Annotated in this window: 85 protein-coding genes; 42 read left to right on the top strand and 43 right to left on the bottom strand. The window is 72.6% G+C overall.

Annotated elements, in window-relative coordinates; translation table 11 throughout:
• From KBB57_RS10565 to KBB57_RS10540, 6 genes are all read left to right on the top strand, one after another.
• Positions 1-374: HIT domain-containing protein (locus KBB57_RS10565; protein ID WP_290749635.1), on the top strand; the 374-nt coding region annotated here is incomplete at its 5' end.
• Between the two features lie 55 nt (positions 375-429).
• A complete protein-coding gene (locus KBB57_RS10560; protein ID WP_290749632.1) occupies positions 430-639 on the top strand; it encodes a hypothetical protein in 210 nt (69 codons plus the stop codon).
• Positions 640-1,068: 429 nt separating this feature from the next.
• Positions 1,069-1,482, top strand: coding sequence for a VOC family protein (locus KBB57_RS10555; protein ID WP_290749630.1), 414 nt, complete (start codon positions 1,069-1,071; stop codon positions 1,480-1,482).
• A 153-nt stretch (positions 1,483-1,635) separates the two neighbouring features.
• A complete protein-coding gene (murJ, locus tag KBB57_RS10550; RefSeq protein WP_290749628.1) occupies positions 1,636-3,180 on the top strand; it encodes a murein biosynthesis integral membrane protein MurJ in 1,545 nt (514 codons plus the stop codon).
• Positions 3,181-3,468: 288 nt separating this feature from the next.
• A complete protein-coding gene (gene trpS / locus KBB57_RS10545) occupies positions 3,469-4,491 on the top strand; it encodes a tryptophan--tRNA ligase (protein WP_290749626.1) in 1,023 nt (340 codons plus the stop codon).
• Between the two features lie 69 nt (positions 4,492-4,560).
• Positions 4,561-5,580 (top strand): hypothetical protein, encoded by a 1,020-nt coding sequence (locus KBB57_RS10540; protein ID WP_290749623.1) that lies wholly within the window; start codon positions 4,561-4,563, stop codon positions 5,578-5,580.
• A gap of 9 nt (positions 5,581-5,589) precedes the next feature.
• On the opposite strand, the gene KBB57_RS10535 is transcribed toward KBB57_RS10540, so the two are convergent.
• The 14 genes from KBB57_RS10535 to KBB57_RS10470 all read right to left on the bottom strand — a co-directional run bounded on the left by KBB57_RS10535 (position 5,590) and on the right by KBB57_RS10470 (position 15,999).
• Complete coding sequence (locus KBB57_RS10535; protein WP_290749620.1) at positions 5,590-5,892, bottom strand: GNAT family N-acetyltransferase; 303 nt, start codon at positions 5,890-5,892, stop codon at positions 5,590-5,592.
• Positions 5,893-5,895: 3 nt separating this feature from the next.
• Entirely contained in the window at positions 5,896-6,750 is an 855-nt protein-coding gene (locus KBB57_RS10530) for a sulfotransferase family 2 domain-containing protein (RefSeq protein WP_290749617.1), read from the bottom strand.
• Positions 6,751-6,827: 77 nt separating this feature from the next.
• Positions 6,828-8,303: a protein adenylyltransferase SelO family protein gene (locus KBB57_RS10525; RefSeq protein WP_290749614.1), complete on the bottom strand. Its 1,476-nt coding sequence runs from the start codon at positions 8,301-8,303 to the stop codon at positions 6,828-6,830.
• 20 nt (positions 8,304-8,323) lie between these two features.
• Positions 8,324-9,115, bottom strand: coding sequence for a tellurite resistance TerB family protein (locus KBB57_RS10520; protein ID WP_290749611.1), 792 nt, complete (start codon positions 9,113-9,115; stop codon positions 8,324-8,326).
• A 479-nt stretch (positions 9,116-9,594) separates the two neighbouring features.
• Positions 9,595-10,176 carry a hypothetical protein gene (locus KBB57_RS10515; RefSeq protein ID WP_290749608.1) on the bottom strand — a complete coding sequence of 194 codons (582 nt, stop codon included), beginning with the start codon at positions 10,174-10,176 and terminating at the stop codon, positions 9,595-9,597.
• Positions 10,177-10,390: 214 nt separating this feature from the next.
• A complete protein-coding gene (locus KBB57_RS10510) occupies positions 10,391-10,906 on the bottom strand; it encodes a flagellar basal body-associated FliL family protein (protein WP_290749606.1) in 516 nt (171 codons plus the stop codon).
• Between the two features lie 10 nt (positions 10,907-10,916).
• Complete coding sequence (gene flgH, locus KBB57_RS10505; RefSeq protein WP_290749604.1) at positions 10,917-11,660, bottom strand: flagellar basal body L-ring protein FlgH; 744 nt, start codon at positions 11,658-11,660, stop codon at positions 10,917-10,919.
• Positions 11,657-12,073 (bottom strand): flagellar basal body P-ring formation chaperone FlgA, encoded by a 417-nt coding sequence (flgA, locus tag KBB57_RS10500; protein WP_290749601.1) that lies wholly within the window; start codon positions 12,071-12,073, stop codon positions 11,657-11,659. The genes flgH and flgA overlap by 4 nt, the downstream gene beginning before the upstream one ends.
• Positions 12,073-12,858 (bottom strand): flagellar basal-body rod protein FlgG, encoded by a 786-nt coding sequence (gene flgG, locus KBB57_RS10495; RefSeq protein WP_290749600.1) that lies wholly within the window; start codon positions 12,856-12,858, stop codon positions 12,073-12,075. Before flgG ends, flgA begins: the two co-directional genes overlap by 1 nt.
• Positions 12,859-12,878: 20 nt before the next feature.
• Positions 12,879-13,598 carry a flagellar hook-basal body complex protein gene (locus tag KBB57_RS10490; protein ID WP_290749598.1) on the bottom strand — a complete coding sequence of 240 codons (720 nt, stop codon included), beginning with the start codon at positions 13,596-13,598 and terminating at the stop codon, positions 12,879-12,881.
• 953 nt (positions 13,599-14,551) lie between these two features.
• Entirely contained in the window at positions 14,552-14,818 is a 267-nt protein-coding gene (locus KBB57_RS10485; protein WP_290749596.1) for a flagellar biosynthetic protein FliQ, read from the bottom strand.
• Between the two features lie 88 nt (positions 14,819-14,906).
• Positions 14,907-15,203 carry a flagellar hook-basal body complex protein FliE gene (gene fliE / locus KBB57_RS10480; protein WP_290749594.1) on the bottom strand — a complete coding sequence of 99 codons (297 nt, stop codon included), beginning with the start codon at positions 15,201-15,203 and terminating at the stop codon, positions 14,907-14,909.
• Positions 15,204-15,217: 14 nt separating this feature from the next.
• Entirely contained in the window at positions 15,218-15,604 is a 387-nt protein-coding gene (gene flgC, locus KBB57_RS10475; protein ID WP_290749592.1) for a flagellar basal body rod protein FlgC, read from the bottom strand.
• 5 nt (positions 15,605-15,609) lie between these two features.
• A complete protein-coding gene (locus KBB57_RS10470; RefSeq protein ID WP_290749589.1) occupies positions 15,610-15,999 on the bottom strand; it encodes a FlgB family protein in 390 nt (129 codons plus the stop codon).
• Between the two features lie 89 nt (positions 16,000-16,088).
• Here KBB57_RS10470 and KBB57_RS10465 point away from each other — a divergent pair, with 89 nt between their 5' ends.
• Together KBB57_RS10465 and KBB57_RS10460 are read left to right on the top strand one after the other, a co-directional pair.
• Complete coding sequence (locus KBB57_RS10465) at positions 16,089-17,402, top strand: FliI/YscN family ATPase (RefSeq protein ID WP_290749587.1); 1,314 nt, start codon at positions 16,089-16,091, stop codon at positions 17,400-17,402.
• Positions 17,403-17,496: 94 nt separating this feature from the next.
• The gene (locus KBB57_RS10460) at positions 17,497-18,009 is read left to right on the top strand and encodes a hypothetical protein (protein WP_290749584.1); all 513 of its coding nucleotides are present in this window, start codon (positions 17,497-17,499) and stop codon (positions 18,007-18,009) included.
• A 57-nt stretch (positions 18,010-18,066) separates the two neighbouring features.
• Here the strand turns inward: KBB57_RS10460 and KBB57_RS10455 are convergent, their stop codons facing one another.
• From KBB57_RS10455 to KBB57_RS10440, 4 genes are all read right to left on the bottom strand, one after another.
• Positions 18,067-18,897, bottom strand: coding sequence for a DUF1217 domain-containing protein (locus tag KBB57_RS10455; protein ID WP_290749581.1), 831 nt, complete (start codon positions 18,895-18,897; stop codon positions 18,067-18,069).
• Between the two features lie 8 nt (positions 18,898-18,905).
• Positions 18,906-19,310 (bottom strand): flagellar biosynthesis repressor FlbT, encoded by a 405-nt coding sequence (gene flbT / locus KBB57_RS10450; protein ID WP_290749579.1) that lies wholly within the window; start codon positions 19,308-19,310, stop codon positions 18,906-18,908.
• Positions 19,307-19,705: a flagellar biosynthesis regulator FlaF gene (flaF, locus tag KBB57_RS10445; protein WP_290749576.1), complete on the bottom strand. Its 399-nt coding sequence runs from the start codon at positions 19,703-19,705 to the stop codon at positions 19,307-19,309. The genes flbT and flaF overlap by 4 nt, the downstream gene beginning before the upstream one ends.
• Before the next feature lie 105 nt (positions 19,706-19,810).
• Positions 19,811-20,629, bottom strand: coding sequence for a flagellin (locus KBB57_RS10440; RefSeq protein WP_290749574.1), 819 nt, complete (start codon positions 20,627-20,629; stop codon positions 19,811-19,813).
• Positions 20,630-20,828: 199 nt separating this feature from the next.
• Between KBB57_RS10440 and KBB57_RS10435 the strand changes: the two genes are divergently transcribed.
• Positions 20,829-21,479 (top strand): invasion associated locus B family protein, encoded by a 651-nt coding sequence (locus tag KBB57_RS10435; RefSeq protein ID WP_290749573.1) that lies wholly within the window; start codon positions 20,829-20,831, stop codon positions 21,477-21,479.
• On the opposite strand, the gene KBB57_RS10430 is transcribed toward KBB57_RS10435, so the two are convergent.
• Entirely contained in the window at positions 21,466-21,894 is a 429-nt protein-coding gene (locus tag KBB57_RS10430) for a Fur family transcriptional regulator (RefSeq protein WP_290749571.1), read from the bottom strand. The two genes, KBB57_RS10435 and KBB57_RS10430, sit on opposite strands and share 14 nt — an antisense overlap.
• 114 nt (positions 21,895-22,008) lie before the next feature.
• On the opposite strand from KBB57_RS10430, the gene KBB57_RS10425 reads away from it, so the two are divergent.
• The 10 genes from KBB57_RS10425 (at position 22,009) to KBB57_RS10380 (ending at position 33,914) form a co-directional block, all read left to right on the top strand.
• The gene (locus KBB57_RS10425) at positions 22,009-22,890 is read left to right on the top strand and encodes a metal ABC transporter substrate-binding protein (protein ID WP_290749569.1); all 882 of its coding nucleotides are present in this window, start codon (positions 22,009-22,011) and stop codon (positions 22,888-22,890) included.
• Positions 22,887-23,759, top strand: a complete 873-nt coding sequence (locus tag KBB57_RS10420) for a manganese/iron ABC transporter ATP-binding protein (RefSeq protein WP_290749567.1) — start codon at positions 22,887-22,889, stop codon at positions 23,757-23,759. Before KBB57_RS10425 ends, KBB57_RS10420 begins: the two co-directional genes overlap by 4 nt.
• A 430-nt stretch (positions 23,760-24,189) precedes the next feature.
• The gene (locus KBB57_RS10415) at positions 24,190-25,029 is read left to right on the top strand and encodes a metal ABC transporter permease (RefSeq protein ID WP_290749565.1); all 840 of its coding nucleotides are present in this window, start codon (positions 24,190-24,192) and stop codon (positions 25,027-25,029) included.
• A gap of 267 nt (positions 25,030-25,296) precedes the next feature.
• Positions 25,297-26,139, top strand: coding sequence for a metal ABC transporter permease (locus tag KBB57_RS10410; protein ID WP_290749563.1), 843 nt, complete (start codon positions 25,297-25,299; stop codon positions 26,137-26,139).
• A gap of 375 nt (positions 26,140-26,514) precedes the next feature.
• On the top strand, positions 26,515-28,611 hold the full coding sequence (locus KBB57_RS10405) for a TonB-dependent siderophore receptor (RefSeq protein WP_290749561.1): 2,097 nt from the start codon (positions 26,515-26,517) through the stop codon (positions 28,609-28,611).
• Between the two features lie 1,326 nt (positions 28,612-29,937).
• Entirely contained in the window at positions 29,938-30,789 is an 852-nt protein-coding gene (gene sseA / locus KBB57_RS10400; RefSeq protein WP_290749559.1) for a 3-mercaptopyruvate sulfurtransferase, read from the top strand.
• An 11-nt stretch (positions 30,790-30,800) separates the two neighbouring features.
• Positions 30,801-31,358, top strand: coding sequence for a GNAT family N-acetyltransferase (locus tag KBB57_RS10395; RefSeq protein ID WP_290749557.1), 558 nt, complete (start codon positions 30,801-30,803; stop codon positions 31,356-31,358).
• A 21-nt stretch (positions 31,359-31,379) separates the two neighbouring features.
• Positions 31,380-32,564 carry an amino acid aminotransferase gene (locus tag KBB57_RS10390; protein WP_290749555.1) on the top strand — a complete coding sequence of 395 codons (1,185 nt, stop codon included), beginning with the start codon at positions 31,380-31,382 and terminating at the stop codon, positions 32,562-32,564.
• Positions 32,565-32,574: 10 nt separating this feature from the next.
• A complete protein-coding gene (locus KBB57_RS10385; protein WP_290749552.1) occupies positions 32,575-33,498 on the top strand; it encodes an ornithine cyclodeaminase family protein in 924 nt (307 codons plus the stop codon).
• Positions 33,495-33,914, top strand: a complete 420-nt coding sequence (locus KBB57_RS10380; RefSeq protein ID WP_290749549.1) for a GFA family protein — start codon at positions 33,495-33,497, stop codon at positions 33,912-33,914. Before KBB57_RS10385 ends, KBB57_RS10380 begins: the two co-directional genes overlap by 4 nt.
• Before the next feature lie 484 nt (positions 33,915-34,398).
• Here the strand turns inward: KBB57_RS10380 and KBB57_RS10375 are convergent, their stop codons facing one another.
• Together KBB57_RS10375 and KBB57_RS10370 are read right to left on the bottom strand one after the other, a co-directional pair.
• Entirely contained in the window at positions 34,399-37,227 is a 2,829-nt protein-coding gene (locus KBB57_RS10375) for a [protein-PII] uridylyltransferase (protein WP_290749546.1), read from the bottom strand.
• A complete protein-coding gene (locus tag KBB57_RS10370; protein WP_290749542.1) occupies positions 37,217-38,401 on the bottom strand; it encodes a penicillin-binding protein activator in 1,185 nt (394 codons plus the stop codon). Before KBB57_RS10370 ends, KBB57_RS10375 begins: the two co-directional genes overlap by 11 nt.
• Before the next feature lie 183 nt (positions 38,402-38,584).
• Between KBB57_RS10370 and rsmI the strand changes: the two genes are divergently transcribed.
• The 3 genes from rsmI to KBB57_RS10355 all read left to right on the top strand — a co-directional run bounded on the left by rsmI (position 38,585) and on the right by KBB57_RS10355 (position 40,741).
• Positions 38,585-39,424 carry a 16S rRNA (cytidine(1402)-2'-O)-methyltransferase gene (gene rsmI / locus KBB57_RS10365; protein WP_290749638.1) on the top strand — a complete coding sequence of 280 codons (840 nt, stop codon included), beginning with the start codon at positions 38,585-38,587 and terminating at the stop codon, positions 39,422-39,424.
• A gap of 61 nt (positions 39,425-39,485) precedes the next feature.
• Entirely contained in the window at positions 39,486-40,406 is a 921-nt protein-coding gene (locus tag KBB57_RS10360; protein WP_290749540.1) for a DnaJ C-terminal domain-containing protein, read from the top strand.
• Positions 40,406-40,741 carry a chaperone modulator CbpM gene (locus KBB57_RS10355; RefSeq protein ID WP_290749537.1) on the top strand — a complete coding sequence of 112 codons (336 nt, stop codon included), beginning with the start codon at positions 40,406-40,408 and terminating at the stop codon, positions 40,739-40,741. The genes KBB57_RS10360 and KBB57_RS10355 overlap by 1 nt, the downstream gene beginning before the upstream one ends.
• A 474-nt stretch (positions 40,742-41,215) precedes the next feature.
• Here KBB57_RS10355 and KBB57_RS10350 read toward each other — a convergent pair whose 3' ends face one another.
• From KBB57_RS10350 to KBB57_RS10330, 5 genes are read right to left on the bottom strand one after another with little or no spacing between them, the layout of a single operon-like run.
• Positions 41,216-42,682 carry an aldo/keto reductase gene (locus KBB57_RS10350; protein ID WP_290749535.1) on the bottom strand — a complete coding sequence of 489 codons (1,467 nt, stop codon included), beginning with the start codon at positions 42,680-42,682 and terminating at the stop codon, positions 41,216-41,218.
• A complete protein-coding gene (locus KBB57_RS10345) occupies positions 42,669-43,658 on the bottom strand; it encodes a branched-chain amino acid ABC transporter permease (protein ID WP_290749532.1) in 990 nt (329 codons plus the stop codon). Before KBB57_RS10345 ends, KBB57_RS10350 begins: the two co-directional genes overlap by 14 nt.
• Positions 43,655-44,566, bottom strand: coding sequence for a branched-chain amino acid ABC transporter permease (locus KBB57_RS10340; RefSeq protein ID WP_290749529.1), 912 nt, complete (start codon positions 44,564-44,566; stop codon positions 43,655-43,657). The genes KBB57_RS10345 and KBB57_RS10340 overlap by 4 nt, the downstream gene beginning before the upstream one ends.
• Positions 44,563-45,309 carry an ABC transporter ATP-binding protein gene (locus KBB57_RS10335; protein WP_290749526.1) on the bottom strand — a complete coding sequence of 249 codons (747 nt, stop codon included), beginning with the start codon at positions 45,307-45,309 and terminating at the stop codon, positions 44,563-44,565. Before KBB57_RS10335 ends, KBB57_RS10340 begins: the two co-directional genes overlap by 4 nt.
• A complete protein-coding gene (locus tag KBB57_RS10330) occupies positions 45,306-46,103 on the bottom strand; it encodes an ABC transporter ATP-binding protein (RefSeq protein WP_290749523.1) in 798 nt (265 codons plus the stop codon). Before KBB57_RS10330 ends, KBB57_RS10335 begins: the two co-directional genes overlap by 4 nt.
• A gap of 127 nt (positions 46,104-46,230) precedes the next feature.
• Here KBB57_RS10330 and KBB57_RS10325 point away from each other — a divergent pair, with 127 nt between their 5' ends.
• The 4 genes from KBB57_RS10325 to KBB57_RS10310 are packed head-to-tail and all read left to right on the top strand — an operon-like array spanning position 46,231 to position 49,666.
• Positions 46,231-46,980 carry a GntR family transcriptional regulator gene (locus tag KBB57_RS10325; protein WP_290749520.1) on the top strand — a complete coding sequence of 250 codons (750 nt, stop codon included), beginning with the start codon at positions 46,231-46,233 and terminating at the stop codon, positions 46,978-46,980.
• Positions 46,973-47,320 (top strand): TIGR04076 family protein, encoded by a 348-nt coding sequence (locus KBB57_RS10320; protein ID WP_290749519.1) that lies wholly within the window; start codon positions 46,973-46,975, stop codon positions 47,318-47,320. Before KBB57_RS10325 ends, KBB57_RS10320 begins: the two co-directional genes overlap by 8 nt.
• A gap of 1 nt (position 47,321) precedes the next feature.
• A complete protein-coding gene (locus KBB57_RS10315; protein ID WP_290749517.1) occupies positions 47,322-48,371 on the top strand; it encodes an aldo/keto reductase in 1,050 nt (349 codons plus the stop codon).
• Positions 48,372-48,403: 32 nt separating this feature from the next.
• Positions 48,404-49,666 (top strand): ABC transporter substrate-binding protein, encoded by a 1,263-nt coding sequence (locus KBB57_RS10310; protein WP_290749514.1) that lies wholly within the window; start codon positions 48,404-48,406, stop codon positions 49,664-49,666.
• Positions 49,667-49,830: 164 nt separating this feature from the next.
• Here KBB57_RS10310 and KBB57_RS10305 read toward each other — a convergent pair whose 3' ends face one another.
• The 3 genes from KBB57_RS10305 to KBB57_RS10295 all read right to left on the bottom strand — a co-directional run bounded on the left by KBB57_RS10305 (position 49,831) and on the right by KBB57_RS10295 (position 52,739).
• On the bottom strand, positions 49,831-49,956 hold the full coding sequence (locus KBB57_RS10305) for a hypothetical protein (RefSeq protein ID WP_290749511.1): 126 nt from the start codon (positions 49,954-49,956) through the stop codon (positions 49,831-49,833).
• A gap of 245 nt (positions 49,957-50,201) precedes the next feature.
• Complete coding sequence (locus tag KBB57_RS10300) at positions 50,202-51,572, bottom strand: glutamate--cysteine ligase (protein ID WP_290749510.1); 1,371 nt, start codon at positions 51,570-51,572, stop codon at positions 50,202-50,204.
• A 270-nt stretch (positions 51,573-51,842) separates the two neighbouring features.
• On the bottom strand, positions 51,843-52,739 hold the full coding sequence (locus KBB57_RS10295; protein ID WP_290749508.1) for a LysR family transcriptional regulator ArgP: 897 nt from the start codon (positions 52,737-52,739) through the stop codon (positions 51,843-51,845).
• Between the two features lie 91 nt (positions 52,740-52,830).
• Here KBB57_RS10295 and KBB57_RS10290 point away from each other — a divergent pair, with 91 nt between their 5' ends.
• Entirely contained in the window at positions 52,831-53,439 is a 609-nt protein-coding gene (locus KBB57_RS10290) for a LysE/ArgO family amino acid transporter (RefSeq protein WP_290749505.1), read from the top strand.
• A gap of 14 nt (positions 53,440-53,453) precedes the next feature.
• A complete protein-coding gene (locus KBB57_RS10285; protein ID WP_290749503.1) occupies positions 53,454-54,086 on the top strand; it encodes an FMN-binding negative transcriptional regulator in 633 nt (210 codons plus the stop codon).
• A gap of 108 nt (positions 54,087-54,194) precedes the next feature.
• On the opposite strand, the gene KBB57_RS10280 is transcribed toward KBB57_RS10285, so the two are convergent.
• Both KBB57_RS10280 and KBB57_RS10275 read right to left on the bottom strand, forming a co-directional pair.
• Positions 54,195-54,695, bottom strand: coding sequence for a hypothetical protein (locus KBB57_RS10280; RefSeq protein WP_290749500.1), 501 nt, complete (start codon positions 54,693-54,695; stop codon positions 54,195-54,197).
• A gap of 220 nt (positions 54,696-54,915) precedes the next feature.
• Positions 54,916-55,653, bottom strand: coding sequence for a 16S rRNA (uracil(1498)-N(3))-methyltransferase (locus KBB57_RS10275; RefSeq protein ID WP_290749497.1), 738 nt, complete (start codon positions 55,651-55,653; stop codon positions 54,916-54,918).
• Positions 55,654-55,677: 24 nt separating this feature from the next.
• On the opposite strand from KBB57_RS10275, the gene ubiA reads away from it, so the two are divergent.
• Positions 55,678-56,628 carry a 4-hydroxybenzoate octaprenyltransferase gene (ubiA, locus tag KBB57_RS10270; RefSeq protein ID WP_290749494.1) on the top strand — a complete coding sequence of 317 codons (951 nt, stop codon included), beginning with the start codon at positions 55,678-55,680 and terminating at the stop codon, positions 56,626-56,628.
• A gap of 140 nt (positions 56,629-56,768) precedes the next feature.
• Here ubiA and KBB57_RS10265 read toward each other — a convergent pair whose 3' ends face one another.
• The 6 genes from KBB57_RS10265 to KBB57_RS10240 form a co-directional block, all read right to left on the bottom strand.
• Positions 56,769-57,497: a uracil-DNA glycosylase gene (locus KBB57_RS10265; RefSeq protein WP_290749492.1), complete on the bottom strand. Its 729-nt coding sequence runs from the start codon at positions 57,495-57,497 to the stop codon at positions 56,769-56,771.
• Positions 57,494-57,727: a membrane protein insertion efficiency factor YidD gene (gene yidD / locus KBB57_RS10260; protein WP_290749489.1), complete on the bottom strand. Its 234-nt coding sequence runs from the start codon at positions 57,725-57,727 to the stop codon at positions 57,494-57,496. Before yidD ends, KBB57_RS10265 begins: the two co-directional genes overlap by 4 nt.
• Before the next feature lie 7 nt (positions 57,728-57,734).
• On the bottom strand, positions 57,735-58,094 hold the full coding sequence (rnpA, locus tag KBB57_RS10255; RefSeq protein WP_290749486.1) for a ribonuclease P protein component: 360 nt from the start codon (positions 58,092-58,094) through the stop codon (positions 57,735-57,737).
• An 8-nt stretch (positions 58,095-58,102) separates the two neighbouring features.
• On the bottom strand, positions 58,103-58,237 hold the full coding sequence (gene rpmH, locus KBB57_RS10250; protein ID WP_290749483.1) for a 50S ribosomal protein L34: 135 nt from the start codon (positions 58,235-58,237) through the stop codon (positions 58,103-58,105).
• A gap of 324 nt (positions 58,238-58,561) precedes the next feature.
• Positions 58,562-59,266 (bottom strand): response regulator, encoded by a 705-nt coding sequence (locus tag KBB57_RS10245; protein ID WP_290749480.1) that lies wholly within the window; start codon positions 59,264-59,266, stop codon positions 58,562-58,564.
• On the bottom strand, positions 59,263-59,778 hold the full coding sequence (locus KBB57_RS10240) for a MarR family transcriptional regulator (RefSeq protein WP_290749478.1): 516 nt from the start codon (positions 59,776-59,778) through the stop codon (positions 59,263-59,265). The genes KBB57_RS10245 and KBB57_RS10240 overlap by 4 nt, the downstream gene beginning before the upstream one ends.
• 169 nt (positions 59,779-59,947) lie before the next feature.
• Between KBB57_RS10240 and KBB57_RS10235 the strand changes: the two genes are divergently transcribed.
• From KBB57_RS10235 to KBB57_RS10220, 4 genes are all read left to right on the top strand, one after another.
• Entirely contained in the window at positions 59,948-60,832 is an 885-nt protein-coding gene (locus KBB57_RS10235; RefSeq protein WP_290749476.1) for a branched-chain amino acid aminotransferase, read from the top strand.
• Between the two features lie 751 nt (positions 60,833-61,583).
• Positions 61,584-62,180: a superoxide dismutase gene (locus tag KBB57_RS10230; RefSeq protein WP_290749473.1), complete on the top strand. Its 597-nt coding sequence runs from the start codon at positions 61,584-61,586 to the stop codon at positions 62,178-62,180.
• Positions 62,181-62,330: 150 nt separating this feature from the next.
• Positions 62,331-63,185, top strand: coding sequence for a DUF2189 domain-containing protein (locus tag KBB57_RS10225; protein WP_290749470.1), 855 nt, complete (start codon positions 62,331-62,333; stop codon positions 63,183-63,185).
• Positions 63,186-63,255: 70 nt separating this feature from the next.
• Positions 63,256-64,332 (top strand): patatin-like phospholipase family protein, encoded by a 1,077-nt coding sequence (locus KBB57_RS10220; protein ID WP_290749467.1) that lies wholly within the window; start codon positions 63,256-63,258, stop codon positions 64,330-64,332.
• Between the two features lie 55 nt (positions 64,333-64,387).
• On the opposite strand, the gene KBB57_RS10215 is transcribed toward KBB57_RS10220, so the two are convergent.
• Complete coding sequence (locus KBB57_RS10215; RefSeq protein WP_290749464.1) at positions 64,388-65,410, bottom strand: aspartate-semialdehyde dehydrogenase; 1,023 nt, start codon at positions 65,408-65,410, stop codon at positions 64,388-64,390.
• A 141-nt stretch (positions 65,411-65,551) separates the two neighbouring features.
• Here KBB57_RS10215 and KBB57_RS10210 point away from each other — a divergent pair, with 141 nt between their 5' ends.
• From KBB57_RS10210 to KBB57_RS10195, 4 genes are all read left to right on the top strand, one after another.
• Entirely contained in the window at positions 65,552-66,130 is a 579-nt protein-coding gene (locus KBB57_RS10210; protein WP_290749462.1) for a pyridoxamine 5'-phosphate oxidase family protein, read from the top strand.
• Positions 66,131-66,231: 101 nt separating this feature from the next.
• Positions 66,232-66,438, top strand: a complete 207-nt coding sequence (locus KBB57_RS10205; protein WP_290749460.1) for a molybdopterin-binding protein — start codon at positions 66,232-66,234, stop codon at positions 66,436-66,438.
• Complete coding sequence (locus KBB57_RS10200; RefSeq protein ID WP_290749457.1) at positions 66,438-67,442, top strand: ABC transporter substrate-binding protein; 1,005 nt, start codon at positions 66,438-66,440, stop codon at positions 67,440-67,442. Before KBB57_RS10205 ends, KBB57_RS10200 begins: the two co-directional genes overlap by 1 nt.
• A 381-nt stretch (positions 67,443-67,823) precedes the next feature.
• Positions 67,824-69,440 (top strand): winged helix-turn-helix domain-containing protein, encoded by a 1,617-nt coding sequence (locus KBB57_RS10195; protein WP_290749454.1) that lies wholly within the window; start codon positions 67,824-67,826, stop codon positions 69,438-69,440.
• Between the two features lie 7 nt (positions 69,441-69,447).
• On the opposite strand, the gene dnaJ is transcribed toward KBB57_RS10195, so the two are convergent.
• The 4 genes from dnaJ to KBB57_RS10175 all read right to left on the bottom strand — a co-directional run bounded on the left by dnaJ (position 69,448) and on the right by KBB57_RS10175 (position 76,877).
• The gene (gene dnaJ, locus KBB57_RS10190) at positions 69,448-70,596 is read right to left on the bottom strand and encodes a molecular chaperone DnaJ (protein WP_290749451.1); all 1,149 of its coding nucleotides are present in this window, start codon (positions 70,594-70,596) and stop codon (positions 69,448-69,450) included.
• A 74-nt stretch (positions 70,597-70,670) separates the two neighbouring features.
• On the bottom strand, positions 70,671-72,584 hold the full coding sequence (gene dnaK / locus KBB57_RS10185) for a molecular chaperone DnaK (RefSeq protein ID WP_290749448.1): 1,914 nt from the start codon (positions 72,582-72,584) through the stop codon (positions 70,671-70,673).
• 791 nt (positions 72,585-73,375) lie between these two features.
• Positions 73,376-75,316 (bottom strand): MacB family efflux pump subunit, encoded by a 1,941-nt coding sequence (locus KBB57_RS10180; RefSeq protein ID WP_290749445.1) that lies wholly within the window; start codon positions 75,314-75,316, stop codon positions 73,376-73,378.
• 136 nt (positions 75,317-75,452) lie between these two features.
• Entirely contained in the window at positions 75,453-76,877 is a 1,425-nt protein-coding gene (locus KBB57_RS10175; protein WP_290749443.1) for an efflux RND transporter periplasmic adaptor subunit, read from the bottom strand.
• Between the two features lie 150 nt (positions 76,878-77,027).
• On the opposite strand from KBB57_RS10175, the gene KBB57_RS10170 reads away from it, so the two are divergent.
• Together KBB57_RS10170 and KBB57_RS10165 are read left to right on the top strand one after the other, a co-directional pair.
• Entirely contained in the window at positions 77,028-77,624 is a 597-nt protein-coding gene (locus tag KBB57_RS10170) for an alpha-ketoglutarate-dependent dioxygenase AlkB (protein ID WP_290749440.1), read from the top strand.
• 817 nt (positions 77,625-78,441) lie between these two features.
• The gene (locus KBB57_RS10165; protein ID WP_290749437.1) at positions 78,442-79,182 is read left to right on the top strand and encodes a phosphatase PAP2 family protein; all 741 of its coding nucleotides are present in this window, start codon (positions 78,442-78,444) and stop codon (positions 79,180-79,182) included.
• Between the two features lie 276 nt (positions 79,183-79,458).
• Here KBB57_RS10165 and KBB57_RS10160 read toward each other — a convergent pair whose 3' ends face one another.
• Entirely contained in the window at positions 79,459-79,698 is a 240-nt protein-coding gene (locus KBB57_RS10160; protein WP_290749435.1) for a hypothetical protein, read from the bottom strand.
• A 256-nt stretch (positions 79,699-79,954) separates the two neighbouring features.
• On the opposite strand from KBB57_RS10160, the gene KBB57_RS10155 reads away from it, so the two are divergent.
• From KBB57_RS10155 to KBB57_RS10145, 3 genes are all read left to right on the top strand, one after another.
• Positions 79,955-80,845 (top strand): LysR family transcriptional regulator, encoded by an 891-nt coding sequence (locus tag KBB57_RS10155; protein WP_290749433.1) that lies wholly within the window; start codon positions 79,955-79,957, stop codon positions 80,843-80,845.
• Positions 80,846-81,343: 498 nt separating this feature from the next.
• Positions 81,344-81,787: a PaaI family thioesterase gene (locus tag KBB57_RS10150; RefSeq protein WP_290749431.1), complete on the top strand. Its 444-nt coding sequence runs from the start codon at positions 81,344-81,346 to the stop codon at positions 81,785-81,787.
• Complete coding sequence (locus KBB57_RS10145; RefSeq protein ID WP_290749428.1) at positions 81,784-81,951, top strand: hypothetical protein; 168 nt, start codon at positions 81,784-81,786, stop codon at positions 81,949-81,951. The genes KBB57_RS10150 and KBB57_RS10145 overlap by 4 nt, the downstream gene beginning before the upstream one ends.
• The last annotated feature ends 14 nt before the right edge of the window (positions 81,952-81,965 follow it).

Below are 81,965 nucleotides of genomic sequence, written 5' to 3'. Positions count from 1 at the left end.
ACGACTACGATTCCCAGAACATCTTCGCGCGGATCCTGCGCGGCGAGATCCCCAACAAGACCGTCGCCGAGACGGCGCACGCGCTCGCCTTCCACGACATCCGCCCGCAGGCCCCGGTCCACGTGCTGGTGATCCCCAGGGGTCCCTACGTCAACTTCGACCACTTCGCCTCCGAGGCGAGCGACGCGGAGATCGTCGACTTCAACCGCCTTGCGGGGCGCCTCTGCGTCGAGCTCGGCGTCGCGCCGGGCGCCGGCCAGTCCGGCTACCGCCTGATCGCCAATTCCGGCCTGCACGGCGTGCAGGAGGTGCCCCACTACCACCTCCACATCCTCGGCGGCCGCGTCCTCGGCCGGATGCTCCCCCGCGACTGACGCGCCGGAGCACCGGCGCTTCCCGCGCGCCGCGACATCGCCTATCCTCGGTCGCATGAAGACCGTGAAGATCGAACTCCCGGACGACAAGGCCGAAGCGCTGGAGCGGGCGGCGACGGAAGCGGGCTACGCTTTCCCGTCCGAGCTGGTGCTTGCCGCCCTCGACGATTTCCTCGCGTACCCCGCTCCCTATGATGCGGCGGCGCTCGCCCGCGACATCGCCCGGCACGAGGCCGAGAAGCGGGCCGGCGACCGCGGGGCATGACGTCGGGCGAAGCCCGGGCCTGGCTCAGGAACGCCTTCTCGCAGTAGCGACGCATCCCAATGAAGCCGCGAATGCTCGTGCTCCGGGCGGCGGCCGTCCATGACTTGGCCCGGCACGCCGACGCACTCGCCGCCGTCCGCGGTGACGCCTTCGCGGCGGCCTGGACCGAGTCGATCCTGCGGTGGCTTGAGCGCCGGGCGGAACCCGGCGCGCAATTCGGGACCGGGCGCCCGACCAGACCGCGCTACCGCACCTTCGGATATCGCCGGCAGGCGACGGTCCTCGCCGAATTCACCGACGACGCTCTCGACGTCATCCGCATCCGCTTCGCCGGGGAGGACTGGCAAGACGGACCGCGCCGGCGGCCCGCCGATCCGCACTGGACCTGCCGCCCCGCAGGCCTAGTCTCCCCTGGGGAGGAACACGCCGATGCAGATCGCCCCTTACCTCAGCTTCGACGGCCGCTGTCGCGAGGCGTTCGAGACCTATGCCCGGATCCTCGGCGGGCACATCGACTTCCTGATGACCGTCGGCGAATCCCCCCACGCCGCCGAGAGCCCGCCGGAGCGGCAGGGGGACGTCATGCACGCGCGCCTCAGCATCGCCGGCCGCATCGTCATGGGCGCCGACGCGCCCCCGCAGTGGCGCTCGACGCCCGCCGGGTTCTCGATGTCGGTCAACGTCGCCGACGAGGTCGAGGGGCGGCGCCTCTTCGAGGCCCTCGCCGAGGGCGGCGAGGTCAAGGCGCCCTACGCCGCCACCTTCTGGTCGCGCGGCTTCGGCATGGCGATCGACCGCTTCGGGATCCCGTGGATGGTCAACTGCGACCAGCCGCCCGCCTGAGCTCCGCCACGCCCCGCGCAACGGTTCGTTAACCCGGAAATCAACGGCTTAGCGGGTTTTCACGCGTGAACACGGCCGCCCCGCGCGGCCGGCGCGGTTGCCAATCCCCCGGCGATCTGCCACTCCGGCGCGACCGTCGAGGGACCCCGCGCGATGACCGGAATCCGCCTGCTGCCGGCCTTCCTCAGCGTGGGCGCCTGGACGATGCTGTCGCGCATCCTCGGCCTCGCCCGCGACATCCTGATGGCGGCCTTCCTCGGGGCCGGGCCGGTGGCGCAGGCCTTCCTGATCGCCTTCACGCTCCCCAACATGTTCCGCCGCTTCTTCGCCGAGGGGGCCTTCAACCTCGCCTTCGTGCCGCTCTTCGCCAAGAAGGTCGAGGCCGGCGAGGACGCCGAGGGCTTCGCCCGCGACGCGCTCTCCGGCCTCGGCCTCGTCCTCCTCGTCTTCACCATCCTCGGCCAGATCGCCATGCCCTGGCTGGTGCTCGCCATGGCCTCCGGCTTCGCCGGCGACGAGCGCTTCGCCCTCTCGGTCGAGCACGGGCGGATCGCGTTTCCCTACATCATCCTGATCTCGCTGACGGCGCTCCTCTCCGGCGTCCTCAACTCCCTCGGCCGCTTCGCCCTGCCGGCGGCGGCGCCGATCCTGATGAACGTCGTGATGATCGCCTTCCTGCTGATCGGCTGGCGCACCGGCGGCGACATCGGCCTGTGGCAGATCTGGTCCGTCCCTGTCTCCGGCGTGGCGCAGCTCGCGCTGGTCTGGTGGGGCTGCGCCCGCGTCGGGATGCCGGTGCCGCCGCGCCGGCCGCGCCTCACCCCCGACATGCGGCGGCTGACCGTCATCATGGTGCCCGCGCTCCTCGCCGGCGGGGTGGTGCAGATCAACCTGATGGTCGGCCGGCAGGTCGGCTCGTTCTTCGACGGCGCCGTCGCCTGGCTCTCCTACGCCGACCGGCTCTACCAGCTTCCGCTCGGCGTCGTGGGCATCGCCATCGGCGTCGTGCTGCTGCCGGACCTGTCGCGGCGGCTCAAGGCCGGCGACGGCTCCGGCGGCCGCGACGCCATCAACCGCGCCACCGAGCTGACCCTGGCGCTGACGCTGCCCGCCGCGGTGGCGCTGATGGTCATCCCGGTCGAGATCGTCCGCGTCCTCTTCGAGCGCGGCGCCTTCGTCGCCGCCGACACCTGGCCGACCGCGCTCGCCGTCGCCGTCTACGGCGCCGGCCTGCCGGCCTTCGTGATGCAGAAGGTCCTCTCGCCGCTCTACTACGCCCGCGAGGACACCCGCAGCCCGTTCCGCTTCGCGGTCCACGCGATGATCGTCAACGCCGCCATCGCCCTCGGCCTCGCGCCGTTCATCGGCTTCATCGCCGCCGCCCTCGGCACCACGGTGGCGGGCTGGGTGATGATGTGGCAGCTCTGGCGCGGCACAGGCCCGATGGGCGAGGTCGCGGCCCCCGACGCGCGCCTGCGCCGCGCCGCGCCCCGCATCGTCCTCGCCTCGATCCTGATGGGCGGCGTGCTCCTCGCCGTCTCCTGGCTCCTCGCGCCGCTCTTCGAAGACCGCCTCTGGCGCTACGGCGCGCTGGCGCTCCTCGTCTCCGCCGGCATGGCGAGCTACGCCGCCGCCGTCGTCGCGACGGGCGGCCTGCGCCTCGCCGACCTCCGCGCCGCCCTCCGCCGCGGCGGATAGGCCGGCGCTCCCGCAAGGCGACGCGCGGCGATCGCTCGAAGGCCCGCCTGTCGGCTCCGCCGCCGAAGCCACGCCTCGACGCCCTTCCTCCCCCTTGTCCTATCGCAGGTTCCCCCGCTCTTGGGGGCGGGGAGACCGACTCCGGAGCGCAAAGGCGCTCCGTCGATCCTCCCCCCCGGAGACGAGCTCCCAAGCCTTCAAGCGATTGCCCTGCCCGCCCGTCGCCCCCGTTGACGGCGCACGCGAAAGGCGGCAATGGACGCGGCCTGTCGATCCGGAACGCCGCCCATGACCGCGACCAAGTTCACCTCCCGCGTCTTCTCGGGCATCCAGCCCTCGGGGAACCTCACGCTCGGCAACTACCTCGGGGCGCTGCGCCGCTTCGTCGAGATGCAGGACGAGGGGATCGAGACCGTCTATTGCATGGTCGATCTCCACGCGATCACCGTCTGGCAGGATCCGGAGAAGCTGCGCGCCTCGACGCGCGAGCTGGCCGCCGCCTTCATGGCCTGCGGCCTCGAGCCGGCGCGCTCGATCCTGTTCAACCAGAGCCAAGTGCCGGGCCACGCCCAGCTCGCCTGGGTGTTCAACTGCGTCGCCCGGATCGGCTGGATGTACCGGATGACCCAGTTCAAGGACAAGGCGGGCAAGAACGCCGAGAATTCCTCGCTGGGGCTCCTCGCGTATCCGAGCCTGATGGCGGCCGACATCCTGCTCTACCACGCCACCCACGTCCCCGTCGGCGAGGACCAGAAGCAGCATATCGAGCTGACCCGCGACATCGCGGCGAAGTTCAACCACGACTACGGCGTCGACTTCTTCCCGATGACCGAGCCGGTGATCGAGGGCGCGGCGACCCGGATCATGAGCTTGCGCGACGGCACGAAGAAGATGTCGAAGTCCGATCCGTCGGACATGAGCCGGATCAACCTGACCGACGACGCCGACGCCATCGCCTCGAAGATCCGCAAGGCCCGCACCGACCCGGACCCGCTGCCCGACGCCTTCTCCGCGCTCTCGGGCCGCCCCGAGGCGCGCAACCTCGTCAACATCTACGCCGCCCTCGCCGGAGAGGCGCCGGAGAAGGTGGTCGAGGACTTCGCCGGCAAGCCGTTCTCCGAGTTCAAGCCGGCGCTCGCCGACCTCGCGGTGGCGCATCTCGCGCCGATCACCACGCGGATGAAGGCGCTGATGGGCGACCCGGCCGAGATCGACCGCATCCTCGGCGAGGGGGCGGACCGCGCCGCCGCCATCGCCGAGCCGATCCTCGACCGCACCTACGACATCGTCGGCTTCGTGCGCTCGCGCTGACGCCGGCGCGCTTGCGCGGCGCGCCGGCTTCGCTCCACAATCGGCGTCCAGTCCCGCCGGGGAGGAGCCGTGACCCTGCCGATCCGCGCCGCCGCGCGCCTCCTCGCCGTTCTCGCGGCGCTCCTCGCCTGCGCCGTCGCCGTCCCGGCGCAGCCGCGCGGGCTCCAGAACACGGGCCAGCCGCGCGACGTTGGGGACGCGCCGCTGCGCGACGTCGAGGTGGGCGCCTTCGTCAGCTCGCTCTCCGACATCAACCCGGAGGCGGGGACCTTCCGCATCTCCTTCTACGCCTGGTTCAACGATCCCGCGGGGCGCTTCGACATCCACCGCGACCTCTACGTCATCGCGCGCACCGCCACGATCGACGAGGTCGAGACCGAGCCGAACCCGGCCGGCGGCACCTACACCATCGCCCGCATCCAGGCGCAGATCGACCAGGAGTTCGACTTCCGCCACTTCCCCTTCGACAGCCAGCGCCTCGTGGTGCGGCTCGAGTCGGACGAGAGCACCGACGGGCTCCGGTTCGTCCCCGACCCCGACGGCGCCCGCATCTCGGAATATCTCCGCCTCGTGGGCTGGACGATCCGCGGCGTCGACATGCGCGCCGTCGAGCATGTCTACGACACGGATTTCGGCTACTGGACCGATCCGGACAAGGCGTTCTCGCAGGTCGAGCTCGCGGTCGACGTCGACCGGGTGCGCTCGCCGGTGCTGATCGACGACTTCCTCGGCCTGACCTTCGCCTTCCTGATCACCTCGCTCTCCTTCGTGGTCTCCTGCACCGAGCTCGGGCTGCGGGTGGGCATGAACACCGGCGCGCTCTTCGCCGCGGTGACGAACCTCGTCCGCCTCGACGACGCGGTGGGGTTCAAGCCGGATTTCGGGCTGGTGGACCGGCTCGCCTTCCTGGTCTTCGGGGCGATCGTCACCTCGCTCGCCATCTCGCTCGGCACCAACCGCCTTTCGAAGCACGGGACCGACCACGATGCGGCCAAGGCGCGCGCCAACCGGCTCGACACCGCGCTCGGCGCGACCAGCGTGACGATCTACTTCCTGCTGATCGCCTCGATCCTGTCCGGCGTCGCCTGAGCCCGCGCCTCAGCCGCGCCGGTCGAGGACGTCCTCCCAGTCGGGATGGCGGCGGAACTGCGCCGCGGCGAAGGGGCAGAGCGGCAGGATCTTCTTGCCGGCCGCCCGGGCGTCGGCGACGGCGCGCGCCACCATGGCCTGCCCGACGCCCATGCCGCGCATCACGTCGGGGACCTCGGTGTGCTCGATGATCGCCCGGCTGTCGCCGACCTTCGACAGCACCAGCTCCGCCTCCGCCCCCTCGGCGCGGTAGACGTAGCGGGCCTTCGCCCCGCCGTCCTCGTAGGCGACCTCCGCCGCATCCACCGCCATCCCTCAGCCCTCCAACTCCGCCGTGCCGCCATAGGGGAGAAGGTCGAAGTCCCGCGCGAAGATGCGCCGGATCCGCGACCGCGTCGCCTCGGTCAGGAACGCCTCCTTCGGCGGGAAGGCCCCGTGCGTCGCCGCCCAGGCGACGATGTCGCTCGACCGCATCGCCGGCATGTCGGCGTCGAGCGCCGCCTGCATCGTCGCCGGGTCGTAGACGTTGCTCTGCAGCCGCCGCGAGAACACGTCGAGATGCGCCGTCCCAACCCGCTCGCCCACGCGGGCGAAGTCGTCGGCGAGATGCTCCAGCCGCACCCAGGCGTCCATCGCGTGCCCGTCGAGGATGTAGCTCTGCCGCCGCCAGTGCGGGTCCATCGTCGCCTCGTCGGCGGTCTCGAGATAGTCGAGGAACCCCTCGAAGCTGATCGCGCCGTCCTGACCCGCCTTGGCCAGCATCGCCTGCACGAAGGGCTCGCCCCGATCCTCGCCGCAGACCTTGTCGACGAAGCCGCTGACCACCCGGTCCTCCGGGTGCCGCACCACCGCGAACTTGAAGTAGCCGTCGATCCCCGCCTCCACCGCCGGCGCGCAGAAGGCCTTGCGGTAGTAGTTGGTCATCCGCCGCACCTTCGCCACGTCGCGCAGCCCCGCCCCGCGCGGCGTGGCCTTGCGCCCGAAGCGGAAATGCTTCCAAGCGTAGCGCAGGCCGAAGGCGCGCAGGAACCCCACCGGGCGCTGCTCCAGCCGCGGCAGGTCGAGATTGGCGAAGAACCAGCTCTTCAGCGTGGTCCCCCCGCATTTCGCGTTGGTGAAAAGAACGAAACGGCGCACCGGGTCGACGAGGGGAATGGGATCCGGAACCAACAGGCGAACTCCTGAAAACACCAAGGCCAGAGGGACAAACGATCCTTACGCGAAGCGGCCTTCCCGGCCAATCCCCGTCACGCTGCGGCCGGCGTCTCCGTCGTCTCCAGCGGCACGTGTCCCGGCCGCGCCAGCGGCCCGCGCAGGAGCCCGAGCGCGGCGTTGAAGGCGCCCGCCTCGCGGATCGAGGCGATCTTCGCCGCGAGCGGCCGCCAGTCGTCGCCCTCGGCGATCGGCGCCCACAGCGCCTCGACCTCCCCGATCGTCAGCGTCTCCGCCGCCGCCGCGGCGCGCGGGTGCGCCAGCGCCGCGGCGAGGCCCGGCGCGGGCGGCAGCCGGCGCAGCCCCTCGATCACCTCGGCCCAGACCGCGGTCTCGAGCACGGCGCGGATCGGGCTCGCCCGGAGCCGCGCCGGCTCCCCGCCGAGGAGGTCGTGGAAGACCTGCTGGAACGGCGGCGCGGTCTGCTGCATCGCCTGCCAGAAGCCGTGCATCAGCGGCTGGTCGGCGGCCGGGTCGGCGGCGAGCCCCAGCCGCCCGAACGTCTGCGCCGTCAGCGCCGCATGGAACCGCGGCGCGAAGCTCTCGAACGCCGGCTCGATCGCGGCCCGCGCCGAGAGCGGGATCAGGCATTCCCCCAGCCGCGCCAGGTTCCAGTTCAGCGCCTCCGGCTGCCGGGCGAAGCAGTAGAGCCCGGTCTGGTCGAAATAGGCGGCCGTGAACCCCGGATCGAAGCGGTCGAGAAACCGCCAGGGCCCGTAGTCGAAGCTCTCGCCGGTGACGTTGATGTTGTCGGTGTTGAGCACGCCGTGGACGAAGCCGGCGGCGAACCATTCCGCCCCCAGCCGCGCGCAGGCCCCGACAACCGCGTCGAAGAGCGCCGCGGCCGGGTCCGGCCCCTCGGCGCCGGGCCAGTAGAGCTCGAGGCAATGGCCGACCAGCCGGCGCATCTCGTCCCACTGGCCGAGCGTCGCCAGCCGCTGGAAGGTGCCGATCCGCACGTGGGAATGGCTCAGCCGCACCAGCACCGAGCTGCGCGTCGGCGAGGGCTCGTCGCCGCGGACGAGGTCCTCGCCGGTCTCGACCAGCGAGAAGGTCTTGGAGGTGTAGACGCCGAGCGCCTCCAGCATCTCGGTGGCGAGGATCTCGCGCACGCCGCCCTTCAACGTCAGCCGCCCGTCCGCGGTGCGCGACCACGGCGTCCGCCCCGAGCCCTTGGTGCCGAGGTCGAGCAGCCGCCCGTCGCGGAGGTCGCGGAGCTGCGCGAGGAGGAACCCCCGCCCGTCGCCGAGGTCGGGGTTGTAGACCCGGAACTGGTGCCCGTGATAGCGCAGCGCCAGCGGCGGATCGTAGCCCCCCGGCAGCGGCTCGAACCGGCCGAGATGCGCGACCCAGGCCGCGTCGTCGAGCCCGTCGAGCCCGACACGCGCCGCCCAGCGGTCGTTGCGGAACCGCAGCTCGGTCCGCGGAAACGCCGCCGGCGCGACCGCGTCGTAGAAGGCGTCGCCGAGCCGGGCATGGGCCGCCTCGGGCCGATGGGCGAGCGGAGCCATGCGCTGCCCGCCCGCCGTCCTCAGACCGCCGGCTGGCCGGTCATCTGGTGGAGATGCGCCACCGTCGCCGCGTCGAGCCCGAGCGCGTGCGCCAGCGCGCGCAGATACGCCCGCTCCTCCTCGGAATCGACCGACACCGCGACCAGCGACGCGGCATAGACCTGCGCCGCCACCGCCGGCGAGCCAGCGTCGCGGGCGAGCGCCATCACGTCGACCGGGGCGGCGAGCTCGCTCATCACGAAGGCCTTCTCCTCCTCGGTCACGCCGTCCTCGCCGATCTTGCCGATGATCTTCTGCATCTCGGCCTGGTCGATGCTGCCGTCGGCCTTGGCCGCCGCGATCATCGCCCGCACCAGCAGCTTCTCGACCTGCGGGTCGGCGACCGCCTGAACGTGGTTCGGGTCGAGGTCGAGCACATCGCCCGCCCCGCCGCCCCCGGCCGCCTTCGCCGCCTGGGCGTTCTTCAGCGCGCTCAGCGCCATGGTGCCGAGGATGGCGAGCATGCCCCCCCGCGCCGCGCCGCCGACCCCGCCGCCGAGGAGCGCTCCCGCCAGCGCGCCGATCCCGCCGAGCTGGCCGCCGCTCAGGCCGCCGACCTGCTTCTCGGTCATGAAGTCGCGGGCGCGCGCGCCGATGCCGCCCGGCTGCTGCGCGCCGGCGAGCGCGCCCTGCACCTGGGCGAGGATGCCGTCGAGCGGGCTGCCGCCGCCGGCGCCGCCGCCCATGCCGCGCAGGCCCTGCTGCAACCGCCCGCCGGCCTGGCCTCCGAGGCCCTCCTGCAGCATCTGGCCAAGGATATTGCCGAAACTCATGTGCTTTCCCCCACGGTTCCGGGGCCGGCGCATCTCGCCCGCGCGACTTCGCCCCTGGGGGGAAGTATGCGCCGCGACGCCGCCGGGGCAAGGGCGCACGCGCTTCGGGCTCCAAGCCTAGCGAATTCACACTTCTCCTCCAGCCGCCATGGACCGAACGATATGAAGCCGATAGCCGACCGACCGAAGCGGGCTTGCCCGCGAGGCCACGGCGCGACAAGCGAAAGCACGGCTTTCGCCGCGCCGACGACCGGAGCGCGTTGGCGCGGAGATCGTCAGGGGTGAAGATTTCCCCGTCGCGCGCCATCCGTCCGTGAGCGCCCCGGCGAGCGCGGAATCGCGCTCGCCCCCCGCAGGGGCGATCGCGGACGGATTTGCCGCGGGTCAAATCCGTCTGGCGGCGCCGTCGCGGCCCATTCCTCCCGATCCGTGGCTTCAGCCGGGATGTGTGAATGCCGTAGGGCTCCAGACAGGCGGGGCTACCCGCCCGGCAGGACCACCAGCCGCTCGTGGGCGAGCTGCCGGAAGCTCCAGTCATCTCCGACCCGGTCGAAGACGTAGACGAGGTCGTAGCGGTCCTCCGGCCAGCGCTGCGGCACGGTAGTGTCGTCGCCGACGATCAGGTTCCCGATGGCGGCGATGCGCTGGTGCTGCCAGCAGATCAGCACGACGCCCGTCCGGCCGAGCGCGTCCGCGACCAGCGCCTGCTCCTCGCCCTTGGTGTGGGTCGTCACGGGGACGAGCTTCAGCGCCTCAGCCAGCGCCCCCACGGTCTGCTGCGGTCGCCGGCTGCGGCTGCCGACCGTCACCTCCCGCCCGCCGATCCGCACCCGCTTCTTCCCTGCCCCGGACGCGAAGATCACGTCCGGCCGCCCCGCCAGCGTGTCGCCTGCGCCCGATCCCGTCCCCGCGAACGCCGCCGCCAGCGCGCCGGCATGCTGCCAGCCCCGCACGGTCAGCGATTCCGCGTCCCCGGTCCCGTCCTCGCGCACGCCAATGCGCTTCGGCTTTCGGGTCGGCTTCTGCGCGTGACGGATGACGATGATCTGCTCTGGCGGCATGGCGTGTCCCCCGCCGCGAGGGTAGCCGCCGCGCAAGCCCGTGACCACAGGCTTGCGGGCGCCATGGGTGATCGCCGCGGACGGCAGCCCCCCGGCGTCGCGCGTCGCCGGTTGCGCCCGGCCCGACGACATTTCCAGGGGGCCGGCGCATCGGCGGGGATGGGCGGCGCCCGGTGCGCCGGCTTTGGGGCGAGGCGATCAACCGGCGAGCGTGTCAGACGTCCTGCCGGGCGATCTCCGTGATCAGCACGTCGTTCACCGGCGTCTCGCCGAAGATCTGGCGGGCGGCCGCGAGCAGCGCCGCCCGCAGGTCCTCCATCTTCCGGCCGGCGGTGAAAGCCCCGTCGAAGCCGCCGGTGTTGGCATGGCGGAACATCGCGGCGAGGAGCGCGTCGCGCAGCCGCGGCGTCAGCTCCTCGACGGCGGTCTCGTGGGCGGCCTGGATCTCCACCGCCACCGAGACCACCACCATCGCCGCCACCTTCTCGCCCTTGAAGACCGGCACCACGAACGGCTTCTCGACGGGAACGACGCTCGCCTCGCCCTCCGCCTCCGCCTTGGCCCCGGCCCCGCCATGCGGCGCGGCCAGCGGATCGGCGGCCGGGCACGCCGCGCCCTCGTGGCATTCCGGGGCGGCGGCCGCCGCCTCCGGCGCCGGCTTCAGCATCACCCCCGCGCCCACCCCGGCCCCGAGGCCGAGGAGCGCGATCGCGACCGGCGCGAGCTTCATCGCCCGGCCCTCAGAACGGCAGGACCTTGTCGACGACCTGCTGCCCCCAGCGCGGCTGCTGCGCGGTGGAGAGCGTGCCCCGGCCGCCATACGAGATGCGCGCCCCGGCGATGCGGTCGTAGGAGATCACGTTGTGGCGGTCGATGTCCTCGGGCTGCACGATGCCGACGATCTGCAGGTCCCGCAGCTCGTTGTTGACCCGCACCTCCTGGTCGCCCTGCACCACCAGGTGCCCGTTCGGCAGCACGTCGATCACCGTCGCCGCGACCCGGAGCGTCAGCTTCTCGTTGCGCTTCACCGCGCCGTTGCCGCGATAGTTCGACTTGCCGCCGACCTCGAGCGTGCCGGTCAGCCCGGCGAGCTCGTTCGGCATCAGCTTGCTGCCCGCGATCCCGAACACGTCGCCGAGCTCCAGCCCCTCGGACCCGGAGCGGTTGCGCTGGGTCGAGTTCTTCATCTCGGCCTCGTCGTCGATCTCGATCACGATGGTCAGCAGGTCGCCGAGGTTCTTCGCCCGCCGGTCGCCGAGCAGGTTGTCCGGCCCGGTGCCCCAGAGCGAGGCCTGCTGGTAGGCGTGCCGCGCCGCCTGCGGCGGCGGCACCGCGATCGCCGCCCGCTCGGCGGTCATGATCGCCGGCGCGCCCGGCACCGCCGCGCCGATCGTCGTCATCGGCGGGGCCTGCCCGATCGGATTGTCGCCGCCGCAGCCGGCCAGCAGGGCGAGACAGCCCAGAACCGCGATCCACGCCTTCATCTGCCAACCTCCACGCTGCCGTTCTCGGCGACCGCCCCGGTCACGATCTGCTTCGAGGCGAGGTTCATCACCCGCACCCGCTCGCCCGGCCCGCCGCGGTCGAGCGCGCGGCCCTCCGCCTCGATGGCGAGCGGGCCGCGCATGAAGACCATCCGCACCGTCTGGTTCCGCTCGACGAGCGCCGGCGGCCCGAGCTGGCTCGGCAGGATCGGCCGCCCCGGATAGAGCGTCACCTTCGCCTCCAGCCCCGCCGCCTCCTCGACGCTGCCGATCGCGCCGGGCGTCTCCTCGTCGAGGAGCGTCAGGTCGCCGGCCGCGATCACCGTCTGCGCCCGGATCGCCCGCACCGGCGCCACGCTCGCCGCGTGGACCGGGGCGGCGACCGCCAGCGCCAGGATCAAAGCCCGCCGCATCACCGGATCTGCGTCGTCGCGGCGAGCATCTGGTCGGCCGCGGTGATGACCTTCGCGTTCAGCTCGTAGCCGCGCTGCGCCTCGATCAGCCCGGTCAGCTCGCGCACCGCATCGACGCTCGAGTTCTCCAGATAGCCCTGCCGGAACGTCCCCCGCCCGTCCTCGCTCGCGGCCCCGACGTTCGGCGCCCCCGAGGCCTCGGTCTCGCGGAACAGGTTCGAGCCCATCGCCTCCAGCCCCTTCTCGTTGGTGAAGGTGGCGAGCTCGAACTGCCCGAGCAGCTGCGCCTCCACCTGCCCGTCGAAATAGGCGTAGACCTCGCCGTCGGCGTTGATGGTGATCTCGCGCGCGTCCTCGGGAATGGTGATGTCCGGCACCACCGCGAACCCGTCCGAGGTCACGATCAGCCCGTCGCCGTTGCGCTTCAGCGCGCCGTCGCGGGTATAGGCCGCCTCGCCGTTCGGCAGCGTGATCTCCAGATAGCCCTGCCCCTCGATCGCGAGGTCGAGCGACCCGCCGGTCTCGGTCAGCGAGCCCTGCTCCACCTGCACCGACACCGCCGTCGAGCGCACCCCGAGGCCGAGTTGCACGCCCGCCGGCAGCACCGACCCGTCCGCCGAGTTGATCGTCCCCGGCCGGTCCACCTGCTGGTAGTGCAGGTCGGCGAACTCCGCCCGCCGGGCGCTGTAGGCGGTGGTGTTCATGTTGGCGAGGTTGTGCGAGATGACCTCGACCCGGGTCTGCTGGGCCGCCATCCCGGTCGCCGCGATGTTGAGCGCGCGCATGTCTCTCTCTCCTCCCCGGATCAGCCGCGGGCGCCGAGGGTGCGCACCACCAGCCGGATGCGCTCGTCCTCGCCGTCCGCGAGCTTCATGCCGTACTCGTAGGCGCGCTGGACCTCGATCATCCGCGCCATCTCCATCACCGGATTGACGTTCGACTGCTCGAGCGAGCCCTGCACGATCCTGCCGTCGATCATCGGCACGGCGTTGTCCGCGGCGAAGAGCGCGCCGCCCTCGCGGGTCATCGTGGTCTGGTCCTCGACGGTGACGAGCCCGACCTTCGCCACCGGCGCGCCGTCGACGCTGAGGGTGCCGTCCGAGGCGACGCCGACATGCTCGGCCTCGAAGGGGATGACGATCGGCCCGCCGCCCTCGTCGAGCAGCCGGTTGCCCGCGGGGTCGACCACCTCGCCGTCGGCGTTGCGCGTGAAGGCGCCGGCCCGCGTCAGCCGCTCGCCCTGCGCCGTCATCACGGTGAAGTAGCCCTCGCCCTCGATGGCGAGGTCGAGCGTGCCGCCGGTCTCGACGAGCGCGCCCTGCGCCTCGTCGGTGAACCGGCCCCGCGCCGCGGTCATGGCGACCGACCCGCCCTCGGCGGGCAGCGCCTGCACCATCTCGGCGAAGACCACGCCCTCGCGGCGGAACCCGGTGGTGGAGATGTTGGCGATGTTGTTGGCGACGGACTGCATCTCCTTGAGCAGCCCCGACGCCCTGGTCAGCGCCACATAGCCGGGAAGGTCCATCGCCGAGGTCCTCGCATCCTGCGATCGGCGCCTCTCGCGACGCCCGTCCCGGGAGCCTTGGCGGGGTTAGGTAAAGATTCGGTCAAGGGTCGTGGACGGCGCCCGGCGCTGTCCTCTCACGTTGCGGGGGTCAGCAACCTCAGGTCGCCAAGGAAGCTCTCCAGAGTCTGGAGATGCGGGCCACACTACACAACGCCCTCCTGCCCGGCTGGATCCCCGGGGCGCGAGCGCCGACCGACCGAAGCGGGCTCTGCCCGCGAGGCCACGGCGCGACAAGCGAAAGCACGGCTTTCGCCGCGTCGACGGCTGGAGCGCGGTTGCGCGCGGAAGCCGTCAGGGGTGAAGATTTCTCCGGAAGCGCGCAATCCGTCCGTGATCGCCCCGGCGAGCGCGGCAACGCGCTCGCCCCCCGAGGGGCGATCGCGGACGGATTTGCCACGGGTCAAATCCGTCTGGCGTCACCGTCGCGACCTGCTTCCGGCCGGGCTTCCTCTCCACTGTCGCGCAGTGTGGGTGCGGGCGGACCAAGTCCGGATGCGTTCGCGGCCGCAGGGGCCGTTTGTCTGGCGGCGCGCCACGCTCGGGGCCGAAGCTCCACTGCCTGCGCACGATTTCAGCGCCCGGTCGGGAACGGCGCCAGCCACGGAGGGGAATCTCGGCCGGCTCAAGCCAGCATAGGGTGGTCATCACGGGTCAGATGGCCCGCAACCTTAAAGCAACTGTGGATCTTATAGCTAGAGGCGTCGCGATACACGTATCCGATTTAAATCGCCAGAGCAAAGTCTCCAACAGCACTCATTTGTCCGTATGACGCTAGAGACAAAGCCATTGATCGCCGTGCTTTCTGCATGTCCTGCATCAGACCTTCGCCCAATACCCCTCGACTTCACATTCCTACTGGGGTGTAGCGTGCATACACGGCGGCAAGTATGCAAGCCTGCAAGATGCAGCCCCTACCGCGCCGCCACCATGGCGATGATCTGGTCCTGGTAGAAGCGCACCAGCGTCTGCCCCGAGAAGCTCATGGTGATCCAGAACACCACGAGGATCGCCCCGAGCTTCGGGACGAAGGTCAGCGTCATCTCCTGTACCGAGGTCAGCGCCTGAACCAGCCCGATGGCGAGGCCGACCACCAGCGCCACCGCGAGGATCGGCGTCGAGACGACCAGCGCCACCCACAGCGCCTGCCGCAGGATGTCGAGGACGACAGCCTCCGTCACCGCGACGGCCCTGTGGATAACTCACGCATCACGATTTTTATACGGAAATAACAATCGATTGACCGGCATCCCACTGTGGGACACCCCGTCAGACCGGCATCCGCAGGATCTCCTGGTAGGCCTCCACGACCTTGTCGCGCACCGCGACGGCGGTCTGGACGGCGAGCTCGGTCGCCGCCAGCGCCTCGACCACCGCCTGCGGGTCGGCGCGGCCGGCGAGCCCGGCCTTCACCGTCTCCTCGCCTGCGCGCATCGTCGCCATGAAGTCCTGCGCCGCCGCGGCGAAGGCCTCGCCCGGACCCTTGCCCGCGGCCGCCGGCTCCGGCCGCGCCGCGACCTGCGCCGACCCGTAGACCTGCGCGGCCAGCGTCGATCGAATGTCCATTCCCTCGGGCCTCCTCAGCGCCGCAGCAGGTCGATGAGCGAGCCCGCCATCTGCCGGGCCTGCTCGAACATCTTCAGGTTCGCCTCGTAGGAGCGGTTCGCCTCCCGCGCGTCGGCGATCTCGATCATCATGTTGACGTTCGACCCCTCGCGATAGCCGTCGTCGCCGGCCAGCGGATGGGTCGGGTCGAGGATGCGCTGGGTCTCGGCCTGGTCGAGCCGCACCGGCCCGGTCGCCACCGCCCGCGCGTCGCCCGCCACCACCTCCTCGAAGCTGACGGTCTTGCGGTGATAGCCGGGGGTGTCGGCGTTGGCGATGTTCTCGCTGGAGAGCCGCAGCCGCGCCGCCTGCGCCGCCATCCCGCTCGCCGAGGCCTGCATCGTCCGGGCGATGTCGCTCATCGCCCTCACCCCTTGCCGATCGAGGTGCGCAGGATGTCCATCGTCTTGCGATAGACCCCGAGCGCCAGGTCGTGGCTCTGCCGCACTTCGGCGCCGCGGACCATCTGGTCCTCGAGGCTCACCGAGTTGCCGTTCGGCGTCTCCGCCCCGAACGCCGCCACCTCGCGCGCCTCGAAGCGCGGATCGCCGTCGGCGAGGTCCATGTGCCCCGCCCGCGTCGTCCGCGCCGCGAAGCCCGGGCCCTCCTCCAGCGTGCTCGCGAAGTCGGCCACGTCCCGCGCCCGGTAGCCCGGGGTGTCGGCGTTGGCGATGTTCTCGGCGACGAGACCCTGCCGGGCGGTGGCGTGGGCGGCAAGCGAGCTCGCCAGCCGCAGGAGCGTCAGGTTGTGGTCCATGCTCGGGCTTCTCCCGTGGTGTCTCGCAACCCGGCCTTAACGATCGTTGGTTGAGAAAGAGTAATCGAAAAAGCCGCAGGACCCGAGAAATGCTGAACGATTTCTCCGCGCTCCGCCAGGAGATCGGCCGCATCCGCAACCACGCGCGGGTCGGGCGGGTCGTCGCGATCGGCCAGGCGTCGCTCGAGATCGCCGGCCTCACCCACCAGGCCCGCATCGGCGACCAGGTCTCGATCGCGACCAAGGGCGGCGGCGTCCTCGGCGGCGAGATCGTGGCGCTCTCCGGCGGCACGGCGCGCGCGATGACCTACGGGCCGCTCGACGGCGCGGCGATGGGCGACGCCGCGACGCTGCTCGGGGCCGCCGAGGCGCATCCCTCGACCGACTGGACGGGGCGCATCGTCGACGCCTTCGGCGCGCCCCTCGACGGCCGCCCGCTGAAGCCCGGCCCCGTCGCCGCGCCGCTCCGCCGCGATCCCCCGGCCGCGGCCAGCCGCAAGGGCCTCGGCGGCCGGCTCGCCACCGGGCTCCGCGTCTTCGACACCATGCTGCCCGTGGCCCGCGCCCAGCGCATCGGCATCTTCGCCGGATCCGGCGTCGGCAAGTCCACGCTGCTGGCCGGCCTCGCCCGCGGCATCGAGGCCGACATCGTCGTCCTCGGCCTGATCGGCGAGCGCGGGCGCGAGCTCCGCGACTTCACCGAGCACGCCCTCGGCCCCGAGGGCATGGCCCGCGCCGTGGTGATCGCCGCCACCTCCGACCAGGCCCCGCTCATCAAGCGCCGCGCCGCCTGGATGGCGATGGCGACCGCGGAGGTGTTCCGCGACCAGGGCCGCCACGTGCTCCTGATGATCGACAGCCTCACCCGCTTCGCCGAGGCCCACCGCGAGATCGCGCTGACCGCCGGCGAGGCGCCGTCGCTCCGCGCCTACCCGCCCTCGACCGCCAACATGATCGCCGCCCTCTGCGAGCGCGCCGGTCCCGGGCCGCGCGGCAAGGGCGACATCACCGCGATCTTCAGCGTGCTCGTCGCCGGCTCCGACATGGACGAGCCGGTCGCCGACATCACCCGCGGCGTGCTCGACGGCCACGTCGTGCTCGACCGCGGCATCGCCGAGCGCGGCCGCTTCCCGGCGGTGGACGTGCGCCGCTCCGTCTCGCGCAGCCTGCCCGGCGTGGCGAGCGAGGCCGAGAACGCGCTCCTCGCCCGCGCCCGCCGGACGCTCACCACCTACGAGAACGCCGCCCTGATGATCCAGACCGGCCTCTACGCCGCCGGCTCCGACCGGGCGATCGACGAGGCGATCGCGCTCTGGCCCGGCCTCGACGCGTTCTTCGCCGAGGCCGCCCCGGACGGGCCGCCGGCGAGCTTCGCCCGCTTGCGCAAGACGCTGGGCGCCTGACGCCTCCGATGGGAACCAACCGCGAGTTGCGCGGTTTTCCCGGCAGGACGGGCGCGAACGTCCGGCCCGAAACACGTTTTCCGGAGGAATTCCGATGAAACGCTACCTTGCCGCCGCTTCCGCGGCCATGCTCTCCTTTGCCCTCGCGGGGCCGATCGCTGCGCAGGATCTCGGCCTGATGCAGCTTCAGGACAACGCGCGGACGACGATGGCGCAGCTGAACATGGACCCCTCGAAGGTCGCCATGATCGATGTCCTCACCCTTGAGGAGCTGACCCGGATCCAGGGCCTGTCCAGCGGACTCAGCCCGTCCGAGCGCGCCGCGCAGATCGACGTCGTCCTGCGCGACGCCGACGAGCGCATCGCCGAGGGCGGCGCGGTGATCCCGAGGGGCCCGAAGGGCGACATCAACGCCGCCGACCTCGACGGGATCGACGACATCCGCCACGGCGTGCGCGCCGAGATCGCCGAGCTCGGCATGAACTCCGACATCGACGTCGACACCCTGACCGAGGATCAGCTGATGCGGATCCACCTCATCACGCAGAGCGTGTCCAACGAGGCGGAGCAGAAGATGCAGATCGAGAAGATCGTCACCGACAACTGACGCCCTTCACCTTCGCCCACGCGCCGACGCCGCCCCCCGGGGCGGCGCTTCGCGTTCTCAGCCCAGCGCCGAGATGAGGTTGAGGAGCCCCGACGAGGAGCCCCGCGACCCCTGCAACAGCGTCAGCGCCGCCGCGCCCGGCGCGGTCGCGGACGGTCCCGCGTCGATCTGCGCCCGCACGAGGAACCGCGTGACGAGCTTCTCGACGTTCTCCTCCTTGGCGAAGGCGGTCAGGCCGGACGTGCCGAAGAGCGCCGAGGTCTTGTCGCGCAGGACGTCGCGCTGCTTGTCGACGTCGAGCTGGCCGAACGACGACGGCAGCCCGTAGGCCTTCTCGAACACCTCGCGCAGCGGCGACGAGCCGATCACCTTGTACCAGCTGCCGCCCTCTCCGGCCGCGAGCGCGGCGATCTCCCGGCGGAGGTTCATCGCCAGCCGCATGTCGTTGTCCTTCTCGCCCACGGCCGCCTCGAAGGCGCGCGACTTGTAGGCGGCGACGATCCCGTCGGCGAATCCGGCGGTCCCCGTCCGGGCGCCGGCGGCGTTGCCGAAGCCGAAGGCGTCGGCGATCTCCTTGAAGCCCGGCGCGGTCAGCCGGCTCGCCAGCGCCTCCGGGTCCTCGGTCCCTCCCTCCAGCACCTTGCGGATGAAGGCCTTCTTGTCGATCTCGCCCTCGAGCCCGAAGGCCCCGAGCGCCACCTTGAGCAGCCGCCGGTCGGCGACCAGCTCCTCGGCCGAGGTCACCGAGCCGATGTTCTCGCGGAAATAGGCGATCTCGCGCTGGAGCTCCGCCCCCTTCGCGAACGCGGCCTCCTGCGTCGCCTGGGTCCGCTGGAGGAACCGCCAGCCGGCGATGCCCGCGAGCGGTATCTGCGGGGAGAAGCCCATCGCCCCGGCTACCCGGCCGCGCTGCCGAGCAGGCGCATCTCACGCGGCATCAGGTTCCGCAGCGCCCGCATCGCCTGGTAGAACCGCCCCGCCGCCGCCGCCTCGGTCGCCGCGGTGAGGTGCGCCCGGCTCTCCGCGTCGGTGAAGACCTGGCTCAGCTGCTCGATGCCGCGCAGCACCTGCCGGCGGCCCTCCTCGGGATCGGCCTCGCCGGCGAGGACGAGCTGCGCCACATAGGCCACCCGCCGCACCGGCGTGTTCGCCTCCGAGGGGTGGATCGCGTCGCGCAACCGCAGCACGTTCGCCTCGGGCGTCAGGATGTTCAGCCGCGCCCGCCGGTCGCCGTTCTGCATGACGACGCCGTTGATCATGATCCGCTCGTGCGGCCCGAGCTTCAGGACGAGCCCGCTCATGACGCGACCCCCCCGATGTCGCCGGCGGCGGTCTGCCCGCGCAGCCCGCGCATGATGGTGGTGTTGATCTCGACGAGGGGCGCGACCGGGGCCTTGCCGGCGAGCACCCGCAGCGTGTGCTTGCGGACGAACTCGGCGAGGCCGACCAGCTGGCCCTTGAGCGCGGCGGGGAGCCGGTTGCCCTCCGAGAGCAGATCCTCGGCGAGGACGCCCCACAGCCGCTGGTTGTCGGAGACGGCCGCCGCGAGGGCGGGGAAGGCGGACTTGTCGCCCTCGTCCACCGCGCTCATGCGGTGGGTGACGCGGGCGAAGACGGCGTATTCCGTGTCGCGCTCGGACCTTACGGGAGCGGCGGCGCTGGCGTAGCCGGAGCGGGCATGGGCGTTCAAGGTCATCGTCAAGCCTCGTGGGGGCCCGGGACCACGCGGTCCGGGAGGATCAGGGCGATGGAGCGAGGGAGGACGGGGCGGGCCGTCAGGCCCGCCCCGCCGGGACCGCTATCAGCGGAAGAGCGACATGATGCTCTGCGGCGCCTGGTTGGCGATCGACAGCGCCTGGATGCCGAGCTGCTGCTGCGTCTGCAGCGCGGTCAGCCGGGCGGAAGCCTCCTCCATGTCCGCGTCGATCATCGCGCCGGAGGCGTTCTTGATCGCGTCCATCTGCTTGCCGAGGAAGGTGTTCTGCGCGTCGATCCGCGCCTGCGCGGCGCCGAAGGAGGCGGCCGCGTCGATGGCCGCCTGGAGCTGGGTCTCCACCGCGTCGACGTCGCTCTCGTCGGTCGCGTCGGCGACGAGCGTCACGTCCGCCGCCGCGTCGGTGACGAGGTCGATCCCGTCCACGCCGAGCACCTCGAGGCCCACGTCGCCCGCGCCGACGCGGGTCAGCGAGACGGCGAAGCTCTGGGTGTCGGTGTTGTTGACCATGTTGATGCCGTTGACCTGCGCCGAGGCGCCGATCGACTGCATCGTCGCGGTCAGCGCGTCGACGTCGGCCTGGAGCTTCGCGAGGTCGGCGCCGGGCTTCTTCGCCTCGACGACCTTCGCCTGCACGAGCTTCAGCGTGTCGACCATCTGCTCGGCCGCGTTGCGGGCGACGCCGATGGTCTCGGAGGCCGCGGTCAGCGACTCCGACATCTTCTTGTAGGCGCCGACGTCCGAGGTCATCGTCGAGGCGATGGCCCAGGTCGAGGCGTTGTCCTTCGCGGTCGAGATCTTCAGGCCCGTCGAGATCTCGTTCTGGACCTTGCCGAGGTTCGAGTTGATCGACTTCAGGGTCTGGAGCGCGACGAGCGAGGAGGAGTTGGTGAGGATCGAGGACATCGGTTGGTTTCCCTTCGAGACGCGGGGCCTTCGACCCCGCTGGTTGACTGGCGTGCCCGCGCCTGCGGGCCGATGACCGTCCTTCTGACATCTGCGGCGTTGGGGCTGGTTTCGCGCCCCGCCGCGCCGGCCGTTTCGGGCCGCGTGGGGGCACATTCCGCGAACAACGCTAAGAAGCGGCTAACGGGGCAACGCTATCTTGGTTGACATAAGGTTAGCGCCGCTCGACCGCGCGCTCCTCCTCGCCGCCGCGCTCCTCTCGGCCGCGCCCGCCGCCGCCGACCCGCCCGCGGCCTATGCCGCGCGGCGTGGCGCCGAGCTCACCTTCCGCGACTGGCGGCTCGCCTGCCTCGGCGACGCCTGCGCCATCCGCGCCGCCGTCCGCGGCGCCGACGGCAGCGCCGTGCTGGCGCTGGAGGCGCGCCCGGACGGGCAGGGGGGGCAGCTCGCCCTCTCCACCCCGCTGCCGCTCTTCCTCCCCGACGGGATCTCGATCGCCCTCGGCGACGCAGCCCCCCGCGACGTCCCCTGGCGCACCTGCGACCGCGCCAGCTGCCAGGCGCTCGCGCCCTTCGACGCCGACCTCCTCGCCGCCCTGAAGCGCGAGCGCGTCGCCGACGTGACGCTGACCCTCCTCGACGGCGTGCGCGTCCGCCTGCCCGCCTCGCTCCTCGGCTTCACCGCCGCCTGGGACGCCGCCGCCCGCCAGCCGCCCGCGCCCGCTCCGCGCGCGGCCGAAGCGACCCCGCCCCCTGCCCCGGGCGCCGAACCGACCGCCCCGCCGGAGGAGGAACCATCCGCCGCGCCGAAGACGTCGAAGGCGGGGCCGCAAGCCGTCACTCCGCCTTGATTCGCCGCCCGTAGAGCTCCAGCCGGTGATGCACGATCTCGTAGCCGAGCCGCGCGGCGATCTCCTCCTGGATCGCCTCGATCCGGCTCGAGGAGAACTCGATCACCTCGCCGGTGTCGACGTCGATCAGGTGGTCGTGATGCCCCTCCTGCGCCTGCTCGAACCGCGCCGGCCCGTGCCCGAAGGCGTGGCGCTGGATCGCCCCGGATTCCTCCAGCGCGCGCATCGTCCGATAGACCGTGGCCAGCGAGATCCGGCTGTCCATCGCCACCGCCCGCTCGAAGATCTCCGCCGCGTCCGGATGCCCCTGCGCCCCGTGCAGGATCTCGAGAATGATCCGGCGCGGCTTGGTGATGCGCAGCCCCGCCTCGCGCAGGATCGCTTCGTAGTCCGCCGTCTTGCCCGGAACCGTCATCGGCCCCGACCATAGCCGAGACGCCCGCCCGCGCCAATCCCGTTTTTGCGAACGATTATCATTTGCATCCGGATCGGGATCCGCTATGGTCTCCCGGAAACGTCCGGAGTTCGCATGTCGCGTCTTGTTCCCAGTCTCCTCGTCGCCTTCACCCTCGCGCTTCCCGCCGCCGCCCAGGAGCGGCTCAAGGTCGCCACCACCTTCACGATCATCGCCGACATGGCGCAGAACGTCGCCGGCGACGCGGCCGACGTCGTGTCGCTGATCCCGGCCGGGGCCGAGGTCCACAACTTCCAGCCGACGCCCTCCGACATCCTCGCCGCCTCCGACGCCGACCTGATCCTCTGGAACGGCCTCGGGCTCGAGGCCTGGTTCGAGCGGTTCTTCCGCAACCTCGGCGACGTGCCGGCCGTCGTCCTCACCGACGGCATCGAGCCCATCCCCATCTCCGAGGGCCCCTACGCCGGCCGCCCCAACCCGCACGCCTGGATGTCGCTCTCCGACGCGCTGATCTACGTCGAGAACATCCGCGCCGCGCTCGCCGCCGCCGACCCGGCCAACGCCGCGGCCTACGAGGCGAACGCCATGGCCTATTCCGCCGAGATCGAGGCGCTCGCCGCCCCGATCCGCGAGCGCCTCGCCGCCATCCCCGAGGCGCGCCGCTGGCTCGCCACCTCCGAGGGCGCCTTCGCCTACCTCACCCGCGACTTCGGCCTCGGCGAGATCTACATCTGGCCGATCAACGAGGCGAACACCGGCACGCCACAGCAGATCCGCCGCGCCATCGACCGCATCCGCGAGCACGACGTGCCGGCGGTGTTCTCCGAATCGACCGTCGACCCCCGCTCCGCCCAGCAGGTCGCCCGCGAGACCGGCGTCGCCTATGGCGGCGTCCTCTACGTCGACAGCCTCAGCGAGCCGGGGGGGCCGGTGCCGCACTACCTCGACCTGATGCGCGTCACCACGACGACGGTCGCCGAGGCGCTCGCGCCATGAAGCCCGGCCTCGCCGTCCGCGACGTCTCCGTCACCTACCGCACCGGCCTGACCGCGCTCGACGACGCCACCTTCACCCTGCCCGAGGGCTCGATCACCGCGCTCGTGGGCGTGAACGGCTCCGGCAAGTCGACGCTCTTCAAGGCGATCATGGGCTTCGTGCCGCTGCGCACCGGCGGCGTCGAGATCCTCGGGATGCCCCGCGACCAGGCGCTCGACCGCAACCTCGTCGCCTACGTGCCCCAGGCCGAGGAGGTCGACTGGACCTTCCCGATCGTCGTCCGCGACGTGGTGATGATGGGCCGCTACGGCCACATGGGCTGGCTCCGCCGCGCCTCGCCGCGCGACCGCGAGCTGGTCGAGGCGGCGATGGAGCGCGTCGGCGTCGCGCCGCTCGCCGACCGCCAGATCGGCGAGCTCTCCGGCGGCCAGAAGAAGCGCGTCTTCCTCGCCCGCGCGCTGGCGCAGGAGGGCAGGGTGATCCTCCTCGACGAGCCCTTCACCGGCGTCGACGTCACCACCGAGGACGCCATCGTGGCGCTCCTCAAGGACCTCCGCGAGGAGGGCCGGGTCATGCTGATCTCCACCCACAACCTCGGCTCGGTGCCGGACTTCTGCGACCGCGCGGTGCTGATCGACCGCCGCATCCTCGCCTCCGGCCCGACCGCCGAGGTCTTCACCCAGAAGAACCTCGAGGCGGCCTTCGGCGGCAAGCTCCGCCACTTCGTCCTCGGCGGCCGCGACCTTCACGACGACGCCGACGAGCGCCGCGTCACCGTGCTCACCGACGACGAGCGCCCCTTCGTCATCTACGACGCCGGCCACGACCCCGAATCGAAGGCCGAAGCCGCCGCCCGCGAGGTCCGCTGATGGCGTGCGCTCCGGCCGTTCCCACCACCCGGGTATCTGCGGCGATCACCTCATGTGGGCCTCGGGCCACCGCCTCGGACGAGCGATCCGCCCCACTTCCAGCGTCGGCGGTTGCATCCGGGACCAGCGACATCTCAAGAGGGCGTCGGCGCGCCTGCCCGGGCTGGCGCGAAGCGCCTGCGTCGTGCCGAAGGCACGCCTCCGGCGTGACGGGGCAGGCAGGCGCTGCCGATGCCGGCGCATCGGCCGGGTCTTTGCTCCCGATGCGCCCCGCCTCGGTCCAGGGCGATCGGGTGCGAGGACTATCGCGCCCACGCTCGCAGGCCGCCGACCAGACAACGGAAGTCAGGGCGCCGGACGCCGGCCCACCGCACCCGCGCGCCGCCCGGCCCGCGACGGCCCCGTCCAGGCGCCGCCGGAGCGCGGTACGATGACCACCCTCCTCGAGCCCTTCACCTACGGCTACATGACCAACGCCATCTGGGTCTCCGCCCTCGTCGGCGCCCTCTGCGCGTTCCTCTCCGCCTTCCTGATGCTCAAGGGCTGGTCCCTCGTCGGCGACGCCCTCAGCCACGCCGTCGTCCCCGGCGTCGCCGGCGCCTATATCCTCGGCCTGCCCTTCGCGCTCGGCGCCTTCGTCTCCGGCGGGCTCGCCGCCGGCGCCATGCTCTGGCTCGGCGCCTCGACGCGGCTCCGCCAGGACGCCGCCATCGGCGTCGTCTACACCGGCTTCTTCGCCCTCGGCCTCTTCATGATCTCGATCCGGCCGGCGGCGGTCAGCCTCCAGACCATCATGCTCGGCAACGTCCTCGCCATCACGCCGCTCGACACGCTCCAGCTCGTGCTGATCGGCGGCGTCGCCCTCGTCGTCCTCACCCTGAAATGGCGCGACTTCCTCGCCGTCTTCTTCGACGAGATGCACGCCCGCACCGTCGGCCTGCGCCCCGACGCGCTCAAGGTGGTGTTCTTCGCCCTCCTCGCCCTCGCCACCGTCGCCGCCCTCCAGACCGTCGGCGCCTTCCTCGTCGTCGCCATGATCATCACCCCGGGCGCCACCGCCTACCTCCTCACCGACCGCTTCGGCTACGTGATCCTCATCGCCGTCGCGATCGGAGCCGGCTGCTCGGCCGTCGGCGCCTACCTCTCCTTCTTCCTCGACGGCGCCACCGGCGGGCTCATCATCGTGCTGATGACCGCGCTCTTCCTCGCCGCCTTCCTCCTCGCCCCCAAGCACGGCCTCCTCGCCACAAGGAGCCGCCGCCGTGCCTGAGCCTCTCCTGCCCCTCCGGCTCCCCGCCCGACAGCCGCCCGCGGCCGCCCCGCCCGCGGGCCTGCCCCGCCTCCCCCGCGGCTCAGCGCTGACGGTCCCCGCCTTCCGCCGCGCTACCCGGAGCCGCCCCCGTGCCTGAGCCCCTCCTCGTCCGGCTCCCCGCCCGACACCCGGCCGCGGCCGCCCCGCCCACGGGCCTGTCCCGCTTCCCCCGCGACGCGGCGCCGACGGTCGCCGCCTTCCGCCGCGCTACCCGGAGCCGCCCCCGTGCCTGAGCTCCTGCTCCCGTTCCAGCTCCCCTTCATGCAGACGGCCTTCGCCATCGCCGTCGCCGTCGCCATCCCGATGGCGCTGCTCTCCTGCTTCCTCGTGCTGCGCGGCTGGGCGCTGATGGGCGACGCCATCAGCCACGCCGTCCTCCCCGGCGTCGTCCTCGCCTACGTCGCGGGCCTCCCCATCGCCGTCGGCGCCTTCGTCGCCGGCTTCGCCTGCGCGGCCGGCACCGGCTGGCTCAAGGACAACAGCCGCATCAAGGAGGACACCGCCATGGGCGTGGTGTTCTCCGGCCTCTTCGGCCTCGGCCTCGTCCTCTACGCCTCGCTGCCCACCACGCTCCACCTCTCGCACCTGCTCTTCGGCGACATGCTCGGCGTCGTCTGGACCGACGTCGCCTGGTCCGCCGCCGCCGGCGCCGTGGTCACCGCCGCGGTCCTCGCCTTCCGCGCCGATCTCGCCGCGCAGATCTTCGACCCGACCCACGCCCGCGCCATCGGCCTCCCCGTCCGCGGCCTCCACTATGGCCTCCTCGCCCTCGTCGCCCTCGCGGTCGTCGGCGCGCTGCAGGCCGTCGGCATCATCCTCGCCATCGCGCTCCTCATCACCCCGGGGGCCACGGCGCTGCTCTGGGCCCGCCGCCTCGGCCCGATGCTCGCCATCGCCACCGCCGTCTCGCTCGCCGCGGCGATCCTCGGCGTCTACGCCAGCTTCTGGATCGACGCCGCCCCGGCCCCGACCGTCGTGCTCGCCCTGACCCTCGCCTTCGTCGCCAGCCTCCTCCACGCCCGCCGCGCCGAACGCCGCGCCCGCGCCACCCCCTCCGCGCCCGCCTGAAGCCACCCCGCCACCTCGGACGGACGCCCGCCATCGCCCCGCTCGTTCGCGGCGGCGATCCCCGGCGTCTACGCCAGCCTCCGCATCGGCGCCGCCCCGGGCCCGGCCGTCGTGCTCGCCCTGACCCTCGCCTCCGTCGCCAGCCTCCTCCACGCCCTCGCCCATCTGACCCCGCCGCCCCGACCCCGCCGCCGCGGACCGACGCTCGCCACAGCTTGCGCGTCGGGAGACGGGCTCCGCAAAGGCGCGCCGTCGGCCACAGGGACCATCCCCCGAGGTTGACGCCGACCCCGCCGCCCGTTAACGGCGGCGTGATAGCGGCGCTACCCACCGAGGTCCGGCCAGGCAAGCCGTCCGGCTTCGGAGGCATCCCCCGTGAAACCCGCCATCCTCGGCGCGGCCCTGCCCGCGTTCCTCCTCGCAGCCCCGGCCCTCGCCCAGGACGGGCCGGGCACGCTGACGCTCGACACGCTCAGCATCGACGCCCAGGCCGACGTCGGCCTCGTGCCGATCTCCTCGGCGATCGCCACCAAGACCGACACCCCGATCGAGCGCATCCCCCAGGCCGTCTCCATCGTCACCCAGGAATCGCTCGCCCAGCGCCGCCCGCAATCCATGGAGCAGGCGATCTCCTATGTCCCCGGCGTCATCCCCTCGCCCTGGGGCCAGGACAACCGCTTCCCGCAGTTCCTGATCCGCGGCTTCGACATCGGCCCCTACGGCATCTACCGCGACGGCCTGCCGCAGAAGGTCATCGGCTTCTCCGGCTTCGTCATCGAGCCCTGGAGCATCGAGGGCGTCGACGTCCTGCGCGGCCCCAACGCCGTGCTCTACGGCGAGACCGACCCGGGCGGCATCGTCAACGCGGTGACCAAGCGCCCGACCTTCGAGCCGCTCCGCGACGGCTTCGTCACCTACGGCCCCTTCGACACCTGGCAGGGCGGCATCGACGTCGGCGGCCCGCTCGGCGAGCAGGGCACGCTGGCCTGGCGCCTGACCGGCCTCTACCGCGAGGGCGAGACCGGGCTCGCCAACTCCTTCAACGACCGCCAGCTCCTCGCGCCGGCGCTGACCTGGCGGCCCGACGACGCCACCGAGATCACCATCCTCACCAACTTCCAGAAGGACAAGACCACGCCCACGCTCTACCTGCCCGTCGCCGGCGAGGACTACCCGGCCGCCTCCGGCAGGCTGCCGTCGTGGTTCCGCAACGCCAACCCGGAGATCTCGCACTTCGACGCCGACATCGCCTCGGGCGGCTACCTCTTCTCCCACGAGGTCTCGCCCTCGCTCGTCATCCGCCAGCAGGCGCGGGTCGCCCGGCAGGAGACCGACTACCGCGACTTCTACTTCAACGGCATGGCCTCCGACACGGAGATGAACTACGCCGACTTCACCGTCGAGGAGACCGCCGAGACCCAGGCGATCGACACCCAGGCCGAGATCGGCTTCGCCCTCGGCCAGGTCGACAACACCCTGCTCCTCGGCGTCGACTACAGCCGCATGGAGGCGGATTCCCGCAACGGCTACGACGACAGCCACTACATCTCCGTCCTCGACCCTGAGTTCGACTTCGACTTCCCCCGCCCGGAGATCTACTACGACGGCGTCCAGACCGTGGAGCAGTACGGCCTCTACGCCCACAACCAGGCGCAGCTGACCGACCGGCTCTTCGCGAGCTTCGGCCTGCGCCAGACCTGGGTCGAGAACCGCTTCGACGACCACCTCTACGGCGAGGACGAGGACCAGGACGACGACAAGCTCGTCTGGGACATCGGCGCGGTCTACGAGCTCGACCACGGCGTCACGCCCTACGCGAGCTACGCCACCGGCTTCGTCGTCAACACCGGGGCCGACTTCGACGGCGCGCTCTACCAGCCCACCGAGGCCGAGCAGTACGAGATCGGCGCGCGCTGGCGCCCCGAGACCTTCGAGGCGCTGTTCTCGGCCGCGCTCTACCAGATCACCAAGACCAACGTGCTGACCACCGACCCCGACCATCTCAACTACTGGGTCCAGACCGGCGAGGTGCGCCACCGCGGCCTCGAGCTCGAGGCCGACGTGTCGCTGGCCGAGGGCTTCTCCGCCGTCGCCGCCTACAGCTACATCGACGCCGAGATCACCTCGAGCAACGACGGCGACGAGGGCAACCGCCCGGCGCTGGTCCCCGAGCACGCGGCCTCGCTCTGGGCCAACTACGCGGTGCAGTCGGGCCCGCTCGAGGGCCTGAGCTTCGGCGGCGGCGTCCGCTACGTCGGGTCGAGCTTCGGCGATTCGACCAACGACCGCGAGACCCCGGCCTACACCCTCTTCGACGCGGCGCTCCGCTACCAGCGCGGCAATGTGGAGGGAGCGATCAACGTGACGAACCTCTTCGACAAGGACTACTACGCCATCTGCTACCCCGGCGGCGGCTGCTCCCGCGGCGACGAGCGCCAGGTCCAGCTCACCCTCAGCGTCGGCCTCTGGTAAGCGCGCCCCGCGCCCGCCCCGAACCACCGGACCGGGCGCGGTCCTGGCGGATTCACGCTTCTCCTCCAGCCGCCATGGACCGAACGACAGGAAGCCGACAGCCGCCCGACCGACGCAGGCTCCGCCCGCGAGGCTGCGGCGCGACAAGCGAAAGCACGGCTTTCGCCGCGCCGACGACCGGAGCGCGGTGGCGCGGAGGCCGTCAGGGGTGAAGATTTCCCCGTCGCGCGCCATCCGTCCGTGATCGCCCCGGCGAGCGCGGCGACGCGCTCGCCCCCCGAGGGGCGATCGCGGACGGATTTGCCGCGGGTCAAATCCGTCTGGCGTCAGTGTCGCGGCCCATTCCTCCCGATCCGTGGCTTCAGCCGGGATGTGTGAATGCCGTAGGTCGCGGTCGGGCCGGGCAGGCGCCCGGCGTCCGCCCGGCCCTTCTGCCCTCATGCCGGAATCGCCCGACCCGCCCTCCCCGCGTCGCCGCCCCTCCCGGGCGGCGAGGTCCGTCCCGCGACGGCGCCCGCCGGGTGACATGCGCATGTCACCCGGCTCGATGCGGAGCGGCAGCCACGGGGACGGCGGAACCTCCAAGTGAGTCACACGGCGCCGCGAAATGCGGCGCTGATAAAGATGCAATGATTTTCACCGTTCATATTCAAAATATTTCGAAATATATTTGCGCGCAAATTCAGGAACGCCTTGACCCTTCGCCGTGATGTTTCTGTGTGCGGTCCGCCGCCCCAGCCTCATCAACGCCAAGATGCCCGGACCTGTCGATCCCGCCAATCCAAAACGGAGCAGACGAAGCGAGCCGGTATGACAAATCGCGCCGCAGCCCGGGGGCGCATACCGAAAACCCGTCCCGTCCACGCGAACGGCAGGCGTCGGCCGAAGTCGCCATTGACGACCTCTGTCGCTTCGCCGCACAGCCGCCGAGGCAGGTTGGCCGGTCGTCGTGCGAGATGGGCGGGGTTCGGCGCCAGCGCCACCATTTTCACGGGAAGGCCGCCCATGAAAATCCCGATCCGGAAGACATCGGCCGGACGCGCGCAGGGCGTTCCTGGAACCGGCCACGGCGAAGCAGTCCGCCGTATGAACCCGATCTCTCCCGCCCGGGGGAAATCCGTGCAATATCGTGCAGGTTCGTGCAATCTCGTGCATAGCGACACGTGATTTCAATGACTTGACCCCTGTTCACGCGTGGGCACACACGGTTCACGCGCCGCCTCGGCGACGACCCGCCGCAAGAACCCGTTGCGCCCGGGCTTGCCGCTGGGGCCCGCGGCCGGTATTCCGGGCCGACCGCCCGCCCAAGAGCCCGAAAGGCGCCGCATGAGCACCAGCGACCCCCAGCTCCTCGTCTCCACCGAATGGCTGGCGGCGCATCTCGGCGCCCCCGACCTGCGCGTCCTCGACGCGTCGTGGCACATGCCCGACGCCGGCCGCGACCCCAGGGCCGAGTTCATCGCCGGCCACATCCCCCGCGCCCGCTTCTTCGACATCGACGAGATCTCCGACACCCAGTCCGAGCTGCCTCACATGGCGCCGCCGGTCGAGAAGTTCGTCTCCCGGATGCGGGCCATGGGCGTCGGCGACGGCCACCGCGTCGTCGTCTACGACAGCGCCGGCCTCTTCTCCGCCGCCCGGGTCTGGTGGCTCTTCCGCCTCTTCGGCAAGACCGACGTCGCCGTGCTCGACGGCGGCCTGCCGAAGTGGAAGGCCGAGGGCCGCGCGATCGAGGAGGGCTGGCCGATCCTGCGGGACCGCCACTTCACCGCCCGCCGCAACGCCGCCCTCGTCCGCGACGTCACCCAGGTTGCGGCCTCGGCGAAGCTCGCGGACACCCAGATCGTCGACGCCCGCTCGCCCGGCCGCTTCCGCGGCGAAGAGCCGGAGCCCCGCCCCGGCCTGCGCTCCGGCCACATCCCCGGCGCGCGGAACGTCCACTACGCCACCCTCGTCAACCCCGACGGCACGCTCAAGGACCCCGCCGCCCTCCGCGCCGCCTTCGAGGCCGCCGGCGTCGACGTCGAGAAGCCGGTGATCACCTCCTGCGGCTCGGGCGTCTCCGCGGCGATCCTCAACCTCGCGCTGGAGCGCCTCGGCAACGACCGCCACGCCCTCTACGACGGCTCCTGGGCGGAGTGGGGCGCCTATCCCGACCTCAAGGTCGAGAAGGGCTGAAGGGGGGCGCGATGATCCACCGCGCCGGGGAACGGGTCGACTACGTCGTGACCTTCCTCGAGATGGACGCGCGGCCGGCATCGCCGCGGCCGCCGATGCCCGTCGGCCCCGCCTCCGCGCTCCTCGTCGCCGAGCGCCCGCCGGTCTGGTGGTTCCTCGCCCTCTACGACGCCGTCGGCTCCGAGTACGAGTGGACTGACCAGCACGACCGCCCGAGGCCCGAGCTCGAGACCTTCCTCGCCGACCCGGCGGTGACCCTGCACACCCTGATGCGGGCCGGCTGGCCGCACGGCTTCTTCGCCCTCGACGCCCGCGAGCGCGGCGTCTGCGACCTCGCCTATTTCGGCCTGCCGCCGGAGGCGATCGGCCAGGGGCTCGGCCGCTTCCTCGTCGAGACGGCGGTCCACGCCGCCTGGGACCGCCCCGGCGTGGCCCGGGTCACCGTCAACACCAACTCGCTCGACCACCCGAGGGCGCTGCCCCTCTACCAGAAGGCGGGCTTCGCGCCGGTCCGCCGCGAGACGCGCAGCCGCGTGCTGACGCGCGACCGCGCCAGCGTCGGCGACTAGCCCAGCACCAGGATCCCCGAGATGCTTGAGACCCTCGAGAACCAGCCGGCCGACAAGATCATCGCCATGATGGCCGAGTTCGCCGCCGACCCGCGCCAGGACAAGCTCGACCTCGGCGTCGGCGTCTACAAGGACGCGAACGGCCGCACTCCGGTCATGCGCGCGGTCAAGGCCGCGGAGAAGCGCCTGCTCGAGGGCCAGGCCACCAAGGCCTACGTCGCCCTCCTCGGCGACTCCGCCTTCAACGAGGCGATGGCGGAGCTGGTCCTCGGCCCCGACCGCCCGCGCGAGCGCATCGCCATGACCCAGGCCGTCGGCGGCACCGGCGCGCTCCGCCAGCTCTTCGACCTCGCCCGCCGCGCTAATCCCGGCCTCACCGTCTGGCTGCCCGAGCCGAGCTGGCCGAACCACGCCGCGATCCTCAAGGGGATCGGCATCCCCTTCCGCACCCATCGCTACTTCGACCCCGCCACCCGCGGCGTCGACTTCGAGGGCATGACGGCCGACCTCGCGGCGATGAAGCCCGGCGACGTCCTGCTCCTGCACGGCTGCTGCCACAACCCGACGGGCGCCAACCTCACCCTCGACCAGTGGGACAAGGTGGCCGACATCCTCGACGCCACCGGCGCGATCCCGATGGTCGACCTCGCCTACCAGGGCTTCGGCGACGGGCTCGACAAGGACGCCGCCGCCCTGCGCCGCCTCGCCGCCCGCGCGCCGGAGTTCCTGCTCGCCGCGAGCTGCTCCAAGAACTTCGGCCTCTACCGCGAGCGCGTCGGCCTCGCGCTCGCCATCGCCCGTGACGCCGACGAGGCCGGCCGGGCGCGGGCGAACCTCGCGACGCTCAACCGGCTCAACTTCTCCTTCCCGCCCGACCACGGCGCCAAGGTCGTCGAGATCATCCTCAACGACCCGGAGCTGCGCGCCGACTGGGCGGCCGAGCTCGAGGAGATGCGCCTCGGGATGCTCGTGCTCCGGCAGGGCCTCGCCGACGCCATGCGCCGGGCGACCAACTCCGACCGCTTCGACTTCATCCTCAACCACCGCGGCATGTTCTCGCTGACCGGCGCGACGCCCGAGCAGGTCCAGCGCCTGCGCGACGAGCACGGCGTCTACATGGTCGGCGACAGCCGCATCAACGTCGCGGGCCTGCCCGCGCAGGGCCTAGACCGCCTCGCCGCCGCCATCGCGTCGGCGGGGGTCTGAGCGCGCCGCCGTGGCCGCCATCCCGGTCATCGCCGCCGGGGACGTCGAGGACCGCCTCGACTGGCTGGCGATGACCGGGGCGCTGGCCGAGGGCCACCGCCGCCACCGCCCGGCGCTGGCCGACCTGCTCCTGCGCCGCGGCGAGGACACCCTGCTCACCCGCTCGGCCTGGGTGGACGGCCTCGGCGCGGCGACCAACTCGGTGACCGTCGTCCCCGCCAACCCGGGCCGCGGCCTGCCGAGCGTCAACGGCGCGCTCCTGCTCTTCGAAGACGCCACCGGGGCCGTCGAGGCGATCGTCGACAGCGCGCTGGTCACCCGGTGGAAGACCGCCGCCGACTCGCTCCTCGGCGCGCGCCTGCTCGCCCGCCCCGACGCGCGGCGGCTCCTGATCCTCGGCGCCGGCTCCGTCGCCGCCTCGCTCGTCGACGCCTACCGCGCCGGCTTTCCCGACCTCGCCGTGTCGATCTGGAACCGCACCCCGGAGGCCGCCCGCCGCCTCGCCGCCGCCAAGGCGGCCGAGGCCGTCGAGGACCTCCCCGCCGCGGTCGCGGAGGCCGACATCGTCGCGACCGCCACCATGGCGACCGAGCCCGTCCTGCACGGGGCGTGGCTCCGCCCGGGCCAGCACCTCGACCTGATCGGGGCCTACCGCGCCGACATGCGCGAGGCGGACGACGACTGCCTGCGGCGGGCCCGCATCTTCGTCGACAGCCGCGACACCACCCTCGACCATATCGGCGAGCTGAAGGATCCGCTGACCCGCGGCGTCATCTCGCGCGACCGGGTGCTCGGCGACCTGCACGATCTCGTCGCCGGCCGGGTCGGCCGCCGCGCTCCCGACGAGATCACCCTCTTCAAGAACGGCGGCGGCGCCCATCTCGACCTGATGACCGGCCGCGCCATCCTCGCCGCCTGGCGGGCCGCCTCGTGACGCGGCCCGCCCCGGTCCTGACCGGCGGCTGCCTCTGCGGCGCGGTCCGCTACCGGATCGAGGCCGCGCCGCTCGTGACCCTGATCTGCCACTGCGCCACCTGCCGCCGCGCCGCCGGGGCGCAGTCCGTCGCCTGGGGGACGTTCCCCGGCGCCGCCTTCGCCTGGACCGCCGCCGCCCCGGCGCGCCATGCCTCCTCGCCCGGCGTCGCCCGCGCCCACTGCGCCGCCTGCGGGGCCAGCCTGACCTGGCAGGGCGAGCCCCACACCATCGACGTCACCCTCGCCAGCCTCGACGACCCCGAGGCCGCGCCGCCCGTCTGCGAGACCTGGCTCTCGCACCGCCTGTCCTGGGCCCCGACCGACCCCAGCCTGCCGGCCTTCGCCGAAGGCGTCCCGTCGCCCATCGATCCCTGAAATCGACGGGCCGGGTCGCCCGGAAGGGCTCTGCCAACCCTTTCGTACAGGCGCAGGTTGGTCGCCTCGGACGGCCTTGGGGCCTGGTCTTTCGTGTCGGCGGTTGAGCCGCTTGGCCGTGGGATCGACGAGCCCGAGCACGTTGATGTTGATCGGATGAGGAATAGCGCATTAAAAGAACTTCCGGCGCGCCTGCCTGTTACTGGAATTTACGCGCAAATATATTTCAAAATATTTTGAATATGAGCGGTGAAAATCATCGCATCGTTATCGGCGCCGCATTTCGCGGCGCCGTTCGACTCACTTCGAGGTTCCGCCGTCCCCGCCGCTACCGGTCCGCGTCGAGCCGGGTGACATGCGCATGTCGCCCGGCGGGCGCCGTCGCGGGACGGACCCTCGCCGCTCGGGAGGGGCGGCGACGCGGGGAGGGAAGGTCGGAACCGAACAGCCGGATCCCGTGTCGACGGGCCTGCGGCGGGCCCCCCTACGCCGACGGCTCGCCCGCCTCGGCCCCGGCCGCAGGCGGGGGCGTGATGGCGGCGCGCAGCCGGGTGGCGAGGGTGCGCCGCTTCGACTCGGCGAAGAGCTTCAGCCCGAACAGGTCCTTCACGTAGAACACGTCCACCGCCTGCTCGCCGTAGGTGGCGATGATCGCCGAGGCGATGGAGATGTTGTTCGCCGTCAGCGTCCGGGCGAGGTCGAAGAGCAGCCCGGGCCGGTCGCGCGTCTCGACCTCGATGATCGTGTAGATGTCCGACCCCTCGTTGTCGAAGCTCACCCGGGTCGGCACGTCGAAGTCGCGCTCGCGGCGCTTCACCTTGTCCTTGTCGCGCAACGCGTCGCGGGCGACGATCTCGCCCTTCAGCGTGCGCAGCACGGCCGTGCGCAGCCGCGCCATCCGCGAATGCTCGTAGGGCTTGCCCTCGCGGTCCTGGATCCAGAACGCCGCCGTCGCGATGCCGTCCGACGAGGTGTAGGTCCGCGCGTCGACCACGTTCGCCCCCGCGAGCGCCAGCGCGCCCGCGAGCCGCGCGAAGATGCCGGGATGGTCCGACATCACGAAGCAGACCTGCGTCGCGTCGCGCTCCTCGGCGGGCTCGACATGCATCGCCGGCTCCTCGCCCCCCGCGAGCCGCTCGATCAGCCCGGCGAAGATCGCGTGGGTGCGCGGGTCGAACCCCAGCCAGTAGGGCGTGTAGTGCCGCGCCTGCTCGGCGGCGACGGCGTCGGGCGGCCAGCCGGCCAGCTCGCCCGCCAGCGCCTCCTTGGCCGCCGCCTCGCGCTCCGGCCCGCTCTGCGCCTGGCTGCCGCCGGTCAGGTGCTCGATCGTCTCGGCATAGAGCGCCCGCAGCAGCATCGCCTTCCAGTTGTTCCAGATGCCCGGCCCCACCCCGCGGATGTCGCAGACCGTCAGCACGGTCAGCAGCCGCAGCCGCGACGGGCTCTGCACCGCGGCGGCGAAGTCGCGCACGGTGCGCGGGTCGGCGAGGTCGCGGCGCTGGGCGACGTCCGACATCATCAGGTGATGCTTGACCAGCCACTCGACCAGCGTGCTCTCCTCGGCGTCGAGCCCGAGCCGCGGGCACAGCGTCCGCGCGATCCCCGCCCCCACCAGCGAATGGTCCTTGCCCGATCCCTTGCCGAGGTCGTGGATCAGCAGCGCCACGTAGAGCACGCGCCGGTTCACGCCGCGCTCGACGATCCCAGAGGCGACCGGCAGCTCGTCGTTGAGCTCGCCCCGGCTGATCTGGCTCAGCGTCGAGATCGCCCGGATCGTGTGCTCGTCCACCGTGTAATGGTGGTACATGTTGAACTGCATCATCGCGACCACCCGGCCGAATTCCGGGATGAAGGCGCCGAGGAGCCCCACCTCGTTCATCAGCCGGAGCGCCCGCTCCGGGTTGTTGTGCCCGGTCAGCAGCGCGAGGAAGATGCGGTTCGCCTCCGGGTCCGTGCGCACCGTGTCGTCGACCAGCGCGAGGTTGGCGGCGACCAGCCGCAGCGCGTCGGGATGGATCGGCGCGTCGCTCGCCGAGCCGACCTCGAAGAGCCGCAGCAGGTTGACCGGGTCGGCGAGGAACCGCTCCGGGTCGGCGATGTCGAGCCGCCCGTGCTTCAGCCGGTAGCCCGGCGCCGCCTGCGGGTCGCGGCCGATCGAGAACACGTTCTTCAGCGTCTGCCCGAAGGAGGGCTTCGGCCGCACGTGCCGCGCCTCCAGCCCGGCGAGGAAGATGCGGGTGAGGTCGCCCACGTGCTTCGCATGGGTGAAGTAGCGCTGCATGAACCGCTCGACCGAGCGCTGGCCCTCGGTCGGCGTGTAGCCGAGCGTCGCGGCGATCTCGACCTGGGCGTCGAAGGTGAGCTGCTCGGTGGCGCGGTTGTTGATCAGGTGCAGATGCACCCGCGTCATCCACAGGAACGCCTCGGCGTCGGCGAAGATGCGGTGCTCCTCCGGCGTGAACACCCCGAGCTCGACGAGATCCGCCGGCGTGGCGCCGCGGTAGAGGTACTTGGTGATCCAGAACAGCGTCTGGAGGTCGCGCAGGCCGCCCTTGCCCTCCTTGACGTTCGGCTCGAGCAGGTAGCGCGAGGCGCCTTGGCGGGTGTGGCGGTCGGCGCGCTCGACGAGCTTCGCCTCGACGAACTCCGGGCCGGTATTGGCGAAAAGCTCCGTCCACAGCCGGTCCGACAGCGTCGCCGCCAGCGCCGCGTCGCCCCAGACGTAGCGGTTCTCGAGGAGCGAGGTGCGGATCGTCAGGTCCTGCCGCCCCAGCCGGATGCAGTCGTCCACCGTCCGCGCCGCGTGCCCGACCTTCAGCCGCAGGTCCCACAGGCAGTAGAGCACGCTCTCGATCAGGCTCTCGCCCCAGGCGGTCTGCTTGTAGGGGGTGAGGAACAGGAGGTCGATGTCGGAGAAGGGCGCCATCTCGCCGCGGCCGTAGCCGCCGGTGGCGATGGCGGCGACCCGCTCCGTCGAGGTCGGGTTGGCGAGCGGGTGCAGCCAGTTGAAGGCGAGGTCGAGCGTCAGGGTGACGATCCGGTCGGTCAGCCAGGCGTAGTCGTGGATCGCCCGGTGCGCCTCGGTCGGCGCCGCGGCGACCGCGGCGGCGATGTGGGCGCGGCCCTCGGCATGGGCCTCGCGCAACGCCGCGACCGCCCGCGGCCGCCGGTCGGTCCGGTCCGCCGCGCCCGAGGCGGCGGCCGAGATCGCCGCCTGCGCGCCGGCGACGTCGAGGATGGCCGCCGGGCCGGCGCAGATCCCGGGCCAGTCCGGCGGCGCGACGTCCGCGCGGGCCGCCGCGTCAGTTGCCAAGGCCGCCGAAGCCGCGCGCGGCGCGCGAGACCACCACGGCCGCGCCGTTCCGCACCTCGACGATCGCGAGGTTGCGCTGGCTGAGGCCGTTCTGCTGGAAGCGGAACGCGCCGTTGGCGCCGGCGAAGCCCTGCGGCTGGGTCAGCCGCGCCGGCGAGAACGGCGAGCCGCCCTGCGCCCGCGCCTCGGCGATCAGCGCCCCGATCGCCGCCACGCCGTCATAGGCGAGCACGGCGAGCTCGTGCGGCTGCTCGCCATAGGCGGCGGCGTAGCGCCCCTGGAAGGCCGAGAGCAGCTGCGGGTCCGGCGCCGCGTAGACCGCGCCCTGCAGGCTCGGCCGCGCCAGCGTGTCGGCGTCGCCGCCCCAGGGCTGGAGCCCGAGCAGCAGCGCCTGCTCCGCCGAGAGCCCGTTGCCGCGCAGCCCGTCGGCGACCAGCCCCGCCGTCGACCGCTCGGTCAGGAACACCGCGTTGGCGCCGGCGTTCTGCAGCGCCACCGACATCACCGCCACGGTGTCGCCGACGCCCTGCTGCGAATAGGGATAGGCCTGCGTCGACACGACCTGCCCGCCGGCCGCGTTCACCGCCGAGACGACGCTGTCGCGGATCACCTCGTCGGCCTCGCCCTGCACGTAGAGCACGCCGAACCGCGACAGCCCGCGCCCGAGCGCGAACCCCGCCAGCGCGCTCGCCGAGTTGCCCGGCGTCACCCCGAGGAGGTAGGTTCCCGGCCCGGCGACCGAGGGGTTGTTGCTGAAGGTCAGCATGCTGAGCCCGGCCGAGGCCGCCGGCGGCTGCGCGCCCGCCGCCTCGACGCTGAGCAGCGGCCCGAGGATGATCTGCGCCCCGCCCGCCACCGCCTGCGTCGCGGCCGACTGCCCGCCCTCGAAGGTGCCGCGGGTGTCGTAGACCTGCAGATCGACGTCGGCGTTGCGCAGGTCGGCCCGCGCCAGCTGAGCGGCGTTGACGAGGTCGCGGGCGATGCGCTGGAGCGCGGGGTCGCCCGCGGTCTGCGGCGCCAGCAGCGCCACCTTCACCTGCGCGTTCGGGTCGACCGACGGCCCGCCGCCGCCACGGATGGCCGGGCCGGTTTCGCAGGCGGCGAGGAGCAGCAGCGCCGCGCCGAGCGCGAAGCTGCGCCGCGAGACGGCGGAGACGACGGTTGACAGCTTCATGGCGCGCGCAGACCCTCGCTCTTCCGTCAGATCGGGCTTCCGTCCCGGTCGGGCGGGAGGCTAGGGCGTCGGGCGGGGAAAGTAAACTTGCGAAAGGACGATGGCGCCGCGCCGCAGGACACGCCCGAGGCGGCCCCCGCGGACCTCGACCTCCCGGCGGCCGGCGGCCGCGTCCCCCCGGGGCTGCACCTCGTCGCCACGCCGATCGGGGCCGCCCGCGACGTCACGCTGCGGGCGCTCGACATCCTCGCCGGCGCCGACATCCTCGCCGCCGAGGACACCCGCCGCGCCCGCAAGCTCCTCGACATCCACGGCGTCCGCCGCGACGCGCGGACCATCCTGCCCTACCACGACCACAACGGCGCGGCGATGCGCCCCCGCCTCCTCGCCGCGCTGGCCGAGGGCAAGTCCGTCGCCCTCGTCTCCGACGCCGGCACGCCCCTCGTCGCCGACCCGGGCTGGCGGCTCGCCCGCGCCGCCATCGACGCCGGCCTCCCCGTCACCGCCGCCCCCGGGGCCTCCGCCCTCCTCGCCGCGCTCTCGGTCGCGGGACTGCCCACCGACCGCTTCCTCTTCGCGGGCTTCCCGCCGCCCCGCGCCTCCGCCCGCGCCCGCGCCCTCGCCGAGCTCGGCGCCGTCCCCGCCACGCTGGTCTTCTACGAGAGCCCCCGCCGCCTCGCCGCCAGCCTCGCCGCCATGGCCGACGCCCTCGGCCCCGACCGCCCCGCCGCGGTCTGCCGCGAGCTGACCAAGCGCTTCGAGGAGACCCGCCGCGACAGCCTCGGAGCCCTCGCCGCCGCCTACGCCGCCGCGCCGGAGCCGAAGGGCGAGATCGTCGTCGTCGTCGGCCCGCCCCCGGCCGACGCCGGGGTCGGCGAGGATGCGATCGACGCCGCCCTCGCCGAGGCGCTCGCGGCCGGCTCGGTCAAGGACGCCGCCGCCACCGTCGCCGCCCGCCTCGGCCTGCCCCGCCGCGAGGTCTACGCCCGCGCGCTGGCGCTCGCCGCCGCGCGGGCGCGTTGACGCCGCCGCCCGGGTTTGCGAGGCTCCGCCCGCCCCGACGCGGCGCGACCGAGAGGACCGGATGAGCGACGACCCCTATGCCGCCCTCGGCGTGAGCAAGACCGCGAGCGCCGACGACATCCGCAAGGCCTACAAGCGCATCGCCCGCGAGAGCCACCCCGACCTCAACCCCGGCGACGCCAAGGCCGAGGCGAAGTTCAAGGCCGCCTCCGCCGCCTACGACCTCCTCAAGGACGCCGAGCAGCGCCGCCGCTTCGACGCCGGCGAGATCGACGCCAGCGGCCAGGAGCGCCCCGACCGCCGCTTCTACCGCGAGTACGCCGAAGGCCCCGAGGCCACCTACCGCTCCAGCCGCGGCTTCGAGGACATCGACATGTCCGACGTCTTCTCCGACCTCTTCGGCCGCCGCGCCGGCGGCGGCCGCGCGGGCGGTCGGGCCGAAGGCTTCTCCATGCGCGGCCAGGACCAGCACTTCACGCTGGAGATCAGCTTCCTCGACGCCATCTACGGCGCGACGAAGCGCGTCACCCTGCCGGGCGGCGGCCCGCTCGAGGTGGCGATCCCGCAGGGCGTGCAGGACGGCCAGACCGTCCGCCTGCGCGGCAAGGGCGCCCCCGGCCTCGGCGACGGCCCGCCCGGCGACGCGCTCGTCACCGTCACCGTCGCCCCGCACCCGACCTTCACCCGCGACGGCGACGACATCGAGATCGAGCTGCCGATCACCATCGACGAGGCGATCCTGGGCGGAAAGGTCCCGACCCCGACCATCGACGGCAAGGTCAACCTGACGATCCCCAAGGGCGCGAGCTCCGGCCAGACGCTGCGCCTGCGCGGCCGCGGCGTGAAGCGCGGCGACAGGCGCGGCGACCAGCGCGTCCGCCTGAGGATCGTCGCCCCGCCCGAGATCGATCCCGGGCTTCAGGCGTTCATGGAGACGTGGCGCAAGGACCACGCCTACGACCCGCGCAAGGGAATGAGCTGATGGCGGAGATCCGGTACTACAGCGAGACCGAGGTGGTGGCCCAGGTCGAGGGCGTGACCGTCGCCCGCCTGCGGACCTGGGTCGCCGCGCATTGCCTCGCCCCCACCGAGCGCGAGGGCCGCCTCGCCTTCGTCGACGCCGACGTCGCCCGCGCCCGCCTCCTCGCCGAGCTTTCCGACGACTTCGGCATGGACGAGGACGCGGCCGGCATGGTCCTGTCGCTCATCGACCAGATCCACGGCCTCCGCCACCGCCTCCGCGGCCTCGGCGCCGCCCTCGCCGACGAGCCCGACGAGGTCCGCGCCCGCATCCGCGCCCGCCTGCAACGGCCGTAGCGCGGCGCCCGGCGCGGCCGGCGCTATCATACCAGCTTCGGCTGTTCAGCTCCCGACCTTCCCTCCCCGCGTCGCCGCCCCTCCCGGGCGGCGAGGTCTGTCCCGCGACGGCGCCCGCGGGGTGACATGCGCATGTCACCCGGCTCGACGCGGAGCGGCCGGGGCAGGAAGCGTGCAAGCCTCAAGTGAATCAAACGGCGCCGCGAAATGCGGCGCTGCTAACTGTGCAATGATTTTCACCGTTTATATTCAAAATATTTCGAAATATACTTGCGCGCAAATAATCATGGTCGAGATGTCGCCCGTTAGCATCTGCCCGATCTCGTCCGGAAGCATCACGGGCGATTGCCCTGAGGATGCACGGCCCTGGCGTCGTTTCGGGCGCCCGGACGCGGGCAAGCTCATCGCCCGCGACGAAGAATCAATGGCTTAGGCAATTTTCACGCGTGAACACCCCCTCCCGGGGGGCGCCGCCTAGGCCTGCGGCGAGACCACCGCCTCGGCCTCGATCTCCACCTCGTAGTCGCCGACGAGGTTCGAGACCTCGACCAGCGTGTTCGCCGGGCGGATGTCGCCGAAGACGCGGCCGTGGGCGCGGGAGACGGGCTCCCAGGCGCTGGCGTCGCGGACGAAGATGCGGGTGCGGATGACGTCCTCGAGGCTGCCGCCGAGGGCGGCGACGGAGCCGGCGATCTTGTCGAGGACGTAGGTCGTCTGCGCCCCGGCGTCGCCGGGCGCGACGCAGCGGTCGGCGCCGTGGGTCGCCGTGGTGCCGGAGACCGAGATGCGGTCGCCGACGCGGACGGCGCGGCTGTAGCCGGCGATCGGCTCCCAGACGCTGCCCGAGCTGGCGCGGAGCCGGCCGGGGCGGCCGGGGACGGGCTCGGCGCGGTAGGCGCTCGGCAGCGCGTCGAGGTGGTGGCTGAGGTCGCCCGAGGCGGTGAGATAGGGCGGGCGGCGGTACTCGTCGCCGCAGTCGCCCGGGATCGGCGTGGTGGCGGCGAAGGCCGCCTCCAGCCGCGCGCGGTCCTCGGCGTCGAGGGCGAAGCCGAAGACCCGGGCGTTGTCGGCGCGGTGCTCGCTCTCGGTGATGCGGGCGCCGATGATCGTCGCCGCCACCGCCGGGTTCTCCAGCACCCAGCGGCTCGCCACGTTGGAGAGCGAGACGCCGTGCCGGCGGGCGACCTCCGCCGCGGCGGCGAGCACGCCCTGGAACGGCCCCCAGCCGCCGGCGGCGTCGATGAAGCGCTTGTATTTCGAGCGGCTCCAGTCCGGGATTTCCTCCGGCTCGGGGCGGCCGAGCCATTTCTCGGCGAGGAACCCGCCGCAGAGCGTGCCGTAGGCGAGGAGGCGGACGCCGGTCGCGCGGCAGAGCTCGGCCAGCGGGCCGGCGGCGCGGCGGTCGATCATCGAGAACGAGACCTGGTTCGTCGCCAGCGGCACGCCGTCGGCAAGCGCGAGCGCGAGGTGGGCGGCGTCGAAGTTGGTGACGCCGATCGCGCCGATCAGCCCCTCCTGCCGCAGCCGGTCCATCTCGTGCAGCGCGTCGAGCCAGGCGGGGTGCTCGAAGCTCCACCAGTGGAGCTGGAGGAGGTCGACCTTCGCGACGCCGAGCCGGTCGAGGCGCTCCTGCACCCCGGCGCGCACCACCTCCGCGGTCATCGGGCCGGGCTCGGGGCACCACTTGGTGAAGGCGAGCGGCCGGTCGGCCCCGTCGTAGCGCGACAGCAGCCGCCCGGCGATCAGCTCGGCGCTGCCGTAGTGGTCGGCCATGTCGAAGGTGTCGAAGCCGACCTCCGCATAGGCGGCGAGCGCGTCGGCGCCGCGGTCGGGGTCGACGGTGGCGCCGTCCTTCTCGAGGTCGGCCACCTGCCAGAGGCCGCAGATCAGGCGGCTTATGGTCGGGCCGCCCTTCAGGGCGGTGCGCTCAGGCGTCGGCATCGGGGGACCTCTCGGATTGGGCCGGGCCGGCGCCGACATGGCGGGAGACGACGCTCACCTCGCCGAGGATGCCGCGCGGCCGGAAGAGCAGGATGGCGCAGAGCGCGACGCCGATCAGCACGATGCGCAGCGACGCGGCGCGGGCCTGCTGGTCGGCGGGGAAGATCGACGCGATCGCGCTCGCGGAGAGCGCCCACAGGCCCCAGACCACGACAGCCCCGAGGATCGCGCCCCGGTTGTTGCCGGAGCCGCCGACGATCAGCATCGCCCAGACCTGGAAGGTGAGCATCGGGACATAGTTGTCCGGCGCGATGAAGCCGATGAAATGCGCCTGCACCGCGCCCGCGAGCCCCATGATCGCACCGCCGATGGCGAAGGCCTGCAGGCGGAAGCGGTCGGCGTCCTTGCCGAGCGCCCGGGCGGCGGTCTCGTCCTCGCGGATCGCGCGCAGCACCCGGCCCCAGGGGCTGCGGACCAGCCGCTCGAGGGCGAGGTAGAGGAGCGCCACGACCACGACGAGCACCGCGAGGTTCAGCGAGGCGAAGAGCGTCGGGTTGGAGGCCGTCGCCGCGAAGGGCCGCGGGATGAAGCCGATGCCGAAGGGGCCGCCGGTCAGCGGCTCGAGGTTCAGGAGGCAGAGCTGCACCGCGACGGCGACGCCGAAGGTGGCGATCGCCAGGTAGTCGGCGCGCAACCGCACGGTCAGCGCCCCGACGAGCAGCGTCGCGAGCCCGGCGGCGAGCGCGCCCCCCGCCCAGCCGACGAGGATCGGCAGCCCGAAGCCGCCGAGGCGGTCCGGCGCGTCCGGCGTGGTCAGCAGCGCCGAGGCGTAGGCGCCGATCGCCACGAACCCGGCGACGCCGACGTTGAAGAGCCCGGTCTGCCCCCACTGCACGTTCAGCCCGAGGCAGATGATCGCATAGGTCAGGGCGACGGTCAGGAAGAACGCGCCGTAGCCGAGCAGGTCGAGGATCATTCCGGCCTCCCGAACAGCCCCTGGGGGCGGAGGAGCAGGATCGCGACGAGGATCACGAAGGCGACGGCGGCGCGCCACTCGGCCCCGACCACCTGCACCGTCAGCGCCTCGGCGACGCCGATGATAAGCCCCGCGAGCATCGCCCCGGGCACGCTGCCGATCCCGCCGAGGATCGCCGCGGCGAAGAGCGGCAAGAGCAGGTCGAGCCCCATCTGCGGCCGGATCTGGATCAGCAGCCCGGCGATGACCCCGGCCATGCAGGCGAGCCCGGCGCCGAGCGCCCAGACCGTGCGCACCACCCCGCGCACGTCGACCCCCACCACCCCGGCGAGCTGCGGGTTCTCGCTGACCGCGCGCATCGAGCGGCCGATGGCGGTGTGGGTGAGCAGGAGATGCACCAGCGCCACCAGCACGGCGGCGACCCCGAGGCTCAGGAGCTGGTCGGGCGTGGCGCGCATGCCGCCGCCGAGCTTCATCGCGATCTGCAGCTCCTCGGAATAGTAGGCCGGCCGCGAGGTGAACAGGAACTCCAGCAGGTTCCGCAGCGTCAGCGCCGCCCCGAAGCTCGCCATCACCAGGATGATCACCGCGCTACGCCGCGCCCGGAGCGGGCCGAAGAGCAGCGCGTCGACGAGGAGCGCGAGGCCCGCGGTCAGCGCCACGGCGACGACGGCGGCGATCGGCAGCGACCAGCCGAAGGAGAACGGCCCGATCGGCGTGGTCAGCCCGCCGGCGAGCGAGCCGAGGGCGCCGCTGACCATCAGCGCGAGATACGCGCCCCACGACACGAACTCGCCATGCGCGAAGTTGGCGAAGCGCAGGATCGAGTAGGTGAGCGTCACCCCGATGGCGCCGAGGCCGATCATCGCCCCCGCGATCAGTCCGTCGACGAGGATCTGTGCGGTCATGCCGGCCTCGCTTCGTGCCCGCCCTTGCGGGCTCCGAGGTAGAGCTCGCCGATGATCGGGTCGTCGGCGAGGGTGGCGGCCGGGCCCTCGTGGGCGATGCGGCCCTCGACGAGGATGACGGCGCGGTCGGCGATGGCGAGCGCCGCCTTGACGTTCTGCTCGACGAGGACGGTGGTGACGCCCGCCCGGTTGATCGCCCTCAGCCGCTCGAACACCTCCAGCACGATCTTCGGCGACAGGCCGGCCGAGGGCTCGTCGAGGATGAGGACCGAGGGCTCGACGACGAGCGCCCGGGCGACCGCGAGCATCTGCCGCTGGCCGCCGGAGAGCGCCCCCGCCCGATGCCGGGGCCGCGCCGCGAGGTCGGGGAACATCGCGTAGAGCGCCGCGACGCGCTCCGCGCGCCGGCGCTTCGGCAGGATGTTGGCGGCGAGGAGCAGGTTCTCGTGGATGGTCAGCGTCGCGAAGATGTTCTCGGTCTGCGGCACGAAGGCGAGCCCGTGCCGCACCTTCCGGTGCGCGGGCGCCGCGGTGATCTCGGCGCCGTCGAGCCAGACCGAGCCCGCATGGACCGGCACGAGGCCGGCGATCGTCTTGACGAGCGTCGACTTGCCGGCGCCGTTCGGGCCGAGGAGCACGACGAACTCGCCCCGCGCCACCGCGAGGTCGACGCCCTGCACGATGGGCAGGTCGCGCTCGTAGCCGGCGACGAGCGCCCGGGTCGCCAGCGCGGGCGCGCTCATGCCACGTCCCCCAGATAGGCGCTGACCACGGCGGGGTCGCGGGCGACCTCCTCCGGCGTGCCGTGCGCGAGCTGCTTGCCGGCGGCCATCACCACCACCCGGCCGCAGAGCCGCGCCACCATGTCCATGTTGTGCTCGATGAGGAGCACCGTCCGGCCCTGCGCGTTGAGCGCGAGGATGCGGTCGATGATCAGCTCCAGCAGGGTCGGGTTCACCCCGGCGGCCGGCTCGTCGAGCAGGATCGCCTGCGGATCGGCCATCAGCACGCGCGCGAGCTCGAGGAGCTTGCGCTGGCCGCCGGACAGCACCTTGGCCTGCTCGCGCTCCAGCCGCGACAGCAGGACGAAGTCGAGGAGCGAACGGGCGCGCTCCACCGCCGCGCGCTCCTCGGCGGCGACGACGCCGGGGCGGAGGAAGTTCATCCATGCCCGCTCGCCGGCCTGGGACTGGCCGCCGGTCAGCACGTTCTCCAGCACGGTCATCTCGGCGAAGGGCCGGGGGATCTGGAACGTCCGCCCGACGCCGCGGGCGATCCTCCGCTCCGGGCCCTCGCGCGACACGTCGACCGCGCCGATGCGGATCTCGCCCGAGGTGGGGGCGAGGGCGCCGGCGAGGAGGTTGAAGAGCGTGGTCTTGCCGGCGCCGTTCGGGCCGATGAGCCCGACCATCTCCCCCCGCGCCAGCGCGAGCGACATGCCGTCGACGGCGACGAGGCCGCTGAAGCGCTTCACGAGATTGCGCGCCTCGAGGACGATGGGCCCATCGGAGGCCGTCGGCCGGTCTTGCGGTGTCATGGCCCCTCCCTCGCAGGATGCTCGCCAGATTCGCGATCTTCGATCACTGATCAAAGATCACTCTTGACAAGGGAAAGCGCAAGGAGAAAGTTTCAGGCGCGACGAAAACGTCGGGGGAGGCGCGACGGTGAAGGGAGAGGCGGCCGCGTTGCAGGCTGGCGGCGACCCGAGGGCCGCGACCCGCCGGCGCGATTCGCTCGCCCCCATCGGCCGCGAGAGCATCAACGAGCGCGTCTATGCCGAGCTTCGCCGCTCGCTGATCCACGGCGTCCTCGAGGCGGGCGAGGTGCTGCGCATCGCCGATCTCTCCGAGCGGCTCCAGACCAGCACCATGCCGGTGCGCGAGGCGCTGGCCCGGCTGGTCTCCGAGCAGGCGCTCGAGGCGCTGCCGAGCCGCTCGGTGCGGGTGCCGCTGATCACCCGCGAGCGCCTCGACGACCTCGCCCGCGCCCGCTGCCTCGTCGAGGGCGAGCTCGTCCGCCTCGCGCTGCCGAACCTCGGGCCGGAGGATTTCGCCGGCCTGCGCGAGCTTACCGTCGCGACGGAGGCCGTCTTCGCCGGCGACGCCGCCGACCGGGCGCAGGCCACCTCGGAGCTCAACCACGCCTTCCACTTCCACATCTACCACGCGGCCGGGTCGGCGGTGCTGATCCCGATCGTCGAGAGCCTGTGGCTGCAATCCGGCCCCTACGTGCGCCGGGCCGCCCGCATCCACCAGGAGGTCGGGCGCAGGCAGGCGGTCCACCACCACTGGGCGCTGATCGAGGCGCTGGAGCGCCGCGACGCCGCGGCGACGGTCGCGTCGCTCGTCTCCGACATCACCCATTCCTTCGATCTCATCCGCGACCGCATCGCCCGGGAGGGGCAGGATGGCTGAGGCCGGCGACGACAGCTTCGAGCTCTACGACCTCCGCGTCGAGGTCGTCTTTCCCGGCGGGCCGGTCTATTGCGGCGCGCGGCCGGGCGACCATTTCGAGCTGCGCGGCGAGATGCTGCACCTGCCGCCGGGGCAGGGCTTCTCGATCTACTCGCTCGCCGCGGTGCTGCCGCTCCTCGCCGCGAAGCAGCGCCCGACCGACCGGCGCGACTGGATGACCAGCGACGCCGAGATCGCCTGCCCGGACCCGAACTGCTCGACGCGGCTGCGGATCACCCGCACCGGCCGCCGCCGCTTCAGCCACGCGGCGACCACCGCCGTTCCCCTGCCCGAGGCCTGACATGCAGCGCATCGCCCTCGCTCCCGACCACGAGATCTCCCGCGTCATCCGCGGCGGCTGGCAGATGGCCGGCGGCCACGGCGCCGTAGACCACGCCGAGGCGGTGGCCGACCTCGTCGCCTTCGCCGACGCGGGCGTCACCGCCTTCGACTGCGCCGACATCTACACCGGGGTCGAGGAGCTGATCGGCGACTTCCGCCGCGCCTATGCCGACCTGCGCGGCGCCGAGGCGCTGGCCCGCATCCGCGTCCACACCAAGTATGTTCCCGACCTCGACCTGCTGCCGCGGCTGACCCGCGCCGACGTCGAGCGGGTGATCGACCGCTCGCTCGGGCGCCTCGGGGCCGAGCGGCTCGACCTCGTGCAGTTCCACTGGTGGGACTACGCCGCCCCCGGCTGGCTCGAGGCGGCGCACTGGCTCGACGAGCTGCGCCGGGTCGGCAAGATCCGCCACGTCGGCGGCACCAACTTCGACACCGCGCGCATGGCGGCGATCGTCGACGACGGCGTGCCGCTCCTCTCGATGCAGCTCCAGTATTCCCTCCTCGACCGCCGCCCCGAGAAGGCCTTCCGCGCCGCCGCCGCCGAGCGCGGGGTCGCGCTCCTCTGCTACGGCACGGTCGCCGGCGGCTTCCTCGGCGACCGCTGGCTCGGCCGGCCGGAGCCGGCGGAGCCGCTCGAGAACCGCTCGCTGACGAAGTACAAGCTCATCATCGACGACCTCGGCGGCTGGGAGCTGTTCCAGTCCCTCCTCGCCACCCTGCGCCGCGTCGCCGACCGCCACGGCAGCGACATCGCCACGGTGGCGAGCGCCGCGATGCTCGCGCGGCCCGGCGTCGCCGCGGTGATCGTCGGCGCCCGCAACCGGTCGCACCTCGCGGCCAACCTCGCCATCTCCGACCTCGCGCTCGACGCGGGCGACCTTGCGGCGATCGAGGCCGCGCTGGCGCAGGCCCGGCCGCTCGAGGGCGACGTCTACGCCCTCGAGCGCGACCGCGAGGGGCGCCACGGGTCGATCATGAAATACAATCTGAGCCGGGGCGTCGCCTGAGAGCGGCCCCCTCCAACGGGAGAACGAGAGACATGAAGCACCTCCTCTGCGGCACGGCGATGCTCGTCGCGGCCGGCGCCCTCGGCGGTCCCCTCGCGGCCCAGGACTGCGACATCACCATCGGCATGGTGATGGAGCTGACCGGCCCGGCGGGCGCCTACGGGCAGGCCGGCGCCAAGGCCGCCGAGATGGCGCTCCGCGACTTCAACGAGGCCGGCGGCGTCAAGGGCTGCGACATCGTCGCCGACGTCCGCGACAGCCAGAGCCAGGGCAACGTCGCCGTCGACCAGGCGACGCAGCTCGTCAACATCAAGAAGGTGCCGGTCATCATCGGCGGCATCATCTCCTCGGTGTCGATCCCGATCCTGACCTCCGTCACCGCCCCCGCCGGCATCGTCCAGGTCTCGCCCGCCTCCTCCTCGCCGACGCTGACCGCCCTCGCCCGCGACGGCAAGACCAACGGCGTCTTCTTCCGCACCATCACCTCGGACGCGCTCCAGGGCACGGCGGCGGCGAAGTTCGCCATCGACCAGGGCCTGAAGAAGCTCGCGATCATCAACGTCAACAACGACTTCGGCGTGAACATGGTCCGCGAGTTCACCGCCGCCTACGAGAAGCTCGGCGGCGTGATCACCTCGGTCACCCCCTACAACGAGAAGCAGGCGTCCTACACCGCCGAGGCGAGCGCCGCGCTCGCCGGCGACCCCGAGGGCCTCTACCTCGTCAGCTACCCGGTCGACGGCGCCACGATCGCTCGCGCCTGGCTCTCCGCCGGCGGCCCGGCGAGGTTCCTGCTCAACGACGGCATGAACTCGACCGACTTCATCGACGCGGTCGGCGCCAAGTACCTCGCCGACGCCTTCGGCACCTCCTCCGGCACCAGCGAGACCGCCTCGACCAAGTATTTCTACGACAACTTCGAGGCCTTCTCCGGCGGCATCGCGCCCGACGCCCCGGCCGCCGACCGCTCCTACGACGCCGGCGCCATCGTGGCGCTCGCGATCGCCAAGGCCGGCGGCGCCGATCCCGCGGCGATCAAGGCGGCGATGCCGCAGGTCGTCGCCGCCGACGGCGCGCCGATCTTCGCCGGCAAGGACGAGTTCGCGAAGGCGCTGGCGCTCCTCGCCGAGGGCAAGCCGATCCGCTACGAGGGCGTCATCGGCCCGGTCTCCTTCGACGAGTTCGGCGACATCACCGGCCCGTTCCGCCTGTGGCGCATCGAGAACGGCGAGGTCACCACCATCGGCGAGATGAGCGCCGACGAGGTCGCCGCGCTCCGCGCCGGCGCCCGGTAACCCCGGCCGACGCGCCTCCCCCGGCCCTCCTCCCGAGGGCCGGCCCGCCCGGAGCGGCATCCCCGGAATGGGCCCGCTCCTCCCCGGCTCGACGGCCGCGGTCCTGAACGGGTCCTCTCCCCGGCTCGACGGCGCTGCCCGTCGACCCGCTCCCCACGACCCCCTCAGGCCGCCATCTCCCGCACCGCCCGCAGGTCGGCGAGGAACGCCGCCCACGCCGCCGGCTTCTCCCCGTCCGGCAGCCGCAGCAGGTAGGACGGATGCGGGCAAGGGCCGGGTCCATGGCTCATGTTCTAATTTTGTTCACGGCCTTGGCAAGAGCGGATCCGCAGCGAATTGCCTCAGGCGTGGCCTGTGCAGCCGTCGCTCGAAAGGGGATAACGACTCCGGCGCGCATCTTCGCGCCCCGACGATTCCCCTGAGCGCGGCCGCCGCAAGCGCCTCCCCGTAGCTGTGGATAAGCCTATGGATAACTTAGTTATCCAATAATAACAATAGGTTGGCTAGCGTCGCACCGTGCGGCATTTTACCGCCCTCAATAGGCGTACTCCGAATAGACGGGCGAAAGCTCGCCCTTCCACGGCCCGTCGTAGCGGGCGAGCATCTCGTCCGCCGGCGTCTCACCGGACTCCACGATCTCGTGGAGCGCGTTGAGGAAATGCGTCTCGTCCGGCACCGTCCCGCCCGCCCCGGACCGGGCGCGGGCGGCGAGGCCGGCGCGGGCGATCTCCAGCACGTCGCGGGAGAGGTCGCGCATCGTCCGCCCCCGGATCTCGGCCGAGAGCCCGTAGCGGGCGGCGTCGTGGCGGAGCGCGTCGCGCTCAGCGGCGGTCCAGTCCCGGCACAGGTCCCAGGCCGCCGAGAGCGCGTCCGCGTCGTAGAGCAGGCCCACCCACAGCGCCGGCAGGGCGCAGAGGCGGCGCCAGGGGCCGCCGTCAGCGCCGCGCATCTCCAGGAACTTCTTCAGCCGAACCTCGGGGAAGATCGTGGTGAGGTGGTCGGCCCAGTCGCTGAACGTCGGCAGCTCGCCCGGCAGCGCCGGCAGCCGTCCGGCGAGGAAGTCGCGGAAGCTCTGGCCCAGCGCGTCGATGTATTTTCCGTCGCGGTAGACGAAGTACATCGGCACGTCGAGGGCGTAGTCGACGTAGCGCTCGAACCCCATGCCGTCCTCGAAGGCGAAGGGCAGCATCCCGGTCCGCGCGGCGTCGAGGTCGCGCCAGATGCGGGCGCGCCAGGACTTCCAGCCGTTGACCCTGCCGTCGAAGAACGGCGAGGCGGCGAAGAGGGCGGTGGCGACCGGCTGGAGGGCGAGCGAGGTGCGGAGCTTCGCCACCATGTCCGCCTCGGAGGCGAAGTCGAGGTTCACCTGCACCGTGCAGGTCCGGTACATCATCATCTTCCCGGTCGTGCCGACCCGGTCCATGTAGGGGGTCATCAGGGCGTAGCGGCCCTTCGGCATCACCGGCATCTGCTCGTGGGTCCATTCCGGCGCGGCGCCGAGGCCCATGAAGCCGACCCCGATCCCGTCGGCGATCGCCTTCACCTCGCGGAGGTGCTCGTTCACCTCGTCGCAGGTCTGGTGGATCGTCTCGAGGGGCGCGCCGGAGAGCTCGAGCTGGCCGCCGGGCTCGAGGCTGACGTTGGCGCCGTCCCGGGTCAGGCCGATCAGCTTGCCGGCCTCACGGACCTCGGCCCAGCCGTAGCGGTCGCGCAGGCCCTCCAGCATGGCGAGGATCGAGGCCGGCCCCTCGTAGGGGAGCGGCAGATGCCGGGCGAGGTCGAAGCCGAACTTCTCGTGCTCGGTCCCGATCCGCCAGTCCTCCGGCGGCTTGCACCCGGACGCGAGGTATTCGGCCAGCTGCTCGGGCTGCTCGATGAGCCCGCCGCCGGATTGGGGGATCGACATGGAACTGGCCTCTCGTGCCGTTTGAGCCCACGCCTAGCCGGGGCCGCTTGTCTGTGCAAGCGGGAGGATCGGTGGGGGAGCCCGCCGAATTCGCACGCGTGCGAAATAGCCACATTATTGATTTCATTTAAGATTCATAACATTGAAACCTTTCTCGCACGCCGGCCGGGGGTGGAATGCCCGCCCCGGAGAGCCCGGGCGGGGCGAGCTGGCCGGAAGCGGCTCGGCGCGAATCTCCGAGCCCCCGCGGGGAAGGGACCTACTGCGGCGCTACGCCAGCGCCTCCCGCGCAGCGGCGGCGACGCAGCGGGTCAGGGGGGCGAGCTGGTCGGCGACGAGGCGGTTGACCTGCCAGTGGAGCGGGCGCTCCAGCGTCGAGCCGGGGACGAGCTCGACCAGCCGCCCGGCCGCGATGTGGGGTCGGGCAAGCGGCGTCGGGTTGAGCGCCCAGCCCATGCCGGCGAGGCTCGCGTCGAGGAAGCTCTGCGTCGCCGGCAGCCAGTGGCTGGGATAGGCGACGGCCTGGCCGAAGGTCTGGCGGATCCAGAGCTGCTGGAGGCGGTCCTTCTGGTCGAAGGTGAGCCCCGGCGCGTCGGCGAGCGCCGCGGCGGTGACGCCGCCCGGGAAGTGCCGCGTCATGAAGTCCGGGCTCGCCGTCGCCACGTAGGCGAGCGCGCCGATCGGCCGGACGTGGCAACCGGTCACCGGTTTCGCGAGCGCGGTCACCGCGGCGAGCACCCGGCCGCGGCGGAGCCAGTCGGCGGTGTGCTCCTCGTCGTCGACGGCGATGTCGAGGAGATCGCCGGTCTCGCGGGCGAAGGCCGCGGCGGCGGCGACGAACCATGTGCCGAGGCTGTCGGCGTTGGTGGCGACGTGGAGGGTGACCCGCCGGGTCGGCGCGCCCGGATCGACCAGCCCGGGGAGCTGCCCGGCGAGCGCCTTCTCCAGCAGGCCGACATGCTCGACGTGCCGGCAGAGCCAAGCGCCGTGGCCGGTGGCGAGGCAGGGCGCGCCGCGCTCGACCAGCACGACGCCGAGGCGCTCCTCGAGCTGCTTCACCCGCTGCGACACCGCCGAGGGCGTCACGTTGAGCGCCCGGGCCGCGGCCTCGAAGCTGCCGGTCTGCACGACGAGGGCGACGGCGCGGGCGGCGGGATAGTCGAGCATCAGTTTCGCTAATCACCGGCAAGGAGGATTAACTTGTCTAATCGCGGGGCGGGCCGTATCGCAAGGCCCGGCGGACAGACCGAGGCCCCCAATGAGCTTACCCATCTTCCTTACCGGCATGGCGATGAGCCTGAGCCTGATCGTCGCGATCGGCGCGCAGAACGCCTTCGTGCTGCGGCAGGGGCTGCGCGACGAGCACGTGCTGCCGGTCTGCCTGACCTGCGCGCTCTCGGACGCGCTCCTGATCGTGCTCGGGGTCGCCGGCTTCGCCCGGGTGACGACGGCGCTGCCCTGGCTCGATCCGGCGATGCGCTACGCCGGGGCGGCCTTCCTCCTCTGGTACGGGGCGCGCAGCCTGCGCTCGGCGCTGACGGCGACCGGGGCGCTGGGGGTGGACGGCGCGCCGGAGACGCGGGCGCTCTCGCGCACGCTCCTCGCCTGCCTCGCCATCACCTGGCTGAACCCGCACGTCTATCTCGACACGGTCGTCCTGCTCGGCGCCGTCTCCAGCCGGTTTCCCGGCGGCGAGGTCGCCTTCGCCGTCGGGGCCATCGCCGGCTCTTTCCTGTTCTTCTTCGGCCTCGGCTACGGGGCGATCCGGTTGCGGCCGCTCTTCGCACGGCCCGCGGCATGGCGCATTCTGGAAGGGGCGATCGCCGTGGTGATGTGGACGATCGCGCTCCGCCTCGTGACCGCCTGAAGGGGACCGCGCCGATGTACATGCCCGAGCATTTCCGCGAGGTCGACCCGGCCGAGATCGCGCGGATCATCGCCGCGGCGCCGCTCGCCTGCGTCGTGGCGAGCACCGCCGAGGGGCTGGTCGCCAACCACGTCCCGGTGCTCGCCGCGGCGGACGGGGCGCTGATCGGGCATGTGGCGCTCGCGAACGACATGCACCGGGCGGTCGCCGACGGGCAGGAGGTGCTGGTGATCTTCCGCGGCGACGACGGCTATGTCTCGCCGAACTTCTACCCGAGCAAGGCCGAGCATCACCGCCATGTGCCGACGTGGAACTATCAGGCGGTGCATGTCACCGGGGCGATCGCGTTCCAGCACGACGAGCGCGCCAAGCGCGCCGTGGTGGGGCTGCTGACCCGCGAGCACGAGCGGCGGCTGAACGCGGAGCGGGCGTGGCGGATGGCGGACGCGCGGGCGGACTACATGACGGCGATGCTCGCCGCCATCGTGGCGTTTCGCGTCGAGGTCCGGCGGGTGCTGGCCAAGTCGAAGCTGAGCCAGAACCGCGAGCCGCGCGACCGCCTGGGCGCGATCGACGGGCTGCGGCGGAGTGGAAGCGAGGCGCTGGCGGAGACGATGGCGCGGCGGGTCGGGCCGGGGACCGCGTGAGGGCGCGCCTTCGGCGGCGCGACGAAGGGTCGGCTCCAGCGGCGGCGTGACCGCCTGAGGTGGCGAGGGCGTCGGCGGCGCACACACCGCCTTCCCACCGAGCGCGGGTCAGAGCAGCCGCCGCCGCTCCCGTCCCTCCGCCTGCCAGACCGGGCCGGCGCGCTCGGCGGCGGCGGCGAGGTCGAGGCCCGGGAGCGAGGCGAGCGCGTCGGGGATGCGCTCGGCCCCGACCGCGCCGAAGGGAATGACGAGGACGCCGCCGTCCTCCGAGCGCAGCACCCAGGCCCTTCCCGCGCCGCCGGGATCGCCGGAGACCGCGACGGCGGCGAGCGTCGAGAGGTCGACGAAGCCGCCGCCGGTGGGGCCGAAGACGCCGATGCGGCCCTCGTCGATCAGCACCACGCCGGGCTCGGGGGCCGTGGCGGCGAGCCGCAGCCGGGCGATGGCGCCGGCGGCGAGCGCGAAGCCGGTGGCGGCGAGGACCATTCCCGCGACGAGCACCAGCACGTCGACCCGCACGTAGCCGCGCCAGACCAGCCACAGCCCGAGCGCCAGCGCGGCGCCCCAGATCACCACCTCGCGCTTCGCCCGCTCCGCGGCCTCGGTCATGGCCGGCCTCCCGGCGTCGCGGCGCCGGTCGCCGCCGATTCCGCGGCCCGGCGCGTCGCGTCGCCGGCGCCATAACGGCCGTCGGTGCGCCGTCGCACGATCCGGGGGGCCGTGGCGTCCGTTCGCAGCGCCGCCCCTCCCGCGGCCCGCGCGCCGTCGTAGCCGGCGCACGGGCGTGGCTCGTGGGGCGGGGCGGGTCGGCGGGCGGTCGTGTTCCCCGTCACCGCCAATCCCCCAGGATGGCCTGCCAGAGGGTGATCGCCGCCACCGCCGCGGTGTCGGCGCGCAGCACCCGGGGGCCGAGGGTGACCGGCAGGACGAAGGGAAGGCTGCGCAGGCGGGCCGCCTCCTCCGGGGCGAAGCCGCCGGCCGGGCCAGTCAGGATCGCCCAGGGGCCGCGGGGCGCCTGCGCCAGCACCGCGGCGGCGGGGCGGGCGTCGCGGGTCTCGTCGCAGAACATCAGCCGGCGGGCCGGGTCCCAGGCGTCGAGCGCGGCGTCGAGGCGGACCGGCCCGGCCACCTCCGGAACCCAGGTCTCGCCGCATTGCTCGGCGGCCTCGATGGCATGGGCGCGCAGACGGTCGGGGCGCACGCGCTCGGCGTTGGTGAAGCGGGTGAGGACCGGGGCGACGCGGGCGCAGCCGAGCTCGGCCGCCTTCTCGACGATGAAGTCGGTGCGCGCCTTCCTGATCGGCGCGAAGAGGAGCCAGAGGTCGGGCGGCCGGCGCTGCGGCTGGCCGGGGCGGCGGGCCGTGAGGCTGCCGCCGCGGCGGCCGGCGGGGCGGGCCTCGGCGATCCACTCGCCGTCGCGGCCGTTGAAGACGGCGACGGGGTCGCCCGGCCCGAGGCGCATCACGGTGAAGAGGTAGTGCGCCTGCTCGGCGGTCAACGGGACCTCGGCGCCCGGCCCGAGGTCCGCCTCCACAAAGAGCCTGATCTTCCCGTCGCGATCTGTCATAGGAGCCCCATGAGCGGAGAAGCTATGCGAGGCCACGGGGCCGAGGGAAGGGTCGCCGACGCGCCGGCCGGCAACTGGGTGGACCGCTGGGCGCCGGCGCGGGCGCTGCCCTACCTGCGGCTGGCGCGCGCCGACCGGCCGGCGGGGACGTGGCTCTTGCTGCTGCCGTGCTGGCAGGGGCTGGCGCTCGCCATGGCGGCCGATCCGGCGGGGCCGCGGGCGTTCGATGCGTGGGTGTTCCTCGGCTGCGCCATCGGGGCGTTCCTGATGCGCGGGGCGGGATGCACGTGGAACGACCTCACCGACCGCGACTTCGACGCGCGGGTGGCGCGGACGCGCTCGCGGCCGTTGCCGTCGGGGCAGGTGACGCCGCGGGCGGCCTTCGTCTGGCTCTGCGCGCAGGCGCTGCTGGCGTTCGGGGTGCTGCTGAGCTTTCCCTGGCCGGCGATCGGCTTCGGGGTGGCGTCGCTGGGGCTGGTGGCGATCTATCCCTTCGCCAAGCGGTTCACCTGGTGGCCGCAGGTGTTCCTCGGGCTCGCGTTCAACTGGGGGGTGTGGCTGGCCTGGGCGGCGCACGGGACGCCGGTCGGCTGGGCGACGGGGCTCCTCTACGCCGCGGGGATCGCGTGGACGCTGTTCTACGACACGATCTATGCGCATCAGGACCGCGAGGACGACGCGCTGATCGGGGTGCGGTCGACCGCGCGGCTGTTCGGGGGCCGCACCCATGCCTGGCTGGCCGGCTTCGCGGTCGTGGCGGTGGGGTGCGCGGGCCTCGCGGTGGCGCTGGCGGCGCAGGGCGGGGGCGCGCTGGCGGCGGGGCTCGCGGGGGTGGCCGGGTTCGGCCTGCATCTCGGCTGGCAACTGCGGCGGCTCGACATCGACGATGCGGCGGGCTGCCTCGCGCTCTTCCGGGCCAACCGCGACGCCGGCCTGATCCTCCTCGCCGGGCTTGCGGCGATGAGCCTCGCCTGAGGCGATGCGCCGCCGGGCCGGCCGGAGCGGCGTGCCGGCCGGGATCGCGAGCGCGGAACGGATTTGCCGCGGGTCGCCTGTCTCTCAGCCGTCCCGACTTGGCCGGATGGCCGCGTCTCTCCGCCCTCGTCGGGCGGCGGTCAGGGCAGACGCCAGTCGATCTCGTCGCGGCCGGCGGCGCGCAGGGCGGCGTTGGCGCGGGAGAAGGGGCGGGAGCCGAGGAAGCCGCGGCGGGCGGAGAGGGGCGAGGGATGCGCCGTGGCGATCACCGTGTGGCGCGCGGGGATCCGGGGCGCCTTGGCCTGCGCGTGGCGGCCCCACAGGAGGAAGACCGTCGGCTCCGGACGGGCGGCTGCGGCGTCGATCGCCGCGTCGGTCACCGCCTCCCAGCCCCAGCCGGCATGGGCGGCGGCGGCGCCTTCCTCGACGGTGAGCACCGTGTTGAGGAGCAGCACGCCCTGCCGCGCCCAGGGTTCGAGGCTGCCGCCCTGCGGCTCGGGCAGGCCGAGGTCGGCGGCGAGCTCGCGGAACACGTTGCGCAGCGACCGCGGCGGGGCGACGCCCGGGCGGACCGAGAAGCAGAGCCCGTCGGCGTGGCCGGGCGTCGGGTAGGGGTCCTGGCCGAGGATCACCGCCCGCACCGCCTCGGGCGGCGTCAGCTCCAGCGCGCGGAACACGTCCGCCGCGGCCGGCGCGACGGCGACGCCGGCGGCCCGCGCGGCGGCCACCCGGGCGGCGACGGCGGCAAGCGCGTCGGCCTGCGGCGCGAGCGCGGCGCGCCAGGCGGGCGGGACCGGGCTGTCGGTCGGCGGGCCACCGCTCGCCCGGTTGTCGGTTGCCGGGCTGTTGGTCACGGGGGGCGCAGTCACCGGGGGCGGCGCTCCGGCACTTCGTCGACGCCGGAGCCGCCCCAGGGGTGGCAGCGCGCCACCCGCCGCAGCGCCAGCCAGCCGCCGCGCAGCGCCCCGTGCCGCTCCAGCGCCTCGAGCGCGTAGGCCGAGCAGGTGGGGAGGTAGCGGCAGTTGTGGCCGACCCAAGGCGAGAGCACGAGGCGGTAGGCGCGGACGGGCAGCGCAAGGACTGCGGCGGCCGGGCTCATCCCTGCCTCACCGGGCGCGCTCGCGGTGGATGGCGGCGACGGCCTCGGCGAGATCGGCGGTCAGGCGGTCGAAGGGCAGATCGGCGGTGACCCCGGGGCGGCCGATCAGCACGTAGTCCCATCCGGGGACGCCCGCCCCGGGCAGCACGGCGCGGGCGGCCGCCCGCATCCGCCGCTTCGCGCGGTTGCGGGCGACGGCGTTGCCAACCTTCTTCGAGGCGGTGAAGCCGACGCGCAGACCCCCGGGCGACTCGCCCTCGCCGCGTTGCCGCGCCTGCAGGGTGAAGCCGGCGGTGGCGCGGCGGCGCGCCCGGGCGGCGGCGAGGAAGTCCGCCCGCCGGGTCAGGACGACCAGCGGCGCGGGCATCGCCTCGCTCAGGCGGAGAGCTTCTTGCGGCCGCGAGCCCGGCGGCGGTTCAGCACCAGCCGGCCGCCCTTGGTGGCCATGCGCGCCCGGAAGCCGTGCCGGCGCTTCCGCACGAGGTTGCTCGGCTGATAGGTCCGCTTCATCGTCCGTCTCCTGGTCCCGACCGGGCACGCCCGCCCGGCGCGGGTCCCCCCGCGAAAATCCGAAGCCCGGCTCATAGGGCGGCGGCCGGCGGGAGTCAATTCGCGCCGAGCGCGCCTGCATCGCCCGACGCTGCCATCTCTCCTCCACCCGTCTGTCCGCCCCCGCCTTCGCCCCAGCAGCGCGGGCCCACCGGGGCATCGAGAGCCGGTCCACCGGGTGATGGACGTCGTCTTCCACGACGACCCGATGCAGCTCGGGACCAACCCGCCAACATGGCCATCCGCCACGCGGCCCGCCGCGGAATGCTGCCCCCGCCGCCGACCTCAATCCGGCGCCAGCATGTAGCCCGACCCCCGCACCGTCTGGAGGTATCGCGGCGCCCGCGGGTCGCTCTCGATCTTGCGCCTCAGCCGGGTGATCTGCACGTCGATCGCCCGCTCCTGCGCCTCGGCCACCCCGCCGCCCAGGTCCTCGACCAGCTCCGTCCGCGTCACCGCCTCGTGCGCCCGGCCCGCGAAGATCCGCATCAGCATCGCCTCGGTCGCGGTCAGCCGCACCAGCTCCCGCCCCCGCCACAGCTCGCCCCGGTTCACGTCGTAGCGTACCTCGCCGAGCTGCAGCGTCTTCGGCGGCTCGCTCCGCGGAACGGGCTTCGGCACCCGCCGCAGGATCGCGTTCACCCGCAGCAAGAGCTCCCGCGGCTCGAACGGCTTGCCGAGATAGTCGTCCGCCCCCGCCTCCAGCCCGCGGATCCGGTCGTCCGCATCCCCCCGCGCCGTCAGCAGCAGGATCGGCGTCGCCAGCGTCTCGCGCAGCGCCGCGGTCAGCGCCACCCCGTCCTCCCCCGGCATCATCACGTCGAGGACGAGAATGTCGAACTCCAGCCCCTCGAGCAGCCGCCGCGCATGGGCGGCGTCGCGCGCCGTCGTCACCATGAACCCGTTCCGCGCCAGGAACTTCTGCAACAGCGACCGGATCCGCGCGTCGTCGTCGACGACGAGGACATGCGCCCCCTCCGCCTCGCTCACCGCTCGCGCTCCAGCGCGCCGAGCACCCGCTCCCGCGTCTCCGGGTCGATCATCGCCTCCAGCACGGTCCGGAACCCATGCACCGCCTCCGGCCCCGCCAGCGAGAACGCCGCCCGCATCCGCCGCCGCTGCGCCGCCGACAGCTCGTGCTCCAGCGCGCGCCCCGCCTCGGTCAGCCGCAGGTTCCGCTGCCGCCGGTCGACCGCGCCCACCCGGCTCTCCACCAGCCCGTCCTCGACCAGCTGCCGCAGCACCCGGTTCAGCGACTGCTTGGTCACCCCGAGGATGTCGAGCAGCTCGTTCACCGTCAGCCCCGACCGCCGGTTGATGAAATGCACCGCCCGGTGATGCGCCCGCCCGTAGCCGCGCGCGTCGAGGATCCGGTCCGGATCGGCGGTGAACTCGCGATAGGCGAAGAACATCAGCTCGATGCCCTGCCGGAGCTGGTCGTCCGTCAGGAACAGCAACTGCTCGCTGCGGGTCGGATTGATCGAGAAGCCGCTCTGCGCCATCCGTCCCTTCCTGCCCGCGCCCGTTCGCCGCCGCGGCTCCATCACAGTTTATGTCAGCGTTGTTGACATTCCAAGCCCCCAGTGCTACCCGCCTCCCCGCAGCGTCCGGAAGAAACTGTCGCGGCAGCGGGGCAGGGCGCAACAATCAGAATTCCAAGGGGGCGACGCCATGGCTGGCGCATACGACGACCGGGACGGGTTCATCTGGCTGGACGGGGAGTTCGTCCCTTGGCGCGAGGCCAAGGTCCACGTGCTGACCCATGCGCTGCACTACGCCTCCTCGGTCTTCGAGGGCGAGCGCTGCTACGACGGCACGATCTTCAAGAGCCGCGAGCACACCGAGCGGCTGCTGAGGTCCTGCGACTACCTCGACATCCCGCACCCCTACGCCGCCGAGGAGATCGAGGCGGCCAAGGTCGCGACGCTGGCGAAGAACGGCTTCACCGACGCCTACGTCCGCCCGGTGATCTGGCGCGGCTCGGGCGAGGACATGGGGGTCGCCTCCTCGCGCAACCCGGTCCACCTCGCCATCGCGGTCTGGGAATGGGGCGCCTACTACGGCGACGCCAAGATGAAGGGCGCGAAGCTCGACATCTCGAAGTGGAAGCGCCCCTCGCCGGAGACGATCCCCTCCTTCGCCAAGGCGGCCGGGCTCTACATGATCTGCACGATGTCCAAGCACGCCGCCGAGGCCAAGGGCTGCTCGGACGCGCTGATGATGGACTATCGCGGCTACGTCGCCGAGGCGACGGGCGCCAACGTGTTCTTCGTCAAGGGCGAGGAGGTCCACACGCCGAAGCCCGACTGCTTCCTCAACGGCATCACCCGCCAGACGGTCATCCAGATGCTGAAGGAGAAGGGCGTCCCGGTGATCGAGCGCCACATCGAGCCCGCCGAGATGGAGGGCTTCGAGCAGTGCTGGCTGACCGGCACCGCCGCCGAGGTCACCCCGGTCGGCTCGATCGGCGACTACAGCTTCGAGGTCGGCGCGCTCACCCGCCAGGTCGCCGGCGACTACGAGAAGCTGGTCCGCGGCCGCCTCAAGGCCGCCTGACACGGCGTCCGGCCATCCGGCCCGGCGGATCCCGGCGTCTCCCGGCGGCGCGGTCGGCCCCGCGACGGCGCCTGCCGGGAGACATGCGCATGTCTCCCGGCTCGACGCGGAGCGGCAGGGGCAGGACCGGCGGAACATCGAAGTGAGCCGCACGGCGCCGCGAAATGCGGCGCTGATGACGATGCAATGATTTTCACCGCTCATATTCAAAATATTTCGAAATATATTTGCGGGCATTCACGAATGCCTTGTTCGCGTTTTCCGTAAGGCTGCTGTGTGTGCGCCGAACGCCCCCGGCGACGTCGGCATCTCGCACTTCAAGAGAAACAGTTCGGGCTGGCCAGTGACGGCTCGCCCTCGGCGGGGACCGTCGCGCGATCCGCCTCAGGCGGGGACCGCGGCGCCCCCTGAAAGCCGGGCCTGCGGTGCAGGCGACCCCGGCCTGAACCGACCCGCGGCGACCTCGTCCGCAATCGCCGCATGGGGCAGGGGGGATGGCGTCGCTCCCTGTCCCAGCCGTCCCGGCCGGACGTCGCGCCCGCCGCGGATCCGGCCCGAAGGGAGCGCGCCGCACGGTTACAATGCCCTTAATTCGCAATCTTATCAAACACATGACCAATTCGCACGCGTGCGAATTTGCCCGACTCCCGGCGCGAGGAGGACTGGTCCCCGGCGGCCGGCGGCGTATATAGGGGGAACCCACGACGAGCGCCCGGGGATTGTTCGAGGCGCACAGCAGCGAGGAAACGACATGGCCTTCGAGCTTCCCGATCTCCCCTATTCCCACGACGCGCTCGCCGCCTCCGGCATGTCCAGGGAGACCCTCGAGTTCCACCACGACATCCACCACAAGGCCTATGTCGACAACGGCAACAAGCTGATCGCCGGCACCGAGTGGGAGGGCAAGCCGGTCGAGGAGATCGTCAAGGGCACCTACCAGAAGGGCGCGGTCGCCCAGAACGGCATCTTCAACAACGCCTCCCAGCACTGGAACCACTGCCGGTTCTGGGAATGGATGAGCCCGAAGCCGGTGGCCATCCCCGGCGCGCTGGAGAAGGCGCTGACCGAGAGCTTCGGCTCGGTCGACAAGTTCAAGGAGGAGTTCTCCGCCGCCGGCGCCGGCCAGTTCGGCTCCGGCTGGGCCTGGCTCGTCAAGGACGGCGGCGCGCTCAAGGTCACCAAGACCGAGAACGGCGTCAACCCGCTCTGCTTCGGCCAGACCGCGCTGCTCGGCGTCGACGTCTGGGAGCACTCCTACTACATCGACTTCCGCAACAAGCGCCCCGCCTACCTCACCAACTTCCTCGACAAGCTGGTGAACTGGGAGAAGGTCGCCTCCGCTCTCTGACTTCCGGGCTCCGACCTCGCCGCGCGGACCGGCCCGCCCTCCGCGGGCGGGCCGGTCCCGGCATTTTGACGCGCCCCTCCGCCGGTTTCGTGCTACCCTGCCCCCCGCAATGGCGCGGCGTCGCCGCCGCGTGAGACCGCGGAGGAAGTGATGACCGAGACGATCGGCAACCCCCTCTCCTGGGGCGTCGGCGCGTTGCGGGGCGCGGGCCGCGGCATCGAGGCCGTGACGGCCGAGATCGCCAGCCACGACACGGCTGTGCCCAGGGTCCGCAGGATCGACTACGAGGACCTGCGCGACTGCCTGCGCCTCGGCTGGCAGGACTTCCTCGCCTGCCGCTCCGACGTCGCGGCGCTCTGCCTGCTCTACCCGATCATCGGCATCGCCATGGCCTACGTCGCGCTCAAGGGCGAGCTGCTGCCGCTCGCCTTCCCCATCGTCTCCGGCTTCGCGCTGGTCGGCCCCGCCGCCGCGGTCGGCCTCTACGAGATGAGCCGCCTGCGCGAGCGCGGCCAGGAGCCGAGCTGGGCCGACGCCTTCGCGGTCGCCGGCTCCCCCTCCTTCGGCGCGATCTTCGCGCTCGCCGTGATGCTCGGCGTGACCTTCCTGGTCTGGCTGCTGGTCGCGAACGGCATCTACGTCATCACCCTCGGCCCCGACGCCCCCGTCTCGCTGGGCTCGTTCCTGACCGAGGCGCTGACCACGCCCGCCGGCTGGGCGATGACCATCGTCGGCATCGCCGTCGGCGGCCTCTTCGCCACGCTGGTGCTCGCCACCAGCGTCGTCTCCTTCCCGCTGCTGATCGACCGCCATGTCGGCCTGCCGGTCGCCGTCGTCACCTCGATCCGCGTCGCCGAGGAGAACCCCGGCCCGATCGCGGTCTGGGGCCTGATCGTCGCCGTCCTGCTGGCGCTCGGCTCGCTCCCCGCCTTCCTCGGCCTCCTCGTGGTGCTCCCCGTCCTCGGCCACGCCACCTGGCACCTCTACCGCCGCGCCGTCGTCTGAGCTGACCGCGCCGCTTGCATCGCCGCCCGCGATCATCCAACCGTAGGTTGAACCAACCGGAGGGATGATCGTGGTGAAGCGAAGGGACGTCCTGACCGCCGGCGCCGGCCTCGGCGCGGCGGTCCTGCTCGGCGACGCGGCCGCCCTCGCGCAATCCGCCGACGCCCCGCCGGCGCGCCCCCCGGCCGCCGCGGGCGGCCGATGGGACGACGGCCTCGCCCGCCCGATCCCCTACACGCCGCACCTCGGGACCGGCAAGGCGCGCGGCCTCGTGCTCGGCGGCGGCGGGATCTACCTCGCCTCGTGGATGGCGGGCTACTTCCGCACCCTCAAGGCGCAGGGCGTCGACGTCGCCGAGGCCGACATCGCCGTCGGCACCTCGGCCGGCTCGCTGGTCGGCGCCGTGCTGCTCGGCGGCCGGCTCGAGGCCTTCGCGTCCGAGCTCGAGGAGCTCGGCGCCAACCCCGCGCTCTTCGCCCGGCTGATTCCCGACCTGCCGCCGAACCCGAGCCAGATCCGCGCCCGGCGCGCCGCCGACGACGCCACCGAGGCGACGCCCGAGGCGATCCAGGGAATCGGCCGCGCCGCCATGGCCGCCCGCAACCCCGCCGGGCCGGCCGACTACTTCGCCTCCGTCAAGGCGGTGATCGGCGAGACGGCGTGGCCCTCGCCGAACCTCCACACCACCGCCAACGACTGCTACACCGGCGAGCGGATCGTGGTGTCGCAGGACGCCGGGATCGCCATCAGCCATGCCTGCGCGGCCAGCTCGTCGCTGCCGGGCTCGATGGGCCCGACCTGGCTCGACAACCGCCTCTGCATGGACGGCGGCATCTGCCAGACCAGCACCCATTGCGACGTCGTCGCCGGCGTCCGCCGGGCGCTGGTCGTCTCGCTCTCGGACGGCGGCGCCGACGCGGTGCGCACCGGCCTCCGCACCTCGGGCCTGCCGAACACGCTCGACGCGGAGATCGCCGCCCTGAGGAGCCAGGGCACGGAGGTGATCCTGAAGGTCGTCGGCCTGATGCCCGGGACGCAGCACGTCGACAGCATCATGGATCCGAAATGGATCGCGCCCTGCCTGCGAGATGGCCACGAACGCGCGCTCGCCGACGCGGCCGAGCTGACGGCCTTCTGGAACGGCTGAGCCCGCCGCCGGAGACGCGCCGGGCGAACGGCGAAGCGATCGCCCGGCGGCGGCGTCAGCCCTTCTTCAGCACCCGGCGGCCCAGCAGCTCGGCGATCTGCACCGCGTTGAGCGCCGCGCCCTTGCGGAGGTTGTCGGAGACCACCCACATCGACAGCCCGTTGTCGATCGTCGAGTCCTGCCTTATCCGGCTGACGTAGGTCGCATACTCGCCCACGCACTCGACCGGCGTCACGTAGCCGCCGGGCTCGCGCTTGTCGACGACGAGCACCCCCGGCGCCTCGCGCAGGATCTCGCGGGCCTCCTCCTCGTCGAGGAACTCCTCGGTCTCGATGTTGATCGCCTCGGAATGCCCGACGAAGACCGGCACCCGCACGCAGGTCGCCACGACCTTGATCGACGGGTCGATGATCTTCTTCGTCTCCGCCACCATCTTCCACTCCTCCTTGGTGGAGCCGTCCTCCATGAAGACGTCGATGTGCGGGATGACGTTGAAGGCGATCTGCTTGGGATAGACCGACGGCTCGACCTCCTGCCCGGGCACGAAGATGCCCTTGGTCTGGTTCCAGAGCTCGTCCATCGCCTCCTTGCCGGTGCCCGAGACCGACTGGTAGGTCGAGACCACCACCCGCCTGATCCGCGCCCGGTCGTGCAGCGGCTTCAGCGCCACCACCATCTGCGCCGTCGAGCAGTTCGGGTTGGCGATGATGTTCTTGCGGGAATAGCCCATCACCGCGTCCGGGTTCACCTCCGGCACGATCAGCGGCACCTCGGGGTCGTAGCGGTAGAGCGACGAGTTGTCGATCACCACGCAGCCGGCCTTGGCCGCGATCGGCGCATACTTCTTCGTCGCGTCCGAGCCGATCGCGAAGAAGGCGATGTCCCAGCCGGCGAAGTCGAACCCCTCGAGGTCCTGGGTCTTCAGGGTCCTGTCGCCGAACGAGCACTCCGTGCCGAGGCTCTTCCTCGACGCGAGCGCCACGATCTCGTCGACGGGAAACTCCCGCTCGGCGAGGATGTTCAGCATCTCCCGGCCCACGTTGCCCGTGGCCCCGACGACGGCGACCCGATAGCCCATTCTCTCTCTCCAGATTGGCCGCCGCCGTTTGCAGCTTTTCGCGGCGCTTGTAAACCTCGGGGCCGTGCCGGCTCCCCGTTACAGGGCGTGGCAGGGGTGCTACCATCGCCGGATTGGTGTTCGAGGGGGATAGATATGGTCATGTATCATGACGCCTCCCGTGCCTTGCAGGACGAGTTCGGCTCCCGCGCCCTCGCCGACCGGCTGGAATCGCGGCTGCGGCGCTCGGCGTTCACCGAGGAGGACGCCGCCTTCATCGGCTCCGTCCGCTTCTTCTTCCTCGCCACCGCCGACCCGGAGGGCCGCCCGGACTGCTCCTACAAGGGCGGCGATCCGGGCTTCGTGCGGGCGCTCGCGCCGGACCTGCTGGCGTTTCCCGACTACGACGGCAACGGCATGTTCAAGAGCCTCGGCAACATCCGCGCCAATCCCCATGTCGGGCTGCTCTTCATCGCCATGGAGGAGCGCCCGCGGCGGCTCCGGGTGAACGGGACCGCGAAGGTCGCGCTCGACGACCCGCTCCTGCCGGAGTTCGAGGGGGCGCAGGCGCTGGTGCGGGTCACCCCCGAGGACATCTTCCCGAACTGCCCCCGCAACATCCCGCGGATGCAGGTCGTCGAGGACTCCCCCTACGTTCCGCGCTGCGGCGTCGAGCGGGTGGAGCCGGCGTGGAAGACCTTCGACATCTTCGCCGACGTCACCCCGCCGCGCCGCGCCTGATCCTCTCCGGCTGCCGCCGCCGGGCCGGGTCGGGGCGGCTTGCCGGCCCGGGACGCCGAACGCTATATTCAACTGAAGATAGCTTCTGGGGAGGAAGGCGAATGAGGATCAGCGCGCGCAACGTCCTGAAGGGCGAGGTGGTGGAGATCGTGACGGGGGCGGTGACCTCGCATGTCCGGCTCCGCATCGGCGACGCCACGGTGACGGCCTCGATCACCAACGAGGCGGTCGCCGAGCTCGGCCTCCGGGTCGGCGAGCAGGCCTATGCGGTGGTCAAGGCCACCGACGTGATGATCGGCAAGGACTGATGCGGGCCTGGCTGGCGGCGGCCTTCCTCGCGGCGCAGCCGGCGCTCGCCGCGGAGGTCGTCGACGCGACCGGGCGCAGCGTCGCCGTCCCGGCCCCGGCGGCGCGGGTGTTCATCGCCGGGCCCCCGGCCGCCGCGCTCGTCTACGCGCTCGCGCCCGAGGCGCTGCTCGGCTGGTCGCACGGGCGGCCGCCGCCGGACCTGCTCCTGCCCGCCGCGCGCGACCTGCCGGAGCTGCCGCCGACGGTCGACGACGCCGGCAAGCCGAACGTGGCGGCGATCGCCGCCAGCGGCGCCGACCTCGTCCTCGACTACGGGACGGTGCGCGACAGCTACGTGGCGCAGGCCGAGGCGGTGCAGGCGGCGAGCGGCGTGCCCGCGCTGCTCCTCGACGGCCGGCTCGACGCCATCCCCGCCACGTTGCGCGCCCTCGGCGGCGTGGTGGGGACGGCGGAGCGGGCCGGGGCGCTGGCGGACTACGCCGAGGCGACGCTCGCAGAGGTCGACGCGACGCTGGCGCGCGTGCCGGCCGAGGCGCGGCCGCGGGCCTATCTGGCGCGCGGGGCGGACGGGCTGCAATCGGGCGGCGCGGGCTCGATCAACGCCGAGATCCTCGGCCGTGTCGGCGCGGTCAACGTGGTCGAGGCGCCGCCGGGGCGCAATCTCGTGGAGGTCACCCCGGAGCAGCTCGCCGCCTGGGCGCCCGACGTGATCGTGACCCAGGACGCCGGCTTCGCCGCCGCGGCCGCCGCGCTTCCGGCATGGAAGGACGTCCCCGCCGTGCAGGCCGGCCGCGTCCTGCTGGCGCCGCGGGCGCCCTTCGGCTTCCTCGACGGCCCGCCCTCGGTCAACCGCCTCATCGGGCTGCGCTGGCTGACGCACAAGCTCTACCCGGACGCCGCGGAAGGCGACCTGCGGGCCGACGTGCGCGACTTCTACGCCCTCTTCTATCAGGTCGACCTCGACGACACGGCGCTCGACACGCTCCTCGGCCCGGCGCGCTGAGCGCCAGCCTCGCGCCCATCCGCCGCCTGCCCGTGCCGCCGGCGAGGATGGAGCGGCCCTTGTCGCCGGAGTCTAATGGCATTTCGCCCGTCCACGTCCTTGAGTGCGCGCTCCGACGGCGGCGTCGCGAGGTCGAGGCAGACGACTCCGGCGTCGACCTCGCGCGAACGGCGGCGAGCATGGTCTTCGCCGGGCTTTCTCCGGCATGCGCGTTCTCTTCCGGGGCGCGCCGTGCTAGCGTCCTGATTGCGCACCGGCGCGCGAGGGGCCATGTGGCGACTTGACAGACGGCCGGGCCGGCTTTCGTCCCCCGCTGACGAGGGTGGCGTCTCCGCTGTGCGCGCGTATCAAGACCCGGCCGAAACCACCCGGAAATCCGCGATGCTGCGCCTGCGCGGCGCGGAGATCGATCTCGCCCGCGGCGCGGTGCGCGCGCCCGACGGCACGCTGACGGAGCTGCGCCGACAGTCCGCCGCGGTGCTGCGCCGCCTCGCGGCGCGGCCGGGCGAGACTGTGAGCAAGGACACGCTCCATGACGAGGTCTGGGCGGAGATCGCCGTGACCGACGACAGCCTCGTCCAGTGCATCGGCGAGATCCGCCGCGCCCTCGGCGCCGCCCGCGACGCCCTCCGCACCGTCCCGCGCGAGGGCTACCGGCTGGAGATCGGTGAGGAGCCGCCGTCCGGAGCCAAGGGGCGACGGCGCGCGCCGATCCTCGCGGCCGGCGCCGCCGCGGCGGTCCTCGCCGCCGCGCTCGCCTGGGCGCTCGGCGCCTTCGCTCCGGCCCCACCCCCGCCGCGCGGCCCCGTGGTCGCGGTGCTGCCATTTGCGAACGATGCCGGCGACGAACGCTGGGGCCGGCTGGCGCGCGGGGTCACCGACGAGGTCATCGCCGATCTCGGGCGCAACGACTGGATCTTCGTCTATGCGGCCGCGGCGACCGCGCCCCATGCCGGCGCGACCCCGCAGGCAGTCCGCGCCGCCCTCGACGCCGACTTCGTCGTCACCGGTGCCGTCCAGGCGGAGGGGGAGCAGGTGCGCGTCACCGCCGCGCTCGCCGACGCCGCGACCGGCCGGCAGGTCTGGGGCGAGAGCCGCGAGGGCCCGGCGAACGACCTGCTCTCGCTCCAGACCGGGACGGCCGAGGCGCTCGTCGCCGAGCTTGCCGGCAGCTACACCGGCGCCATCGCCCGCGCGAGCCGCGACCGCGCCCACGCCAAGACCGGCAGCCTCGAGGCCTACGACCTCTTCCTCCTCGGCATCGAGCACAAGCACAGGTTCACCAGGGAGGATCTGACGCTCGCCAGCGACTACTTCCGCCGCGCCGTCGCGCTCGACCCCGGCTTCGCCAAGGCTTGGGTCGGGCTGGCGATCTCCGAGGGCTTCATCTGCGGTCTCTCCATGAACCCGGAGGAGGCCTCGGCGCACGCCGACGCCCAGGTCGCCGCGATCGAGCGCGCCATGGAAGCCGACCCGACGGACCCTACCGTGCTGCTCGAGGCGAGCCGGCTTTACGCCATCCACGGCGACATCCCCGCCGCCGGGCGGGCGATCCGCGAGGCGGTCGCGCGCGCCCCGAACGACGCCGACGTGCTGGCCGTCGCCGCCTGGACCGCGCCGGAGCGCTCGACCATCGGGGCCGAAGCGGTGGCCTGGGCGGACCGGGCGCTGGCGCTCAACCCGGCCCACCCCGACTGGTACATGATCGCGAAGGGCGTCGCCGCCTTCGCCGCCGGCGACAACACGGGAGCGATCGCGGCGTTCCGTCAGGGATCGAGAGAGTTTCTCGACAGCTGGGTCTACGTCGCCGCCGCCGCCGCCCTGCTCGGCGACGAGCAGACCGTACGCGAGGCTCGCGGCGAGATAGCCCGCCTCTCGCCCGACTTCGACCCTGACGTCTTCTTCGCGGACTGGCCCTGGGAGCCCGAGTACCGCCGACGCTTCCGCACCGCCGCGTTGCGTGCGGGCCTCGACGGAGACCTCGCCGCGGTGAAGTGAGGCGGCGTCAGACGCCCTTCATCCCTTCCCAGAAGCTCTTCACCCGCGAGAAGAAGTCCTGGGTCTCCGGATGGTTGTCGCGGCCGGCGGCCTCGAACTCGCGCATGAGGTCGCGCTGGCGCTGGGTCAGGTTCACCGGGGTCTCCACCGCCAGCTCGATGTAGAGATCGCCCGACACGCCGCCGCGCAGCGCCGGCATCCCCTTGCCGCGCAGCCGCAGCTGCTTGCCCGACTGCACCCCCGCCGGCACCTTCACCTTGGTGCGGCCGCCGTCGAGCGTCGGCGCGTCGATCTCGCCGCCGAGCGCCGCCGTCGCCATCGAGACCGGGATGCGGCAGTAGAGGTTGGCGGCGTCGCGCTCGAAGATCGGATGCGCCGTCACCTCGACGAAGATGTAGAGGTCCCCCGACGGGCCGCCGCGCAGCCCCGCCTCACCCTCGCCGGCCAGCCGGATCCGCGTGCCGGTCTCCACCCCCGCCGGAATGGTGACGTTGAGCGTGCGGTCCTTGCGCACCCGGCCGGCGCCGGCGCAGGCCTTGCACGGGTTCTTGATGATCTGGCCGCGGCCCGAGCAGGTCGGGCAGGTGCGCTCGACCGTGAAGAAGCCCTGCTGCGCCCGCACCTTGCCGAGGCCCGAGCAGGTCGGGCAGGTCGCCGGCTCCGCGCCGCCCTCGGCCCCGGAGCCGCGGCAGACGTCGCAGGCGACGGCGGAAGGCACCGTGATCGTCGCCTGCTTGCCGGCATAGGCCTCGTCCAGCGACATGCGCAGGTTGTAGCGCAGGTCGACGCCCCGCGTCGCCCGCTGGGTCCGCGCCCCGGCGCCGCGCCCGCCGCCCATGAAGTCGCCGAAGAGGTCGTCGAACACGTCCGAGAACGCCGAGGCGAAGTCGGCGTTGGCCCCGGCATGGCGGAACCCGCCGCCCCCGCCGTTCTCGAAGGCCGCATGGCCGAAGCGATCGTAGGCGGCCTTCTTCTGCGGGTCCTTCAGGCAGTCGTAGGCCTCGTTGACCTCCTTGAACCGGCTCTCCGCATGCGGATTGTCCTGGTTGCGGTCCGGATGCAGGTCCATGGCCTTCTTGCGATAGGCCTTCTTGATCTCCGCCTCGGATGCGCCGCGGACGACGCCCAGCGTCTCGTAGTAGTCGCGCTTGGCCATGCGGCGCCCGTTCCACCTTCACACGGATCAGCCCGCCCCCTTCCGGGGGCGGGCCCTCAGCCGATCCTCGCGGATCAGTTCTTGCGGTTGTCCTCGCCGAGGTCCTCGAAGTCGGCGTCGACGATGTCGTCCCCGCCGCCGTTCGAGCCGCCCCCGGCGTCCGTCCCCCCGGTCTCCTCGGCCTGCGCCTTGTAGATCGCCTCGCCGAGCTTCATCGCCGCCTCGGTCAGGTCCTGGCTGCGGGCGCGGATCTTCTCCGCGTTGTCGCCCTCCATCGCCTCCTTCAGCGCCTTGATCGAGAGCTCGATCGCCTCGATCGTGGTCGGATCGACCTTGTCGCCATGCTCCTTCACCGACTTCTCGGTGCCGTGGATCAGGCTCTCGGCCTGGTTCCTGGCCTCGACCAGCTCGCGCCGGGCCTTGTCCGCCTCGGCGTTCTCCTCGGCCTCCTTCACCATCTTCTCGATGTCGGCGTCCGAGAGGCCGCCGGAGGCCTGGATGGTGATCTTCTGCTCCTTGCCGGTGCCCTTGTCCTTGGCGCTGACGGCGACGATGCCGTTGGCGTCGATGTCGAAGGTCACCTCGATCTGCGGGATGCCCCGCGGCGCCGGCGGGATCTGCTCGAGGTTGAACTGGCCGAGCATCTTGTTGTCGGCCGCCATCTCGCGCTCGCCCTGGAAGACCCGGATCGTCACCGCGTTCTGGTTGTCCTCGGCGGTGGAGAAGATCTGGCTCTTCTTGGTCGGGATCGTGGTGTTGCGGTCGATCAGCCGGGTGAACACGCCCCCCAGCGTCTCGATGCCGAGCGACAGCGGCGTCACGTCGAGCAGCACCACGTCCTTGACGTCGCCCTGGAGCACGCCCGCCTGGATCGCGGCGCCCATGGCCACGACCTCGTCGGGGTTCACGCCCTTGTGCGGCTCCTTGCCGAAGAACTTCTGCACCTCCTCGATGACCTTCGGCATGCGGGTCATGCCGCCGACGAGCACGACCTCGTCGATCTGGTCCTTGGAGACGCCCGCGTCCTTGATCGCCGCCTGACAGGGCTTCATCGAGCGCGCGATCAGGTCGGCGACGAGGCTCTCCAGCTTGGCGCGGCTCAGCTTCAGCACGAGGTGGAGCGGCGTGTGCGTCTTCGGGTCCATCGAGATGAACGGCTGGTTGATCTCGGTCTGCGACGCGCTCGACAGCTCGATCTTCGCCTTCTCCGCGGCCTCCTTCAGCCGCTGCAGCGCCATCTTGTCCTTGGTCAGGTCGACGCCGTGCTCCTTCTTGAACTCGTCGGCGAGGTACTGGACGATGCGCATGTCGAAGTCCTCGCCGCCGAGGAACGTGTCGCCGTTCGTCGACTTCACCTCGAAGAGGCCGTCGTCGATCTCGAGGATCGAGATGTCGAAGGTGCCGCCGCCGAGGTCATAGACCGCGATGGTCTTCGAGCCCTGCTTCTCCAGCCCGTAGGCGAGCGCGGCCGCGGTCGGCTCGTTGATGATGCGCAGCACCTCGAGCCCGGCGATCTTGCCGGCGTCCTTGGTCGCCTGGCGCTGGGCGTCGTTGAAGTAGGCGGGCACGGTGATGACGGCCTGCGTCACCTTCTCGCCGAGATACGACTCGGCCGTCTCCTTCATCTTCTGCAGGATGAAGGCGGAAATCTGGCTGGGGGAGTACTTCTCGCCCTTCACCTCGACCCAGGCGTCGCCGTTCGTGCCGGGGACGATCTTGTAGGGCACCATGCCCTTGTCCTTGGTGGTGATCGGGTCGTCGTAGCGCCGGCCGATCAGGCGCTTGATGGCGAAGAGGGTGTTCTCGGGGTTGGTGATGGCCTGGCGCTTGGCGGCCTGGCCCACGAGCCGCTCGTCGTCCGTGAAGGCGACGATCGACGGGGTGGTGCGGGCGCCCTCGGAGTTCTCGATCACGCGGGCCTGGCTGCCGTCCATGATGGCGACGCAGGAGTTGGTGGTGCCGAGGTCGATACCGATGACTTTGGGCATTCAATGGTCCTTTCTTGCGGCGATGTCGCGAGGCGGGTCCTCGAGCGGCCCCCGTCCCGCATCCCTGTCTGGGCTCACGCGTTCGTGCGGAGCCCGAACTCGGCGGGTATATAGGTCCCGGCCTTTTTCGCCGCAAGGATCGCGCCCACGCTCGCTCGCGCGATTGTTCCGTCGCCGCGCGGCCCGATCCGCCCGGAAGCCGCCCGCGCCCCGGCCCGGGCGCGCCGATCCCGCCCGCCACCCCCGCGCCCCGCCGGCGCGACGCACCGCCGCGACGGCGGCCCTGCCTGCGGAAGCTCCGCCCGGCCGGCGCCCGTCAACCTTCGTGAAGAATCGGTCACACTGCTCGACACCTGCCTGCTCTGCTGGGTCCACGGGGCGCGCGCGTCGACCGACCGACCGAAGCGGGCTTGCCCGCGAGGCTCGGCGCGACAAGCGAAAGCACGGCTTTCGCCGCGCCGACGGCTGGAGCGCGGTTGCGCGCGGAAGCCGTGGGGGGGCCAGATTTCCCCGTCGCGCGCCATCCGTCCGTGATCGCCCCGGCGAGCGCGGAATCGCGCTCGCCCCCCGCAGGGGCGATCGCGGACGGATTTGCCACGGGTCAAATCCGTCTGGCGTCGGCGTCGCGGCCAGCCTCGGGCCGGGCTTCCTCTCCACTGTCGTGCAGTGTGAGAATCGGTTGACGGATTCCGGATCATCCAACCGGATCAACATCTTGATGCGGATTTCACGCGCGCGACCGGCGAGCAGGCCCGCGCCGCTCCCGGCGAAACGGGGCCCGCCCCGCCGCCTCAGCCCGGCGACAGCGCCGCCACCGGGCTCAGCGCCGCGGCGCGGCGGGCGGGCAGGTAGCCGAAGACCACGCCGATCAGCATCGACGAGGCCACCGCCGTCACGATCGAGGCCTGCGAGTAGACGAGCGGGAACGCCGAGCCGAGCGCCGAGATCCCCGCGCCGATCGCCAGCGCCGCCACCACGCCGAGGCCGCCGGCGATCACGCAGACCAGCGTCGCCTCGGCCAGGAACTGCCGCAGGATGTCCGAGCGCCGCGCGCCCACCGCCATGCGCACCCCGATCTCGCCCACCCGCTCGCTCACCGAGACCAGCATGATGTTCATCACCCCGATCCCGCCGACCACCAGCGAGATCACCGCGATCGCCCCGATCAGCAGCGCCATGGTCTGCGTGGTCGAGGTGATCGTCTCGCGGATCTCGTCGGTGTTGACGATGAAGAAGTCGCGCCCGCCGTGACGCTCCTCCAAGAGCGCCGTCACCGCCGCCTCGGCCGCCGCCATGTCGGCGTCGTCGGCCACCTTCAGCATGACGCTCCTGAGCGTCGTCGTCCCCAGCATCCGCGTCTGCACCGTGGTGTAGGGCAGGTAGACGTTGAGGTTCTCGTTCGCCCCGAAGCCCTGCCGCGGGTTCGAGACGCCGACGACCCGCGCCGGCATCCGCCCGACCTGCAGGTACTGCCCGACCGGGTCCGTCTCCGCCCCGAACATCGTCCCCGCCGTGCGCGTGTCGATCACCGCCACCTGCGCCCGCGCGGCGACGTCCTCGGGGGTCAGCAGCCGCCCCGAGGCCAGCGTGATCCCCCGCGCGTCGAAGAAGGTCTCCGCCACCCCCTGCACCGAGGCCGTCGCCGCCTCCGCCCCCCGCCGCAGCGTCGCGCCCTTCTGCACCGTCGGCGTGACCGCCGCGGCATAGGGCTGCGCCGCCAGCGCGGCGGCGTCGGCCGCGACCAGCGTGCGGATCCGCCCCGAGCGCACGTCGCCCATGTCCTCGCCGGGATAGACCTCCAGCGTGTTGGTCCCGAGCCCGGAGATGTTGCGCAGCACCTGCCGCTGCGCCCCGGTCCCCAGCGCCACCACGTTGACCACCGCGGCGATGCCGATGACGATCCCGAGCATGGTCAGGAGCGTCCGCAGCCGGTGCGCCCGCATCGCCGCGAAGGCCATGCGCAGCACCTCGCGCGCGCCGTCCCAGAACCGCATCCCGCCGCGTCCCCGCGCCGCCGCGCCGGCCCCGGCCGCCGCCGCCGCCGGCCCGCTCGGCCGGTCGGAGACGATCGCCCCGTCGCGGAGCTCGACGATCCGCCGGGCGCGGCGCGCCACCTCCATGTCGTGGGTGACGATGACCACCGTCCGCCCCTCGGCGTTCAGCTCCTCGAGGATGCGCAGCACCTCCTCGCCCGAGCGGCTGTCGAGGGCGCCGGTCGGCTCGTCGGCGAGGATCGCCTCCGCCCCGTTCATCAGCGCCCGCGCGATCGACACCCGCTGCTGCTGCCCGCCCGAGAGCTGCCCCGGCCGGTGCTCCAGCCGGTCGCCGAGCCCGAGCCGCCCGAGCAGCGCCCCCGCCCGCGCCCGCCGCGCCGCCGGCGCCGCCCCGGCATAGACCGCCGGCACCTCGACGTTGCCGACCGCCGAGAGCTCGGCCAGCAGGTGATAGCGCTGGAAGATGAACCCGAACGTGTCGCGCCGCAGCGCCGCCAGCGCGTCGCCGTCGAGCCGTGCCACGTCCTGCCCGCGCACCCGGTAGCTCCCGGCGCTCGCCTCGTCGAGGCAGCCGAGGATGTTCATCAGCGTCGACTTGCCGCTGCCGCTCGCGCCCACGATGGCGACGAACTCGCCCTGCCCGATGGTCAGCGACACGTCGCGCAGCACCGCCGTCACCCCCTCCCCCGAGGGGAAGGTGCGCCACACGTTCCGCAGCTCCATCAGCGGCGCCGCCATGGTCAGTCCGCCCCCTCCGTCCGGCCGCGCCCGCCGACGAGGCGCACGCCCGCATAATCACGACGATCCGTTTCACCGAACGACTTCAAGAGCATGACCACCCTATCACGCGTGTTAACCACGCCGCATCCGCCGCTCAGAACCCCATCGGCGGCGGCCCGCGCCGCGCCGCCGTCGAGCGCGCCGGCGCGGCGCCGACGTCGCCGATCGCTACGTTCTCGCCGACCGCGAGCCCCGAGCGCACCTCGACGAGCGCATCGTCCGCGAGCCCCGTTGTCACCGTCCGCGTCTCCAGCGCGCCCTCCGCGCCCACCACCGTCGCCGCCCGCGTCCCGTCCGCGTTGCGCGCCCCCAGCGCCGCCGCCGGGATCGTCGGCACGTCCTCGGCGCGGCCGAGCACCAGATGCACCTGCGCGGTCATGTAGGTCCGGAGCCGCCCGTCCGGGTTCGGCACCGTCAGGATGCCGTTGTAGTAGATCGCCTCCTCGTTGGCCGTCGACGCCTCGCCGGTCAGCAGCGTGTCCTTGGTGATCGAGGTCGGCGCCGGCGCGATCGAGGCGAGCGTCGCCGGATACCGCGTCTCCGGATCGCCGACGATGGTGAACCACGCCGCCTGCCCGGGCGCGACCCGCACCACGTCGGCCTCCGAGATCTCCGCCTCGACGCTCATCACGTCGAGCCTGCCCAGCACCACGATCGTCGGCGTCGTCTGCGTCGCGTTGACCGTCTGCCCCTGCTGCGCCACCACCGCGAGCACCGTCCCGTCGCCCGGCGCGGTGATCCGCGCATAGCCGAGGTCGATCCGCGCGTCCTCGACCGCCACCTCCGCCGAGCGGATCCGCGCGTCGAGCGCGTCGATCCGCGCCTGCGTCACCTCGACCTCCGAGGCCGCGGTCTCCGCGTCGGCCTCCGAGATCGCCGCGCGCGCCGCCAGCGCCTCGCGCCGCGCCAGCACCCGCCGCTGCTCGGCCAGCGTCGCCTCCTGCTCCGTCCGCTCGGCCCGCACCTCCGCCAGCGCGGCCTCCGCGATGCGGATGGCGTTCTCGCGGGGGGCCGGGTCGATCTCGGCGATCAGGTCGCCGGCGCGCACCTCCTGCCCGAGGCTCACCGCGAGGTTGACGATCCGCCCCGACACCTGCGCGCCGACCGCCACCAGGTCCGTCGGCTTCAGGAGCCCGGTCGCCAGCACGCTCTCCTCGACCGTGCCGAGCGCCACCGGCGCGGTGATCGGCGCCGAAGCGGTCTCCGCCGCCGGCCGCAGCCAGAGCCCGGCCGCCACGGCCGCCGCCGCCGCCAGCGCGCCCACGACCCACCGCCCGCGCCCCCGCCGCTTCCCCGGCCCCGCTGGCGGCTCCGCCACCCGCGGCTGCGCCGCCGGAGACTCCACCACCCGCGGCTGCGCCGCCGGCTCGACCACGCGTGGCTGCGCCGCCGGCTCGACCACCCGCGGCTGCGCCGCGGCCGGGGCCTCCACCGCGCGCGGCTGCGCCGGCGCGCCGGCCTCGGCCCGCACCGGATGCAGCGGCGCCTTGTCCGCCGCGTCGCGAAGATGTCCCGCCATCCGGCCCTCGCTTCCGTCCTCTTCCCGGGCTTCAACGCGCCCGGCCCGCGCTTCCGTCGCGCCCCACCCCGTCCACATGGGGGCTGCCGGCGTCTGGCGAAACCGCCGCCGCCATCCTAAGTCCGGGTTGCCCCCGGAAGGAACGCACGGATGCTCGAGGTTAACGGGTTTCTGATCCACAAGGGCCGCCTCGACGCCGCCGCGCAGGGGGCGCTGGTCGAGGACCTGCGCGCCGTCGCCGCCGCCGCGCCGTTCTTCGCCCCCGTCACCCCCTGGGGCAAGCCGATGAGCGTGCGCATGACCTCCGCCGGCCGCCTCGGCTGGGTCACCGACCGCCGCGGCTACCGCTACGAGCCCCGCCACCCCGCCGGCGGCGCCTGGCCGCCGATCCCCGCCGCCGTCCTCGCCCTCTGGCGCGAGCTCTGCGCGCCGGAGCGCGACCCCGACTGCTGCCTCGTCAACTTCTACGGCGCCAAGGCCCGCATGGGCCTCCACCGCGACGCCGACGAGGGCGACTTCCGCTGGCCCGTCCTCTCCGTCAGCCTCGGCGACAGCGCGCTCTTCCGCATGGGCGGACTCAGCCGCGACGACCCCACCGCCGCCATCGAGCTCGAGAGCGGCGACGTCGTCGTCATGGCCGGCCCCGCCCGCCTGGCCTATCACGGGATCGACCGCATCCGCTTCGGCTCCTCCCGCCTCCTCCCCGAGGGCGGCCGCCTCAACCTCACCTGCCGCGTGGTCGCATGATCCCCGCCGCCCCCTGCCGCGATCCGGCCAGCCGGCCTCCCGACGTCTCCGGCCTTCCCGAGCGGAAAGGCCTGTCCCGCGACGGCGCCCGCCGGGCGACATGCGCATGCCGCCCGGCTCGACGCGGAGCGGCAGGGGCGGGGACGGCGGAACCTCGAAGTGAGTCAAGCGGCGCCGCGAGATGCGGCGCTGATAACGATGCAATGATTTTCACCGTTCATATTCAAAATATTTCGAAATATATTTGCGCGCAATATTGCGATGCGCTCCGCAAGCATTTGTCTACGCCGCTATATTCGTGCCAAATTGACGAAATAAACCCGACGCCCCCGCCAGAACCCCGGACCCGGGCGCAGCCGCCGGCGCGGCGGGTCAGGCCGGGCGGACAACCCCCCGGAGCCCACACGACCCCCCGCTTCGAACATGACCGCCAGCCCGGCCCCGCCAGTTCCCGGACGCCTAGCGAATTCACACGTCTCCTCCAGCCGCCATGGACCGAACGACAGGAAGCCGATAGCCGACCGACCGAAGCGGGCTCCGCCCGCGAGGCTGCGGCGCGACAAGCGAAAGCACGGCTTTCGCCGCGCCGACGACCGGAGCGCGCTGGCGCGGAGGTCGTCAGGGGTGAAGATTTCTCCGTCGCGCGCAATCCGTCCGTGAGCGCCCCGGCGAGCGCGGAATCGCGCTCGCCCCCCGCAGGGGCGATCGCGGACGGATTTGCCGCGGGTCAAATCCGTCGGGCTTCGACGTCGCGGCCCATTCCTCCCGATCCGTGGCTTCAGCCGGGATGTGTGAACGCCGTAGCCCGGGCGCCGGCATGACCCTCCGCCGCCTCGCCCGCGACGCCCTCGACCGCGCGCGACCCCTCGTGGGCCGGCGCGCGCTGATCCTCCTCCTCGTCATCTCCGCCTGCGGCTGGGCCTTCGCCCGGCTCGCCGACGAGATGCGCGAGGGCGAGACCCACCGCTTCGACGTGGCGGTCCTCCTCGCGCTGCGCGATCCCGGCGACCCCGCCGACCCGCTCGGCCCGGTCTGGGTGGCGGAGCTCGCCCGCGACGTCACCGCGCTCGGCGGCACCGGCGTGCTCGTCATGGTCACGCTGACGGCGGCCGGCTACCTCTGGCTGATCGGCCGCCGCGGCGCGACCGCCCTCGTCCTCGGCGCGAGCGCCTCCGGGATCGCGGCGAGCCTCCTCCTCAAGGGCGGCTTCGACCGCCCGCGCCCCGACCTCGTGCCGCACGGGGCCGTCACCTACACCTCGTCCTTCCCGAGCTCCCACGCCATGATGGCGGCGGTGGTCTACCTCACCCTCGCCGTCATGCTCGCCCGCGTCGAGAAGCGCCGCCGCGTCCGCATCTACATCCTCGCGGTGGCGATCCTGCTCACCCTCCTCGTCGGGACGAGCCGGGTCTATCTCGGGGTCCACTGGCCGACGGACGTCCTCGCCGGCTGGGCCGCCGGCGCCGGCTGGGCGCTCGGCTGCCTCCTCGTCGCCGGCTGGCTGCAACGCCGCGGCGTCCTCGCCCCGACCCCGCCCGACGAGCCCCCCGACGCCTGATCTCCTGCCCCCCGCCTGATCGCTTCGCCCGGGACGAGCCGCAACGGCGCCGGCTTCCCGCCGATCCGGCAGCGCCCCGGCCGGCGCTGCGCGCCCGCCATGTCTGGCGCGCCGATGCGCTCCGGAGAGGTCGCCCCGAGCCACGTGCAACCACGCCCGCCCGCCCGGCGCGATCCCCCGCAGCCCTCCTGACGCGAAAGGGCGGGGCGCCCGCGCGCCCCGCCCCTCGCATCCCCCGTCCGAACGCCGCGCCCGTCCCGGGCGCGGCGCGGTCGGTTACTTCTGCTCCCTGCCGAGCGCGAGACGCACCGCGTCGCCGCGGGTCACGCCGATGTCGCGCAGCAGATACTCGTCCAGCAACGCCAGCCGCAGGCCGGCCCGGCGGTCGCCCGCCCGCTGCGCCCGCGCCGCCCGCCAGGCGCGCAGCTCCGCCGCCACGCGACGGAGGAACCCGTCGCCGCCGCGACCCGCCGCGGTCCCGAACCCGAAGTCATCCTGCCGAACATGCGTCATCATCTGATCCTCCATCCCGAGGCGGCGCGTCGCCGCGCGGACCCCGATCGCCGGAACCGCAAGCCCCCCGCCGTCGTCCGGACCCCGTCCGACGGGACGGGCGACCAGGCGTCGGCGCGAACGGCCACCGAAAGGCACTCTGCAAGAATTCCCGACAGGCGCGCCTCCCGAACCTTGCGTCCGAACACTTGAGATAATCGCCGATTCCGGGCATTCCTGCGACTCAGGAAAGCTTCGCCGCTGTAAGGACGCCTTACGCATGGACTGGCTGACCCTCCCCTCCCTCGGCGCGCTCCGCGCCTTTGCCGCGCTGGCCCAGACCGGCAGCTTCACCGCCGCCGGGGCGGCGCTCAACGTCAGCCACGCCGCGGTCAGCCAGCAGGTCCGCGCGCTGGAGGACCGGCTGGGGGCCACGCTCGTCGACCGAGGCGGCGGCCGGCGGCTCGCGCTGACGCCGGAGGGGGCGCGCCTCGCGGCGGCGCTCCAGGAGGGGTTCCGCCAGATCCGCCGCGGCGTCGACGAGCTGACCGGCGCGGACGCCGGGCGGCCGTTGCAGGTGACCGTCACCCCGCTCTTCGCCAGCGCCTGGCTGATGCCGCGGCTGCCGGCGTTCCTCGTCGCCCATCCCGACCTCGACCTGCTGCTGAACCCGACCTACGACCTCGTCGAGCTCGCCCCCGGCGGCGTCGACGTCGCCATCCGCTACGGCAGGGGCGACTGGGCCGGGCTTTCCTGCGAGCTGCTGCTTCCCTCGGACTTCATGATCGTCGCGGCGCCCGGGCTCGTGGCGGGGCGGCGGGTCGCCGCCGCCGCGGACCTCCTCGACCTGCCGTGGATCGTCGAGATCGGCGCCAACGAGATGACCCGCTGGCTCGCCGAGCAGGGGGTGGTCGAGGGGCCGCGCCGCACCGTGACCCAGGTCCCCAACCACTCCATGCTCGAGGCGGTGCGCGCCGGGATCGGCATCTCGGTGATGGCGCGGCCCGCGGCGCTGGCCGAGATCGCCGCCGGCCGCCTCGTCGAGGTCTTCGCCCCGCCGCCGGGGGGCGGTCTCGCCGACGAGGGCGCCGGCTACTGGATCGTCACCCGCCCCGGCGTGATGCGCCCGCCGCTCAAGGCCTTCGTCTCCTGGCTGCGCTCGCAGGTGTGAGGGCCTGCACGACCGAGGCGGCAAGGATCGACCAGCGGCGCCGTCCCGCCTCGCGAGGGCGCCCGCATGTCAACCTCCCCGACGCGGAGCGGCCGGGACAGGAAGGGCACAAGCTGCAAGTGAATCGAACGGCGCCGCGAAATGCGGCGCTGATGACTGTGCAATGATTTCACCGTTTATATTCAAAATATTTGCATATATATTTCGAATTATATTTGCACGGAAACAAACATGGTCGAGAGGCCGCCCGTTCGCATCTGCCCGGTCCCGTCCGACAGCATCGCGATTGGCCATGAGGGCGCCCGGCCCCGCCGTCGTGCGGGACAAGGCAGGAGGCGTGTGCGCCTTCCCGACCGGATCCCCGGGGCCGGAACGGCCCTGCGGCGAGGCAGGGACCCCGCCCGCCGCCCCCGCCTGCTGCCGCGCCGGAGGACGCGCGGCGCCAGCCTTGCGCCCGCCGCCGGCATGTGCCCATCTGCGCCCGTCAGGAGAGAATCCATGCAGCCCCCCGCCGCCCCCACCGGCAAGACCGAGCTCGCGCGCCAGTTCCTCGGCGCCCTGCCGCTCTGCCGGGCGCTCGGCATCGAGGTGATCGAGGCCGGCGACGGCTGGGCCTTCATGGCCCTCGGCTACGACCCCCGCTTCGTCGGCGACCCGGCCACCGGCGTGCTGCACGGCGGCGTGGTCACCGCGCTCCTCGACAGCTGCGGCGGCGCCTCGGTGATGCTGCACCCCGCCGGGTCGCGCCCGACCGCGACCATCGACCTGCGCATCGACTACCTGCGCCCCGCCGAGCCCGGCCAGCGCCTGCTCGCCCGCGCCGAGTGCTTCCGCGTCACCCGCACGGTCGCCTTCGTCCGCGCCCATGCCTGGACCCGCTCGCCCGAGGACGCGGTCGCGGCCATGGCGGGCGCCTTCACCGTGGAGCGACCCGCCGCATGAGCCCGCGCGCCCCCGAGCCCGTCCGGCGCCTGCCCGCCCGCGCCGAACGCCTCCGCGTCACCCGCACGGTCGCCTTCGTCCGCGCCCATGCCTGGACCCGCTCGCCCGAGGACGCGGTCGCGGCCATGGCGGGCGCCTTCACCGTGGAGCGACCCGCCGCATGAGCCCGCGCGCCCCC

This window comes from Amaricoccus sp. (genome assembly GCF_017993425.1).
GTDB lineage: Bacteria > Pseudomonadota > Alphaproteobacteria > Rhodobacterales > Rhodobacteraceae > Amaricoccus.
The sequence above is the reverse complement of the archived record's forward strand: the minus strand, read 5'-3'. Positions and strand labels throughout refer to the sequence as shown.

Coding starts and splice junctions, on each gene's coding strand:
- KBB57_RS10560 (WP_290749632.1), top strand. CDS start 430: ATGAAGACCGTGAAGATCGAACTCCCGGACGACAAGGCCGAAGCGCTG.
- KBB57_RS10555 (WP_290749630.1), top strand. CDS start 1,069: ATGCAGATCGCCCCTTACCTCAGCTTCGACGGCCGCTGTCGCGAGGCG.
- murJ (WP_290749628.1), top strand. CDS start 1,636: ATGACCGGAATCCGCCTGCTGCCGGCCTTCCTCAGCGTGGGCGCCTGG.
- trpS (WP_290749626.1), top strand. CDS start 3,469: ATGACCGCGACCAAGTTCACCTCCCGCGTCTTCTCGGGCATCCAGCCC.
- KBB57_RS10535 (WP_290749620.1), bottom strand. CDS start 5,892: ATGGCGGTGGATGCGGCGGAGGTCGCCTACGAGGACGGCGGGGCGAAG.
- KBB57_RS10525 (WP_290749614.1), bottom strand. CDS start 8,303: ATGGCTCCGCTCGCCCATCGGCCCGAGGCGGCCCATGCCCGGCTCGGC.
- KBB57_RS10520 (WP_290749611.1), bottom strand. CDS start 9,115: ATGAGTTTCGGCAATATCCTTGGCCAGATGCTGCAGGAGGGCCTCGGA.
- KBB57_RS10515 (WP_290749608.1), bottom strand. CDS start 10,176: ATGCCGCCAGAGCAGATCATCGTCATCCGTCACGCGCAGAAGCCGACC.
- KBB57_RS10510 (WP_290749606.1), bottom strand. CDS start 10,906: ATGAAGCTCGCGCCGGTCGCGATCGCGCTCCTCGGCCTCGGGGCCGGG.
- flgH (WP_290749604.1), bottom strand. CDS start 11,660: ATGAAGGCGTGGATCGCGGTTCTGGGCTGTCTCGCCCTGCTGGCCGGC.
- flgA (WP_290749601.1), bottom strand. CDS start 12,073: ATGCGGCGGGCTTTGATCCTGGCGCTGGCGGTCGCCGCCCCGGTCCAC.
- flgG (WP_290749600.1), bottom strand. CDS start 12,858: ATGCGCGCGCTCAACATCGCGGCGACCGGGATGGCGGCCCAGCAGACC.
- KBB57_RS10490 (WP_290749598.1), bottom strand. CDS start 13,598: ATGGACCTTCCCGGCTATGTGGCGCTGACCAGGGCGTCGGGGCTGCTC.
- fliE (WP_290749594.1), bottom strand. CDS start 15,203: ATGGACATTCGATCGACGCTGGCCGCGCAGGTCTACGGGTCGGCGCAG.
- flgC (WP_290749592.1), bottom strand. CDS start 15,604: ATGAGCGACATCGCCCGGACGATGCAGGCCTCGGCGAGCGGGATGGCG.
- KBB57_RS10470 (WP_290749589.1), bottom strand. CDS start 15,999: ATGGACCACAACCTGACGCTCCTGCGGCTGGCGAGCTCGCTTGCCGCC.
- KBB57_RS10465 (WP_290749587.1), top strand. CDS start 16,089: ATGCTGAACGATTTCTCCGCGCTCCGCCAGGAGATCGGCCGCATCCGC.
- KBB57_RS10460 (WP_290749584.1), top strand. CDS start 17,497: ATGAAACGCTACCTTGCCGCCGCTTCCGCGGCCATGCTCTCCTTTGCC.
- KBB57_RS10455 (WP_290749581.1), bottom strand. CDS start 18,897: ATGGGCTTCTCCCCGCAGATACCGCTCGCGGGCATCGCCGGCTGGCGG.
- flbT (WP_290749579.1), bottom strand. CDS start 19,310: ATGAGCGGGCTCGTCCTGAAGCTCGGGCCGCACGAGCGGATCATGATC.
- flaF (WP_290749576.1), bottom strand. CDS start 19,705: ATGACCTTGAACGCCCATGCCCGCTCCGGCTACGCCAGCGCCGCCGCT.
- KBB57_RS10440 (WP_290749574.1), bottom strand. CDS start 20,629: ATGTCCTCGATCCTCACCAACTCCTCCTCGCTCGTCGCGCTCCAGACC.
- KBB57_RS10430 (WP_290749571.1), bottom strand. CDS start 21,894: ATGACGGTTCCGGGCAAGACGGCGGACTACGAAGCGATCCTGCGCGAG.
- KBB57_RS10425 (WP_290749569.1), top strand. CDS start 22,009: ATGTCGCGTCTTGTTCCCAGTCTCCTCGTCGCCTTCACCCTCGCGCTT.
- KBB57_RS10420 (WP_290749567.1), top strand. CDS start 22,887: ATGAAGCCCGGCCTCGCCGTCCGCGACGTCTCCGTCACCTACCGCACC.
- KBB57_RS10415 (WP_290749565.1), top strand. CDS start 24,190: ATGACCACCCTCCTCGAGCCCTTCACCTACGGCTACATGACCAACGCC.
- sseA (WP_290749559.1), top strand. CDS start 29,938: ATGAGCACCAGCGACCCCCAGCTCCTCGTCTCCACCGAATGGCTGGCG.
- KBB57_RS10395 (WP_290749557.1), top strand. CDS start 30,801: ATGATCCACCGCGCCGGGGAACGGGTCGACTACGTCGTGACCTTCCTC.
- KBB57_RS10390 (WP_290749555.1), top strand. CDS start 31,380: ATGCTTGAGACCCTCGAGAACCAGCCGGCCGACAAGATCATCGCCATG.
- KBB57_RS10370 (WP_290749542.1), bottom strand. CDS start 38,401: ATGAAGCTGTCAACCGTCGTCTCCGCCGTCTCGCGGCGCAGCTTCGCG.
- KBB57_RS10360 (WP_290749540.1), top strand. CDS start 39,486: ATGAGCGACGACCCCTATGCCGCCCTCGGCGTGAGCAAGACCGCGAGC.
- KBB57_RS10355 (WP_290749537.1), top strand. CDS start 40,406: ATGGCGGAGATCCGGTACTACAGCGAGACCGAGGTGGTGGCCCAGGTC.
- KBB57_RS10350 (WP_290749535.1), bottom strand. CDS start 42,682: ATGCCGACGCCTGAGCGCACCGCCCTGAAGGGCGGCCCGACCATAAGC.
- KBB57_RS10345 (WP_290749532.1), bottom strand. CDS start 43,658: ATGATCCTCGACCTGCTCGGCTACGGCGCGTTCTTCCTGACCGTCGCC.
- KBB57_RS10340 (WP_290749529.1), bottom strand. CDS start 44,566: ATGACCGCACAGATCCTCGTCGACGGACTGATCGCGGGGGCGATGATC.
- KBB57_RS10335 (WP_290749526.1), bottom strand. CDS start 45,309: ATGAGCGCGCCCGCGCTGGCGACCCGGGCGCTCGTCGCCGGCTACGAG.
- KBB57_RS10330 (WP_290749523.1), bottom strand. CDS start 46,103: ATGACACCGCAAGACCGGCCGACGGCCTCCGATGGGCCCATCGTCCTC.
- KBB57_RS10320 (WP_290749519.1), top strand. CDS start 46,973: ATGGCTGAGGCCGGCGACGACAGCTTCGAGCTCTACGACCTCCGCGTC.
- KBB57_RS10315 (WP_290749517.1), top strand. CDS start 47,322: ATGCAGCGCATCGCCCTCGCTCCCGACCACGAGATCTCCCGCGTCATC.
- KBB57_RS10310 (WP_290749514.1), top strand. CDS start 48,404: ATGAAGCACCTCCTCTGCGGCACGGCGATGCTCGTCGCGGCCGGCGCC.
- KBB57_RS10305 (WP_290749511.1), bottom strand. CDS start 49,956: ATGAGCCATGGACCCGGCCCTTGCCCGCATCCGTCCTACCTGCTGCGG.
- KBB57_RS10300 (WP_290749510.1), bottom strand. CDS start 51,572: ATGTCGATCCCCCAATCCGGCGGCGGGCTCATCGAGCAGCCCGAGCAG.
- KBB57_RS10295 (WP_290749508.1), bottom strand. CDS start 52,739: ATGCTCGACTATCCCGCCGCCCGCGCCGTCGCCCTCGTCGTGCAGACC.
- KBB57_RS10290 (WP_290749505.1), top strand. CDS start 52,831: ATGAGCTTACCCATCTTCCTTACCGGCATGGCGATGAGCCTGAGCCTG.
- KBB57_RS10285 (WP_290749503.1), top strand. CDS start 53,454: ATGTACATGCCCGAGCATTTCCGCGAGGTCGACCCGGCCGAGATCGCG.
- KBB57_RS10280 (WP_290749500.1), bottom strand. CDS start 54,695: ATGACCGAGGCCGCGGAGCGGGCGAAGCGCGAGGTGGTGATCTGGGGC.
- KBB57_RS10275 (WP_290749497.1), bottom strand. CDS start 55,653: ATGACAGATCGCGACGGGAAGATCAGGCTCTTTGTGGAGGCGGACCTC.
- ubiA (WP_290749494.1), top strand. CDS start 55,678: ATGCGAGGCCACGGGGCCGAGGGAAGGGTCGCCGACGCGCCGGCCGGC.
- yidD (WP_290749489.1), bottom strand. CDS start 57,727: ATGAGCCCGGCCGCCGCAGTCCTTGCGCTGCCCGTCCGCGCCTACCGC.
- rnpA (WP_290749486.1), bottom strand. CDS start 58,094: ATGCCCGCGCCGCTGGTCGTCCTGACCCGGCGGGCGGACTTCCTCGCC.
- rpmH (WP_290749483.1), bottom strand. CDS start 58,237: ATGAAGCGGACCTATCAGCCGAGCAACCTCGTGCGGAAGCGCCGGCAC.
- KBB57_RS10240 (WP_290749478.1), bottom strand. CDS start 59,778: ATGGCGCAGAGCGGCTTCTCGATCAATCCGACCCGCAGCGAGCAGTTG.
- KBB57_RS10235 (WP_290749476.1), top strand. CDS start 59,948: ATGGCTGGCGCATACGACGACCGGGACGGGTTCATCTGGCTGGACGGG.
- KBB57_RS10230 (WP_290749473.1), top strand. CDS start 61,584: ATGGCCTTCGAGCTTCCCGATCTCCCCTATTCCCACGACGCGCTCGCC.
- KBB57_RS10225 (WP_290749470.1), top strand. CDS start 62,331: ATGACCGAGACGATCGGCAACCCCCTCTCCTGGGGCGTCGGCGCGTTG.
- KBB57_RS10215 (WP_290749464.1), bottom strand. CDS start 65,410: ATGGGCTATCGGGTCGCCGTCGTCGGGGCCACGGGCAACGTGGGCCGG.
- KBB57_RS10210 (WP_290749462.1), top strand. CDS start 65,552: ATGTATCATGACGCCTCCCGTGCCTTGCAGGACGAGTTCGGCTCCCGC.
- KBB57_RS10205 (WP_290749460.1), top strand. CDS start 66,232: ATGAGGATCAGCGCGCGCAACGTCCTGAAGGGCGAGGTGGTGGAGATC.
- KBB57_RS10200 (WP_290749457.1), top strand. CDS start 66,438: ATGCGGGCCTGGCTGGCGGCGGCCTTCCTCGCGGCGCAGCCGGCGCTC.
- KBB57_RS10195 (WP_290749454.1), top strand. CDS start 67,824: ATGCTGCGCCTGCGCGGCGCGGAGATCGATCTCGCCCGCGGCGCGGTG.
- dnaJ (WP_290749451.1), bottom strand. CDS start 70,596: ATGGCCAAGCGCGACTACTACGAGACGCTGGGCGTCGTCCGCGGCGCA.
- dnaK (WP_290749448.1), bottom strand. CDS start 72,584: ATGCCCAAAGTCATCGGTATCGACCTCGGCACCACCAACTCCTGCGTC.
- KBB57_RS10180 (WP_290749445.1), bottom strand. CDS start 75,316: ATGGCGGCGCCGCTGATGGAGCTGCGGAACGTGTGGCGCACCTTCCCC.
- KBB57_RS10175 (WP_290749443.1), bottom strand. CDS start 76,877: ATGGCGGGACATCTTCGCGACGCGGCGGACAAGGCGCCGCTGCATCCG.
- KBB57_RS10170 (WP_290749440.1), top strand. CDS start 77,028: ATGCTCGAGGTTAACGGGTTTCTGATCCACAAGGGCCGCCTCGACGCC.
- KBB57_RS10165 (WP_290749437.1), top strand. CDS start 78,442: ATGACCCTCCGCCGCCTCGCCCGCGACGCCCTCGACCGCGCGCGACCC.
- KBB57_RS10160 (WP_290749435.1), bottom strand. CDS start 79,698: ATGATGACGCATGTTCGGCAGGATGACTTCGGGTTCGGGACCGCGGCG.
- KBB57_RS10155 (WP_290749433.1), top strand. CDS start 79,955: ATGGACTGGCTGACCCTCCCCTCCCTCGGCGCGCTCCGCGCCTTTGCC.
- KBB57_RS10150 (WP_290749431.1), top strand. CDS start 81,344: ATGCAGCCCCCCGCCGCCCCCACCGGCAAGACCGAGCTCGCGCGCCAG.
- KBB57_RS10145 (WP_290749428.1), top strand. CDS start 81,784: ATGAGCCCGCGCGCCCCCGAGCCCGTCCGGCGCCTGCCCGCCCGCGCC.